At 42.1% G+C, this 115,343-nt stretch carries 100 protein-coding genes (2 of these 100 running past the window's edge); 44 read left to right on the top strand and 56 right to left on the bottom strand.

All coding sequences use genetic code 11. The annotated features are described in order from the left end of the window. Positions 1-2,868 carry the 3' portion of a ligand-binding sensor domain-containing protein gene (locus AC1DUD_RS12265; protein WP_477374962.1) on the top strand. 45 nt of this gene lie to the left of the window's left edge, so the window shows 2,868 of its 2,913 coding nt (coding positions 46-2,913); the start codon falls outside the window, past its left edge; it ends in the stop codon at positions 2,866-2,868. A gap of 65 nt (positions 2,869-2,933) precedes the next feature. On the opposite strand, the gene AC1DUD_RS12270 is transcribed toward AC1DUD_RS12265, so the two are convergent. The 6 genes from AC1DUD_RS12270 to AC1DUD_RS12295 are packed head-to-tail and all read right to left on the bottom strand — an operon-like array spanning position 2,934 to position 8,804. Next, positions 2,934-3,692 (bottom strand): ThuA domain-containing protein, encoded by a 759-nt coding sequence (locus AC1DUD_RS12270; protein ID WP_477374963.1) that lies wholly within the window; start codon positions 3,690-3,692, stop codon positions 2,934-2,936. An 18-nt stretch (positions 3,693-3,710) separates the two neighbouring features. Then, positions 3,711-4,232, bottom strand: a complete 522-nt coding sequence (locus AC1DUD_RS12275; protein WP_477374964.1) for a hypothetical protein — start codon at positions 4,230-4,232, stop codon at positions 3,711-3,713. Between the two features lie 28 nt (positions 4,233-4,260). After that, positions 4,261-5,019, bottom strand: a complete 759-nt coding sequence (locus AC1DUD_RS12280) for a ThuA domain-containing protein (protein ID WP_477374965.1) — start codon at positions 5,017-5,019, stop codon at positions 4,261-4,263. Between the two features lie 24 nt (positions 5,020-5,043). After that, positions 5,044-5,796: a ThuA domain-containing protein gene (locus AC1DUD_RS12285; RefSeq protein WP_477374966.1), complete on the bottom strand. Its 753-nt coding sequence runs from the start codon at positions 5,794-5,796 to the stop codon at positions 5,044-5,046. A gap of 9 nt (positions 5,797-5,805) precedes the next feature. After that, positions 5,806-6,939, bottom strand: coding sequence for a redoxin family protein (locus AC1DUD_RS12290; RefSeq protein WP_477374967.1), 1,134 nt, complete (start codon positions 6,937-6,939; stop codon positions 5,806-5,808). A 23-nt stretch (positions 6,940-6,962) separates the two neighbouring features. Then, complete coding sequence (locus tag AC1DUD_RS12295) at positions 6,963-8,804, bottom strand: glycoside hydrolase family 9 protein (RefSeq protein ID WP_477374968.1); 1,842 nt, start codon at positions 8,802-8,804, stop codon at positions 6,963-6,965. 377 nt (positions 8,805-9,181) lie between these two features. Between AC1DUD_RS12295 and AC1DUD_RS12300 the strand changes: the two genes are divergently transcribed. Genes AC1DUD_RS12300 through AC1DUD_RS12325 form a run of 6 tightly spaced genes read left to right on the top strand, consistent with a single transcriptional unit; the run spans position 9,182 to position 14,463 of the window. Next, the gene (locus AC1DUD_RS12300; RefSeq protein ID WP_477374969.1) at positions 9,182-9,619 is read left to right on the top strand and encodes a PTS sugar transporter subunit IIA; all 438 of its coding nucleotides are present in this window, start codon (positions 9,182-9,184) and stop codon (positions 9,617-9,619) included. Further along, positions 9,612-10,082 carry a PTS sugar transporter subunit IIB gene (locus AC1DUD_RS12305; RefSeq protein WP_477374970.1) on the top strand — a complete coding sequence of 157 codons (471 nt, stop codon included), beginning with the start codon at positions 9,612-9,614 and terminating at the stop codon, positions 10,080-10,082. The genes AC1DUD_RS12300 and AC1DUD_RS12305 overlap by 8 nt, the downstream gene beginning before the upstream one ends. A 39-nt stretch (positions 10,083-10,121) precedes the next feature. Further along, the gene (locus tag AC1DUD_RS12310; protein ID WP_477374971.1) at positions 10,122-11,708 is read left to right on the top strand and encodes a PTS system mannose/fructose/sorbose family transporter subunit IID; all 1,587 of its coding nucleotides are present in this window, start codon (positions 10,122-10,124) and stop codon (positions 11,706-11,708) included. Between the two features lie 12 nt (positions 11,709-11,720). Continuing rightward, positions 11,721-13,433 (top strand): phosphoenolpyruvate--protein phosphotransferase, encoded by a 1,713-nt coding sequence (gene ptsP, locus AC1DUD_RS12315; protein ID WP_477374972.1) that lies wholly within the window; start codon positions 11,721-11,723, stop codon positions 13,431-13,433. Continuing rightward, complete coding sequence (locus tag AC1DUD_RS12320; RefSeq protein WP_477374973.1) at positions 13,430-13,696, top strand: HPr family phosphocarrier protein; 267 nt, start codon at positions 13,430-13,432, stop codon at positions 13,694-13,696. The genes ptsP and AC1DUD_RS12320 overlap by 4 nt, the downstream gene beginning before the upstream one ends. A gap of 8 nt (positions 13,697-13,704) precedes the next feature. Continuing rightward, positions 13,705-14,463: a 6-phosphogluconolactonase gene (locus tag AC1DUD_RS12325; protein WP_477374974.1), complete on the top strand. Its 759-nt coding sequence runs from the start codon at positions 13,705-13,707 to the stop codon at positions 14,461-14,463. A 265-nt stretch (positions 14,464-14,728) separates the two neighbouring features. Here AC1DUD_RS12325 and AC1DUD_RS12330 read toward each other — a convergent pair whose 3' ends face one another. Genes AC1DUD_RS12330 through AC1DUD_RS12340 form a run of 3 tightly spaced genes read right to left on the bottom strand, consistent with a single transcriptional unit; the run spans position 14,729 to position 20,176 of the window. After that, complete coding sequence (locus tag AC1DUD_RS12330; RefSeq protein ID WP_477374975.1) at positions 14,729-15,877, bottom strand: glycoside hydrolase family 18 protein; 1,149 nt, start codon at positions 15,875-15,877, stop codon at positions 14,729-14,731. A gap of 23 nt (positions 15,878-15,900) precedes the next feature. Beyond that, positions 15,901-17,160 carry a DUF5009 domain-containing protein gene (locus AC1DUD_RS12335; protein WP_477374976.1) on the bottom strand — a complete coding sequence of 420 codons (1,260 nt, stop codon included), beginning with the start codon at positions 17,158-17,160 and terminating at the stop codon, positions 15,901-15,903. 19 nt (positions 17,161-17,179) lie between these two features. After that, complete coding sequence (locus tag AC1DUD_RS12340) at positions 17,180-20,176, bottom strand: glycosyl hydrolase family 28-related protein (RefSeq protein WP_477374977.1); 2,997 nt, start codon at positions 20,174-20,176, stop codon at positions 17,180-17,182. A 40-nt stretch (positions 20,177-20,216) separates the two neighbouring features. Here AC1DUD_RS12340 and AC1DUD_RS12345 point away from each other — a divergent pair, with 40 nt between their 5' ends. After that, entirely contained in the window at positions 20,217-20,372 is a 156-nt protein-coding gene (locus AC1DUD_RS12345) for a hypothetical protein (protein ID WP_477374978.1), read from the top strand. 883 nt (positions 20,373-21,255) lie between these two features. On the opposite strand, the gene pdxR is transcribed toward AC1DUD_RS12345, so the two are convergent. Then, positions 21,256-22,749, bottom strand: a complete 1,494-nt coding sequence (pdxR, locus tag AC1DUD_RS12350; protein ID WP_477374979.1) for a MocR-like pyridoxine biosynthesis transcription factor PdxR — start codon at positions 22,747-22,749, stop codon at positions 21,256-21,258. Positions 22,750-22,832: 83 nt separating this feature from the next. Here pdxR and AC1DUD_RS12355 point away from each other — a divergent pair, with 83 nt between their 5' ends. The 4 genes from AC1DUD_RS12355 to AC1DUD_RS12370 all read left to right on the top strand — a co-directional run bounded on the left by AC1DUD_RS12355 (position 22,833) and on the right by AC1DUD_RS12370 (position 26,944). After that, positions 22,833-23,402, top strand: coding sequence for a TQO small subunit DoxD (locus AC1DUD_RS12355; RefSeq protein ID WP_477374980.1), 570 nt, complete (start codon positions 22,833-22,835; stop codon positions 23,400-23,402). A gap of 23 nt (positions 23,403-23,425) precedes the next feature. Beyond that, positions 23,426-24,247 (top strand): MBL fold metallo-hydrolase, encoded by an 822-nt coding sequence (locus AC1DUD_RS12360; RefSeq protein WP_477374981.1) that lies wholly within the window; start codon positions 23,426-23,428, stop codon positions 24,245-24,247. A gap of 209 nt (positions 24,248-24,456) precedes the next feature. After that, positions 24,457-26,076: a carboxylesterase/lipase family protein gene (locus AC1DUD_RS12365; protein ID WP_477374982.1), complete on the top strand. Its 1,620-nt coding sequence runs from the start codon at positions 24,457-24,459 to the stop codon at positions 26,074-26,076. Between the two features lie 4 nt (positions 26,077-26,080). Continuing rightward, the gene (locus AC1DUD_RS12370; RefSeq protein WP_477374983.1) at positions 26,081-26,944 is read left to right on the top strand and encodes an alpha/beta hydrolase; all 864 of its coding nucleotides are present in this window, start codon (positions 26,081-26,083) and stop codon (positions 26,942-26,944) included. A gap of 66 nt (positions 26,945-27,010) precedes the next feature. On the opposite strand, the gene AC1DUD_RS12375 is transcribed toward AC1DUD_RS12370, so the two are convergent. Further along, the gene (locus AC1DUD_RS12375; RefSeq protein WP_477374984.1) at positions 27,011-27,778 is read right to left on the bottom strand and encodes an adenine nucleotide alpha hydrolase family protein; all 768 of its coding nucleotides are present in this window, start codon (positions 27,776-27,778) and stop codon (positions 27,011-27,013) included. Positions 27,779-28,069: 291 nt separating this feature from the next. On the opposite strand from AC1DUD_RS12375, the gene AC1DUD_RS12380 reads away from it, so the two are divergent. The 4 genes from AC1DUD_RS12380 to AC1DUD_RS12395 all read left to right on the top strand — a co-directional run bounded on the left by AC1DUD_RS12380 (position 28,070) and on the right by AC1DUD_RS12395 (position 35,029). Then, entirely contained in the window at positions 28,070-28,672 is a 603-nt protein-coding gene (locus AC1DUD_RS12380) for an RNA polymerase sigma factor (RefSeq protein ID WP_477374985.1), read from the top strand. 109 nt (positions 28,673-28,781) lie between these two features. After that, positions 28,782-29,885 (top strand): FecR family protein, encoded by a 1,104-nt coding sequence (locus AC1DUD_RS12385; RefSeq protein ID WP_477374986.1) that lies wholly within the window; start codon positions 28,782-28,784, stop codon positions 29,883-29,885. 212 nt (positions 29,886-30,097) lie between these two features. Next, positions 30,098-33,460 (top strand): TonB-dependent receptor, encoded by a 3,363-nt coding sequence (locus tag AC1DUD_RS12390; RefSeq protein ID WP_477374987.1) that lies wholly within the window; start codon positions 30,098-30,100, stop codon positions 33,458-33,460. A gap of 21 nt (positions 33,461-33,481) precedes the next feature. Then, positions 33,482-35,029 (top strand): RagB/SusD family nutrient uptake outer membrane protein, encoded by a 1,548-nt coding sequence (locus AC1DUD_RS12395; RefSeq protein ID WP_477374988.1) that lies wholly within the window; start codon positions 33,482-33,484, stop codon positions 35,027-35,029. A 79-nt stretch (positions 35,030-35,108) separates the two neighbouring features. On the opposite strand, the gene AC1DUD_RS12400 is transcribed toward AC1DUD_RS12395, so the two are convergent. From AC1DUD_RS12400 to AC1DUD_RS12420, 5 genes are all read right to left on the bottom strand, one after another. After that, on the bottom strand, positions 35,109-36,485 hold the full coding sequence (locus AC1DUD_RS12400; RefSeq protein ID WP_477374989.1) for an OmpA family protein: 1,377 nt from the start codon (positions 36,483-36,485) through the stop codon (positions 35,109-35,111). Between the two features lie 308 nt (positions 36,486-36,793). Next, on the bottom strand, positions 36,794-37,633 hold the full coding sequence (locus AC1DUD_RS12405) for a maleylpyruvate isomerase N-terminal domain-containing protein (RefSeq protein ID WP_477374990.1): 840 nt from the start codon (positions 37,631-37,633) through the stop codon (positions 36,794-36,796). 27 nt (positions 37,634-37,660) lie between these two features. After that, complete coding sequence (locus AC1DUD_RS12410; RefSeq protein ID WP_477374991.1) at positions 37,661-38,089, bottom strand: OsmC family protein; 429 nt, start codon at positions 38,087-38,089, stop codon at positions 37,661-37,663. A 90-nt stretch (positions 38,090-38,179) separates the two neighbouring features. Next, the gene (locus AC1DUD_RS12415; RefSeq protein ID WP_477374992.1) at positions 38,180-38,596 is read right to left on the bottom strand and encodes a DUF3052 domain-containing protein; all 417 of its coding nucleotides are present in this window, start codon (positions 38,594-38,596) and stop codon (positions 38,180-38,182) included. Further along, positions 38,596-39,030 carry a DinB family protein gene (locus AC1DUD_RS12420; protein ID WP_477374993.1) on the bottom strand — a complete coding sequence of 145 codons (435 nt, stop codon included), beginning with the start codon at positions 39,028-39,030 and terminating at the stop codon, positions 38,596-38,598. Before AC1DUD_RS12420 ends, AC1DUD_RS12415 begins: the two co-directional genes overlap by 1 nt. A 78-nt stretch (positions 39,031-39,108) precedes the next feature. On the opposite strand from AC1DUD_RS12420, the gene AC1DUD_RS12425 reads away from it, so the two are divergent. From AC1DUD_RS12425 to AC1DUD_RS12435, 3 genes are all read left to right on the top strand, one after another. Continuing rightward, complete coding sequence (locus AC1DUD_RS12425) at positions 39,109-40,356, top strand: nucleoside recognition domain-containing protein (RefSeq protein ID WP_477374994.1); 1,248 nt, start codon at positions 39,109-39,111, stop codon at positions 40,354-40,356. A 71-nt stretch (positions 40,357-40,427) separates the two neighbouring features. Then, on the top strand, positions 40,428-40,847 hold the full coding sequence (locus AC1DUD_RS12430) for a hypothetical protein (RefSeq protein WP_477374995.1): 420 nt from the start codon (positions 40,428-40,430) through the stop codon (positions 40,845-40,847). A gap of 111 nt (positions 40,848-40,958) precedes the next feature. Next, on the top strand, positions 40,959-41,372 hold the full coding sequence (locus AC1DUD_RS12435) for an OsmC family protein (RefSeq protein ID WP_477374996.1): 414 nt from the start codon (positions 40,959-40,961) through the stop codon (positions 41,370-41,372). A 220-nt stretch (positions 41,373-41,592) separates the two neighbouring features. On the opposite strand, the gene AC1DUD_RS12440 is transcribed toward AC1DUD_RS12435, so the two are convergent. Next, positions 41,593-42,210, bottom strand: coding sequence for a TetR/AcrR family transcriptional regulator (locus tag AC1DUD_RS12440; protein WP_477374997.1), 618 nt, complete (start codon positions 42,208-42,210; stop codon positions 41,593-41,595). Between the two features lie 180 nt (positions 42,211-42,390). Here AC1DUD_RS12440 and AC1DUD_RS12445 point away from each other — a divergent pair, with 180 nt between their 5' ends. Then, complete coding sequence (locus AC1DUD_RS12445) at positions 42,391-43,518, top strand: mechanosensitive ion channel family protein (protein ID WP_477374998.1); 1,128 nt, start codon at positions 42,391-42,393, stop codon at positions 43,516-43,518. Here AC1DUD_RS12445 and AC1DUD_RS12450 read toward each other — a convergent pair. The 5 genes from AC1DUD_RS12450 to AC1DUD_RS12470 form a co-directional block, all read right to left on the bottom strand. Continuing rightward, positions 43,515-44,000: a DUF4126 family protein gene (locus tag AC1DUD_RS12450; protein WP_477374999.1), complete on the bottom strand. Its 486-nt coding sequence runs from the start codon at positions 43,998-44,000 to the stop codon at positions 43,515-43,517. The genes AC1DUD_RS12445 and AC1DUD_RS12450 overlap by 4 nt on opposite strands. A gap of 125 nt (positions 44,001-44,125) precedes the next feature. After that, the gene (locus AC1DUD_RS12455) at positions 44,126-47,548 is read right to left on the bottom strand and encodes an efflux RND transporter permease subunit (protein WP_477375000.1); all 3,423 of its coding nucleotides are present in this window, start codon (positions 47,546-47,548) and stop codon (positions 44,126-44,128) included. A 25-nt stretch (positions 47,549-47,573) separates the two neighbouring features. Further along, the gene (locus AC1DUD_RS12460) at positions 47,574-48,677 is read right to left on the bottom strand and encodes an efflux RND transporter periplasmic adaptor subunit (protein WP_477375001.1); all 1,104 of its coding nucleotides are present in this window, start codon (positions 48,675-48,677) and stop codon (positions 47,574-47,576) included. Between the two features lie 36 nt (positions 48,678-48,713). Continuing rightward, entirely contained in the window at positions 48,714-50,141 is a 1,428-nt protein-coding gene (locus AC1DUD_RS12465) for a TolC family protein (protein WP_477375002.1), read from the bottom strand. A gap of 82 nt (positions 50,142-50,223) precedes the next feature. After that, positions 50,224-50,835, bottom strand: coding sequence for a TetR/AcrR family transcriptional regulator (locus AC1DUD_RS12470; RefSeq protein ID WP_477375003.1), 612 nt, complete (start codon positions 50,833-50,835; stop codon positions 50,224-50,226). A gap of 206 nt (positions 50,836-51,041) precedes the next feature. On the opposite strand from AC1DUD_RS12470, the gene purB reads away from it, so the two are divergent. Further along, positions 51,042-52,385, top strand: coding sequence for an adenylosuccinate lyase (gene purB, locus AC1DUD_RS12475; RefSeq protein WP_477375113.1), 1,344 nt, complete (start codon positions 51,042-51,044; stop codon positions 52,383-52,385). Positions 52,386-52,499: 114 nt separating this feature from the next. Further along, the gene (locus AC1DUD_RS12480) at positions 52,500-53,051 is read left to right on the top strand and encodes a NifU family protein (RefSeq protein WP_477375005.1); all 552 of its coding nucleotides are present in this window, start codon (positions 52,500-52,502) and stop codon (positions 53,049-53,051) included. Positions 53,052-53,152: 101 nt separating this feature from the next. On the opposite strand, the gene AC1DUD_RS12485 is transcribed toward AC1DUD_RS12480, so the two are convergent. Genes AC1DUD_RS12485 through mtaB form a run of 5 tightly spaced genes read right to left on the bottom strand, consistent with a single transcriptional unit; the run spans position 53,153 to position 57,570 of the window. Continuing rightward, a complete protein-coding gene (locus AC1DUD_RS12485; RefSeq protein WP_477375006.1) occupies positions 53,153-53,764 on the bottom strand; it encodes a class I SAM-dependent methyltransferase in 612 nt (203 codons plus the stop codon). Between the two features lie 50 nt (positions 53,765-53,814). Further along, on the bottom strand, positions 53,815-54,606 hold the full coding sequence (locus tag AC1DUD_RS12490; RefSeq protein ID WP_477375007.1) for an inositol monophosphatase family protein: 792 nt from the start codon (positions 54,604-54,606) through the stop codon (positions 53,815-53,817). Beyond that, entirely contained in the window at positions 54,572-55,060 is a 489-nt protein-coding gene (locus AC1DUD_RS12495) for a GtrA family protein (protein WP_477375008.1), read from the bottom strand. Before AC1DUD_RS12495 ends, AC1DUD_RS12490 begins: the two co-directional genes overlap by 35 nt. Continuing rightward, entirely contained in the window at positions 55,053-56,222 is a 1,170-nt protein-coding gene (locus AC1DUD_RS12500; RefSeq protein WP_477375009.1) for a prolipoprotein diacylglyceryl transferase, read from the bottom strand. The genes AC1DUD_RS12495 and AC1DUD_RS12500 overlap by 8 nt, the downstream gene beginning before the upstream one ends. A 28-nt stretch (positions 56,223-56,250) precedes the next feature. Further along, positions 56,251-57,570 carry a tRNA (N(6)-L-threonylcarbamoyladenosine(37)-C(2))-methylthiotransferase MtaB gene (gene mtaB, locus AC1DUD_RS12505; RefSeq protein WP_477375010.1) on the bottom strand — a complete coding sequence of 440 codons (1,320 nt, stop codon included), beginning with the start codon at positions 57,568-57,570 and terminating at the stop codon, positions 56,251-56,253. Between the two features lie 572 nt (positions 57,571-58,142). Between mtaB and AC1DUD_RS12510 the strand changes: the two genes are divergently transcribed. From AC1DUD_RS12510 to AC1DUD_RS12520, 3 genes are all read left to right on the top strand, one after another. After that, the gene (locus AC1DUD_RS12510; protein ID WP_477375011.1) at positions 58,143-58,661 is read left to right on the top strand and encodes a hypothetical protein; all 519 of its coding nucleotides are present in this window, start codon (positions 58,143-58,145) and stop codon (positions 58,659-58,661) included. A gap of 4 nt (positions 58,662-58,665) precedes the next feature. Further along, a complete protein-coding gene (locus tag AC1DUD_RS12515; protein ID WP_477375012.1) occupies positions 58,666-59,772 on the top strand; it encodes a hypothetical protein in 1,107 nt (368 codons plus the stop codon). Positions 59,773-59,897: 125 nt separating this feature from the next. Next, positions 59,898-61,076 carry an acyltransferase family protein gene (locus AC1DUD_RS12520; RefSeq protein ID WP_477375013.1) on the top strand — a complete coding sequence of 393 codons (1,179 nt, stop codon included), beginning with the start codon at positions 59,898-59,900 and terminating at the stop codon, positions 61,074-61,076. A gap of 14 nt (positions 61,077-61,090) precedes the next feature. Here the strand turns inward: AC1DUD_RS12520 and AC1DUD_RS12525 are convergent, their stop codons facing one another. From AC1DUD_RS12525 to AC1DUD_RS12550, 6 genes are all read right to left on the bottom strand, one after another. Then, complete coding sequence (locus tag AC1DUD_RS12525) at positions 61,091-61,819, bottom strand: (Fe-S)-binding protein (RefSeq protein WP_330859666.1); 729 nt, start codon at positions 61,817-61,819, stop codon at positions 61,091-61,093. Positions 61,820-61,832: 13 nt separating this feature from the next. After that, the gene (locus AC1DUD_RS12530) at positions 61,833-63,155 is read right to left on the bottom strand and encodes an MFS transporter (RefSeq protein ID WP_477375014.1); all 1,323 of its coding nucleotides are present in this window, start codon (positions 63,153-63,155) and stop codon (positions 61,833-61,835) included. Between the two features lie 270 nt (positions 63,156-63,425). Then, entirely contained in the window at positions 63,426-63,758 is a 333-nt protein-coding gene (locus AC1DUD_RS12535) for a YnfA family protein (RefSeq protein WP_477375015.1), read from the bottom strand. Between the two features lie 117 nt (positions 63,759-63,875). Next, on the bottom strand, positions 63,876-64,400 hold the full coding sequence (locus AC1DUD_RS12540) for a DinB family protein (RefSeq protein ID WP_477375016.1): 525 nt from the start codon (positions 64,398-64,400) through the stop codon (positions 63,876-63,878). A gap of 86 nt (positions 64,401-64,486) precedes the next feature. Further along, positions 64,487-64,825 (bottom strand): hypothetical protein, encoded by a 339-nt coding sequence (locus AC1DUD_RS12545; RefSeq protein ID WP_477375017.1) that lies wholly within the window; start codon positions 64,823-64,825, stop codon positions 64,487-64,489. A gap of 46 nt (positions 64,826-64,871) precedes the next feature. Then, the gene (locus AC1DUD_RS12550; RefSeq protein WP_477375018.1) at positions 64,872-66,200 is read right to left on the bottom strand and encodes an MFS transporter; all 1,329 of its coding nucleotides are present in this window, start codon (positions 66,198-66,200) and stop codon (positions 64,872-64,874) included. A gap of 93 nt (positions 66,201-66,293) precedes the next feature. On the opposite strand from AC1DUD_RS12550, the gene AC1DUD_RS12555 reads away from it, so the two are divergent. Then, on the top strand, positions 66,294-66,788 hold the full coding sequence (locus tag AC1DUD_RS12555) for a hypothetical protein (RefSeq protein WP_477375019.1): 495 nt from the start codon (positions 66,294-66,296) through the stop codon (positions 66,786-66,788). 167 nt (positions 66,789-66,955) lie between these two features. Here AC1DUD_RS12555 and AC1DUD_RS12560 read toward each other — a convergent pair whose 3' ends face one another. Both AC1DUD_RS12560 and AC1DUD_RS12565 read right to left on the bottom strand, forming a co-directional pair. Continuing rightward, complete coding sequence (locus AC1DUD_RS12560) at positions 66,956-68,695, bottom strand: thiamine pyrophosphate-dependent enzyme (protein ID WP_477375020.1); 1,740 nt, start codon at positions 68,693-68,695, stop codon at positions 66,956-66,958. Between the two features lie 194 nt (positions 68,696-68,889). After that, positions 68,890-69,624, bottom strand: a complete 735-nt coding sequence (locus AC1DUD_RS12565; RefSeq protein ID WP_477375021.1) for a helix-turn-helix domain-containing protein — start codon at positions 69,622-69,624, stop codon at positions 68,890-68,892. Between the two features lie 442 nt (positions 69,625-70,066). Here AC1DUD_RS12565 and AC1DUD_RS12570 point away from each other — a divergent pair, with 442 nt between their 5' ends. From AC1DUD_RS12570 to ligD, 9 genes are all read left to right on the top strand, one after another. Beyond that, positions 70,067-70,234, top strand: coding sequence for a hypothetical protein (locus AC1DUD_RS12570; RefSeq protein ID WP_477375022.1), 168 nt, complete (start codon positions 70,067-70,069; stop codon positions 70,232-70,234). Between the two features lie 63 nt (positions 70,235-70,297). Next, positions 70,298-70,636, top strand: a complete 339-nt coding sequence (locus AC1DUD_RS12575) for a YciI family protein (RefSeq protein WP_477375023.1) — start codon at positions 70,298-70,300, stop codon at positions 70,634-70,636. 66 nt (positions 70,637-70,702) lie between these two features. Next, the gene (locus AC1DUD_RS12580) at positions 70,703-71,041 is read left to right on the top strand and encodes a YciI family protein (RefSeq protein WP_477375024.1); all 339 of its coding nucleotides are present in this window, start codon (positions 70,703-70,705) and stop codon (positions 71,039-71,041) included. 100 nt (positions 71,042-71,141) lie between these two features. Further along, positions 71,142-71,756 (top strand): DUF2652 domain-containing protein, encoded by a 615-nt coding sequence (locus AC1DUD_RS12585; protein WP_477375025.1) that lies wholly within the window; start codon positions 71,142-71,144, stop codon positions 71,754-71,756. Between the two features lie 69 nt (positions 71,757-71,825). Further along, positions 71,826-72,824 (top strand): alpha/beta hydrolase, encoded by a 999-nt coding sequence (locus tag AC1DUD_RS12590; RefSeq protein WP_477375026.1) that lies wholly within the window; start codon positions 71,826-71,828, stop codon positions 72,822-72,824. A gap of 14 nt (positions 72,825-72,838) precedes the next feature. Continuing rightward, complete coding sequence (locus AC1DUD_RS12595) at positions 72,839-73,846, top strand: bestrophin family protein (protein WP_477375027.1); 1,008 nt, start codon at positions 72,839-72,841, stop codon at positions 73,844-73,846. Between the two features lie 52 nt (positions 73,847-73,898). Next, positions 73,899-74,906: a hypothetical protein gene (locus tag AC1DUD_RS12600; RefSeq protein ID WP_477375028.1), complete on the top strand. Its 1,008-nt coding sequence runs from the start codon at positions 73,899-73,901 to the stop codon at positions 74,904-74,906. Positions 74,907-74,930: 24 nt separating this feature from the next. Continuing rightward, positions 74,931-75,383, top strand: coding sequence for a carboxymuconolactone decarboxylase family protein (locus tag AC1DUD_RS12605; protein ID WP_477375029.1), 453 nt, complete (start codon positions 74,931-74,933; stop codon positions 75,381-75,383). A 161-nt stretch (positions 75,384-75,544) separates the two neighbouring features. Continuing rightward, a complete protein-coding gene (gene ligD, locus AC1DUD_RS12610) occupies positions 75,545-77,605 on the top strand; it encodes a DNA ligase D (protein ID WP_477375030.1) in 2,061 nt (686 codons plus the stop codon). 304 nt (positions 77,606-77,909) lie between these two features. Here ligD and AC1DUD_RS12615 read toward each other — a convergent pair whose 3' ends face one another. Continuing rightward, positions 77,910-78,542: a DsbA family oxidoreductase gene (locus tag AC1DUD_RS12615; protein ID WP_477375031.1), complete on the bottom strand. Its 633-nt coding sequence runs from the start codon at positions 78,540-78,542 to the stop codon at positions 77,910-77,912. Positions 78,543-78,830: 288 nt separating this feature from the next. Here AC1DUD_RS12615 and AC1DUD_RS12620 point away from each other — a divergent pair, with 288 nt between their 5' ends. The 4 genes from AC1DUD_RS12620 to AC1DUD_RS12635 all read left to right on the top strand — a co-directional run bounded on the left by AC1DUD_RS12620 (position 78,831) and on the right by AC1DUD_RS12635 (position 85,952). Next, positions 78,831-79,961, top strand: coding sequence for a hypothetical protein (locus AC1DUD_RS12620; RefSeq protein ID WP_477375032.1), 1,131 nt, complete (start codon positions 78,831-78,833; stop codon positions 79,959-79,961). Between the two features lie 29 nt (positions 79,962-79,990). Continuing rightward, the gene (locus AC1DUD_RS12625) at positions 79,991-80,329 is read left to right on the top strand and encodes a YciI family protein (RefSeq protein WP_477375033.1); all 339 of its coding nucleotides are present in this window, start codon (positions 79,991-79,993) and stop codon (positions 80,327-80,329) included. 227 nt (positions 80,330-80,556) lie between these two features. After that, on the top strand, positions 80,557-83,244 hold the full coding sequence (locus tag AC1DUD_RS12630) for a sigma-54 interaction domain-containing protein (protein ID WP_477375034.1): 2,688 nt from the start codon (positions 80,557-80,559) through the stop codon (positions 83,242-83,244). 29 nt (positions 83,245-83,273) lie between these two features. Then, a complete protein-coding gene (locus tag AC1DUD_RS12635; protein WP_477375035.1) occupies positions 83,274-85,952 on the top strand; it encodes a sigma 54-interacting transcriptional regulator in 2,679 nt (892 codons plus the stop codon). A gap of 177 nt (positions 85,953-86,129) precedes the next feature. Here the strand turns inward: AC1DUD_RS12635 and AC1DUD_RS12640 are convergent, their stop codons facing one another. The 13 genes from AC1DUD_RS12640 to AC1DUD_RS12700 all read right to left on the bottom strand — a co-directional run bounded on the left by AC1DUD_RS12640 (position 86,130) and on the right by AC1DUD_RS12700 (position 103,490). Beyond that, complete coding sequence (locus AC1DUD_RS12640; RefSeq protein ID WP_477375036.1) at positions 86,130-86,876, bottom strand: MBL fold metallo-hydrolase; 747 nt, start codon at positions 86,874-86,876, stop codon at positions 86,130-86,132. 280 nt (positions 86,877-87,156) lie between these two features. Then, positions 87,157-87,897, bottom strand: a complete 741-nt coding sequence (locus AC1DUD_RS12645) for an SDR family NAD(P)-dependent oxidoreductase (protein WP_477375037.1) — start codon at positions 87,895-87,897, stop codon at positions 87,157-87,159. A gap of 72 nt (positions 87,898-87,969) precedes the next feature. Next, positions 87,970-88,824 (bottom strand): helix-turn-helix domain-containing protein, encoded by an 855-nt coding sequence (locus tag AC1DUD_RS12650; RefSeq protein WP_477375038.1) that lies wholly within the window; start codon positions 88,822-88,824, stop codon positions 87,970-87,972. Positions 88,825-89,041: 217 nt separating this feature from the next. After that, the gene (locus AC1DUD_RS12655; RefSeq protein ID WP_477375039.1) at positions 89,042-91,729 is read right to left on the bottom strand and encodes a sigma-54-dependent Fis family transcriptional regulator; all 2,688 of its coding nucleotides are present in this window, start codon (positions 91,727-91,729) and stop codon (positions 89,042-89,044) included. A gap of 453 nt (positions 91,730-92,182) precedes the next feature. Next, entirely contained in the window at positions 92,183-92,992 is an 810-nt protein-coding gene (locus AC1DUD_RS12660) for an alpha/beta hydrolase (RefSeq protein WP_477375040.1), read from the bottom strand. 223 nt (positions 92,993-93,215) lie between these two features. After that, the gene (locus AC1DUD_RS12665; RefSeq protein ID WP_477375041.1) at positions 93,216-93,692 is read right to left on the bottom strand and encodes a Dps family protein; all 477 of its coding nucleotides are present in this window, start codon (positions 93,690-93,692) and stop codon (positions 93,216-93,218) included. A gap of 51 nt (positions 93,693-93,743) precedes the next feature. After that, positions 93,744-95,789, bottom strand: a complete 2,046-nt coding sequence (locus tag AC1DUD_RS12670; protein ID WP_477375042.1) for a ferritin-like domain-containing protein — start codon at positions 95,787-95,789, stop codon at positions 93,744-93,746. 133 nt (positions 95,790-95,922) lie between these two features. Then, entirely contained in the window at positions 95,923-97,392 is a 1,470-nt protein-coding gene (locus tag AC1DUD_RS12675) for an aminotransferase-like domain-containing protein (RefSeq protein ID WP_477375043.1), read from the bottom strand. A gap of 356 nt (positions 97,393-97,748) precedes the next feature. Further along, positions 97,749-98,504: an SDR family oxidoreductase gene (locus AC1DUD_RS12680; protein WP_477375044.1), complete on the bottom strand. Its 756-nt coding sequence runs from the start codon at positions 98,502-98,504 to the stop codon at positions 97,749-97,751. Positions 98,505-98,737: 233 nt separating this feature from the next. Beyond that, positions 98,738-99,109 (bottom strand): arsenate reductase family protein, encoded by a 372-nt coding sequence (locus tag AC1DUD_RS12685; protein WP_477375045.1) that lies wholly within the window; start codon positions 99,107-99,109, stop codon positions 98,738-98,740. Between the two features lie 59 nt (positions 99,110-99,168). Then, a complete protein-coding gene (locus tag AC1DUD_RS12690; RefSeq protein ID WP_477375046.1) occupies positions 99,169-99,597 on the bottom strand; it encodes a cupin domain-containing protein in 429 nt (142 codons plus the stop codon). A 158-nt stretch (positions 99,598-99,755) separates the two neighbouring features. Continuing rightward, a complete protein-coding gene (locus AC1DUD_RS12695; RefSeq protein WP_477375047.1) occupies positions 99,756-102,116 on the bottom strand; it encodes a histidine kinase dimerization/phosphoacceptor domain -containing protein in 2,361 nt (786 codons plus the stop codon). A 258-nt stretch (positions 102,117-102,374) separates the two neighbouring features. Beyond that, the gene (locus AC1DUD_RS12700; RefSeq protein ID WP_477375048.1) at positions 102,375-103,490 is read right to left on the bottom strand and encodes a sigma-54 interaction domain-containing protein; all 1,116 of its coding nucleotides are present in this window, start codon (positions 103,488-103,490) and stop codon (positions 102,375-102,377) included. A 404-nt stretch (positions 103,491-103,894) separates the two neighbouring features. On the opposite strand from AC1DUD_RS12700, the gene AC1DUD_RS12705 reads away from it, so the two are divergent. Further along, positions 103,895-105,826, top strand: a complete 1,932-nt coding sequence (locus AC1DUD_RS12705) for a sigma 54-interacting transcriptional regulator (RefSeq protein ID WP_477375049.1) — start codon at positions 103,895-103,897, stop codon at positions 105,824-105,826. Positions 105,827-106,136: 310 nt separating this feature from the next. After that, positions 106,137-108,464 carry a histidine kinase dimerization/phosphoacceptor domain -containing protein gene (locus AC1DUD_RS12710; RefSeq protein WP_477375050.1) on the top strand — a complete coding sequence of 776 codons (2,328 nt, stop codon included), beginning with the start codon at positions 106,137-106,139 and terminating at the stop codon, positions 108,462-108,464. Between the two features lie 133 nt (positions 108,465-108,597). On the opposite strand, the gene AC1DUD_RS12715 is transcribed toward AC1DUD_RS12710, so the two are convergent. Then, a complete protein-coding gene (locus tag AC1DUD_RS12715) occupies positions 108,598-110,139 on the bottom strand; it encodes an FAD-dependent monooxygenase (RefSeq protein WP_477375051.1) in 1,542 nt (513 codons plus the stop codon). A 40-nt stretch (positions 110,140-110,179) separates the two neighbouring features. Then, positions 110,180-110,998: an AraC family transcriptional regulator gene (locus AC1DUD_RS12720; protein WP_477375052.1), complete on the bottom strand. Its 819-nt coding sequence runs from the start codon at positions 110,996-110,998 to the stop codon at positions 110,180-110,182. 304 nt (positions 110,999-111,302) lie between these two features. Here AC1DUD_RS12720 and AC1DUD_RS12725 point away from each other — a divergent pair, with 304 nt between their 5' ends. Both AC1DUD_RS12725 and AC1DUD_RS12730 read left to right on the top strand, forming a co-directional pair. Continuing rightward, complete coding sequence (locus AC1DUD_RS12725) at positions 111,303-111,569, top strand: hypothetical protein (RefSeq protein WP_477375053.1); 267 nt, start codon at positions 111,303-111,305, stop codon at positions 111,567-111,569. Between the two features lie 2 nt (positions 111,570-111,571). After that, the gene (locus AC1DUD_RS12730; protein WP_477375054.1) at positions 111,572-112,180 is read left to right on the top strand and encodes an alpha-ketoglutarate-dependent dioxygenase AlkB family protein; all 609 of its coding nucleotides are present in this window, start codon (positions 111,572-111,574) and stop codon (positions 112,178-112,180) included. A 170-nt stretch (positions 112,181-112,350) separates the two neighbouring features. Here AC1DUD_RS12730 and AC1DUD_RS12735 read toward each other — a convergent pair whose 3' ends face one another. From AC1DUD_RS12735 to AC1DUD_RS12745, 3 genes are all read right to left on the bottom strand, one after another. Then, entirely contained in the window at positions 112,351-112,722 is a 372-nt protein-coding gene (locus tag AC1DUD_RS12735) for a hypothetical protein (protein WP_477375055.1), read from the bottom strand. An 89-nt stretch (positions 112,723-112,811) separates the two neighbouring features. Then, positions 112,812-113,216 (bottom strand): DUF5655 domain-containing protein, encoded by a 405-nt coding sequence (locus tag AC1DUD_RS12740; protein ID WP_477375056.1) that lies wholly within the window; start codon positions 113,214-113,216, stop codon positions 112,812-112,814. Positions 113,217-113,232: 16 nt separating this feature from the next. Then, the gene (locus AC1DUD_RS12745; protein WP_477375057.1) at positions 113,233-113,370 is read right to left on the bottom strand and encodes a hypothetical protein; all 138 of its coding nucleotides are present in this window, start codon (positions 113,368-113,370) and stop codon (positions 113,233-113,235) included. 54 nt (positions 113,371-113,424) lie between these two features. Between AC1DUD_RS12745 and AC1DUD_RS12750 the strand changes: the two genes are divergently transcribed. Next, complete coding sequence (locus AC1DUD_RS12750; RefSeq protein ID WP_477375058.1) at positions 113,425-113,925, top strand: VOC family protein; 501 nt, start codon at positions 113,425-113,427, stop codon at positions 113,923-113,925. 2 nt (positions 113,926-113,927) lie between these two features. Here the strand turns inward: AC1DUD_RS12750 and AC1DUD_RS12755 are convergent, their stop codons facing one another. Together AC1DUD_RS12755 and AC1DUD_RS12760 are read right to left on the bottom strand one after the other, a co-directional pair. Then, a complete protein-coding gene (locus tag AC1DUD_RS12755) occupies positions 113,928-114,593 on the bottom strand; it encodes a DNA alkylation repair protein (RefSeq protein WP_477375059.1) in 666 nt (221 codons plus the stop codon). Positions 114,594-114,850: 257 nt separating this feature from the next. Next, positions 114,851-115,343, bottom strand: partial view of a glycoside hydrolase family 35 protein gene (locus AC1DUD_RS12760; protein WP_477375060.1) — the 3' portion only. Its footprint extends 1,310 nt past the window's final position; the window shows 493 of its 1,803 coding nt (coding positions 1,311-1,803); its start codon lies off the right edge, out of view; the stop codon is at positions 114,851-114,853.

The raw sequence follows: 115,343 nt of genomic DNA on the forward strand, positions 1-115,343 counted from the left end.
TGTACATCTTTCGCTCAAACTACACTTGGCACTCCCGCTATTAGAAACTATACGCATAACGACTATAATGCCGGAAGCGAGATCTGGGATATTAAGCAGGACAAGAACGGCATCCTTTACTTTGCCAATGATGAAGGCCTGCTCACATTCGACGGCAGCTATTGGAAAACTTATCCCCTGCCCAATAAAAGCGCCATAAAGTCCGTAGCCATTGATCCTGCAGGCCGCATTTACGTTGGCGGGCAGGATGAGGTCGGTTATTTTTTTCCGAACGATGCAGGGATCCTTAAATTTCACTCACTTAAACAACTCCTCCCCCAAAAAGCGAGACAGTTTGCTGATATCTGGGATATTGTTATTTATAACGACGAGGTGTTTTTCCGTACCATAGAGTGCATTTTTGAATTAAAGAACAGCGCTATACGCACCTTCGATGCACCTGGCGGATGGATCCTGTTAAGCCAGGCTGGCGGCAGACTATTTGCCCACGATAAAGCGATAGGCCTGGTTGTTTTTAAAGATTCGCGCTGGCAAGCCTGTGTACAACAACCTACTACTAATTTAAGCATCACCGGCATCACCGAGTTTAACAAAGACACCTTACTGTTAACTACCCGCAAAAACGGCCTCTTTATCATGACGGGCACCTCGCTGATAAAAAAAACTACCGCTACCGATGGCATCCTGCTTACCGATCTCATAAACTTCGTTCAAAAAATTGGCACCGACAGATATGCTATTGGTACTTCAGCGAAAGGCTTAATTATTATTGACGGAAAGGGCAAACTGATCGAAAAATTCTCCAACAACCAGGGATTACAGAATAATAATGTTCATGGTGTATTGTTAGATAACAATCGCAATTTATGGCTTGGGCTGGAGAACGGGCTCGATTTTATCAACTACAACACTTCGGTTAAGAATATTTATCCCAATCGTGAAAACCTGGTAAAGAGCAATGCGGTAAGTATTTTTAATAACAAGCTGTTTATCGGAACATCAAACGGCTTATATGCTGCACCGTTGAGTTCACAGCAAAAGGACATCAGCATGACTACCGGTACTTTTACTGAAGTAGCGAACACTAAAGGACAGGTTTTAAGTCTTACGCAGATCAATGGGCATTTACTGGCTGGTCATCAGGAGGGCGTTTTACAAATAGATAATAACCAGGCTAAGTTGATAACCCCAGGCCCGGGTGCCTGGATGATGAAAACCGTTCCTGCCTCGCAGGATATTATAGCGGGTACCTATACCGGTTTCCAGCTTTTAAAGTACAACAACAATGGGGTTAATTTTGAAGGAAGAATAGACGGCATCTATGAATCATTAGGAAACCTCGCGATGGACAAGAGCAATTTTGTCTGGGCCACACATCCCTACAGGGGTATTTTTAAAGTACAGCTATCTGCCGATAGGAAAAAGATACTTGGTTATACCCAATACACTCAAAAAAGCGGTTTACCATCGGCACTAAACAATCACGTGTATTTTATTAAAAATAAAATAATAGCCGCTACCGAAAAAGGCGTTTACGAGTATAATGTCACCGAGGGCGACTTCACACGGTCGGCTTTTTATAAGCCTATATTTGATAAAGCAAAAATTGAGTTCCTTACCGAAGATAGTAAAGGCAACATCTGGTTTATTAGCAACCAGCGGGTTGGTGTAATCGATTTTGGCAAAAGATCAGCTAATTTACCTTACAAGGTGATCTACTTCCCGGAACTGGCCGGGCAAACGGTAAAAGGAGCAGAATACGTTTATCCCCACGATATGGAGAATATCTTCATCGGTTCAAATAACGGTGTATTCCATTTAAATTACCGGCAATACGTATCGTCAGAGAGCAAACTCAATGTATTGCTGACCACCGTGAAAGCCATAGCCGAGAAGGACAGTCTTATTTTTGGAGGATATTTTGTCAAAAACAACAAGATCGCTTCGGCACAAAACACCCAACAGATCGCTTCGTTATCCAACCACTGGAACTCCTTTCATTTTGAATATACCTCTACCCTGTTCGCTCAAAAAAGTAATGAAGAGTTTAGCTATAAACTTATAGGATTTGATAAGGAATGGTCACAATGGTCGGTAAAAACTGAGAAGGATTATACTAATCTTCCTTATGGTAAATACACATTTTCGGTAAAAGCGCGTAATAATTTAGGGGCAGCTTCCGCACCGGTTAATTATACTTTCATTGTTGAGCCGGCATGGTATCAAACTGTTTGGGCTTACATGGTTTATTTCCTGATCATAGCCTACGTGGTTTATATAGGCGTAAAGGCACAACAAAAACGCTTTGAACTGCACCAACAACGCCACGAAGAAGAGCAAAAAAGGCTGAGCTACCTCCACAGTTTGGAGCTCGACAGGAATGACAAAGAGATCATCGCACTTAAAAACGAAAAGCTTGAAGCCGAACTAACTTATAAAAACAAGGAATTGGCTACCCTAACCATGCAAATGGTTGACAGGGGCAAATTATTGCTTAACATCAAGGACGAGCTAATGGTGCTCATCAAAAAGCTAAATATCCCCGATGCATCTTACCAATTTAGAAGTGTGTTTAAGCTATTAAGCGATACCGAAAAGAGCGACGATGATTGGGATAACTTTTCTATGTATTTTGACCAGGTACACAATAACTTCATAACTACCATGAAGGCCAAGTTCCCCGGACTGAGCTCAACTGACTTAAAACTATGTGCTTATCTTCGACTAAACCTGTCATCAAAAGAGATTGCCCAGTTACTTAATATTTCGTTAAAAGGTGTTGAGATTAGTCGTTACCGGGTACGCAAAAAGCTGCAGTTATCAACCGAAACAAATCTCTATGATTTTTTAATTGAGGCGACTAAATGATATCAAAAAAAGCCATGTTCCTTACTGAACCATGGCTTTTTTATATCGACAGATGCTTAAACAGGTTATTTTTTGGCAGCTAACCACAACAGGGCATCCTCAAACATCTGATTTTGTTCCGGCGATGTAAATATCAGATCGCCATGGCCCATGTTCATGTACAGCATTTTATATTTGGTATTAGTCCATACTACGGGGATATCGCCCTCACGAATAATATCTTTTTTTCCCAGCGGATAATTGGCCGGATCGAGTGTTACCAGTACTTTGATATCTTTATTATCGCGCGGGTTGGGCTTCCAGCCATACCATTCGTTTATGGGCGCCACGTAGCTTTTGCCCAGGCTTTTGGTTACCGGGTGCGTATTATCATCAACAATCATTTTAGCTGGCAGCGGCGGCCAGTTATTATTGTAAAAGGTAGCCCCTAAAAAGTCAACAAACCAGGGCCATTTGGTATACTTATCATTATAGCCAGATACATGGAAGCCAAGCCATGCACCGCCATCGGCCATAAACTTTTCAAACGCACTTCGCTGTGCCTGGTTATGCGGAAACTCATTAAGCCAAACAACAACCTGGTAATTCTTAAGTTTTTCGTCGTTCAAATCACCCCAGTTGCTGGTGGTATCAAATGCAAAGCCTTTTGTTTTTGCCATTTTGCCATAAAACTTCATGGCATCCATGGCAAAATCAACGTGATCGCTTTCAACATTGGTTGAGTATAAAGCCAGTACTTTAAATTGAGATTGCTGGGCAAAGCTGGTGTTACCTGCCAAAAACAGCAACAGGAAAAGCGTTGTAGTGTATATCAGTTTCTTCATTGTAATACTTTACCAGGATTATTTATTCATTTCATTACCAACGGAATCCACTACAGTAGTTACAGTAGCACTTATCCCCCTAAATAAAGGATCATCATCGGCCGACCATGGTTTGCCACGTCTGAAATCCCACCAGCGGTATTCAATTTTTGAATATTCGTTTGAGATCCCTTTTTCAATCGGCTTTTCATAAACATCATAAACCTTAACCTCATAAGTAGCATCGTAAACTATCACATCAACTACAAACCTTACAAAACAATAATTGCCGGTATTGCCTATGTTAATTCGGGTAGTGTAGGTGCCTGTTATCTCGCCTTTCTTTTCGTTGGTAGTGATTATTGTCTTTTCATCTCCCTTAAACCAGTTTTGAGCTTTGATATACAGATCGGCTTTTTTAATTGTAGGATTGAGGGCGTAAACATTATCAAAATATACTTTACCATTACGCATTTGCAGCAAAATAGGTGAAGTATTCCCCTGCGCCATGCCCATAAATGGCATAAGCAAAAAGGACATGAACATGAGTTTTTTCATCATGATTGTAAATACTTTAGGTTTATTTATATTATTTGTTAGCAGCCCAAAAAATAGCGTTGCTGAAAAGTGTAGTATAATCCTTACTGTCAAAAAGCAATGGAGAATGGCCCATAAAAATATAAACGTTGCGGGCTTTTTTTGCGGGATTAGTCCACACTACCGGGTGGTCGCCCATGGTGACGCCGTCTTTAGGTTCGTAGGTTGATTCATCTACAGAAGCCAGCACATGCACATTCGGCCGCGGACTTTTATCATAAGTATACCACTCCTCCTTCTGAACCAGGAAAGATGGCGATACACCTTTCATTACCAAGTGTTTTTTATCTTCGATATTAACGGTGCCTTTAGCAAAAGTGGCTATGTAATTTTTAAAACGGATGCCGCCCATATAGTTCCAGAACCAGTTCCACATGGGGTAGCCATCGAACTCGCCCAGCAGGGTTGCATGGTGAAAGCCTATCCAGCCACCTTTGCCTTCGTCAATGTATTTTTCAAATGCCTTTACAGCATTTTCTTTCCATGCATATGGCGGGTAGTCCAGTTGAATAAATAATTGATAATTAGATAAAAATGCATCATCAATTGAATCAGTGCTTTGAATATAATCGACAGAAAAATTGCTATCGGCAGCCAGTTTATCAAGCCAAACTTTGGCTACTTTCGAATACTCAATATGGTGACCGCCATTTTCATATAGGGCGATGACTTTAAATCGCGGGGCCTTTTGAGCCCAGGCGCTGATAACAGTTAAGAAGCAAAAACTTAAGAGAAGGATTATTTTTTTCATATAAATTATTTTCAGCGTTGATGCTTATTTTGATCCGGCCCAAAGGATGGCATCCCGGAGAAGGGTTACATAACTTTGATTGATGAATACCGATGGATCATGACCTACCCCGATATAGATCATTCGGCGGTATTTTTCATTAGTCCAGATGATTGGATGATCACCCATCGGTTTGTTTTGCTTATAGCTCGATTCATCGGCGGTAGCCAGAACACGTACAATGGGCCGCGGACTTCTGTTAAACTCGTACCATTCATCGGAGATCTCAAACTTATCCGGTAAGTTTTTAGTAGCTGGATGTTTCCTGTCCTCTACAATAACAGTTCCCTTTTGATAAGCCGGATGCGGAGAGTACACCACTCTGCCCATAAAATCCTCAAACCATTGCCAGTATTTGGTGCCTTTAGCTAAAAATTCCGTACCGGTTAAGCCCGCGCCATGGATGCCAACCCAACCCTTTCCCTGCTCTACAAATTTCTGCAAAGCGGCTTGCTGACTGTAAGAGATGTCAAAAGGTGCTAACTGCAGCATCACAAACACTTCATAATTTTTCAGGTTTTCGTCATTGATCTTGCTGGAATCATCGGTGTAGTGAACTTTAAAATGATTGTCTTCGCCCAGCTTTTCAAAAAATGGCTTGGCAGCAGTCATCATTTTGATATGATCATCCGAACTGGAGATCACAACCAATGCCCTGAATTTAAACTGCTGCGCCCGTGAGCTACCCGCTAATAAAAGCGGTATTGCCAGAACAATAAAGTATTTCAGCTTATTCATCAGCGTCGATTATTTGTAGATCCTGCCCATCATCGGGTTATTCCAGATCACTTTTTTAACCTCTTCAATATCGATAGCTCCCTGGTGACTGTATACAACTTTCCCCTCCGGATCAACCAGCATGGTATAAGGTAAAGCCCCATCCCATTTGGGATCAACAGCTTCTATCATTTTATACTTATCATCGCCTGTATAGATGTAATTGGTACCGGACGATTGCTTGCGTTGAAGAAACTTCAAAGCCTTATCCTTATTAGCCGGATCATCGGCACTGATACTGACAAACTCAAGCCCTCTGTCGCGATATAATCTGTTCAGCGTAACCAGGTCATCAAACTCGGCAACACAAGGCCCACACCAGGTAGCCCAAAGATTGATCAACCTTAACCTGTCCGAATGATTTTTTACGACGGTTGCAATTCCGGCTGCACTTATGGTATCGATTTTAATAGGCTCTATAGCCCATTGAATTTGGGCTTTATCGATCCAGTCCTTTTTCTCAGCCCATTTAACCGAGCAGCCAAATGTTTTGGTAACAGACACGGCTATTTCTTTACCTGCCAGCACAGCATCAATAGCATTACGTGCATCCTGCGATTTGGGAGTTTTGGCGGGGTTCTCCATATCATCAATCCGGCCATTATAGCGCAGTTTCCTGTCTTTATCAAAAACAAAAATGTGAGGTGTGGCTACAGGGCCATATTTGTTTGAGGCTATTTCAGTTTCGCCATCATACAGATATGGAAAGTTGAAACCCTTATCTTTAGCACGCACTTTCATATCTTCAAATGAATCACCTAAATCACTGTATCCCAATTCGTCATAACGTAACGAGGATGGATTATTAGGATTGATCGCCACTACACTAACGCCTTTTGAAGTATAGTCGCTGGTGAGTTTGATCACCCTATCTTCATAGGCCTGCGATGTAGGGCAATGGTTACACATAAAAACCACAACCAATACTTTGGCGTTTTTAAATGACTGCAAAGTATAAGTTTTACCATCAATGCCCGGCAGACTAAAATCGGGTGCCTGTGCCCCTATTGCCAGCGTTTTATGATCATCTGCAGCAAAGCAAAATACCGGGCTGCACAAGAACAATGCAAGGATTAAACTTATGTTGATCTTCAACTTCTTCATAACAGGGTATAATCGTTTATAATTTAGTCGCTTGTTGAAACTGCCAGTAGGTACCAGGCCGTGTGTGGCAGCCATTGCTCGGCCCAGCGCCAGTCGGAGTCTTTACCTGATACCGCATAAGGGATATTAAAATCAATATCATCCTCGTTATCAAAACCCGAAGTAATTCCATTTACAATGCCGCCCGGAGCGTTGGTATACTCAAACGTGCCAAAAAAGCCATAAGCCGGGTTATTATGCCCCGTACCCTGCAGCATACTGGCATCAAAGGGGTTAAGGCCCAGGATCCAGTTTAACTGATCAATCGCGAAGCCTGAAAGCTGATCATGAAAGGCCTCGTCATTTTTAAACAGGTTAGCTGCCATTCGCGCTGCAGTAGCCACCGAACCAAGCCTCGCGTTTTCGCCCTGCCACCATGGTGATGCATCGCTGCCATGCGGGAAAAAGAAAGCACTTCGCCTGTTGCCTAAAGTATCCTGCAACAGTTCGCGGCTGTAACCAAAGGGGTTATTCACCTCATGCGTAATCGCCAGTTCAAATTCCATTGATTTCCGTACTGCCGATTTGATCTTAGCCTGAAGATCGGCAGTAGCATAGGGATAATAATACAGCAGGCTCACAACAGGTAAGCCTCCGTCCGAAGGATGAAAGAATGGCCTGTCCTTATCATCAGCTCGCCAAAAGTTTTGATATTTATTCCATGAGGTTAACCTGTTCAACAGGTTATTAGCGCGTTTTTCGGCAGCAGCTTTATATACGTCTTTGTGGGTTACTTTATAAAGCTCAGTAGCGGCGCTTAGTGCGCAATAATCATCAAGGATATTTTCCTTTTTATCGTAATCCATTTGCGGGTTTTCCTTCTCTAAAAAGGCAAAGGCATTTTCAGCGGCTCTCAGGTAATCAGCATTGCTATACTCACCGGATGTTTGATAGGTGGAAGCCATAGCCAAAGCTGCAATAGAAATTCCTGCTCCTGAGCGATAGCTGGCCTGGTAACTGCGCCAGTTTTTGCCGGTAGTAGTTTTTGTGAACGACTGGTCTTTAGTTTGTTTGATCCGGTAATTACCCTCATCGGCTTGGATCACGCGGTCTTTAGGCAATTTTCCCGGCCCCGGTGAAGACACAGAGCGGTAAAACGAACCATTTTTGACCTGCATCCGCACTAAATAATCGGCACCATACATGGCTTCATCCAAAATACGTCGGTTAAACTGGCGAAAATCCGTTCCCGGCCGGGCAGACAATAGCTCATAGGTCTTAAACAAACTAAAAGCCGTTAAAGATATCTGCTGTGGATTAAAATAATTGGAGAATGATAAATGCGAAAGATGCTTGCCATAATCGCCGGTGGCATCATACCAGCCACCGTGCGCGTCAACTGTATCTGTTGTGCCTGATAATACCAGGTGATGATCGGCTTTATCCAGAAGGCCGGAACTTCGCTGCCCTTTAAAGTAATATACTACATCTGATACCGTTGCCTTTTCAAGCACATTTTTGCCTATAATAAAAGGATAAGATGAAATAACACCTTTTGGTGAATTGAACTGGATTTTATAAGTACCAGCTGTTGTAAAGCTACTGAAATCAAGTGTCCAGAACTCAAAGTTCTTCCATTTGGCTACCGGGCCACTGTAAGCGATTTGTCCTGAAAACACGGCATTGCCTTTTTCCGCGTCTACCAGGTTAAAGTTGGTAAACGCAAGATGACTGTCAGCCACTATAACGGCACGCTTGGCTTTGCTCTCCTCGTAACCCACATGATTAGTTACTACCTTAATACTTTGCGCCTGTACTAAAAACGGAAGGCTAATTAAAAACAAGCCGACAGACGAAAGAATAGCTATATGTTTTTTCAGGTTCATATATAAAGTTAAGGAATTAATAAATGGTAGCAGGAAGCTGGGTTTGCATCCTGCTTCAAAGCTAAAAGATTAACTTTTGGATGGGTATTTTCATGCCACTACATTAACACTACTGCAAGTCGATAGTTCAAAGTCCCAGGTCAAAAGTCCTTTACCCGATTTATTTCCTTCGATTTAAGACGTCAGATTTATGACTACGAACCTCTTCAATTACGCCGAATCAACACAATAAATAACAGTAGTGGTGTTGTAGTGGCTTCAAAATAGCAATTGAACAAAGTTTGACAGATAATTGCAAAAGATTAAATTTCATATCTTGTATAAACCAGTTATGAAACCCCGCACCATAAAATGCGGACACAAAAACCTAACAATTAATGGAGAACACCGGAGGCACAAGAAAATTTCTGATAGCAACGCATGGCAAACTGGCGGGAGGCGTAAAATCATCGCTCGATCTTATTACCGGTACAGCGGATAACATTTTTTTGATAGAAGCTTATGTTGACGAGAACAGATCATTAGAGGATGATATTAAAGCGGTACTTGATCAGGTTAGTGATAATGATGAACTCATAGTTTTTTCGGATATCATGGGCGGCAGCGTTACCAATCAGGTACTCCAATATGCCCTTCAGGCTAATGTACATGTGGTTTCGGGCTTTAACCTGCCGCTGGTGATAGAAATTATACTGGCCGATACCGATACGTCCGCCGAAGAAGTAATTGAAGAAGCCATTGAAAACGCAAAACAACAAATGGTATACGTAAATAAACTTTTAACCTCGCAAAACCAGGAGGAAGCTGATGATTAAGCTAACCCGCATAGATGACAGGCTGGTGCACGGACAAGTTGCTTTTACATGGACACCGGCCCTCGGCGCCGATTGCCTGCTGATAGCCAACGATAAGGTGGCCAAGGACGAATTTATGAAAATGACCCTTGGCCTCGCTAAACCGGCAGGCACTAAACTCCTGATCAAGTCGGTAAAAGATGCGGCTGTTTTTTTGAATGATGAAAAGAGCAAAAACGCCAAGGTTCTGATACTGATAAATAGCGTTAAAGATGCCGCAGCACTGGCTGCTGAAGTAGCGGAGATAACAACCATAAACTTTGGCGGGTTGCGCTCAAAAGAAGGATCAAAACTGATCTCGAAAGCGATAGCAGTTAATAATGATGATATAACAATCATTCGTGAGATGCTTGCAAAAGGCCTTGAACTGGAAGTGCGGCAGGTACCTACCGATAATAAACAGCTTGTAGCAAGCCTTATTTAACAAACAGATTTTAAACCAATACAAACAATCATTTAATCCTTGTCAGTATCATACTTGCTCATCGCGCTGATAGCGATGTTTGGACATTCGGAAGATTTTTTGGGCACTACCCTGCTCAGTCGCCCCCTTGTGCTTGGTCCGCTGGTAGGCCTGGTGCTTGGCGATGTAACGCAGGGTGTGATTATTGGCGCTACCCTGGAGTTAATATTCATGGGCAATATCAAAGTGGGCGCAGCCATTCCGCCTGATGTGATCACCGGAGGTGTGTTAGGTACCGCTTTTGCCATCATTTCTGGCAAGGGGCCTGCCATCGCGCTGGCTATAGCTGTACCGGTTTCCATACTGGCCGAAATGGTGATCAGCGGCTTGTTTGTATTGCGGGCAATGCTCAATAAAAAATTCAATCAGTATGCCGATGAGGGCGATTTTAAAGGGATTCAGCGCCTGCATATCATATCGGGCTTATTAAGACCATTGCTGATGGGTATTATCATTATGCTTGCCCTGCAATTGGGTGCCGGTGTTATGAAAACATTCTTAGACATGATCCCCGCCTGGGTACAAACAGGTTTGCAAGTTGCCGGGAATATGCTGCCCGCATTGGGTTTTGCCCTGCTCATGAACCTTATGTTCAATAAAAACATGGCTCCTTACTTTTTCCTGGGCTTTATGTTAGCTGCTTATATGAAGCTGCCGGTAATCGCTATCGGAGGACTGGGCGTGATCATAGCGCTGTTGGTAACACAGGTTGCTCCGAAACCGGTTACCGATGATGACGATGATTTTGGGACGGAAGATGAACCGGCCGAACAAATTAAACCCAACCCTAAACTCAATAAAAAAGATATCCGCTCATTGTTTTTCCGCTCCTTAGCATTGGAGGCTAATTTCAATTTTGAAACATGGCAAAATACAGGCTTTGCTTTTTCCATCATCCCGGTTTTGAAAAAACTTTACAACACCAAACAGGCTATGGCTGCTGCCCTAAAAAGGCATTTACAGTTTTTTAATACAAGCCCCTACGGTTCAACATTAATATTAGGCATCACCGCCGCCATGGAAGAACAGAACAACAATGACGAGGATTTCGACGAAGAATCGATTAATTCAGTAAAGCTGGGCTTAATGGGGCCGCTGGCCGGCGTGTTCGATTCCCTGTTTTGGGGAACATTTAAAGTGATTGCTGCGGGCGTTGGCACTTCTCTGGCCATTAAAGGCAATATTATGGGACCGCTGTTGTTCCTGCTAATCTTTAATGTGCCGCATCTGTTACTTCGTTATAAACTGACATTTGTAGGCTATGATGCAGGTACACGCTTCCTGCAAAACCTCGCCAAAAACAATGTGATGGACAGGCTTACCAAAGGCTCATCTATTTTAGGGCTGATGGTTGTTGGGGCTATGCCGGCTACGTTGATGAATATCACTACACCGCTGCGCATCGGTACCGAAAAATCTGCGGTAGGGATCCAGGCCATTTTAGACCAGGTGGTACCTGCTATGATCCCGCTGGGGCTTACATTTTTAGTGTATTATTTTGTTAAAAAGAATATTAAAACCACATACCTGTTATTAGGCCTGCTGTTGCTTGGTTTTGCAGGAAGTATTATCCACCTGTTTGCATAAAGAAAAATATAAATGAAGGGAATTGGAGTTTCACCGGGTATAGCTATAGGCAGGGCGTTTGTGATCAAGAAAAACGCACCGGCTACTAACGGTATTGTTTTAAAAAACCAGGTTGAGATAGTGGCAGAAATTGAGCGCTTTGATATCTCAGTTAATAACGCGCTGGGCGAGATCGATGCAATCAAAAATAGCTCTCAATTGATGCTTAATGATGATGACATTGCCATACTGGAAACACAGGTTGAGCTGATCAACGATCCGCAGATCCGGGAGGATGTAGTGGCCAAGATCGAAGCGGAGAAAAAAACCGCCAATGATGCCATGATTGAGGTTACAGCCGGCATAGTAGCCCTGTTTGAAAGTATGGACGATGAGTACATGCGCGCCCGATCAGCCGATTTCCAGGATATCGGCAACCGGATCCTAAAATACATTAACCGTACCGGGGATACCAATAACCGCTCATTTGAGCCCGACACGATTGTTATCGCCGACGACCTCACTCCATCAGACACAATTACATTGGACCTTAACCTTGTCACCGGATTTGCAACGCAGGCAGGCAGCCGTACTTCGCATGCGGCCATTATAGCCAAATCAAAAGGGCTGCCTGCAGTTGTAGCCTGCGGCGACGAGTTAATGACCATCAACCATAACGATTTTATTATTTTAGATGGCCTCAGCGGTTCAGTTTATGTCAACCCCGGCGAGGAGATCATCAACCGTTATTCGGCTAAATCAGACTCGTTCAGGCAGCAATCCGAAGTACTGAAAAAGGTAAAGGACAAACCGGCTATTACGAACGATGGTAAACAGGTAACCCTGCTGGCCAATATCTCCAGTGCCGACGACCTCGAGATGGTACACGATAATGGCGGCGAAGGTATTGGCCTTTTCCGTACCGAAATGTTGTTTATGGATAGGGATGGTTTCCCCGATGAAGAGGAACAATTTGAATTTTATAGAAAGGCGGTTTTACAGGCAAAAGGCAAACCTGTAATTATACGAACTATTGATATAGGTGGTGATAAACACCTATCATACTTTAACTTACCGACTGAACTCAATCCTTTCCTTGGATATCGTGCTATCCGGATTTCACTGGATCAGGAAGGATTATTTATGGTTCAGCTAAAAGCTATTTTAAGAGCCTCAGCATTTGGCACAGTGAGCATTATGTTCCCGATGATCTCTAACGTTAAAGAGATCCGCGATGCCAAACTGATCCTTAACAAAGCAAAAAACGAACTTACTCAAGCCAGAATAGCTTTCAGCAGCGATATAAAAGTCGGGATCATGGTCGAGATCCCCTCAGCAGCTGTTACCGCCGATATCCTGGCCAAAGAGGTTGATTTTTTCAGTATCGGTACAAACGATCTATGCCAGTATACTTTGGCTGTGGACAGGATGAACGAAAAGATCACTCATCTATACGATCCATTCAATCCCGGCGTATTGCGTCTCATCCTTAACGTAATTGAGCAGGGGCGTGAACATAACATCCATGTAGGGATGTGCGGCGAAATGGCTTCTGATCCTTTGGCTACTCTTCTATTATTGGGTATGGGACTCGAAGAATTTTCAATGAGTGCAGCTTCTATCCCGGCAATAAAAAGCATCATCATTAACAACAGTGAAGCTAAGGCCAAACAGGTATGCCAGCAGGTAATGACTATGAACAGCTCAGAAAACATTATTGCTTATTTAAAAGAGATAACCCTATGATAACAAAAGATTATATCATCACATCAGCGCAGGGGATGCATGCCCGGCCGGCAACGCAGCTTGTTAAACTGGCAAAAGGTTTTAAAGCTGCCGCCAGTTTAAAAAAGGGTGATAAAATTGTTAAACTCAATAGTCTGCTTAATATCCTTTCACTCAGTATTAAGGGTGGCGAAACCATTTCAGTTATTATGGATGGAGAGGATGAAGTGAGTGCAGCAATTATTATCGATGACTTTTTTACCAAACAACTTAAAGAACTTTAAACTAATAAATGAAAGTAACTATAACCAAAAGCGAGCAGGAATTTGACATAACAGCAGCATGGCGCATCATAGCGCAAATGCTGGAGAAAAACACATCTGTCATTGGCCTTTCAACCGGGCAAACCACCATAGGTATGCACCGCATTGTGTCTGAAATTTATGCCAAATACCCGTTTGATGTAACAAACATTACATTGTTTAACGTGGATGAGCTTACTAATCTTGGGCGCGAATACGCGGGCAGCTGTTACACCATGATCCTCAACCAGATTGCCGGTCCACTGGGTATCCCTGAAGAAAATTTCATTATGCCACCTACCCTTTCAGATGATTTTGTTGCTGAAAGCATCCTGTTTGAAAAACGCCTTGCCGAACGCGGCGGTGCCGACCTGCAAATGCTGGGCTTAGGCAGCAACGGTCATATCGGCATCAATCAGCCCGGTACCCCTTTTGAAAGCGAAACCTGGGTATCGCCCATGGACCCTGATTTTGAAGCCCGTGTTCGTCGCGAAACACAGGTGCCACCCGAAATTGAGCTTGGCGGATTAACCCGTGGTGTCAAAAACATTATGCACACCCGCAAACTCATCCTGATAGCCAAGGGCAGCCATAAGGCCGAAATTGTTAAACAAGCTATCCTTGGCCCGGTAAGTACGGATATCCCCGCGTCGGTTGTACAGCTACACCCTAATTGCGAGATTCTGTTGGATGCGGATGCTGGTGCTTTAATAGCTGATTATGCTAAAGAGCGCGGTTATAACTGGTAAGTAAATAATTGAAATTGGTTTATGATCCCAATGTAAGTCCACACACAAGGTGTAAACTTACATTGGGGTGTTGAAACAAGTTACCATGACAACTTAAAATGGGTGTCATACTGAGCCTGTCGAAGTATGGTGGGCGGGCCTCTGCGCACGAGTCTTCGACAGGCTCAGACTGACAGGCCCTCTTTTGTCATTTCACCTTCAGAGTCCAGCGGATTTAAACCACTCAGCATGATGAATTTATTATTATATAAATTTAGGCTTCCATCTAATTCAAATGACTATTAGCAGCATCAAGCAGGTATTCCTTCCTGTCATCCACATACTCCCAAAACATAACCCCGGCCATGCCGTTCTTCTTTACATACTGGCATTTCTTTTTGATTGACCATTCATCATCAAATGATAAAAACTGACGAGTGGTGGAATTATATAGATAGGGCGCTTTGGCACTTTTATCGCGGTAATATTTAAACGCTTTGTTAGTCAGCAGGCTGTCTTTTATAAAAGTATAGCCACCTCCTCGCATCCGCTCCAGGTTACGTGAGCCAAGCCCGGTTTTGGTACTGTCCGATACCCTTGTTGAGCGGCTATAAAAAGCCATACCCAAAACAAGCTTATTGCGCGGAACTCCGGCTTCTATAAATACCTGCGTTCCATTATCTGAGTTATTTTCTGTTTTAAGATATTTCGACGCATACAAACCTGTATGATGATTTGCGATTTCGGCACCGTAATCATAGGTCATGAGGTTGATATAATCCAAACAAGCGCCTACCTTATCCATTTCGCTATTCTGTACAAAATGCTTAAAAGCGCCCACAGCCGCGGTAAGCAACAGCTTTTTGCCGGTTTCTTTTTCAAGCTTGTTCAATTGGCTCCTTAGTTCTAAAAACAGACTGGTATAGTTCTCTTTGTCTTCCGGGCGATGTACATTGCCGGCACCTGTAGCGTTAGGATATTCCCAGTCAATATCAACGCCATCCATTTTAAACTTGCGTACTATATCAACAGCACTGGCAGCAAAAGCTTTGCGCGAGGTATCGGTAAGCGCCATATCCGAAAAGTTCTTACTCCACAGCCATCCGCCTATCGAAATTAAAACCTTCAGATCGGGATTTTTCTTTTTCAACCCGACCAGGTACCTGAAGTTGCTGGTATCCGTCCGGGGATGGGTCAGGAACGCTCTGTTACCAATCACATTTACAAATGCATAATTAATGTGTGTAAGCTTATTCGGATGAACCATGGCAGTATCTATCAAACCACGAAAACCGCTTACATAGCCAATTATAACGTGCTTTTTATGCTTATTTTTTTGCGCATAAGCTGAACAAGCTAAAAGTATAAGGCAAAGAAGGGTCATCAGCCCGGTTTTGTATTTACCGGGCCGCAATAAGGATGAATTTGTTGTCATTAGAATTTAGGTATATATAATGTTTAAATTTTCAGGCGTAGCCTTTTCTTTTCGAGTAATCCAACAAATAAAACAATGATCACGGCCGTCAGGAATGAACGCAGTAATCCCGGGAATCCGTTGTTAATAACACGCGGGTAATAAATATGGAACAACTCCAGTATAAATACCTGGAAATATGGGATCAGGTAGCAGGTAAGTGTGCTGGTACCTGCCGGTTTGATCCAGTTAAAGGCTTTTATTTTTCCTTTAACATCAACCACGTATATCAGTAGCAGAAATGCCAGCGTAGTAATACCCGAGCAAATGAGTACCCATGCAGGTGTTGAACGGATCTTGGAAATCCCCTCGGTATAAGGCCTTAAAGCAAAACCTGCTACCAGGAACAAAACACCAATGATAGCCAACGTTGCCCAAATGCGTTGTGTTTTGCCCTGCTCAACCAGCTTAGCGTAAATTCCTGAGATAACCACGCCACCCATTGTTAAAGTCACGGTTGATGCATCATGAATTATCCATAGTGGTTTTAAGAAGATAATTGCATTACCAAGAAAGCTTCCGGTAACATCGTTTCCTGCGACGGACACCAGTGACTCGTCGCGCATTATTTTTATTTTAAATGCCGAGTGCGCTAAAATATTAATGGCCGCAAGCACTATCCAGGCAACAATTAGACTGTTCAGCTTGCCCTTAACAGCGAAAAATATCAGCGCGCAAACTAAATATGCCCAGCCTATCAAACCTAAGATCCCCCACCAGGAAGGCTCCATCCCCCTTACTTCGCCATCTTCTCCCCCTTTATAGACCACCGCCATGGCTACCAACAGAACAATCCCCAGTATTTGCAAAGAATATTTTTTAGCTTTTACCATAGTCTCCGGATAATCGAGCCAGATGAGGAAGAAAGCAGTGGTGATAACCAGTGCCCATGCGGCTTTCGGAATTAAAGTGGCTGATGAATTATAATCTTCAAGGTTTACATGATAAAAACCCATGATGAGTAAGGCCGCGCTGCGTATCAGGATGTAAAATAAAACCTGCCTGGCGTTATCCCCCTTTTTGATCCTGTTATTGATGGCAAAGGGTAATGACAGGCCTACAATGAACAAAAACGCAGGAAAAATGGTATCGGCAAAACCCATCCTGTCCTCAAAACCTTTGGCATGATCAATCCATTCGGGGATATGCCTTACGCCGCTGGCATCGTTAACAAAGATCATCAGCAGCATGGTGATTGCACGAAGCACATCAATTGATAACAGGCGCTTGGGTAATTGTTGCATGTTTTTTATTTAGGGTGTTTTATCTAATTTTTACGGAAAATAATGAATTATGGCTCGTGATATATAAAATGTTATTCCCTGCCCCACCGAACGCTAACCCGGTTGGCCGCTCAGGTACTTTTATTATATTGATCTGTTTACCGACGTTGTCATAAACATAGATCTGCCCGTCGGCTATATAAACGTTTCCTTTATCATCTGTGGCGGATGCAAACTCTCCACGTTCTGCAAAGTATTTTAAATCGGTAATAGATCCATCTTTACTTACTGCTGTGCTAACTGTACGCTTATCATACTCATCGCTGGTATATAACGGTTTTCCGGGATAGGCAGCAGCTAAAGCGGTCGACCGCGCCAGATCATATACTACCGGAATAATCGTAACGCCATCAGGCGCTACAAAGCATTCGGTTGGCTTGTTTACGGTAACTGTATTGAAATCATGATAATCGCGCCAGCGGTGCGCCGGGTACAATACTTTATAAACTGGGTTCACCTGCCCCATAGGGATGATTTTTAATTTCTGTATAGTTTCGTCGGGATTGTTTGGATCGATGGCATAAGCCCAGCTTGCAAATCCCGAATTGCCCCATCCGCTAAACGATGTCCCTGCGGCATCGGCAGGGTTATCAAACTTTTCGGGTTTGCCGTTTACCAGATAGCCGGGCTTCGGTACGTATTTAAAAACAACCAGCAGATTATCATTTTTATCGCAGGCAAGAGATAGCGGCTCCCAGGGATAATCGGCCAGCAAACTAATCTGTCTGTCGGTAGCCGACCATTTATAGATCCGCTTCATCCGTTGCTCGCTGAAATATATATTGCCCTTGCTATCAGCACAAACAGCCGATGCAAATTCAAAACCCGTAGCCAGTTTATTGATTGCACCATTTTCTGCCTCAACAGTGTTGGCTTTATCATCAATATAAAGCCTTGCAAATTCCCATGGCCTTACCTCTGTGGCTGTGTTGATATCATACAATGATGAAGTTGTGGTGTATTTTATCTGGCTGTAATTGTGAACATTCAGCAATTCAATACTTTTACCGCCCCATTTCCTGATAGAATATGGTGCCGGCTTATTAACCCTGATCACCCTGAACATATACAAATTGGCAAACACCATATTGCTGGCGTTTTCCAGTTCCATCGGCTGGCATTCGGTACTTTCTCGGCTTTCTTCCTCTAATTGCATGGCGTATACCTTCCAGTTGGCAACGTTGTTAAACCGCACCTCGTTACGCACATGGTGCTCTATCGACATGGCATAAATTCGTCCGGGCGTTTGTGTATTGGATATATAAGTACCCGCAGTGGCGTAAGTATTGGCACTCCAAATATCTTTAAAAGTACCACCGCCACCGTCAGTGATCCAAAGGCTCCAGTACTGCGTATCCCATGAAGCGTCCGTGCCGTTTTGAGCCCGATTGTAAGCACCGCCACCTGCCGTACTTTTGGGTATCCCGACACGTTGCATACCACCATGACCGCCAACAAACTTCACATCGTTCATGTAGGAATCGGCACCGGCCATCCATTTACAGGCTACTGCGCGCGGATTATCGGCGCTGGTGCAAAGCCCTATCCCGCTTAAAATATTACTTCCTCCTTTTGATGATTCCAGCAAAGCAACCGGCCCGCCGAAGCCGCCGAAAGCAAGTGTATTATCAGCAATTAAAAACTGCGTGGCTATCGGATTTAAGCCAATCAATTTGGTACTGGGCTTCAGTTTAATGGTTTGGCTAACGCGATACCATCCCTGCGGCACATATATGGTTTCGTATTTATCAATAGCATCTTGTATAGCTTGTGTATCATCTGTAACGCCATCGCCTTTTGCACCGAGTGTTTTAAGATTAGCCCAGGTATCAATAGCGGGAAAATCCGGAATATCTTTTTTGGAAGGTTCAGGCAACACAGTTAAAAGCTCCTGCTGGTTAGTGGTTTTATATTGCGGATCGGCATCAAGGCCATCCATCTGCAGGCCATAAGTAAAGTTTTTTACCCTGTAGATATTTCCTGCTCCCGGTGTTGTTTTGCCACTGCGGCGGTAGCTGGCCAATACCGGTACATTGCGGCAAACCACGTTACGCAGGTTGATCTGGTTAAAAGCGTTATCCTCATTACTGATGATGATAGCCGGGCCGCTAACGCCATCAAAGCGGCAATCTTCCATAAATAATTTTTCATGGTAGTTGGGGTTGATGCTGATCACCGTTGGCACATGCTTAACATTCATGCGTACTATCGTAAGACCAGCTTCCTGGGTACGAATAGCAGCTTCCCGCTGACCTTCAAAATAGGTATCAACCATCATAAATTGCCAGCCCGGAGATGGCTTGGTAGTATAGATCCCATATTGGCCGCCAAAAAAGCGGACATCTTCCATCTCATTGCCTACATCAAACATACCGGCCAATCCTTTGCCAATATTTACATCAACATGGGCAATAAAACTATGCTGGGCAAAATGGGTACGCATGGCCACCGCATAAGGGTTACCGTCTTCTATTGTAAGATTGATATTCGACATGGAGCTATAAAATGTTGAAGCGCCAGCATCATGAACCTCATCGCCGGGTTTAGAGAGGTTGCTCACAAACCAAAACATATATTTGGCATGCCCTTTATCATTTTCATAAGCCGTTTGAAAGCCGGGGGAGTTTTTTGCGAGGATAATTTGTGGACGGGTTTTGCCATAACCTATCAGTCTTACGGCGGTAGGTATAAATATAGTTTTGGAAATCAAGTATTTCCCTTCGGGGATAAATAGCACACCGAAGTTATGCTCAGTTTTAACTTTAGTAATAGCCGCCTGCAGTTCGTCGGATACATCAGTTTTACCATCTGCTTTGATCTTGAAATTTTCGGGTGTAAAATAAACTGCGTCCGAGTCTTGCAAACGGGCCTGATAAACAGACTTGCCGCCAGTGTCATTTTTTACAGGGGTTTTACTGCCGAAACAAAAAGTTTGAATAAAAATAAATGCGGTGACTAACAGGGTTCCCTTTTTCACTTTTTTATAATATGGTTTATATGTACTGGTATCAAGCCTAATGTACATCATATGTCAGCTGCAATTTTTAGCACATCACGTAAAATTGCTGATAGACGCGTACCGGATAGTCAGTGCACAAATCTATCTGATAGCACTATCTGATGCTATTATTACGGCACTACATCACCACTACCATCAGCAGGATTGCGGCTAAACGAAAAATTAATGGTGGAAAAGATGCGACAGGATGACTTTGATACCTGCCCGAAGAACCGGGAGCGGGCTACTCAGAAATTAAAACAAGCAATAGACACAGCATAAAACGAAAATGGGCAGCCAAGGGCCGCCCATTCATTAACTGGTTTTAATGTCCAATTATTTTGCAGTTTTTCTTGCAGGGGTTAACGGAACGATAATAACAGCTAAGAAAAGGGCAACTTCTAATACGGTTAACATAACTTTAATTTTTTTAATGTTTTAATTACTGAACTAACAATGTTTTAAGGAATTACAACCGTTCCTACAGGCATGCTATTGCAGGGATGCAAGAACAATTGTATTATTCCTGGCAGGGGTTCGACTAAAAATATGCCATTAAAAAATCGGCCCTAAAAATCAAGGATTTAGCTTCAAAATATCATTTTTTAAAATCACACTTTTTTTGAAATCAACTTTAAAAACCAGAGTTTTTCAAATTTAAATCTGGATTTCAGCCTAAGAATCAAAAAATACAGCCCCAAATCCGGCTATAAAAAAATGATTAGCCATTTTTAGCCGAATTATTTTGGCAAAAACTGCTAAACCGGTAGAAATTTATTTTTAGAGAAATTTATTTCGTACGCTATTTTCATGGGACACTTTACAACGTAAAAAATCCGGCACCCGACATTTTTTTGTAAAAAAATCCACGACTTATTTTTTGATAATATATGGCTTAGCAATTTGAAAAAAATTAACCGACAATTTGTCACCAGCATGACAATCGCTAATTTTGGCAGAAAAAATCCAGCTTAAAAACCTGACAAACACTGACAAAGCATGAAACAAGCACTACCATAATCATCTAATTGTAGCCATTTACCCCCTATGCCAAACTTTTAAACCTTGGGAAGGCATTTAAGAATGGCCATTTTCCAGATACTTACCGCCTCCTCCATTTCCTTTTCATTTAAAGAGGCAAAACCTACCCGCACAAAGCTATGTTTAAATGCTTTATCGTAATAATAATCATGGCCCGCTCCTATAGACAAGCCAAGTTCATTGGCTTTTTCTGAAACTGCGGCAGTATCCAGGTCATGAAGGTATTTAATCCATAGGGCAAAGCCACCGTTTGGGATTTTAAATGAAAGGTAATCACCCAGTTGTTCCTGCAGCAAACGACAAAGAATATCCCGCCGTTCATGATACAGCTTATTCGCCTTTTTAAGGTGACGGCCAATATCTCCGTTCTTTAATAGGCTTGCCATAGCTTCTTCAAGCAAATGTTCTCCCTGCCGATCAATTAATCTGCGCAGCCGATTAGCCTGAAGTAAAAAATTAGGTGGGGCAACCATAAAGCCAATGCGGATACCGGGCGCAATGGTTTTACAAAATGAGCCCACATATATTACGTTACCATAATAATCGGCGCTGGCCAACGGTAAAATAGGGCCACTGCTGTAGTGAAAGTCAAAGTCATAATCATCTTCAATAATTGCAAACTGGTATTTGGCAGCCAGTTCCAGTAAATGCATGCGCCTTTCAGAACTAAGTGTTACGGTAGTAGGTTGATGATGATGCGGCACCACATATAGCATGCGCACCTTCTTAACTTTACAAATGGCTTCAATAGCATTAATATCAATTCCACAGTCATCAACCGGTACAAAAGCCAATTGGGCGCCAGCCTGTTCAAATACTTCATTAGCGCCGCTATAACCCGGATCTCCCACAATTACAATATCATTCTTGTTGATCAGTACCTGGGCGCACAGGTAAAGGGCCATCTGAACACCTTTGGTTATTAAAATATCATTGGGGGTCACGTGCAAGCCGCGGGTCTCGCCCAAAAAACGGGCAAGCTCATTTCTTAAATTTTCCGAACCCTGCTCCGGCCCGTACATCAGGTATTTATGTGTAAAGTGATAACCCGCCATCCGTCTGTATTCACGCACCATTAAATCAACCGGTGCGATACGAGTATCGGGGAAACCTTCGGTAAATGTCAGGTTGCCATCGGGCATTGGCACAAACATACGCTGTTGATTGATCCTGTTGTCATCAACTTTGAATGAGGTTTTAACTGCCAGGCTATGTTTCAGAACAGTTTTTTCGATAGGCCGGGGTGCAACATCAGGCAGGTTTTTAGCAACGTAAATGCCTTTCCGCGCAATCACATCAACCCAGCTTTGCGCATAAAGCTCGTCATATGCAGCTACCACCGTTTTACGATGAACATTTAACGATGCTGATAAAGCCCGGCTGGCAGGCAACGCTGAACCGGGCTTTAGGGTGCCCTGCCTGATATAAGAAATTATGCCATTGCTAATTTGCAGGTATACAGGAACCTGGCTGCTTTTATCCACACTTAATAAACTTTCGATGAGCATCATATTGGACTATCTTTAATCTATTTTCTGGACTACAAGTATAGTCCAAAAGCATGGTATTTTTGATTATCAAAAAAATAAAACCTATGCATATCAATCAAAAACTTTCATCTTTATACCTGCGGTTAGCCATTGGAGCAAGTTACCTGTGGGAAGTGGCCGACCGTCTCGGTTTGTTTGGCCCAAACGGTCACCCTCATGTTGGCTGGGGCGACTGGAAACACTTTATTGCCTACGCCAAACAGGTAATGAGTTTTCTCCCCGATGGCATCGTAAATCCGCTGGCAACTATTGCAACCATTGGCGAGGGCGGATTCGGGCTGCTGCTGATTCTTGGCTTACTTACCCGCGTGGCAGCTTTAGGCAGCGGCATACTGAGTTTATGTTTTGCTATCGCGATGGCAATTTCTTTCGGCATCGAATCGCCTTTAGGCTATTCTGTTTTTACACTGAGCGCAGCAAGCTTCCTGCTGGCTGGCGCAACTCAATATTCATGGAGCGTAGATAACTGGTTCGCGTCACGTATCGTGAACAAAAAGCTGGCGACTTACCAGGCGCTGCAAAGCGAGTTAAAAAGTGATGTCCATGATATCTCCAGCCAGGCTTCTGAATTAAAACAGATTAAAGCTTTGGCTAAAATTGCCTACCGGATATAAGCCGTCTCGTAAAACAATACTTTATGACAACTACCAAGGAAATGAACAAAACCATCATATGCAGCACATGCGGTACCCAGCTTTTAGCCGAACCCGATATACCTGCATTTTGCCCGATCTGTACGGATGACCGCCAATACGTTCCGGAAAGTGGCCAGCAATGGACCCTGCCTGCTCAACTTGAACACAGCACCATTAAATTAACTCAATTGAATGAACGCCTGTACGCACTTAAAATAGTACCTGATTTTGCCATAGCTCAAAGGGCGTTATTACTTATTTCGCCGGGTGGCAATGTTTTATGGGATTGTATCCCGTATTTGGATAAGCCTGCAATAGATTTTATCAGGGCTAAAGGCGGCTTAAAAGCAATAGTATTTTCGCATCCTCATTATTACAGCAACATGAATGATTGGGCCAATGAGTTCGATTGCCCGATCTACATTCATCAAAATGACGCGGAATGGGTAACATTCAGTACACCAAGTATCCAGTTATGGAAGGGTGATATAATGAATCTTTGGGACGGGATAAGCATAGTACATATCGGCGGGCACTTTGCAGGCAGCTGCGTATTGCATATTTCCGATTTAACACCTTATGGAACAATGCTTTGCGGCGATACTTTTAACATAGCCCGAAGTAAACAACACATGGCTATGATGTACAGCTATCCTAATATCATATTACTTACTAAAACAGCGTTTGCCAAAGCGTACCAAAAAGCATCCCAGCTTAATTTTGACACGGTATATGGTGCATTTGAAAATCAGGATATCGAGGGTAACGCAATGGAGGTATTTGAAACTTCGATGCAGCGGTATAAGGACAGTTATGGATTATAACCGCAGAATATTTGCTCATATTTAAGCGAAAAATTTTAAAAAGTAAAAAATATGATATAATTGTATTTGGCAAATTCATTGCGTTATATTTACACAATAGTAGTTACCAGGACAAAAATCCTCTCGTAAAACCTGGCAATTAATATCTTTAAATTCCGGAAGCCAGTTTCGGGATCACAAAGTAAAAACCAATTTAACCAAATACAATTATGAAAAAAAACAGTACCCTCATGCTGCTTTTACTCGTTTGCTTTTTACCTGTAATGGCATTTTGCCAAAACGGCAACGAACCTGTTGTTGCCGGGAACGATGTGGCTGTTACATCAACAGAAAGCGGAAAAGTAAAAGGCTATCTTCACAATGGCATTTTTACATTTAAAGGTATTCCATATGCCAAAGCTGACCGCTTTATGGCACCTGAAAAGCCTACACCATGGACAGATGTACGCAGTTCAAAAACTTACGGCCCGGTATGTCCTACCGACCCTACCACAACCGTTAACGACGAGTTTGAATTTGCCTTTCAGCATGACCTGGGCTATTCCAATGAGCATTGCCAGTCACTCAATGTATGGACACAGAAACTCAATGACAGTAAAAAACGCCCGGTGATGGTATGGTTGCATGGCGGGGGTTTTACTGCCGGCTCATCAATTGAGCTTCCGTCATATGATGGTGAAAATCTCGCTAAAAAAGGAGATGTGGTATTGGTATCTGTAAACCACCGGTTAAATATCCTGGGCTTCCTTGATTTGTCAGCCTATGGCGATAAATACAAAGGCTCAGCAAATGCAGGTCTTCTTGATTTGAAATTGGCTTTGGAATGGGTAAAACAAAACATAGCCCAGTTTGGCGGCGATCCTGATAATGTGACCATCTTCGGCCAGTCTGGCGGTGGCGGTAAGGTTACCTCTTTAATGAACGCACCGTCGGCAAAGGGTTTGTTTAAAAACGCAATAGTTGAAAGCGGAAGCTATATTACCAACTTCAGCGAAAAACCGGTTACACAAAAAGTAGCTGCGGCATTACTGGAAGAACTTCATCTGCAACCATCGCAGGTTGATTCGCTCCAGAAACTACCTTATGATATATTAAACGAAGCAGGTAAAAAGGCTATGCGTAAAGTATCCGCAGAATTAAGGAAAGAAGGAAAAAATATGAATGGCTGGGGCCCGGCTTTAGATGGCGACTTTCTGCCTTACCAACCTTCAGATCCGGCAGCTAAAGAATTATCAAAAAAGGTTCCGCTGCTGGTAGGCACCACCAAAAACGAATTTGCACCATTTGTACCCGGCCCTAAAAGCCAAACAATGGATGAATTAAAGGCTGCCTTGCAAAAGAAATACGGCGATAAAACCGATGCTTACATTGCAGCCGCTCAAAAAGCTTACCCCACAATTTCAAAGCCTTCAGAATATACCGATATTGAATTTAACTTCCGTTCACTGGCTATTAAACAAGCTGATGAAAAAGCGGTAAGCGGTGCTGCCCCGGTTTATATGTATCTGTTTACCTGGCAATCGCCTGTAAACGGCGGTATGTACAAGGCTATGCACTGCATGGATATTGCTTTCCAGTTTAATAATATAGCCCGTTGCCAGGAAATGACCGGCGGTGGTAAAGAGGCATATGCCCTTGCCGATAAAATAAGCAGTGCATGGATAAATTTCGCCAAAACCGGCAATCCCAATACATCAGCATTGCCTAAATGGCCTGCTTACACTGCTGAAAATGGTGCAACCATGGTGTTGGATAACCAGTGCGTAGTTAAAAACCATCCGGACGATGAATTATTAAAAATAGTAGCTGCAACCGCACCAAAACCATAAGTAAATGAAAAAAATAACTTTAAGTTTTATCCTGCTATTATGTAGTGCATGGGCTTTTGCGGCAAAAGTTGATACAGTGCAAATCCCCAGCGCTGCGATGAACAAAATCTATAAAGCGGCCATCGTTTTCCCAAATACTTATGCAAAAAGCAAAGCCAATTTCCCGGTGCTTTATCTGCTGCATGGAGGCTATGGTCATTTTGATGACTGGTTGCTGAAAACACCCGACAAATCGCTGGTAAAAAACCTTGCCGATCAATACAATATCATTATTGTAATGCCTGAGGGTGAGACTTTCAGCTATTATGTTGACAGCCCAGTTGACCCTACCAGTAAGTTTGAAACTTACATTATCAGGGAGGTTATCCCGTTTATCGACAGTAAATACCGTACTGTAAACGATAAAAAAGGCAGGCTTATCACCGGTTTATCCATGGGTGGCTTTGGTTCGTTATATCTTTCTACACGGCATCCTGAATTGTTTGCCGCCGCCGGAAGCATGAGCGGTGCCCTCGACCCAAACATGACCAACTGGAAACTCCCTCCCGACAGGTTTGAAATGCTTACCAAAATGCTTGATAAAATATGGGGGCCTATGACACCGGATACTTATCTGCCTTATTCAATAGTAAACATGGCGGATCAGATTAGGCGGAACGGCTTACCTTTGGTTATCAATATAGGCGTCGACGACTTTTTGCTTGAACCAAACAGGGAATTACACAGCAGATTAGTTTATAACCATACGCCTCATGACTACAGTGAACAGCCGGGAGGCCATACCTGGGAGTTTTGGCAAAACGCGTTGCCGGGGCATTTGTTATTCTTCAGCAAGATATTAAAGGCAAATGGCACTTATGTTTTATAAGGGCTGAAGTGAATAGATGAAGTGGAAGGTTACTAATAGTACCTTCCACCTTATGTTTATACCTGATTAGCAAGGAAAGATTAATGCCGGGAGATGGGCATGTTCCTCATTCTCCATATTCTCCCAATCCCAAAGACTGTTTAATTGCGAGCTGCGATTACTCAACACAAAAAAGTCTACCTGCATTACATTAGCCAAAACGTCGACAGTTTTCATGATGTCGCGTTCTTTAATATTTACCAGGTTAAGCCCTGAGTTGGAAAACAATTGCCTGAACACAGTTTCCGCATAACTTTCATTCATATGCGGCAATCCGGATTCCGTTATATTAAAAAGCGAGGCCTTCACATCCAGCCCCCCACTCATTTTGCTCAAAAAACTTACAATATCTTTTTTTGCATAACGCAGATCGGCGAGATAGCCCATGTTTGTAATATTAAAAGAAGCGCCTTCAGGAACAGCCAACAACGGGCAGCCTGAATGATTCAGAATAGATGTAAGCTGTTCGTTGATCTCTTTGACTGTTCCACTAACGCCTTTTATGATCAAGCCTATATCGTATTTAGCCGTAATTGCATGGAGCGACATTCCCAAAGTATCCAAGTAGCTAAGGAAAACTACATTTTCTGAGTTTTTACCTTGTTCTTTGCTATTAATATCGTCATAGTCAAAAATGTCCTGCACAGCGGTATCAGATAGGCGAACACTACGACTTTCGGGCACTGTGTACATGACAATTACTTTAACTTTTAATTTTTCGCCTAAATTATTGGCGTAGGTAAGTGCGTAATTACTTTCCTTTTTGAGGTTATGAACTACTAAGATTGCTTTCATAGCTAATTGATATTTTAATGAGATGTCGTGAAATAAACAAGCAGCAGCAAACTCGGTTTTTTAATTTCTAATTAATAAAGTCATTAAAAGGTCAGTTTTAAACAGACGATACTTTACTGACTAATTATGATCTTTAACCTTTAACTAATACTGAATATTATTTACCACCTACAGCAATAATCGGGTATGTTAATTAATCTTTTAAATAACTTTGTTTTAATTTACATGGATATTAAATAACGCAGGTTTTTGATGTACATGTAAAGCAGGACAGACCGATTTGCAACAAAAATGAGCGCTGATACAGAACACTTAATCACTACCGATGATTCCATTTTATGGGATCTGTTCAGGGCAGGTGATGAAGCAGCCTATACCCGCTTAATGCAAAAATATTCCAGGCCATTATTTAACTATGGCTTCCGGATTTGCCAGGATAAGGACTTTTTGAAAGATTGCATTCAGGATGTATTTCTTGAATTATGGAACCGACGTTTAAAAATCAGCTCTACTCCGGCTGTAAAATATTATCTTTTTAAGGCAGTCAGGTTAAGGATTTTCAGGGAGCAGTCTAAGTGGAACCGAGGCGAACCTATTGACGAAAAGTGCGAATTTATTGTGGAGTTCAATATCGAATCAAAAATGATCACCGATCTGGAAACGCTTGAACTCTCAACACGGATTAAACAGGTATTGAACACCCTTCCTCCCCGTCAGCGCGAAATCATGTACCTGCGCTTTTATGAAAACCTTGATTTTGATAACATCTCACAAATAATGGAGATCAGTAAACAATCGGTACATAACCTGCTGCAAAAGGCTTATAAAAACTTCCGTTCGGAATGGCTAATCCTTATAACCCTGTTTTCGTGCCACATTACTTATAAATTATAAATCTGTATACCAGTTAGTTATAAACAATTTTTACTTTTCTTTTATTTAGAAGGGTAATTTCTCACTGATTCGGAATATATACTATTACAAACCAATTGAATCAGTTTCCGTGACTAACTATAGCAATTACGAAGTTGAAGACTTTTTGCACGATGATTTTTTTATCGGCTGGGTTTTAAATGGCACTACAGAACACCAAAAGTTTTGGGATCAGTGGCTTTTAGATAACCCTGATAGAAAAAAAGCAGTTGAAAGTGCCCGTCAGATCATTTCTTCCATTAATATTAAACCGCTTGATAATGGTTTAAATGACGATGAAGTAAACGCGATATTGGCAAATGTGCAAGGTCATTATCATGACGAAAACGCGGAGCCCGAGGCCAGGACGCTTAAAATATACCAAACCCAATGGTTCAGGGTAGCAGCAATTTTATTGGTTTTTATAACGGCAGGGCTCGTGTTTTTAAAATCACATACAAATACACCATCATCACAGCTCTCCCGGGCTGAGCAAGCTGACGGATATATCAGCATTACCAATAATACAACCGAATCAAAACTGATAAGGATGGATGATGGCAGCCTCGCCGTTTTAAAACCAGGCTCCGGCATAAAATACCCTAAGTCATTTAAAGCGGGTCGAGAAGCATATTTAAGCGGAGAAGCCTTTTTTGAGATCCATAAAAACCCAGCAATACCTTTTATAGTCCACAGTCATGAAATGGCGGTAAAGGTTATGGGGACAAGCTTCACAGTAAGATCGTTTAGCATAAGCAAGGAATTTAAGGTAATTGTAAATACGGGTAAGGTTTTGGTTTACCATCAAAAGGAAGCACGCAAAAACGAAGTACCTAAAGAAATAGTAACGCTTTTGCCGAATCAACAGGTTACTTATACATCAAAATTAACGCTGGTAAAAAAGGAAACATTACCTGTACCCCTTACCCTGTCAACCCCGGTAGCACAAAAGGAATTTACTTTTGACGATACCCCATTATCAGAGATCATCAATAAAATTGACAAGGCATACGACGTAAATATAGAATATGATAAAGCTACTATCGGTAATATTAACCTTTCGGCTTCCCTGTCAGACCGTCCTCTCGACGAAAAAATAAAACTTATATGCAAAGCGATAAACGCATCCTGCCAGTTTATCGACGGCCGCATCATCATATCCAATCCAGGCCTTAACCATAACACAACCAATTAATTAATCAACCCGTTAACCAAATTATGATGCAAATGAAAGAAATGATTACATAAGCGCTCCATCAAAAAAGAAACCGGCAATATTTGCGGTACTGCCGGTCCAAAAGTTTAGCCCCAAAATGTTTGATACCCATTTTACTGTAACCTCTTGCAAAGGTTGAGCGGGGGCTTTTTTGTCAAGTTATTAACGAATTATTAACTCTAACCAAATTTATGAAATATAAACCTATACTCGTAAAAATAATGAAGATCACGTTTTTACAGTTAACATTAAGTCTCTCATTGTTAGGCAGCGCCATTGCTAAAGAATCAAACGCACAGGCTATTCTTGACACCAAAATATCCGTAAGCGAAAGCAATACTGCCTTAAAAACAGTGATCAAAAAGCTGGAACAACAGTACCGTATTAATTTCGTGTACAGTCCCGACCTGATCAATAGCAATCAAAAGGTTAATGCCAGCTATAATCAAAAAGCACTGGGAAGCGTACTTACTGACCTGTTTACCCCCTTAAACCTCGCGTTTGAGGTTTCGGGCGATGTAATTGTGATCAGAAGTATTACCACCTCGGGCTTGCCTTCACTTAATAAAAAGAACGATCTGGATATGACCCTGGCGCCTGTTTCGGGTAAAATAGTCGACGAAAAAGGATTGCCAATACCCGGCGTTTCAGTTACCATAAAAGGTACCAAAACAGGTACGGTAACCGATAGCAATGGAGCCTTTACATTAAACGTTGCACCCGGAACCATTTTGGTTATTTCGGCCGTAGGTTTCGAAACCCAGGAAATCCCGGCTAAAGATAGCGCTATGAGCATTGCCCTCGTACCGGCCAATAATAACCTTACCGAGGTAGTAGTTGTAGGTGCAGTAATTAAAAAGGGCGACCTTACTGGTTCAGTAGGAAGCGTTAGCGAAAAAACGTTGAAAGAAGTTCCTACAACCAACATCAACCAGGCGATACAGGGGCGCGTAGCAGGTGTGCTTATTCAAAACGCCGATCCACGCCCGGGTGGTACCGTATCCATAAAAATACGTGGTAACAACTCCATCCAATATGGTTCAAACCCAATTTACGTTGTGGATGGCTTGGTTATTGAAGATGGCTTTAACTCCATTAACCCCGATGATGTTGCCAGTGTTGATATTTTGAAAGATGCATCGGCAACAGCACTGTATGGTGCGCGCGGTGCCAACGGCGTTGTTTTGATCACCACAAAAAAAGGCAAAGGCGGCGAAGGCAGGATTGATTATAATGCATGGGTGGGCTTTCAGTCATTTACCCATAATATCAACTACCTTAACGCGCAGCAAATTGTCGACTTACGCGTTGATGCCTATGCCAATAAATACATGGATGACAACCCAAATGCCGATAGGGCTGCGTATGTTAAAACCCTGTTGTCGCCTGGTTCACCTGCTTTTGGTGCCGATGAGTTGAAAACCTATAACGCTGGACAAAGCTATAACTGGCTTAGCAAAATCAAGCAAAACGGTGTTCAGCAAAATCACACCATCAGCTTTTCAAAAGGCACAGCCGATGGTTCATCAGTATATATAAGCTTTAATTATACCGATCAAAAGGGCTTACTAAAAACCTCTGATTATAAGCGCTATGGTGGCAAGATCAACCTCGACCAAAAAATAAAACCCTGGTTAAAAGTTGGTACCAACACCACGTTTGCGCGTACAGAAGAATCATATATTGATGGTGGTGTGTTCAATATAGCAGCCAATGCAAACCCATTGCTGCCTATAAATGACACTGCCGCTTACTTAAGCTGGAAAGGGATCATAAGCCCCGATCTGTATAATCCTATCCGAAGCTTGAAAATTGATGGTAAAGGCAACCAAAACCGATTGTTGACCACCAACTATGTGGTTGTAAATCCAATTCAGGGTTTGAATATCCGCAGTGGTTTTTCGGTTGATGTACGTAATCAAAATTACTTCAACTATATCCCTATGAGCTTAGGCCAATCCTTGCGTAACTCAACCAACGGTAGCGCTACTCAAAAGAAGGATAACTGGTTAAACTGGCAGTGGGATAACTCTGTAACGTACGATAAAAGCGTTGGCAAAAATAACTTTTCGGGTTTAGTTAGCTTTGGTTTAACTAAAAACAGTCACGATTTTAACCAGGTAGATGCCCAGGGCTTTGCAACAGATGATTTCTCGTACAAATATCTTGGTGGTGCTTATCTCAAGAACATGTTCCAGCTTCAGTCGGATTTTACCACTAATACCTTGGTAAGCTACATTGGCAGGCTTAACTATAATTACGACAACAAGTATTTTGCTACGCTCACCAGCCGTTATGATGGTTCATCCAGGTTTGGCAATGGTAACAAATGGGGCTTATTCCCATCACTTGCACTGGCATGGAACGTTGCCCGAGAGGACTTTATGAAGGGTGCCAATATCGATAATCTGAAACTCCGCGCAGGTTATGGTATTGCCGGTAACCAAAACATACCAGACTTTGCTTACCGTTCATTATACAGGCCGGTATTTACAAGTGGTTCGGTTACCTATGTATCTGACGGACGCTTAGGAAACCCTAACCTTCGTTGGGAAAAACAAAAACAATTGAACGTAGGTGTTGATCTGGGTATCCTGAAAAACAGGCTTAATATTACTGCCGATTATTTCATCATCCACAACAATGACCTTTTGATGCAGCGTACACTTTCAACAACATCCGGTTTTAGTAACACTATTGATAACGTTGGCGCCTTATTAAACAAGGGTGTTGAGTTGAATGTAAACGCGCGTATCCTGAACAACAAGGACTTTCAATGGGATTTTAGCGCTAACATTTCATCGTACCGCAATAAGATCACTAAACTTTATGGTAGTGTTGACGCTATTTATAAGTATGGTGGTTTTACTGGTGTCGAAATCCAGCGCGAGGGAAACCTTTTCCTGGGTAAATCTTTAAATTCGATTTATACCTATAAGTTTGAGAAAATTGCCCAGCAATCAGATATGGACCGCATCAAAGGTATCGACTACGGTGGCCGTACTATCCGCCCGGGTGATATCATCCCGGTTGATGTTAATGGTGATAAAAAGATTGATGATGCCGACCGTATTGTTGTTGGCAATACTGATCCTAAGTTTTACGGCGGCTTCTCAACCAACTTTACCTACAAAAACTTCTCGCTTAACGGAGTATTTACCTATAATGTAGGCGGCAAAAAAATAAGTGGCTTATACGAAGGCCTGCTTAACGGCACCGGCGAATATGCAGGTATCGACGATGAGCTTAACCGTTGGACTCCAACCAATACCAACAGCAATATCCCAAGGGCCTACCAGGGTACCGGCCGTTATGGAGTAGGTGAAACTGACTATGCGGTACAAAATTCATCGTACCTGAGGTTATCTGCCTTAACATTGGCATACAGCTTTAATCAATCATTCATGAAAAAAGCAAGACTAAGCAATTTCAGGGTGTATGTAACTGGAAATAACTTGTTTACTATAACCAAATACAAAGGTTATGACCCGGAGGGCGGCGATGGTTATCCAATGCAAAAAATGATTGTAGCAGGTGTTAATGTTGGATTTTAATACGATTTAATCATACTGAAAATGAAAAGAAAATATATTTTGATACTATTCGCCTTTTTGGTGGTGATATCAGGCTCATGTAAGAAATTTGTGGTTCAGGAGCCGCAAACGGCTTTGACTGAGGAGCAGGTTTTTTCAAAGCTTGACAACATTGAACCTTTGGTTTTAGGCTTGTACACCAGCTGGCGAAATGTTAAAAAAGACCGCGGCGGCTTTATGTTCACCCTTGGCAGTGACGAAGCTCAGCAAGGCGCTTACCAGGTTAAAACAGACGACAGGCAAGCCGGTATTGACCGCTACAATGGTTTTTTAGCTCCAAGTAACACTGCGCTGGCCGAACAATGGAACAGCCGCTGGCTGGTAATTTCGGCCGCTGCTAAAGCTGTGTATGCTTTAGGGCTTAACAAAGAAGAGGGCACAAGGAAAAACACGCTCTTAGGCGAATCAAGCTTTATTCGTGCAGCATTAACCTTTGAAATATCCCAATATTGGGGCGAGATTCCCATTATTGACCAGGCAAAATTTCAGGAGTATGGCACCAAACGTCAGCCGTTACCATTGGTATACCAGTTTATTATTACCGATCTTGAAAACGCAGTTAAATATCTGCCCGAAACTCAAACTGATAAGCGACGTGCCACAAAAGGCGCAGCGCTTGCTTTATTAGGTAAAGTGTACTTGTATGCCCCCGCGGCATCTAATGTGCGCGACTATGCTAAAGCTAAATCTTATTTCGAGCAGGTGGTGAACAGCGGCAAGTATTCGCTGGTGCCAAACTATGCCGATTTATGGAAGCCAACTAACGCCAACAGCACCGAATCCATTTATGAGTTTCAATTTAACAATGTTTATCCCGATAATAACCAATGTCAGTGGCAAATGGGTTCACGGTCATTAGCCGATATTGATCAGTATTGCTACTTTGGCGGTTATGACCTGATGGTGCCTACCACGTATTGCAATTCGGACGTAAGCAAGGGTGGTCTATGGGAAGATGGTGACGCACGTAAAGGAGAAAGTATCCGCTACGATTTTACTTACAAAGGCAAAAAACCAGTGCTTAACCCAACCTTTGGCGGTGATGAGCTTGATCCGCATATTAAAAAGTTTGAAGACATCCGTACAGATGGCACTTTAAGTTTCTGGCTATCTGGTAAAGATATCTTCTTTTTGCGCTACGCGGATATCCTGCTATGCTATGCCGAAACTTTGAACGAAACAGGCAATACCACACAGGGGGTTGATATTGTAAATAACCAGATCCGCAAAAGGGCCTGGGGCGGTACTTTACCTGCCGACAAACGCTGGAACAACGGCATGTCGCCGGATGAGTTCCGTACCAAAATGCTTGATGAACGCATGCGCGAGCTATGCTTTGAAGGGTGGAGAAGGATGGATTTGATTCGCACAGGCAAATTGGTTGATCTGGTTAAAGTCCGCAACAAATGGGCTAAACAATCTGGAACTATACAAGCTTATCATAACCGCTACCCTATTCCGCTGCAGGAAATCAAGCAAAATGATGACATTAATGAAAGCGACCAAAACCCTGGTTATTCGAACAATTAAATCCAGTTAACCTAATCACAAAAAAAGGCCACTCAATCGAGTGGCCTTTTCTTATCATTATTTGAAGAGTTTACTTCTATTAATATAAGGTAAATTCAACCCTACGGTTAGCCTGACGGCCGGCAGCGGTTTTGTTTGTAGCAATTGGCTGGGTTTGGCCATAGCCTGTTGCTTCAATACGTGAGGCATTGGCACCTTTGCTTACCAAATATGCTTTAACAGATTCGGCACGGTCTTTTGATAAACGCATGTTCAAATCAGCCGAACCAGTGTTATCAGTATGACCGGCAAGTTTCAGACTAAAGTTTTTATCAACCAATAGCTGTGCTACCCTATCTAAACTTGGGTACGAATGGTCACGGATAGTGGCTTTACCCAAATCAAACTCCAGGTTTTTGATGGCATCTTTAACCACTTTTTTATCTTCTTCGGTAACATAAACCACCGGTTTAGCTAAAGGACATCCTGAACCGTCAACTTTTTGTCCGGCAGGTGTGTTAGGGCATTTGTCGTTCACATCAACAACACCGTCACCATCACTATCTGTAGTTAACTTAGCTAAATTAGCATTGGTTGCAGCAAGATCGCTGGCCAATTGTGCATTCTTAGCTTTCTCAGCATCAATTTGTTGCTGCAATTCGGTACGGGTACGTTGATTTTCCCATTGGTATTCTTTACGCATTGATGATACCGGGTTATGAACGGCCATTTGCGGCTTTTTCTTGCTGCCTAATGCAAACTCTAAACCAACGTGAGCGTATGAAAACCTGTCATCGCTGTTGCCAAAGTTATAGCCGTCAAAATTATCCGACTGCACAAAGTTAACCTGGTAACCAAGATCAAGGTTGATACCCGGAGCAAGGTTGAATTTTAAACCTGCACCAATCGGAATGAATACTTCACCAACGTGCCCGTTATCGGTTTTCTTGAAGTTTTCTTGTGTGCCGCCAGCTGGTGTAATCCTTGGCGTATAGTTCATATAACCAGCACCTGCAGTTAAGTACGGTTGGATGAACGGCCTGTCATGACGCCAGTTAATGTTTGCCAATGTAAAGTTGGCACTTAAGGCAGCCGACCAATTTAGTTTTGTAGAGTAAGAATCATAAGTAGATGTACCTGCTGTGGTTACGTGGCTATTTGATGATGACACCTGGCCACGAAGGAAGTCGGCTTGCAAGCCAAATGAGGGTAATATTTGTTTTTTGATATAAGCACCGTATCCAAATTGTTCGGTTGGGCTTGTAAAATCTTGCCTGCTGTTACGGCCAAATACAGTGAATGGGGTTAACAAACCTCCATGTACACCTATCGACCATGTACGTAATTCGCCACCGCCAGAAAAGGGTTTTACATAATCATTTGCTGTAGCTGAAGTATCTGCGGATTGAGCCAATAATTTACTTCCAATCATAACTCCGGTAAGAAGTAGGGAAGCTTTTTTTAAATTTGTTTTCATATCTATAAGTTTAATTATACGTTTAACATTCAAGTAAAACGTACATAGGGTTATCCAACATTGATGCCACCAATATTTACGGCCCCGAAAACCTACTGTAAAAAGCCCCGAAAAATAATCGAAAAATAATAACAGAAATTTAATATAAAACGCTGATTAACTAAGTGAAACAGTTGTGTTTTTATGACACATTTCAGGTAAGCTTAAAAGCTGGTTGACAACTCATTTTCGACTTTTTGTACCAAATGGTTAATGAGTAAAAAAGAATACAGTTTTGTACAGATAAGGAGTAATTAACAAAACAGTTGCTAAGCCATTACGGCAACCATATTGAACAGATTTTCGCCAAGGTTAACATTTCCGCTGATCTCTGAGGCCTCTAATGCAGTTTGCGGATTGACGGCTTTAGTAAATACTTTCCAGGCAATGTCGGGAGATAAAGTAACTATCGTATCCAGGGGATAACCTGCGTTTTTAGTGAGAGCCCAGCCCTCGGTCATCTTAAGCAGGTACCAGTTTCCGCCTGCTTCACCCGTTATTGTAATTTGGATAAGTGCACCGGTGTTAGCTATAACAGTGCGGTATGCATGCGGCAGTCCGCGCATAAAAGTATCTATGCAGGGATAAAACAATTCGGCAGAGATAATACCTTGCTTGCCTACCGCTTCGCGAATTTGTTGCTGATGATGAAACTTTTCGGTGTATTCGCGGGCTATATGAAACCAGTTAACGGAGTGCTCCTCTCCTGCCCAGGCCACAGAGAAAGGTGCGGGCGCTAACAGATCTGCCTTTGCCATAATTTCGCTGTATTGCTTGCCTGTTGTTTCCAATAATTCAGTAAGTAACTGTGGGCTTATACGTCTCATAGCTTTTACCCATGTGGCATTTAATCCGTTCAGAAAATCTACTAAATCACCATAGCTGTTAATGGGGTTGGACGGAGGGTCTCCGGCGAATTGATGAGATGACGAAATAACCCGAATGTTACCATCAAGCAAATGAGCGGCAATATCTTTTACAGTCCAGAGCCTTGCTAATGTAGGTTTATTCCAGTCATCGGCTGATAAAGATTTGAGCAGCGCTATCAGCTTTTGATCCAAAAGGGGGAACAGGTGAACTGTTTTAATAGGGACTTCCTGTTCCGCCATTTGATATTTTAATGAGTGATAGATCTATTATTCAGCAGGGTGCACAATCACCTTCCACTTAATTTCTGCACCGGCTTTTGAAAGCGTTGCAGCTACCGAGCAGTATTTATTAATAGAAAGTTCGGCGGCACGCACAGCTTTATCTTCATCAACGTTTCCGTAGAGGTGAAATTCAATATCCACATCTTCCCATAGTGAAGGTTCTTTACCGGCTTCACGTTCGCCGTTAACCACCATTTTGTAATCTGTAATGTCCTGGCGTTGCTTCTTCAGAATGCTGATCACGTCAATTGCCGAGCAACCGGCCAAGCCCATTAAAAGCATCTGCATTGGGCGGATGCCAAAATCCTGGCCGCCACTTTCCGGACTGCTGTCCATTTTTACTGTGTGCCCATTGGCATCAACGGCTTCAAAGCCAAAATCGCCATGTACACGTTTTAAATTAATCTGAGCCATATTATCAGGTATTATTGTGCTAAGTTATACAATTAAGCGCTTATGCTAAAACGCGCTACTGTTGTTTAATGAGTTTTAAGTAAAAATTACCTATACCGTATATTTTCTGTCTTTAACCGGTATTACCAGCTTTAAACCTGACCAAACTTCATCAACCGCGCAAACCTTAATATCAACCAGGCCAATTTGCAAAGCGAAGTTCCTGATCAGGTCTTCCGTAATATCAGTAACTACTTTTGATGCTTTTTTTGGCCAGGAAACCCAGATCATGCCATCCTGTTTTATTTGCTTCATTAGTATGGGCAGTTTAACACGGTATTCATCAGCACTTTTGCTAAAGAAATGGATCACATCAATTTCAAGCGAAGCATCATCTGTAAAATAAATATCGGGTGACAGATCGGTAAACAGATCAAGATAGTGGTCTGGTGCATTGATAAGCATAACTTTAGCCCCTGCCTTTACGCCGAGCTTTTTCGCCAATGGTGTACCTGAATAGCCAGTCATTACAAAATCCCATTCAAGTGATGCAACATATGGTCAACGTAGTCGGCAGCAAGCCACTCAACGGTCTGCAGGTTCGGTTCCTGTTTACTGTTATCGCAACGTGCAGCTAACCTATTGCGAGGATAGTTTGTTAAAACCCGTAAGATTTGCAGATTTAATAGCGCCCAAAGCTCAATCAGTTCTTTAACCTCAGCATCCTGATAACGGGCGACGGCAACCCACTCAACCTGCTCATAGGTAAGCCTGAAGTTTTCTTCGTAGGTACAGCGTACAAAACGCTGTAAATTAATCTGTGCGCTGTCAATCAAATGCCCGATCACCTCTTTCTTTGACCATTTAGCGGGAGAGGCTTTATAAGACCAATCGATATCCTGGCCTTTTACTTCCCTAACGCTATCTATAATTCCGATGAGTTTGTTGGTTACCTCGTTCATTTATTAGTAGTAGTATAAAAATATCAGCATTTCATATTAAACAGCAAAAGCACTACCTTCAAAGCCTTAAACATTACTATGGCGCTTAACTATATCTGGATAGCTTTTTTTGTAATTGCATTTGTAGTTTCACTCATAAAATTAGTTTTTTTTGGCGATACCGAAGCTTTCAAATTATTGGTTGAAGGATTATTTAATTCGTCAAAATCATCAGTAATGGATATTGCCCTCCCGCTCATAGGCTCCATGGCATTCTGGCTGGGCATTTTGAATATCGGCGAAAAAGCCGGAGCCATTAATTTTTTGTCGCGGATAGTAAGGCCTTTTTTTAGCCGCTTGTTCCCCGATGTACCTAAAGATCACCCGGCTACAGGCCAAATGATGATGAACTTTTCGGCCAATTTAATGGGCCTTGATAATGCTGCTACACCACTCGGTTTAAAAGCCATGGGCAGTTTGCAGGAACTTAATCCCGATAAAGAAACTGCGTCAAACGCCCAGATCATGTTCCTGGTGCTGCATACATCCGGTTTACAATTATTACCGGTTACCATTATAGCTCAAAGGGCCATCCTCAATTCAAAAGATCCTGCCGAGGTATTTTTACCCTGCATTATCGCCACATATGTAGCTACTGTAGTGGGACTTATAGCAGTCGCCATCAAGCAAAAGATCAAGCTTTTCGACAGGGTTGTTATTGGCTGGCTTGGCGGTGTTACAGCTTTCATTACCTTGGTGGTATGGTACTTCACTACCCAATTAACCAAAGAACAGATCAGCACGGTATCATCCGTTATCAGCAATGTGATGCTGTTTACCATTCCGGTAATATTTATAGTTGGCGGACTTATAAAAAAGGTAAATGTATTTGAAGTTTTTGTAGAAGGTGCCAAAGGTGGCTTTGAAACATCTGTTAAGATAATCCCCTACCTGGTGGCTATGCTGGTTGGGATCAGCGTGTTCAGGAGCTGCGGCGCTTTAGATTATATGAACGAAGGCTTACGCTGGATCTGCGTTAAGTTTAATTTGGATACCCGATTCGTTGACGCCATGCCGGTTGCCTATCTGAAACCCCTTAGCGGCTCAGGCTCAAAAGGTATGATGATAACCGTAATGCAGAATTTTGGTGTTGATAAATTTGCCGGGCGACTTGCAGGGATCTTCAACGGTTCGGCAGATACTACCTTTTATATTGTGGCTTTATATTTTGGTTCGGTAGGCATTAAAAAATCACGTTATGCTATCCCTGCCGGGCTTATAGCCGATCTGGCCGGTGTTATTGCTGCTATATTCATTGCCTATTTATTCTTTGGCCATCAGCCGTAAATACTGCAAAAAAGGGAGCGGCTTCCATTCATCAATTTAATTAGTATTTTTATCGCACCCTTTGTAAACTAATGACACAAACTTATCTTAAGGAAAAGCAGCACAAGAAAAAGCGTGCTATGAAAGGTGTATATGCCATAATTATCGTAGGCATTGCATTTATTTTTATCATGATAAAATTTGCCACATCAGGCGGCGTTTCAGAAGTATTATCGTTTAGTAAAATGCCCAATGCAGATGATGCTTATAAAATTGCAACGGAATTTGTAACACCAACTATCCGTGATGGAAACATCTCCTTTCCTGACGATAAATACCAGTTTGGCAAAAAGACCGACTCTGTTTTTATTATCAAATCGTATGTACTCTCAAAAGGCAGCAGGGGCGAAACAAACCGTACAAATTTTGAAGTGATCCTTAAATATAATGGCGGCCCCAAATTATTGAAAAAGAACTGGGACCTTGTTGATATTAACGAAACTTCTGAATAAATAAGTCAGAAGTATTGAGTCGGAAGTCAAGAGTTGGGTTTCTCGTCTTTCTGAGCTTAGCACTTATGACTTTAGACTAAAGACTAATAACAATACATTACTATAGGCCTTATGGAAGAGACAGGAATTGAGCTGATAGAAAGTGCTACAGCGCTTATAGGGCGCTCTCAATATCAAACGGTGGTTAACAGCGGCGGCCATGGTTTGATAACCGACGAGCCCCTAAAGGCCGATGGCAGCGATACCGGTATGAACCCTTTTAGTTTATTATTGGCCAGCCTTGCAAGCTGTACTGTTATTACCCTGCGCATGTACATCAATCGCAAAATGTGGCCGATTGAAGAAATAAAAGCCGATGTTGAAATGTTTAAGACTTTAAGCGGTACACGTATTGAAACTAAACTTAGCTTTAAAGGTGAAGTAAGTGACGAACAGCGGGACCGGTTACTTAAAATAGCCGATGCCTGCCCGGTTCATAAAATATTGATCGGCAATATTGACATCAATACAAATATCGGCGTATAAAAAAGCCCGCACGGCAAAAAGCTATGCAGGCTAAATCACTCTAAAACAATCACCTCTTAAAAAAAGAAGTATTTATAAATAAATGAACAGCCAGGTAATTACCTGGCTATTAAATTATTTGTAAGTACAAATGTACCCATAAATAACAGGCATAGCGGCTGTTAGCCCATTCATTTGACGGCTAACTGACAGTACAGGGCATTTATACCTTAAGATGACTTTAGTACATTAAGCCCTTGATAAAAATATCAAGCAGGAGCAGTTTTTTGGTATGGATCTCTTCCAGGTGTTCCTTACGGGGGAAGTTAGTTTTCTTCTGGGATATGGCCCCCACCCTAATGCCATGCAGGGCATCCATCAATACATCAACAACCTCTTCAGGGTTTTCTACAGGCTTAATTGCCCCTCTTTCAACTTCGGTTTTAATGGCATTACTCAGCAGGCTCAATTCGGCGCTATGCACCTCGCCAACTATCTGCCAGATGGTTTCAGGAAGATTTTGTTCATTAAGCCTGAAAAAATCGAAGAAATTATAATTATTAACAATGAACTCGTGATGGGTATTTACCTGGAAAGTAAAAGCTTCTTTTAAATTGGTAAAAGTATTTAACCGGTTTTCGAGCGTTTTAAGATAATCGGTAGCAAGCTTGCGCATTACCGCAATGTACAACTGGCTTTTATCCGGAAAATAATAGTAAAGCAATGCCTTTGACATGGATAGGTCACCGGCTATTTCATTCATGGTAGTTTTTGAATAACCGTAATGTAAAAAGCGCTGATGCGAGGCCTCTAAAATTTTCTCTCTTTTAATATCCTGCTGGTCATTCACTGCTGCCATGTGGGTCCTTAAGTTTTATTTAAACAGGTAAATAAAAAGTCAACACAATCGATTTCCTGACTTTTTTAACAAAACTATCAAAAATTCATTAAACATGTATAACAACACCCGTTACAGCGGCATTTGCTAAAACAATTTTACATTCCAACTATTTTACTGTAGAAAAACATTTGCCTTACTATGAATATAGAAAACAGCTTACCACCCGACCTGCTTGAATTTTCACAACGGATCCCGTCATTTGCATGGAATCTGATCATTGCGCTGGTAGCCGTGCTTGTTGGCCTTGTTATAAAATTCATAATAACCCGCCTGTTTAAATTGTATGCAAAAAAAACAGACACTTCGTACTCGATCCTAAGATCGATACTGGTTAACCTGGGGCCAGCGGTAGCTTATTTCATTCCACTGTTTCTGTTTAATATACTATCACCATTAATGCGAATGAACCCGGTTTACTATAAACCAATTGATAAAACCTTTGAGATCTTACTTACCATATCCTTCGCGGGCCTGCTTGTACGTTCGGTGCGGATCCTGGAAGATTACATCTATCACACTTACGACCTCAACAAAGTGGATAACCTGAAAGAGCGTAAAGTGCGAACGCAGATCCAGTTTATCCGAAAGATCATTGTGGTGACCATCATCTTTTTAACTATTGCCATTATTTTGCTCAGTTTTGAAAGTATGCGCAAGATAGGCACCGGTTTACTTACCGGCGTAGGGATAGGCGGTATCATAGTTGGTTTCGCAGCGCAGAGCTCGCTGGGCAATTTACTGGCAGGCTTCCAGATAGCGTTTACGCAACCTATCCGCATAGATGATGTACTCGTTGTAGAAGGCGAGTGGGGCCGCGTAGAAGAGATCACCCTCACTTACGTGGTTTTAAAGATCTGGGACGAACGGAGGCTGATACTTCCTATCAATTATTTTATCCAAAAACCTTTCCAAAACTGGACGCGGACATCAGCAGATATCCTTGGTACAGTGTTTTTATATATGGACCATACCGTTCCCATTGATGCCATTCGCGAAGAATTTGAGCGGCTGATAGTTAAATCCAACCTTTGGGACAAACGGGTTAAAGTAGTGCAGGTTACTGATGTAAGAGAACACACCATAGAAATCAGGGTGCTGATGAGCTCCAGTACGTCATCAAACGCGTTTGACCTGCGTTGTTACATCCGCGAAAACCTGATCACGTTTATCCAAAAAAACTTTCCGGGTAGCCTGCCGCGTTCACGTAATGAGATCAGCAATTTGGGCGAGCTTGAAAAGTATGTTCAGCCAGCCACCGGAGCTTAAGTCAGCTTACTTAAGCTAATGCCGGCCCCAATTACCAAAGCATCTTCAGCGGCACCTATCAATGGGTCGGCAATATGGTTTGCTTTAACTATGCTTTTGCGCAAATAATAGCTTCCATATGTAGCGGCTATCGCTGCTGTCCCTCCTATTAATGCTCCCGTTAACGTCTTACCCCCGGCAGCCTTGTAAATACTTGCCCCAGCCAAAGCTCCCGACAAACATCTGCCTGCTACACCAGCTGGTTCTGTACGATTGGGGGTTGAGGGCAATTTATCTGCAATAAGCTCGGTAACAGCTAAAACCTTCAAAACAGCAGCCACCGTTGTTGACTGCATAAATCGTAAGGTCGATTGCTCCAATTTTTTTGAAGGGCTACTGCTTAATATGTGAGTAGTTATAACTGGGGCTGATAAAGTACGCATCCCGGCCAATGCGCCGAGGCTTATCACCTGCCAAACTGGGTTTAATGGTTTAAGTTTCATTCTGCTTTAAAACTATTGATTTAACAACCCAAAATGCCCCGTTATGTTTGTGATTAAAAATCTATAAGTACAAAAACGGCCGTACTTTATGTAGTACGGCCGTTTTTATAAACATTGGTTTTATTTTAAACTGCTTCTGTTTCTAATACCTCAACATGTTTAGGTTCCACCGATTTTTTGCCGAACAACCTTGCTTTAAGATTATAGCGTATCAGGTATAAACATGGTACAAGGATCAATGTAATAATGGTAGCGAAACCTAAACCGAAGATCATTGTCCAGGCCAATGGTCCCCAGAAAGCAACGTTATCACCACCAAAGTGAATATGGGGTTGGAAATGGGTAAACAAGCCTACGAAATCAATATTGAAACCAACTGCCAGCGGTATCAAACCTAAAATGGCTGCAGTTGCGGTTAACAGTACCGGCGTCATACGCGTGTGTCCCGCTTCAACTACGGCATCATGGATGCTAACGCCCTGCTCAAGCAGCATATCGGTAAACTCAACCAGTAAGATCCCGTTACGAACAACCACGCCGGCGAGCGCTATGATACCAATACCAGTCATTACTATAGACATCGTCATGCCAAATATAGTAACGCCCAGCAACACACCAATAATACTAAAGAGGATCTCACTGATAATAATAAGCGTTTTGCCGATAGAGTTAAACTGGATCATTAAAATAACCAGAATAAGCCCGAATGACACACCAAGTGCAGAAAGCAGGAAGGTCATAGCTTCCATCTGGTCTTCCTGACCACCGCCCTGGCGTATGATCACATTATCCGGTTTCTTAAAGTTGTTTATCGCTTTTAAGATATTAGCATTAACCTCATTCGGATTATTTGGTTTAATAACGTTTGAACCAAGCGTTAATACCCTGCGTTGTTGTTTACGCTTGATATTGCTATAAGTATTGGTATAGCGCACATCGGTAAAGGCCGAAATTGGCACCTGGCGGATTGCCCCGCCGGTAGCAAGGTCACGATAAGTGATCTTCATGTTTTTAAGCTCATCAATATTACTGCGCTGGCTTTCCTGCGCCCTTACCATGATCTTGTAATCATCCTCACGGGTATTACGGAAGTCGGCGGCCTTCCAGCCAAATATAGCAGTGAAAAGGTTTTGTGTAACCTGTCCTGATGAAATCCCTTCGCGGTTGGCACGTTCACGGTCAATATCGAAAACGATCTCAGGCTTATCACTTTGAACGTCGGCAATAAGGTTTTCAATACCGGCAATATTTTGTTTTGCCAGATAACTCTTTAATCGGTTACCCGTCGCTACAAGTGTGTCAATGTTATCACCAGCAATTTCGATACTGATATCCTTTTGTACCGGAGGACCGCTGTTTTCCTGCGCCACAGCTATTTTCGCACCAGGAATACCCTGTACTGCTGCGCGGATATTAGCCAATACCTTTTTGGTATCCTTACCATTACGCTTGCCAAATTCAACAAACGCTACGGTAACCTTGCCTTTATTTTCATAATCGCCCTGATCTTCATCTGTAGGGTCGGTTACGCCTTTGGTTACGTTTGAGATTACCGACGATACGATATCCTTGTCCGGTTCAACAACCTGGGCAACGCGCTTTTCTATTTGCCTGGTAACTTCATTAGTATAACCCTGGTCGGTACCTATTGGCAGGGTAATATATACATAGGCAAAGTTAGGGTCGCCCGATGGGAAAAACTCCGGCGTTTTGCCGCGTACAGCCATCAGGAAAATAGCAAAAACGAACAAGGCAACGGTTCCAACCAAAACCGTAACCGGACGGTGTACCGCGCGTTCAAGCCATTTTGCGTACCAGTTTTGAAACTTAGGCCAGGCATTCTTTTGAAACCGGTCTATAATCCGTAACAAAAAGAAGTGATTGATCAGGTATAATACCATGATGAACACCACCAGGTTACCGATACCAACATTCATCAGATAACCGATAACCGCGGCTATCGTCAAAAATATCATAGCCCTTTTTGTTGGCCTGTCGAACTTAGGGTTATCATGTTCGCCATCATGGTGGGGCCTCATAAAATCAACCGCAAATACCGGGTTAAAGATATAAGCAACCACTAATGATGCCAGTAATGTAATGATCAGCGTTATCGGCAGGAAGAACATGAAATGCCCTATCAAACTATTCCAGAATGCCAGAGGTATAAAGGGGGCTAAAGTGGTCATTGTACCTGAAAATACAGGCAGAAACACCTCGCCTGCAGCCATTTTTGCGGCTTCCTTGATAGGGACCTTTCCGTTAGCGAAAATACGATGGGTGTTTTCAATAACCACAATGGCATCATCCACCACAATACCCAGCGCCAGCAGGAACGAGAATAACACGATCATATTTAAGGTGAACCCAATTGCAGGCATCACCAAAAAGGCTATAAAACATGATAATGGCACTGACAATGCCACGAAAATAGCGTTGGTTGTACCCATGAAAAACATCAGGATAACAGTAACCAAAAGGAAACCGATCACGATGGTATTGATCAGGTCATTAAGCGTTGTACGTGTTTTGTCTGATTGATCGCCGGTTACAACAATGTCCAGCCCTTTAGGGAAAACTGTTTTCTGCTTTAATTTGATCAATTCGTTGATCTTATCCGATGCCTCAATCAGGTTCTCTCCTGCCCTTTTACTTACGTTAAGTGTAATTACATTCTTGAAGTTAGGGTTATCATTGGTTTTTAACCTCGCGTAACTTTCCTGTTCCAGGAACGAGTCTTTTACTTCGGCAATATCCCTCAAATAAACAGCCTGCCCTTTAGGGTTACGGATAGCCATGGCGGCTACTTCGTCGGCATTTTTAAAATCCTGCTTAATATCAATGGCCCTGCGCACACCATCGGTTTTTACCGTACCAGCCGAAGAAAGTATATTTTCATTGCCTATAGCGTTGGTGATATCGGTAAAACTGATCTGAGCAGCTGTCATCTTATTCAGGTCAACATTCACCTGGATCTCGGGAGTCAAAGCACCTACTTCATCTACTTTTGAAATTTCACGATAGCCCTCAATCTCATCCTTTAAAATATCAGCATATTCTTTCAGCTTCTTAAGGTCATAATTACCGGAAATGTTAATATACAGAATAGGTAAGTCGGCAACGTTAATGTCCGATATAACCGGCTCCTTCAGGTTATTATCATTTTGAGGCAAATCCTGCTTGGCCTTATCAACGGCATCCTTTACATCAATTTTGGCATCTTTGATCTTCACATCAGCCTGAAATTCGGCGGTGATGATGGATACGTTTTGTACCGAATTTGAAGTAACCTTTTTAAGCCCCTTTAATGATTTAAGCTGCTTTTCTATCTGACGCGTTACCAGGTTTTCAATATTTTGAGGCGACTGCCCGGCATAGGTAGTAGTTATAAAAACCTTCGACTGCGCTATATCCGGGAAATTTTCTTTAGGCAGGTTATTATAGCTAACAAGGCCAAGCGCAGTGATCAAAAACATGAGCACATAAATGGCCGTTTTGTTATCAATGGCCCAGCTTGAAGGGCCAAATTCTTTTTTTACATCTTTCATAATGAACAGATCAATTGATTAATAACTAATTGGCCGACTGAACAACTTTGATCTTATCGCCGTCCTCTATCTCAGTAGCGCCTTCAACAACCAGCTGGTCGCCGGCTTTTAAGCCTGATAATATCTCTGTTTGGCCGCCATATGTAACGCCCGATTTTACATTTACCTGTTTTGCAATCCCATTTTGGTTTACAAAAACATGATCGCCGTTTTCTGATTTCTGTATAGCTTTAACCGGCACTGCTATGGTATTTGTTTTTGAGTAATCGGCTATTTTTAAAATAGCGGTCATATTAGGGCGAAGTGTGTTGCGTACCGGCAGCTTGATCTCCACACCAAAACTGCGTGATGTTGGGTCGATAGCTTTAGCTGCAAAGGTCACCTTGGTAACTAATGAATCCTTAGCATCCGGAATTAATATTTGAACGTTGTTACCCGTGTTTACGCTGCTTGCATATGATTCAGGAACATCGGCTTTAACTTTTAAAATATCGGCATTTACAATACGGATACCTGTTTGGCCCGGCGCAGCAACCTGGCCCAGTTTCAGGTCCATTTGATCGATAGTTCCGTTTATCGGCGAAACGATGCGAAAAAACGCTGATTGTTTTTTTAAAGCATCTAAGGCTTTTTTACTGCTTTGCAAAGCAGTTTGGGCTTGCAAATATTGTACTTCGGTACCAATTTTTTGATCCCACAGGTTTTTCTGGCGATCAAATAACTGTTGGTTTAAGCTTACCTGTGATTCGCTTTGCGCTATGTTTTGCTGCATAACACTGTTATCAAGCTGAACAAGCACTTGTCCTTTACTCACATGCTGACCGGCTTTAACATAAATAGCTGTGATGGTGGCCTGTGTTTGCGGATAAGCAGTAACGTTATCCTGTGCATCTATTTTACCCTGTATTTGTACATAGTTGGTAAAATTGCCTGTTTTCACTTCAGTAACACTAACATCAGTGCTCTTGGCCGAATCGGTAGTGCCTATCTCTGACTGTAGCTTATCAATTTTTGTATTAAGATCTGACTGCTGCTTTTTCAAATCAGCCAGCTCGGCCTTTTTATCTTTAGGTTTACTTGAGCAGGCCGCCAGTAAAACCAGGAATGGTATGTATATAAATTTTTTCATTTTCATTGTTATATAGTGAGTTTAGCGTTGTTGTTATTATTTAATTCGTCCGTAAGCCTGGTCAAGGTCAACCTTGCTAACTAAAGCATCATAAAGGCCCTGAATATATTTGTTATCGGCATCTTCAAGGGCGGTTTGCGCTTGTGTAACCTCAATACTTGAACCAACTCCTTGCTGGTATTTTACTTTTGATACACGAAGTACCTCCTGTGCAAGTGCTTGGTTATTTTTTTGATTATTTAGCGACTGCAAACCGTTAATAAAAGTTATACGCGCCTGACTTGCTTGTAAGCTGAGTTGGTTTTTAAGATTATTGAGATTATTTTTTGATTCTAATAACGTGATCTGCGATTGCCTTACCTGATTTATCCGTTGCCCACCGCTAAAAATTGGGATGTTCAGGCTTAATCCAAAATAGGTTGTCGGATACTTTGTGCTGTAAAGTTTGCTGAAGCTATTATCCTGGTAAGCCAGTGCCGTGCTTCCATTTAACGACAATGACGGAAGAAAAGTTGACTTTTTCCGCTGAAGATCGAGCTCATTTAACTTTACATTGGTTTCTGATAAATTATATTCAATTCTTTTATGATAAAATGATGTATCGGATGTAACGCTGGCATCAGCAATATTGCTATCCAGGTTAATATCTTCCAGTTTATCAGTTAGGCCTAAATTTGCATCAATAGGCATACCCATCTGAAATTTCAGAACCTGGTAATTTAAGACAAGTAGACGCACCACATTTTCACGATTGGTGATCAGGTTATTATACTGAACTGTAATCCGGTCTACGTCAATTTTTTCAACAAAGCCTTGTTTGTTTTGCGCCACTGTCTGATCAACCTGCTGTTTAAGTTGCTCAATATTGGCATCCAGTAATTTCACCTGCCGGTTACTAACCAAAACCTGGTAATAAGCTTTGGTTACGGCTACATTTGCATCTATCTTACTGCGGGTATAACTCCTTTGGGAAAGCTCCTTATAGGTTCTTGATGCCCTTAAACCAACAAGATAACTGCCATCAAAAATGATCTGGTTTAAAGTTAATCCCAGGTTTGAGTTATATTTCTGTGTAAAGTTTACAGCTTGATAGCCACCAGCGCCGTCAGGAATTTGTGTAATGGTTTTTCCTGTTCCGTCCTTAACTTTTTCATCAATTAAAGTTTGATAAACGGCAGGGGTTATAAAATTGGGAAAGAGGATTGTTGGTGTTTTAATATAATCCTGGAAGGTTGCCGAACCGCTTATTTGAGGTAAGCCAATCCCTGTTGTTTCTTTAACTTTATATTCAGCACTTTTAATATCAAGCGCTGCATTTACAACCGTTGTTTGGTGTTCATATGCATAATTGATACAGTCCTGAACCGTAAAACTGTAAGTTTGTGTGTTTGGCGCTGCCTCCTGCGCGTAGCCTTTAAAAGCTAAGGCGCAAAACACAGTTGCCGTAAAAAGTAAATATTTCATTATATATATATTGTGGTTGAGTGATTTATTTAAACTGATACAAATTCATAACAGCTAATGACAACTATATGTCAGCAGCATGTTATTCATTATTAATATTCTTATACTCGTTAAGCAGCTTGTAGCCTTCAAGTGTACAAATGCCATAATTAAAATGATCTAAAAACTGAACTTGTACCTTCCAGGGGCTAAACTCGGTTACCGGGAATATGGATGTATTAAAGCCCAGCTCCACCTGGTTAACCCGCATACGCGCCATTATCTTTACGTCGATATCCTTACGAATGTAACCTTGCCCCATTCCTTTAATTAAAAGTTCTTCCATTTTTTGGATCAACACTTCAGCCTTGAATTTCTGAAAGTCCTCCCAGGCTTCAGAATGATATTTTTGCAGATCGTGAATAACAATCGGGTTGATCCTTGAAAAAATCTCCTCCGAGCATTTGGTCATGTTGATCATCTCTTCAATCACGTTAGCCGATTTGCTGATGATGTCATTCATCTGCTCCTCATCTTCCTTCAGCTTTTTTGCAGTTAAGGCTACAACCAATTCATTCTTATCCTTAAAAAACTGGTAGATGGTTTTTTTTGACATACCAAGATGCCTCGCAATATCATCCATGGTTATACTTTTGATCCCTGCTGTTAAAAACAGGTCCTCGGCTCCTTTTATAATTCTCTCTATTTGACTCATTGACTTTCCGGGTCAAAACTAAGGAAACATTTTTTGAATAAAAAGTTTCCGTTCATTTTTACTTTCTCATTACAAATGCGTGTTCATTTTTAAAATCCATTTAATTATTGCTTGTTATCCTGCGGTTTATTTGCGAAGCTTTTAATCTGCCGATGGCACATCAAAAATGATTACCTTTGCAAAAAATCATTACCACTCTTTTTAATATGACGCTTACTTCACTTTCAGCGATCTCGCCTATTGACGGCCGTTATAGAAACACCTCTGCCGAACTTGCCGGATACTTTTCAGAATATGCACTTATTAAGTATCGCGTATTTGTTGAGATCGAATATTTTATCGCACTTGTTGAATACCCACTACCTCAGTTACAAGCTTTTGATAAAAATATATCAGAAAAGTTACGCGACATTTACAGGAATTTTTCGGAAGATGACGCTGAAAGTATCAAAGTGATTGAAAAAACGACGAATCATGACGTTAAAGCTGTTGAGTATTTCATTAAAAAAGAGTTTGATAAATTAGGACTGGAGCCATACAAAGAGTTTATCCATTTTGGCCTTACCTCGCAGGATATCAACAACACCGCTATCCCCTATACTTTTAAACTGGCACTAAACAATAGCTATTACCCTGCTATTAATGACCTGATTAGCATATTAAAAAGCTTCGCCGCAGATTGGGAGAATATTCCTTTGCTGGCTCATACTCATGGCCAACCAGCTTCGCCAACCCGCTTAGGCAAAGAGATCCTGGTTTTTGTTGAGCGTTTGGAAGCCCAGTTGGAATTGTTAAAACCTATCCCTAATTCGGCTAAGTTTGGCGGCGCTACTGGTAACTTTAATGCCCACTTTATTGCCTACCCAGATAAAGACTGGAAAGCATTTGGCAATCACTTTGTAAATGAGATCCTGGGCTTAAAACGTTCACAGTTCACCACCCAGATTGAACACTACGACAACTTTGCCGCACAATGCGATGCATTAAAGCGCATTAACAATATCCTGATAGATCTTGATCGTGATATGTGGACCTACATATCCATGAACTATTTCAAGCAAAAGATCAAAGCGGGCGAAATTGGCTCATCAGCTATGCCGCATAAAGTTAATCCTATCGATTTTGAAAATTCGGAAGGTAACCTGGGCATAGCCAATGCATTATTTGAACACTTAGCGGCTAAACTGCCAATATCAAGGTTACAGCGCGACTTGACCGACTCTACCGTGTTAAGAAATATCGGTGTTCCGTTTGCACATACGCTTATCGCTATTAAATCAACAGTAAAAGGTTTAAACAAGCTGTTACTAAACACCGATGCCATCAATGCCGATCTGGAAGCCAACTGGCCGGTTGTTGCAGAGGCTATCCAAACTATATTAAGGCGCGAAGGTTATCCTAATCCATATGAAGCACTTAAAGACCTTACCCGTACTAATCAGCAGATCAACGCCAACACAATAGCGGAGTTTGTTGACACGTTAAATGTAAGTGATACTATTAAAGACGAGATCAAAAAGATCACGCCTTTAAACTATACCGGAATTTGATTTGATATTTGCCAGTGTGCAAAAAAATCATCCGCATGTCATAACAAAGTAAGGGGTAGCTTTTAATGAAAAAGGTCACTAAATTTGTTAATTAAGATTTTAAAACACGAAACGATGAACATCAACGTATATACTGAATCAACGCCTAACCCGGCAACTATGAAATTCATAGTTAACAAGCTGCTTATTAACGGCAGTGTTGATTTCCCAACTAAGGAAAGTGCCGAAAAATCACCTTTCGCAAAAGAGCTTTACAAGTTTTCATTTGTGAATGGTGTTTTCTTTGCCAGCAATTTTGTTACTATTACCAAAACTGAAGGCAGTGATTGGGCAGATGTTGAGCCGATAATGAAAGAGTTTGTTAAAGGCGCTATCGAATCAGAATTGAAGATCCAGTTAGAAGAAGAAGCTGAAGTTGGAAACTTTGAAGGTTCTGAAACTGAAGTTAAAATTCAGCAGATCCTGCATGATTACGTTCGCCCGGCTGTTGAGCAGGATGGTGGCGCTATCTCTTACCGCTCATTTAACGAAGGCGTTGTAACTGTAGAGCTTCGCGGTTCATGCAGCGGATGCCCTTCATCAACCGTCACACTTAAAGCCGGTATCGAAAATCTGCTTAAACGTATGGTGCCTGAAGTTACCGAAGTGGTTTCTGAAGCGTTATAATATTGAAGAATTGATGGCGTGATTTTGGGGTTCGAACCCCATCATTTACCCGAGAACCTCTCATGAAAATGAGAGGTTTTTTGTTATCAAAGTAAATGCACTCAAAATGAGTGTACGCCAATATAAAATTGCTTGCCACTTTGCAGCGTGATAATTTTAGACTCTTCTTTCCTGAAATTATTCTTATCCATAACTTCTTCAAAATAGGTGATGTCTATCAATTTCATTATTTCGCTAAGTTGGCCAAGTTTTTTAAACCGTGTAGGAGAAACCGCAGAAATTTTTTCATTGGGCATCTGTAAAACCGTTACTAATCTGCCTTGGCTTTTAAGCCAATTTTTAATATTGAGTATAGTTTTGTTTAAATCGACATATTCAAAAATCAGTGCGGCGTAAATGAAGTCAGAAGATAAACTGTCGGATTTTAAATTCTGAATATCCCCGCAAATAGTATTGAGATGCGGAAAATCTGGGAATCTGCTTCTTAATTCGAGTAAATAATCACAATTGATGTCTATCGCAGTTACGCTATTTATATTATTCTCAATATTTTCCAATCCATTTCCTGTAGTAGCACCAAGAACAATTATATCCTGAGGATCGTATAAATCGAAATAATGTTTGAACGTTGAGTTAAGAAGTTGGAGCTGGCCAACCTCTGACATGTGTTTTTCATATTCTTCAGCAGGAATATCTGTCCAAAGATTTTTCATAATAGTGATAATTTGTAGGAGGTGCAAAAGCGCGTTATAGACTTTAGCTCTTATTTAAAATACTTCCCTATCACCCCAAGCATCTCCCCCGTTATCTTCCCATTAGTCGCCAGCAATTCACGGGTATCCAACACCTCAGAGCCACCTTTAAAGTTCACTACTTCTCCCCCGGCTTGTTTAACAATTACTATACCGGCAGCAACATCCCAGGCATTAAGGTTATACTCGTAAAAAGCATCGAAACGACCACAAGCCGTATAAGCCAGATCAACAGCGGCAGAACCTAAACGACGCAGACCATGACTGCTGCGCATTAGTTCTGTAAATAGTTCGATGTAAGCAGCCTGTTTGGTAAAATCGTAATATGGAAAACCGGTTGCAAGTAAGCTGGTACCAATTGTGCTGTTTTTACTTACGCTGATCTCTTTGCCGTCAAGGTATGCTGGCGCATCCTTCCAGGCGTAAAAGCATTCATCAAGGTTTATTTCGTATACCACGCCGGCTACCAGCTCATCATATTCTTTTAAAGCTATACTTACTGAAAAAGCGGGTACACCATGAATAAAATTGGTAGTACCATCAAGCGGGTCGATGATCCAGTTGTAGCGCTCGCCTATTTTGGTGGTTGTTTTTTCTTCGGTGATGAAACCTGCTTCGGGCAAAATTTTGCTCAGACCTTTTACAATGGTTTCTTCAGCGGTTTTATCAACGTATGATACCATGTCGTTGAGGCCTTTATATTCTATCCTATCAGGGTCAAATGCTTTGCGCTCCTGCCTGATGAAATCACCTGCTTGTTTTGAAACTTCAATTACCTGGTTTATGATGTTCGCTATTTGCATGGTTCCGTTTTAATGATAGGCTAAATGAAAAAACTTTATGAATAAAAAAGCTTGCAAAGAAGAGGCTCAGCGCCGCCGAAACCCGTGCTACAGTAGGATTAAAACTGCAAGCCTGGATCAAAATCTTCACAACTGATAAATTAGCGAAGAAACCGACAACAGCCACGGTCACAAAACGTAAAAACTGCTTACGGGGAGCTGATTTCGATTCGTTGAACACCATATACCGGGTGATTAAAAAATTAACCAGCACGCCCATAAAAAATGACAGTGCCAATGATATGGTATAATTACGAACGGTAAGCCCTAATATGTGGTAAGTATGCTGCGTAAGCAGATTGTGGTAAAAAAGGTAAAATGCAGATACATCCACCAAAAAACCGGCCCCGGCCGAAAGCACAAATCTAAAAACCTGGTTATCTACTAATTTGCCTTTTGATTTGTTATCAGCCATTTGTTTTGCCCAGCGCTTTCTTTTCTTTGTTTAATCCTGTTACAATAAGTGTAATACCACCTAAAACCATGATCACAGAGATCATCTCGGCCTGGGTAAATGGAACACCTGCAACAACGTACTTGGTATTAACCCTGATGAGTTCGATAATGAAACGCTCAACGCCAGCTAATATCATATACACACCAAACAAAACGCCGGGAGCTTTAAAATTGTGCCTTATTTTCCATAAAACAAAGAATAGTAATAAACAAATTACAGACTCATAAAACGAAGTAGGATAAACCGGGTACTGTAGTTCATGGCAAAATTTACCAACACAATTTACCATCTGCACACCTTCGTCATTTACGTTGTGGGGGAATTTAAAGCTCCACATCCAATCGGGTGCCCAGCTTAACCAGTGTGGCTTTGGTGCAAGGTTAACTATACCCCAATCGCCGTCGCCACTCATCTGGCAGCCAATACGCCCCAACGCATAAGCCAGCATCATCCCCGGGCCGCCTACATCAAGCATATCCAGCGGTTTAATGCCGTGTTTGTTCGCAATATAAAGTACGGCTGCACCACCCCCAATGAGGCCACCATAAAAAGTAAATCCGCTGGTACCTATCAGCATGCCAACCGGATCTTTCATGAAATCGCTCCAGTTTTCAAGCCCATTAAAAAGTTTGGCACCTGCAAAACCGAATACCGCCGCCCAAAGCAATATACTGCCTAATAATTCATATGGATGCGCGTCAATATCTTTGGTTACCGGCTTGTCGAGCTTTTGTTTTTGTGCCTCATACCACGCCCAATAAGTAAAAGCTGCTGCTCCAAGTATGCCGCCTATCCAATTACCCCTTAACGATATTAAAAAATCCTGAGGGCTATCTATAAGGCCCTGGTAATTCAGAATGGAATCAACAATTTTATAACCCAAAACGAAGCCGAAAACACTGTTGCTTATAAGCTCAGTATTTGAGGCGGGCAAGCCTATAGTAACCCTCTTTTTAAAAGTATGGATAACGCCTAATGCCTCTTTACGTTTAAATTCCTGACCGAAAGCCCAGTAACCGCCCACAAAAGCTATCGCTACAAAAAAGCCAAAAGTTTGTATAGGCAAAGGAAGATTAAAACCAAAAAGATATTGCAATAACGATGTGAGCGTGGGAAACATAGGTTATATTTTAGGGCGAATATAGAATTTAATGCACTAATATTTCTTCGCCTTCTGTTATTTCAACATCACCATCAGGTGAAATATTTGTTAGATGTACCGTTTTTAATTCGTTAACCAGTACAGGATCGTACTTGGTACGCACCTTCACGTAGTTGCGGGTGAAGCCATGCATAAAGCCATCTTTAATATCACCCTCAAATAAAACTTCCTCATTTTTATTGAGCTGACTTTCGTAAAAAGCACGGCGTTTTTTATCCGAAAGAATATGCAGCATTTTACTCCGCTCCCCGCGTGCCGAACCCGGAACAGCACCAGTCATCTGGGCAGCAAGGGTATTTTCCCTTTCTGAATAGGTAAATACGTGCAGGTAGGATATATTGAGCTCGTTCAGGAAATTATAAGTATCGATAAAATCCTCCCTTGCTTCGCCGGGGAAGCCAACAATAACATCCACACCGATACAGCAATCAGGCATCAGCTCTTTAATTTTGGTAACGCGGTCAACGTAAAGGTCGCGTTTGTAACGGCGGCGCATAAGCCCCAGGATCTTATCCGAACCTGATTGCAGCGGGATATGAAAATGAGGTACAAAACGTTTTGAAGCAGCAACAAAAGCAATAATCTCGTCGGTAAGCAAGTTGGGCTCGATAGATGAGATCCTGAAACGGTCGATTCCTTCTACCTCATCCAGCGCTTTGACCAAATCGAAAAACTTATCCTCGCGTTTGCCGTTATGGATCCCGAAATCGCCAAGGTTTACACCGGTCAAAACAATTTCTTTAACGCCCGACTCGGCAATTTGCCTTGCCTGCTCCACAACGTTTTCAATGTTATCGCTCCTACTTGCGCCACGGGCCAACGGAATAGTACAGAAGGTACAGGAATAATCGCAACCATCCTGCACTTTCAGGAAAGTACGGGTACGGTCGCCAAAAGAATATGCGGGCACAAACTCATTAGCTTCAGACACCGGTTGATTGAGCACCAGCGCCTTAGGCCTTTTTGTTAAGTCGGTAATGTGATCAATGATCTGGAATTTTTCGGCAGCACCAAGCACCATGTCAACACCGGGGATTTCTGCAATCTCCTGTGGTTTTAGCTGCGCATAACAACCTACTATAGTGACGTAAGCATTGGGTGAAATTTTAAGCGCTTCCTTAACTATCTTCTTACACTTTTTATCGGCATTATCAGTTACCGAGCAGGTATTGATTACAAAAACATCCGGTGTTTCGGTGAAATTCACCGTATCATAACCGGCCTGGTTAAACATCCGACCTATAGATGAGGTCTCTGAATAATTCAGCTTGCAGCCTAAAGTGTAAAAAGCGACTTTCTTGTTCATTTCAATCGGCAAAGATAGTGTTTTTTAAAGAAATGCCTATTTCTGTAATTTCATGTCATGGTAAAAGTAATTGTAAAATTGTGGGTGTCTCAAAATCGCCATTCTCAAAAAAAAATCATTCTTTGTTTCCGGCGTTTTTTAAAGTGTTCCATTTTTTGAGAGTGAAACGCGAAACGGTTATTTTATGAAACGCACTGTTAATCAGTACTTTAACATTCTAATTGAAACATTATAAACATCTGACTATCAACCGATAAAACTTCAAGGAGTATACAATCAGCATTTCACGACGCATTCTTATTTCAAGCATTTTTTAATGCTTTTTTAGGTTTTTTTGAAATGCAAACAGTCTTACCAATAAGTGCTGACAAAACAATGCCACCACTATTACTTCATTTTTTCCATAAACCTTCATTTTTATAATGGTAGTATTTTGCCTATTTTCATTGCGGATAAAACGTAGGTCCTAAACCAGCAATATCATGATTGTATACGGTATCAAAGCCAAACTCTTAAAAGCTGAACTAACAAGCGACAATTGCCCAAACTGCAATACGGCCAATAGTATACAAATGAATGTATTTCAACGCTGGGCGCATATTTTCTGGATCCCTTTTTTCCCGATTGGTAAAACCGGCGTTTCGCAATGCCTCAATTGCAAGCAGGTATTAAAACTTAAGGAAATGCCTGCGTCGCTTAAGTTAAGCTATGATAACGTAAAAGCCCAAACCACAATACCCGTATGGACATTTGCCGGCTGCTTTTTGATCATTATCGGTTCTATATTTTTTTATATCAGCGAAAAGCAGAAGGCTAAAAAAGTAAACCAATGGGTTTTATCGCCACAAAAAAACGATATTTTTCATATCAAACTTAAAAACAACCACTATACCTTATACAAAGTAAATAAGGTATCGGGCGATTCCGTTTACCTGGCCCTGAACAAATATGAAGTTGACCGTGAAGACGGACTTGATGACATTGCAGCAAAGGGCGATACCGCTTACGATAGTGCACAGGAAGGCATCGCCAAACCATTCCTTGTAGAAATGGCGAAAGAAGGTGCTATTTTGGATATTGAGCGAAATTAAGCTTATGACTACCACACCCCGCTCCTATTGGTTTACCAAGTTCTTCGAATGCCTGTATCTGCTCATAGCTGTTTATGATTGCTTAATGATGATGTGGGGCCCTTTACTTTACAAGCTGTTTAACTCTTTCGGTGACCTTTCCTTCGCGAGGCTTTTTACCTGGGTCATTATCGGGATGTTCATCTTTTCGGTGGTTTATTCCATTTACTGGAATAAAAAAAGCAAAAAGGAAGGATTCGATTCAGAAATGAGGCACGCGTTTCTGCGTGGCGTTATGCGGTATTTCCTTGCCTATCAAGTGTCGGCTTATGGCTTTGCCAAGATCTTGAAAACACAGTTTGGACATATTTACATGAGAGATAATACTCCTATAGGCAAGTTAAGCGGCTTCGACCTCACCTGGAACTATTTTGGCCACTCCTATACTTTCGCGGTTATACTGGGTTTGCTCCAAATTATCGGCAGTGTTATGCTTTTATTCAGGCGTACTACCTTGCTGGGCACCTGCATATTATTACCCATAATGTTAAACATTGTACTGATCAATGTATTTTATGATATAGCCATAGGGGCATTCATAAACTCAATCATTATAACTACCGGCCTGTTATACCTTTTACTACTACGATGGTCGGATATTAAACCTGTTTTATTTAAAGAAGTAGTAATACCGCCTTTAAGGCTAAGTTTTGCAAAACCGGTTTTAAAACTTTTGGTAATCGGCCTTGCTTTTTATAGCATTTACCGCTATGTAGTAGCAGTACCACCATCATTCTTTACAGGAAAATGGAAAATCAAGGAATTCAAACGAAATGGCAAAGCCATCGGTGAAAACGATTGGATGAATGGCGCCCAAAACTGGTGTTACATATACATTGAAGATGACGGCAGGATCTCATTTTGTGCCAATCCCTACGTTTTTGAGGCAAACCGTGCATGGTTTGGCCGTTATAGTTATAACGCTAAACAAAAAATATTCAATGTACATTTTGATGGCGGCACAAATAATGATACCACAAGGGTAAAGATCAGCAACTACAACGGCAAGCAAATGCAATGGGATACCAAAGTGTATGATGACACCTTAAAGTTTAAATTAGTTAAAGAATAAATAACTGTCAGATTATCATCGTATTCTTGGTCCTGGTCAAAACCAAAGTAAATTAAAAGCAACCGGCTGTTTATTAATTTCGTAATGCCAACATATGCCGATTATTATTAAAAACGGCCGCATACATGTTAATAACAAATCTTTTCCGTGTTAAAAATAATACTGAACGAATTTACGGATTAGATATACTTAGAGCCGTTGCTATACTTTTCGTTTTAAACGTACATAGTGCCTTGTTTTTTAATAAAAACTCATTGACCTACTGGTTATTAACTGCACTCAACCTTGACGGGGTTACTTTATTTTTTGTATTGAGAGGCTTCCTGATCGGAGGTATCCTGATCAGGCAATTCAATAGCCCCAATATCACATTCAATACACTCCTCAATTTTTGGTTGCGCCGGTGGTTTCGCACCTTACCTGCCTATTTTCTTGTATTGATTGTTTTGTTGATTTTAGGTTTCTGTACAAAACAACTACTTGCCGAAACCAGCGTTAAAGGATATTTCTTTTTTCTTGCAAATTTCAACAAGCCCATACCCAATTACCTGTTTCCTGAATCATGGTCGCTGGCAGTTGAAGAGTGGTTTTATATACTTGTGCCCGCTGAAATTTTTATTTCGATAACTGCTTTTAAAATTAACGTGCGCTATGCCATTTTGATTTTGGCCGGCACACTGATATTGAGTGTTACAGCTTTCAGATATTATCGCTTTACCTGCTGGCCGGCACATCTGATAAATGGAGAGGTAATTGATTTGTTTTTCAGAAAGCAGGTAACCACAAGGTTGGATTGTATTATGTACGGAGTACTCGGATCTTATATCGCTTACTATCACGCTGATACCTGGAAACGTTATCCTAATGCGTTATTTATTATAGGTATTTGCTTACTGTACCTGCATTATGTACAATACATTTTCGGCTACTTTGGCTTGCTGTACTCGTGTGTATTTGCCTACAGTATTCCGCCTTTAGGAGTATTGTGTCTTTTGCCCAGGCTTACACTTATCAAAACCGGAAAAGGTATGTTATATAAGTCGATCACACTAATAAGTATAATTTCCTATTCGCTTTATCTACTCAACTACTCCCTTATCAGGACATACCTCATTGAAGATTTCCTAAACCCTTATCTTAGCCATTTTCTTACTGCCAGGGCACTCAAAATAACAGATTACTTAGTCTTCTGGATCTTTACCGCTGCCGGAGGGATATTGCTTTTTAAATATTTTGAACAGCCAATGACGCAATTGAGAGACCAGATTACCTACTCGCGCAAAACCTCAATTGTTAAGAAGTAAATTACCTTATTAGATCAGACATTCCCCCAGCCCAAAGCCAATACATCGGCAATATGCATGGTTTGAATAGGAAGATTATTTTTGTCGATATACCCTTGCATATGCATTAAACAGGAAGTATCGGTAGATATAATATATTCAGCACCGGCATCAAGGGCATTGTTTACTTTTTGCTGGGCCATTGCGGTTGAGATCCCATCAAACTTAACAGCGAAGGTGCCTCCAAAACCACAGCAGGTTTCGCCGTCTTTCAGATCAAGCAATTCAAGACCAAGCACTTTGGAGAGCAGCTGGCGGGGCTCATCTTTTATCTTACATTCACGCAGACCGGCACAGCTATCGTGATAAACAGCTTTACCATCAAGCTCGGCACCGAAATAGTCAAACTCCAGGATATTCACCAAAAAGTCCGATAATTCATAGATATTGCCTTGTATAGCCCTGCATTTATTGTGCACGGCTGTGTTGGTAAACAGGTCGTTATAATAATTTTTCACCATGCCTGTGCATGAGGCAGAGGGCGAAACTATGACGCTGTCTTCTGAAAAATCGCTTAAAAACTTATTGCCTACCTCTTTGGCATCGTCCCAAAAACCGGCGTTAAAAGCCGGCTGACCGCAGCAGGTTTGCGCCGGGTTGTAACTAACCTTGCAGCCTGCCTTCTCCAGCAACTTTACTGTATTAAAAGCTGTCGCAGGAAACAACTGATCTATAAAACAGGGTATGAACAACTCAACCTTCATCGGCACAAAATAGTTAACGGTTGCTAAAATCCGAATTTTTATTAATGTTTTGTTCGGTCTTTAGCAAAGAAAACAATAAAATCAAACCGACGATGAAGAATACGCCCAATACCAAAACCGAATTTCGTGGGCTTCCGGTTATTTCTTCAAAAAAACCAAAGCTGAACACCCCGCCTACTATGGCCAGTTTTTCGGTAACATCGTAAAAGCTGAAAAAAGATGCCGTATCAGGAATATTTTCGGGCAGATATTTGGAATAGGTTGAGCGCGACATAGATTGAATCCCTCCCATCACCAAACCAACCACCACTGCTATAATATAAAATTGTGTTTGCGTATAGGTGAAGTAAGCAGCAATACAAACCGCAATCCACAGGATCACCACCCCTATTAAAACCCGCACGTTACCATATTTACCCGACAGGCGCGACATGAGCGTTGCACCCAAAATAGCTACCAGTTGGATAATTAAAATTATGGTGATCAACTGCGGCGTTTCCATTTTTAACTCTTTAGCTGCAAAGCCTGTTGCCACCAGCATGATAGTTTGTACACCCATTGAATAGAAAAAGAACGATGGCAAAAACCTTTTTAACAGCGGCATCTCCTTAACCTTTTTCCAAACATGCCCCAACTCAATAAAACCGCCTTTTATAATATTGTGATTATGACTTTGCGCATTCGGACTCCCCTTAGGTAAAACACTAAAAGGGATCATGGCAAAACCTATCCACCACAAGCCTACCAATAAAAATGACAACCGCGGGGCGAAGGTTTTATCAACAATGCCAAACCACTCGCCTTTCAGCACAAATAAAAAGCAAATAAGCTGTAACAGCACACTGCCTATATAGCCATAGGTAAAACCCTTGGCGCTTACATTATCCTGCATGTCAACCGTGGCAATTTCGGGCAGGTATGAGTTGTAAAAAACAAAGCCTCCGCTATAGCCAATAGCTGCCAATGCAAAACAGATGATCCCCATCTCAAGGTGGTCTTTATCAAAATTGAATAACGCACAACAGGCAGCTGAACCAAGCAGCGTAAAAAACATCATGAAGATCTTTTTATTGCCTTTATAGTCTGCTATGGATGATAGTATGGGCAACAGCAGTACCATCACCATGTAAGCGGCCGATAAAGCATAATCTGAAAGTGCGGTGTTTACAAAGCTTTTCCCGAAAAAGTTAACCCTATCCCCATTAGCATGGTTGGTAGTAATGGCTACATAATAAGCCGGAAAAATGGTTGAAGTGATAACGAGGTTGTACGCAGAGTTGGCCCAATCAAAGAAAGCCCAGGCCCTTATGGTTTTTTTGTTGTTTTTGTTTTCCATTTGCTCACTAAATGTATGCAAATTTTAGAAACTCCAAAAAATGTCTGTAAGCAAGTAAATTGAAAAAACGACAGATGAAAAATTTTTACACGAATTTTTATGTATTAATCGAATTGCACGAATTTCAAATTCAAACCGACTAAAAATTAGTGTAATTCAATTAATTGCAAACAGTTTAAAAGTATTCGTATGGAAATTTCCCGTTACGAGATTTGAGCAAACAAACTGAATTATTTAAAACATCATTTCCAGCAGATCAAGGCTGCTTTATCAATGTCCACGCGGCGCGTAAACAATAACACAGGCACCTATCAATGCAATCAAAGCCCCGATAATATCATACCGGTCGGGCTTAAAGCCATCAACCTTCCATGCCCAGATCAATGCCATCACAATAAAAATACCGCCGTAAGCCGCGTACACCCGGCCGAAATTAGCCGTTTGCCAGGTTGCTACGATACCATAAAGCGCAAGGATCACGCCGCCCGTTATTCCAAACCAAAGTGGCTTACCTTCTTTTAGCCATAGCCAAACGAGATAACCGCCACCTATTTCAAATAAACCTGCGAATAAAAAAAGAGCGAAAGAGCGGATGATAGCCATTACGAAAACTTGATATGTAACCTTGCTAAAGATATCAAAATAGCGCCAATAGCCCGAAATTCTCATAAAAAAAGGCCTCCCTTTTCGGAAAGCCCTTGGTTGTTTTTATAGGTAGATTTAACTTCTGTCATAAAATGCCGGTGGCTCAATTCCCAAAGAACGGAGATAAACATAAGCCTGGCCGCGGTGATGTATTTCGTTATCAATAATGTATTGAATAATACTGTTTGCAACCCCTTCGTACTGACCGAAAGCTAAAACTGTTTCCTGAAAACGTTCCACCGGAATCTTTGCCCAATAGGTGGTAATATCTTCAGTGGCATTGTCCCATAACCTTAACAGGTCATTTTTGGAGTGTGCTTCAACTTTTCCGGTATGATGGTCAAGGCCTGCTATTGGCGTCCAATCGTTGCTTACAAGTCCTTTTACGCCTGGACTACTCATACTGATGATCTCTTTCACCATTTCAGAAAAAGGGCGCATTCCCCCTATCGAATAGTTAAAAAGGGCTTCCTGCGGAAAAGCTTCGATAAGTCTGCGGGTAACACGGCGCTGGCCAAGCCAGCTTTGTAAAAATTGATCTGGTGTATAAACAGATGCTGCTGCAGTTTCTGTTGGTTGTTGAATTGCGTTAGTTTCCATTGTATCGGTGGTTTTGTTTTTGATTACAATACAAAGTAACCTATCGGTGGTGACAGCCCTATGTCAACAGGAAAAAGAAAAATTAACTATTTTGTATTTTGGATAAAATCTACCACCTGTTGCTGTTCATTAGGCGAAAGCTGTCCTTCCGAATAGTGCCATTTCGAATCAGTATCAAACAAGATCTGCCCTAAATAATCCGGGTTCTTTTTATCATCAAGCAATGGTTTGCTTTCGCCAATTTCGGGGGCTATTTCCTGGATCTCGAAAAGGATAGCTTCGCCATCGGCATTTCCATTGTATAATTTGTACAAACCGGTGGCATTTAGCTCATGGTTTACGGATTGGTGCAACACCGGTTCAATGATGATATTTCGTTGTGTCCCGTTGTTGCCGGTTACGGTGTGGTTTACGGTGTGGATCATGGCTTATACTTTATTTATTGATAGTACAAGTATGTAATGAAATTGTTTAAACCTCCACTTCAACACGCTGCTTACGCAGCTTATTTTCAGTAAACATTAGCACAATAAGCATAATGAGCCCCAACACGAAGAAGCCGTCGAGCGCAAGCGTTGAGTCGCGCATTTCGTTAGTCACTGCTTCTACAAAACCAAAACAAAACAGGCCAACCACTATCGATAGCTTTTCGGTAACGTCATAAAAGCTGAAATATGAAGCTGTATCCGGAATATTCTCCGGTAGATACTTGGAGTAGGTTGAGCGCGATAAAGATTGTACCCCTCCCATCACTATGCCAATAATCACTGCGGCAACATAAAACTGGGTGGAACTGGTGATAAAATAAGCATACAAACAAATAGCCGACCAAATCGCCACTAACCCTACCAGCGTACGCACATTTCCGAATTTCTCCGACGATTTGGAGGCGATGAGCGCGCCGGGAACGGCAACAACCTGGATAATAAGTACGATAGAGATCAGCGCGGCATCTGGCATATGCAATTCTTTGGCCGCAAAATTAGCCGCGACCAGCATAATAGTTTGTACACCAACCGAGTAAAGAAAAAATGAAGCCAGAAAGCGCTTGAGCAGCGGCATATTCCGTACTTTTCCAAAAACCTTTGCCAGTTCTTTAAAGCCGCCGGTTATCACGTTATAATTATGCTTGCCCGCATTAGGCTGGCCTTTTGGTAACAGGCGAAACGGAATAATGGAGAAACCTATCCACCACACAAAAACCATCAGGAATGAGATCCGGGCAGGCAGCCAATCGTCGGTTATGCCAAACCAATTAGGTTCAAGCACCACTATAAAGCATAACACCTGCACTACAATACTGCCTACATAACCATAAATAAACCCTTTGGCACTTACAGCATCCTGCTTATCAGGAGTGGCTATTTGCGGCAGGTAGGAGTTATAAAACACAAAGCCACCGCAATAGCCTATAGAGGCGAGACCAAAGCAAAACATCGGAATTTCTAATCCAACACCAGGCTTAAAGAAAAACAAACCGGCACAAGCCAGGCTCCCCAGCCAGGTAAACAGTTGCAGGTACGATTTTTTATTGCCCCGATAATCAGCTATGGAAGTGAGGATTGGCAAAATAGCCGCAACCACAAGGTATGATAACCCCAGTATATAGTTTGATAAAACCGTATTAACGTATTGATGGCCAAAGAAGGTCACCATTTGGGTGTTTTTTGAATTGAATTTGGTTACCTCCACAAAATATGCCGGGAATATGGTAGAGGTGATAACGATATTATATGATTGATTGGCCCAGTCAAACATGCACCAGGCCCAAATGGTTTTCTTATTATTTTTCACTTCCATTACGGGCTTAAAAGTATGAATTTTGATTGAGTTACCTATTGGGAGAAAGTCAATATAAAATTTATTGTAGCTTTATTAACTGAAGATTATAACATGTTCAACTACCTCCACTTTACAAATCAATTCGGCTCGTATCTATATGATGATAAATTCCAGGTATTTTTAGCAGATACTTTTACCGATCTCAACCCCTACAATATTTTGAAAAGCGATTATATGCGCTCTGAATTATTGCATGTTGATTTAGGTTTTACCAACGATGACGCGGTTATTGATGAAGATGAACTTATAGTTTTAGAGCCCGGGCAGCCGATATTTTCCCACCTGAATATTTATCCTAACCCGGATATGCAATATGTGCTACCATTTGAGATTTCATTTACCGATATCCGTAAAGAAGTTTTCAAAAAAGCAGGCGAACCTACGCAAACGAAACATGAAGTTTCACCTGTATTGGATAAACATTTCCTGATAGACCATTACAAGATAGCTGACTTGGTATTAAGTATCGATTACGATCCTCAGGATGAACATATCAACTTTATACAGATCAGGGATAATAATATTATTGCACATTTGAAATTGTAAAGAACTGCCGGTAGTATCACTTTTGAGCTATTGCGTTAATCAGGTAAGTCAAGGCAAAATAAATTTTACACTAATTTTTCTAATTGAACCGAATTACACGAAATAATTCCCTAATCAAATTCGTGTAATTCGATTCAATTGTGTTGAACTTACAAAGCATTCGTGCATCAATCGAATATCTCCGGCAGATGCTTATAGTTGCCTTTCACAGTTGCTAAAACCTCATCAAACTTACCGCCAAGCATCATTTTGGTCATGGAAACGGCCATACCTTTAACCATTTTAAGTTCGATATGCGGCGGCATGGCGAGGGCTGTTCCATCGGTATAAACATTCACTAAAACGGGGCCGGTATGAGCAAATGCCTCGGCAATGCCCAGTTCAAGATCCTGCGGATCATTTATGGTGATCCCTTTGATGCCCATTGACTCGGCAACCATGGTAAAATCGGGATTGTGCATGTCAACTTCAAAATCGGGCAGGCCCATTACCTCCATCTCCAGTTTTACCATACCAAGAGCCCGGTTATTAAATACAATGATCTTGATAGGCAGGTTGTATTGCTTGATAGTAGCCAGGTCTCCCAGCAGCATGGAGATCCCCCCGTCGCCGCACATGGCTACAACCTGCCTTTCGGGGCAAGCCAACGCTGCGCCTATAGCATGCGGCATGGCATTGGCCATAGAGCCGTGCACAAACGAGCCGATCATTGAACGCCGGCCGTTGGCACTGATGTGCCGGGCACTCCACACGTTACACATCCCGGTATCGCAGGTAAAAATGGCATCGTCCGATGCATTTTCATTTACGATAGCAGCCAAAGCTTCGGGGTGAATGGCATCATGTTTACCGTAATCCTGAATATAGGCTTGTTGCTGCTCTTTCACTTTGGCATGTACATGAAGTTGCGCATCTAAAAAGCTTCGGTCGTCTTTTTCCTTGATCAAAGGGATCAGCGCTTTAATAGTGGATTTGATATCGCCATAAAGCCCCATCGTTAATTTAGCACGCCGACCAAGATTTTCAGGTTTGATATCAATCTGTACTATTTTTTTATCCTGCGGATAAAACGGGGTATAAGGAAAATCGGTACCCAACAAAATAACCAGGTCACTTTCATGCATACTATGATAAGCGGCAGGTAAGCCAAGCAGGCCGGTCATGCCAACCTCATAAGGATTATCATGCTCTAAAAACATTTTACCCCTAAACGAATAGCCAACCGGCGCTTTGATCAACGCCGCCAACTCAACCACTTCATCGTGAGCATCAACACAACCAATGCCTCCAAAAATGCAAACCTTAGGATGGCGATTGATCAGATCAGCCAGTTTCACTAATTCTTCCCATACCGGGGTAATATTGGCCTTGCAAAAAAAGTTATTTACCGACGAATCAATTTCTACCGCATCCTCCCCCGCTACATCCCCCGGAAAACCTAATACACCAACACCCTTGCGCTGAATAGCGGTTTGTATTGCTGCCTGCGTCATCCGGGGCACTTGTTTGTTATTGGCCGCCACCTGGTTGTAATAACTGCAATCGTCAAAAAGCTTAATAACATTGGTTTCCTGGAAATAATTACTCCCGAACTCTTTTGTGGCGCAGGTAGATGCTATGGCCAAAACCGGCGCTCCAGAACGGTGGGCATCATAAAGCCCGTTTACCAAATGCACGTGCCCCGGACCACTACTGCCCGCACAACAGGCCAGTCCGCTCAATTGCGCGTCGGCCGAGGCTGCAAATGCACCGGCTTCTTCGTTACGTACATGGATCCATTTTAATTCGGGGGTTTTGCGTACCGCGTCATTAAGTTCGTTCAGGCTGTCGCCTGTAATGGCATAAATGCGTTTTATCCCGGCTTGTATCAGCATTTCCACAAGCTGCTCGGCTACTTTTTTTGACATGTTTATTTGTTTAGCGTTAGTGATGTTTTGAGTTTCGTATACAGATAACACCAAACACATGCCATTTGTTAAGAAATTAACAGTCAAATATTTGTAATAACGAGATTATTTTAAGCTTTTGATATATCGTGATTTTACGATAATTGATGATATATCGAAAAATAAATCCAGGTGTACAGTACCCCTGACCACTTTTATTTCACCCTTTTCCAAACCTCGTCATAACCGTTCCCTTTCAGGTACAATAACGAATCTTTAAGCCGGTAATTAAATGTCCCTATTTTTCCATCCATGTATTGAGCATATCCCGGCCCCCCAATAGCTTCAATCAATACAGAATAAGTTTTATTTTGGGTATCTAAGGTATACGAGCCTGAAAATGCCGCGTAAATTTGTTTTTTTGAATACTGTATATCAGTAACCATAAATCTGTTGCTGGTAATTGTCTGATACCTGATCTGCCCCGGCTGGCCGCCGTAAGTGGTATCAGGCATACCGTTACTCATTATTTGCCAGGTTCCAAGGAAGGCCTTTTGATCATTAATTACTTTCCTGGAGCTTAGGCACGCTGAAAAGATCAATGCGCAAAAGGTTAAAGAGAAGACGGATAGAATTGTTAGTTTTTTCATTGCGTTTGTTTTTAGGTTAAATAGATCGAGTATGTAACTATAAACTTTACGGATGATATCGCGAATCTTATCCGTTGAATTACTTAACCAATCAGCCGTACCGGAGGGCGAGTTGTAAACCTGTTGATCAAGGGCGGTGAAGATCAGTTTTATAGTATAACTTCTCGGCGTTACTTCTCCTGCTTCTATTCTTTGAAGTGTACGCACATTTAGGTTACATTTTTCTACAAGTTCTTCCTGTGTTAATCCCCTGGCTTTTCTAAGTTTCGCAATCTTTTTGCCTAAGTCTGGTTGATGCATGGTCATGTAAAATTCTGAAGCAATGTTAAAATTAACAGTGTCAATATACAATAAACCAGGGTGTATTTATTGCCGGCATTAACCCGGCATTTTGATATTTTCTTAAGGGAAACGACTTTTTATATTAATTCCGGCACATGCATCAATAAGCACCCGGAAACAAATACCATATCTCAACACCCTTCTTTCTTTTATCAATATTTTTAAGGCTCTGTATTTAGTGGAACGTCATTCCAATTCACGAAATAAGGTGTAAATCAAGGTTCCAAAAACATAATAAATAACTGAAAACCAACACAATAAATCAATGGCACAGGCATTGTAAAGTATAACATGTTGTTGCAAGTATGTGATTCAATACTACCATTTACACACCAGGGCAACTATAAATAACACGAATAAATAAAGCAAATAAACTAAACATTTAACTAAAAGAGGCAACATGGAAAATTGGCTATTCGGATCTCACGGAGGTCCCCGCAAAGAGGTCAATCAATCAGACGAAGTTCCATCTGAAGAATTTGATCCAAATGAAGAGAGTTTAAGCGAAGGTGGTGAATACATGGACGATTCTTTACGAATGGTTGAGCAACCACTCCCGGATGAATAAAAGAATCAACAACAACCTTAAAACATCAATAATCCAACAATAAACAATTTAAACATCAACAATATGAACGAATTCCTATTAATATTTCGCAGAGATTACAAAACCAAAGAAGCACAGCCAACGGCAGATCAATTCCAGGAAAGTTTAAAACACTGGGGCGAATGGTTTGGCAAACTTAAAGCCGAAGATAAAATTGTTGCCCTCCCGCCTCGTTTTGACGGCAACGGAAAAGTCCTAAAAACAGACAAAACAGTATCGGATGGCCCATACCTTGGACCAAAAGAATCAATCGGGGGCTTCATCATTGTTAGGGCTAATTCATACGATGAGGCTACAGAAATTGCACAAGGTTGCCCTGTGCTTGAATTGGGCGGCAATGTAGAAATACGCCAGGCACAATAACTCATTATCCCTACAACTACCATAAAGCATCAATAATTCAAATACCAAATTTTAACCATCTATACTATGAACGAATTTTTATTAGTATTCCGCAGAGATTACAAAACCAAAGAAGTACAGCCAACGGCAGATCAATTCCAGGAAAGTTTAAAACACTGGGGCGAATGGTTTGGCAAACTTAAAGCTGAAGATAAGTTAGTTGCCCCACCACGTCGCTTTGATGGCGCTGGCAAGATCCTGAAACAAGATAAAACCGTTGTGGATGGCCCTTACCTGGAACCCAAAGAATCTATCGGCGGCCTACTGATCATCAAAGCTGATTCGTACGAAGAAGCAACCAAAATTGCAGAAGGTTGCCCTATACTGGAATTGCGCGGCAACGTAGAAGTGCGCCAGGCTTTATAAACAGTCAACAGTATTTACAGGCCATGGGACTGAGATCTGTAAATACTGTTAAACCATTAGCCTGTAAAACAAAGTAAGATTTAATTAACACATCACGGAAATGAACGAAGATCACAGGGGAACCATTTTTATTGTGGATATAAGCGGCTACTCGAAGTTTGTTGCCGAAACAGATAACGAAGCAGGCAGCCTGATCATCTGCGGTCTGTTGGAATCAATCATTGATGCAAACCGTCTTTCATTCAATATTTCGGAAATAGAAGGCGACGCCATACTGTTTTATCACCATGGCCCGGCTTTCCCGGTGAAAGAAATTCTTTCTCAGTTTGAAGCAATGCTTCAGTCGTTCAGAAACAGGCTTGAAACCTATGCTGAAGATTTTCCGCAAACTGCCGCGCTATCTATTAAACTGGTGGTGCACTACGGAGTGATCGGAAAGTTTTCTGTAGGGAGTTATTCTAAACTATTTGGCCAGGCGGTTGTGGAAGCTCATCGCCTGTTAAAAAACAGCATCGGCACCCACACCTACGCGCTGGTCACCAAAGAATATTTTAATGAACAGGATAATACCGCCCTCCCTGTTGCCGAAGCAGCCGAAGCTTGTGAAATATATGATGTTGGGCGGCTTTGCTATACCTATTTTGCTTACCCTTTTAATGCTGATACACATTCATTGATCCCGCAAAATTTGAGTCTTCAGCAAACGGGCAGTTAAAAGATAACGCCGAGCACACATGCCATTCTCTTAAGCAACTATCATTTACCATATAAAACAGAAAATAAAATGAAAACGAAGGAACCTAAATTAAAAATACAGGATTACGCCACCGATAGTAAACTATCTAAGGAAGTTAAGGAGTTTTTAAAGGTATTAAACAACCCCAACAACCCTCCTATAGAGAGCTTAACCAAAGAAGAAGCCCGCCAGGTATTAATAGATGCGCAGGCATCTGTAAATGTTGATCTGTCAGGTATCGACGAAATGGAAAAAGATATTGTCGCCGATGGTTTTAGCATCAGGTTAAATATTGTAAGACCGGCAGGTAACAACGAAAGGCTTCCTGTATTTATTTTTCTGCATGGCGGCGGTTGGATCCTGGGCGATTACCAGACACATAAACGCCTTGTTCGTGACATAGTTGTACTCAGCGGATGCGCAGCAGTTTTTGTGAATTATACTCCATCTCCAGAAGCAAGATATCCGCAGGCCATTAATGAAATATATGCAGCAACAAAATGGGTAGCCGCAAATGGCAATGAAATTAATGTGGATGGCAGCAACATGGCCATTGTTGGCAATAGTGTAGGTGGTAATATGGCTATGGTAACTACCATATTGGCCAAAGAAAGAAAAGGTCCGGAAATAAAACTTCAGGTTATGCTTTGGCCGGTTGCCGACGCAAGGTTTGATTCACGATCATACCAAAAATTTGGAACCAACCGCTTTTTAACTTCCTCAATGATGCAGTGGATGTTTGATCAGTATGCTCCGGATAAAGCACAGCGGGAGGATATTCATGTATCGCCGTTAAACGCCACCATTGAGCAATTACAGGGCTTACCTCCAACGCTGCTCATTGTTGCACAAAGCGATATTTTACGTGATGCAGCGCAGGCTTATGCACAAAAACTGGATGCTGCAGGTGTACCAACAACCTCGGTACGCTATAATGGCATGATCCACGATTTCGGATTATTAAATGCGCTGGCTACCACACCGCAAACACGGTCGGCCTTTTACCAGGTAGCGGCAGAGTTAAAACGATACCTGAAACCGGCTTAACAATTTATTAAATTATGCACGCTGGAAAATCATATAAACTGCCAGAGTTCCTGGTGTGGACAAGGAGAAAAATTTATACCCTTTTTATCCTCGGCCTTATACCCGTACTGCTTTACGAGGTCATGGGCTTGAAATGGCTTGATATCCCATGGCCCGTAATAGGTCTGGTGGGCACAAGCGCAGCATTCATAGTAGGTTTTACCAATACACAAACCTACAGGCGCACAGACGACGGACAACAAATGTGGACCAGCATTTTTAGCCAAAGCAGGTCATGGGGCCTCATAAGCCGCGATTTTTTCAATAACCCTGAAAAAAGCAGGCTGCTTATATACCGGCATATAGCCTGGCTTACGGCATTGCGTTATCAATTAAGGGAAGACCGGATTTGGGAGAGCGTAAATAAAAAACATAATGCCGAATACCAGCAATACTACACCGTTCCGGAATGGAAAATATCATTGGAAAGTGAGCTTGCAAATTATCTGTCAGGCGATGAACTAAAATACATTTTGGGTACAAATAACAAGGCTACCCAAATACTTGCATTACAGAGCGAAACACTAAAACAACTGTATGAGCAGGGAGAAATTGCAGTGTTGCAGTTTGTAGAAATGGAACGTGCCATCCGTGATTTTTATACGCAGCAGGCTAAAACCGAGCAGATGAAAAATTCACCCTATCCGCGGCAGTACGCCATTATCAACACCTTTTTTGTACGGCTGTTTTGTTTCATACTACCCTTTGGTATGCTTAAGGATTTTGACAGCCTTAATAACGAGGTACATGGCATCATGAAGGGTTATATGGTTTGGCTGGTGGCGCCTTTCAGCACCGTTATTTCCTGGATATATACCTCCCTTGAACAAGTAGGCGAAAGTACCGAAAACCCTTTTGAAGGCAGTGCTAACGATGTGCCCATTTCGCAAATGAGCAGGAGCATTGAAATTGAGCTCAGGGAATTTCTGAAAGAAACGGACCTGCCACCCGAGTTAATGGCTCAGAACGATATTATTCTATAAATAATCTCCCGGAAAAGCCGTGAGGTAATAATGAACCTAAAATAATTTGAAGATGGAAACATTAAACATGGAAATTAAAAACACCATCCCCGTTTTAAACAGCCTTGCCGGCGTCATGGAAACAGGCCTGCTTTCAGAAAATGTTTACCTGACCCGTTTAGACGAGGACGCAGATCCGGGTCACCCGTCATCAGGTTTGAGGATAAACACACTTGGTGTTACCGAAGCCCCGCTACCCAAAATCCTGGAACTTTTGGGCATCCGCAGCATTACTTTAAATGCCAGTTATGACTTTACTCCGCTTGCAAAACTGGCGGTCACCCTGCCTCCTGCACAGGTTGAACAATATTTGTGGACCTTTTTTAAGGACGAGGGCGTTATAAACGAGCTCCGGTCTTTATTTAATAACTGCCGCACCATCGCTTTTGACGATTGGTCGGCCATTACAGGCGCTTCCAGTCTTTGGAACGGGTTGCTGGCTGATGTGATCAAGCCATTAGGTATAAAAAACCTGGAATTTATCTTTTATCTCGGCGACCCGGGGCACAAGCTTTCGTTCCAGGTAGATGAGGCGATTGACCTCATCAGCGAATTTTCATATCACGGACAAGTGACCTTTGCTCTTGACGAAAGTGAAGCGATGAAACTATGGATGGTATTGAACGGCGTAAACCCGGATACATCTCTTGAGGGGCAAACTCCAGCTGATCTTAACAAGAAATTCTTCTCCATTTTCAGGACGATGAATGTTAGCCGGCTACTGATATATTCGGCCAACAATGCAATATTGTTCTCTAAAGATCAGCAATTTATCCTCAGCAGAAAAAAGGTTGATCATAATGTTGAGATAGGTGCTAATGCGAGGCAAAACTTTATTGCCGGCTTCAGCATCGGTTTGTTGAAGCAACTTGATATTGCCCATTGTATTGCCCTTGGCCTTATTGTGTTTGGCTGTTACGGTGAGTATAATCCCAAACCAAGTCAAAAAGACCTGCTTCTGTACATTCAAAAATGGATTGAAGATCTGCAAAAACCAGAAAGCATACATCTGTACGAATAAATAATAACATTAATTTAATCACCAATGGAACCAAGAATCAACGTATTTGCAAAAGGACAAAACGCCTTAAAGCCACTGTTTCAAACAGGGGCCTACCTGAAACATTCGCCCATCGAAGAGCAACTTCAGGAACTTATATTTTTCAGGGTATCTCAAATAAATGGCTGTGCCTATTGTTTGGATATGCACTCTAAAGATGCCCGTGCCCACGGCGAAACCGAACAGAGGCTTTATGGTATAAGCGCATGGCGCGAAACACCTTACTACACTGACCGCGAACGGGCTGCTTTAGCCTGGGCCGAAGCCGTAACTAAATGCGACGTACCAGACAGCGTATATGAGCGGGTAAAACCACTATTTACTGATGAAGAGTTGATTGACCTCACACTTGCGATCACCACCATTAACACCTGGAACCGGTTTAACCTGGCTTTCCCGAACGTTGCGGGCACATACAAAGTGGGGCAATTTGGTTGATAACCCTTTTACATGGGGCCAGCGTGCTTCATTGCAGGCCCCATGTAAATAATTCTCTACCCGGTTGAACAAGCGGCAGATGGCTTTCACCCTTTTCAAACACGCTACACCTTATCCTCCGAATTTCAGATACAAACTATCGATAACAAACAAAAGTAATTATGGATCTTCAAACAGATATCGAAAAACAGGATTCTTCAAAAACAACCCTGCCATCATTGAATGAGCTTTTAGCCGCAGCCCCGGAAGCTAATTTGCCACAGGATTTTAAACCCATGAAACCCACCCTGGTAGATACTCCGTTTGATGACCCCGAATGGTTGTTTGAAAATAAATGGGATGGCTACCGCGCAATAGCTGTAGTAACCGGGCATAACACAAAGCTTGTTTCACGTAACGATGTTTCATTTGCCAGGTATTATCCCGTTATCAATGTACTGAATACCTGGCCATGCAACGCTGTTATTGATGGCGAAATAGTAGTTATGGGCAAAGACGGAAAAACGGATTTTGGCGCACTACAGAATTGGGAAATTGAAAAAGACAGCATGCTTGCATACTATGTATTCGATATACTCTGGTATGAAGGCAAAAACCTGATGGGTTTACCTTTGAAGCAGCGGCAAGCTATTCTGCAGCATGTTGTACCAAAGGGTAACCACATTATTCGCCAAAGCATGGCTATCCCAGCTAAAGGCACAGAGCTTTTTGCAAATGCAGAAAAGCATAGCTATGAGGGCATTGTTGCCAAGCAGGCAGATAGTGTTTACACTCCTGGCAAGCGTTCAAAAGCCTGGCTTAAAATAAAAGTACAACGAAGGCAGGAAGTAGTGATAGGCGGGTTCACTAAAAATAAAAATACGGAGAAACCTTTCAGCGCTTTGTTGTTAGGAGTTTATGAAAATGGGAAACTCCGGTTTGTGGGGAAAGTTGGAACCGGCTTTTCTGTAGCTCAGCAAAAGGAAATGATGCAGAATTTTGCACCATACATAACCGGTATAAGTCCCTTTGATACAGAAACTGCGGGTCATATATCACCTTTAAATAAAAAAGTATCAGGAGAAAGTTTTACATGGCTCAATCCTGAACTGATATGCGAAGTTAATTTTGCCGAGATCACTAAAGACGGACTTTTCAGGCAGGCATCATTTAAAGGTATGCGCATTGATAAAAAGGCCATTGATGTTGAATTGGAAGTTGCCAAAAACACTACTGAAACCGTTGCACAAACGGATACAACAGCAACTCCCCTGTCATCGTCATTGCCGTCATCAGCGCAAATCAGCCTTATTCCGCGGGGCAGCGATGCGGCTATAGTCAATTTTAACGGTGCAGATCAGCAGTTTACGCATCTCAACAAGACATTTTGGCCGCAGGAAGCGGTGACCAAACGGGATATGCTTAATTATTACATAGTTGTCGCCGAATATATGCTGCCGCATCTCCGGAACCACCCCATGTCATTAAATCGCTTTCCTGACGGCATTGCAGGCCCGCATTTTTACCAAAAAGATGTTACGGGCAAAGCTCCCGGCTGGGCCACAACCTTTGCTCATGATACAGCAAAAGGTGAGCATCATAATTACATTGTTGGCGGCGATGTTTCAAGCCTTTTGTGGATGGCCAATCAAGGCTGCATCGAGATCAATCCCTGGCTTAGCCGCATAAGTTCGCCGGAATGCCCGGATCATTGCGTGATTGACCTTGACCCCGATGAACAGAATACCTTTGACCAGGTAATTGAAGCAGCCCAAATGGTAAAGAAGCTGCTCGATGCACTGGGAGTGCCTTCATTTCCTAAAACATCGGGATCAACCGGGATTCATATCTATATACCGCTGGGCCCGGGTTATACCTATGAACAATCTCAAATGCTGGCCAAACTTATTGTAAACGCAGTTAATCATGAGTTGCCGGGCTTTACAACGCTTAAAAGAATGACCGCTGCAAGGAATGGAAAAATGTACCTCGACTTTTTACAGAACCGGCCGGAAGCTACTATTGCCGGTGTTTATTCACTTCGCCCCAAACCCGGCGCTACCGTTTCCATGCCATTGCATTGGGATGAGGTTAAACCCGGTTTAAAAATGCGCGACTTTACCATATTTAATGCCCTTGACCGGCTCAAAGAAACCGGCGACCTGTTCAAAGGGGTGCTTGGCACCGGGATTGATTTGCCTGCAACCATAAAAAAAGCCGAAACTATATTTAATAGTAATTGAAGGCGCACTGAAAACATCATAAAAAGTCCCCAAACCCGCGTTGAGAGAATTTGCGGTGAGATTTGATCTACTTATAATTTCAGCATAAAAATATATTAAAGGACAGCTTGCCACCCGCCGTAACGAAGATGACGGGTGCCAGCTCATTGAGGATGCTGTAACAGGAATGCACTTTCCACCCGTTCGTGCATATAACAACCTACGCCGGCGCAGCTAACACTGCGACAACCGGTCAGCAACGCAATGAGTCGGCGGGCGGTAACACCTTTAATAATATTGCTTCCTGTCAAAAACAAAACAAAATTTATTGCCTGCTATCAACCGGCCTGAGCCTATTCATCAGCGCGATAAACGTACCTACGGGTTGTGCACCCGTTATGGAATATTTTCCGTCAAACAGAAAAAAGGGAACCGAGCTAACCCCCATATGCTGCGATTCATGCTCATCAGCCCTCACCTGGGCGGCGTACAAATCGCTCTCTATAACTTCTTCCGAACCAATACCGAGTTCGGTGGCCAGCCTCACCAGCGCATCTTTATGACCAATATGAGTCCCTTCTTCAAAATAAGCTTGAAAGAGTCTCGTATTCATTTCTAATCCTTTATCCTTTTTTCCAGCAAAATGAATAAGCCGGTGTGCATTAAAAGTATTTGTCCGGACTACTTTATCAAAATCCATTGTTAGCCCGGCAGACCTGCCTACAGTGGTTATCGCTTCAAGAGTTTGCTTTGCCCTTAGCGGAGATTGTTTATACTGCCGTATTAAGGTTATATGTTGTGTTTCTCCACTATCAGCAGGTATTTCAGGCTCAAGCTCAAAGCTTCGGAGAACAACATTTGGCCGCTCACCGGCATATTGTTTAATTGCATCATCCAGATGCTTCAAACCGATATAGCAGTAAGGACATGCCACATCAGACCAGACTTCAATTTTCAATTTCTTTGTGTTTAAAACATATAACAACCGAATTATCCTGATTGGACAAAACCTGCAATATTTTTTTACTTGATATTGGCATTCCATATCCTGAATAATATCAATGCAGGAACAATCTCTCCATTATAAGTCGAGGCGCTATATTTCGTGACGCTTATCGTTCATTGTCGAAATACGGTGTAATTTAAATTCAAGCAACAATTATATAAAACTACAAATCAGCAAGTTAACATACGGCACTTACATTGCAGATTCCTGACACAGCTGTAGATAGAAGAACATCTTAAAGTGCAGAAACTGATAAACGGAACAGACAAGGTTTATGAATTATATGATACAGCATTGAAACATATTAACCCGCTTGCCAATCAGCATAACCCAACTACAATACTAACGCTAAAACAACAAATGATAGATGCTTTTGACATGGAAATCAGAAACCCTGGCCCCATATTATCAAACCTCATTAAAACCATTAAAATGACCAGTAAATCAACTGGCATTTACCTTAACTGTAAAAGAGAAAAAGAAATGTCAAATGCGAAAATCCGCGGATTGTCGAAAAATTCATTGGGCATAAGAGAGTTGCCATTACCCGAGTTTCTAAAGAAATTAGGGATAAAAAGCCTTACACTTTGCGACGGTTATGACATTTCCTCGCTGGCAAAATATGAGTTTATCATTTTCAATAAAAATGCGCCCGGAAGCTTATGGAATGGCATAAAAAGCGATCAATTGATAGCAGACCTGGCTATTTTATTTCAAAACTGCGGGTCCGTAGCTTTTGATGAATGGGCAAATGTATCCGGCGCATCTGCACTTTGGCTGGGCTTACTTAATGACGTTTTAAAGCCCCTTAAAAAAAAGGACCTCGATTTTATTTTTTACATGGGCAATCCTGGTAAAACGTCATACTTTCAAATAGATGAGCTCCTCCACATAGTAAACAAATTCAGCGCACAAGGCAGAGTTACTTTTGTGCTTGACGAGCATGAGGCAATTAACCTGTGGATGGTACTCAGCGGCGAGCTACCTAATACAACCCTCAGCGTGAATACAGCCCCCGGTTTAAAAAGAAAATGCTTTTCCATTTTCAGAACAATGAATATCAACCGACTGCTTATCTATTCAGATAATAATGTTATTCTCTTTTCCGAAGATCAGCAATTTATATTTGCGCGCAGGGATCAGGAACAGATCTCCGAAATAGCAGCAGATTCAAGGGATAAATTTATCACAGGCTTTAGCTTCGGATTGCTTCGGCAGCTTGATATACAACATTGTATCGCCCTTGGCCTTATTATGCTGGGAACATACGCGGAAGTGAAAAATAATCCGGATATTTCAGACCTGCTCTTATATATTGATAAATGGATTGCAGACATTGAACAAACCAATAATGCTTTTTTGTATCAATAAATACATCAATAACATCAAAACCAATAACTATGAAAGAGTTTTTATTTCTTTTCCGAAGGGATTTCACAACAGCAGACAAGCAGCCTACACCAGATGAACTAAAAGCCCATCTTGAGCACTGGCAAACCTGGTTCAATGAGCTTTCACAACAAGGCATACTTGCAAGGCCAATTCAGCGCTGGGACGGAGCTGGAAAGGTAATTAAGCGGGACAAAAGCGCCACTAACGGCCCTTTTGTTGAAATTAAAGAATCAATAGGCGGTATGATCATTATCAAAGCTCTCGATTATGATGCTGCTGAAAAAATTGCACAGGGTTGCCCTATCCTTGAACTTAATGGTTCTGTTGAGATCAGGATGGGCTCATAATTAAAATAGCTAATTATATTTAGATAGGCTGCAACAGACTTATCATCATACAGTAACTAATCGGGCAAATAAAGATCAGGGGTTAACAGGCACGTTAGGCGTTATTTGGTGGCGCGGATAGTAACGGGGCGTTATTTCGTCCGTGCCTAATACTTTTAAAAACATCAACTACCTTATCCACAAACACTTACCATATTGGCATAATTTTATATAAGCCGTTAGCTGTTATGGATAAACCACAGCTATTTCGGAATATAAAAAAACGCCCCGCCGCAACATCAGCTCATGGACATTTGATTGAGCTTCAAAAGCAGGTTTCGTTATTTGAACGCCAGAAAGAATTATTTCTGTTATTAAGTAACGATATCACAAAAGTAAGAGCTAAACATGACCTGGTAAACCTGTTTTCTGCCCGCATCAAGCCCATATTTAATTTTTCGCATACCATTGTGATGCTCATTGATCATCACAATAACACCTATTCTCCATTTTTGCTGGACCCTCACGGTTCAATCATAAAAGACCATCCTGAGTATACCGCACTTACAACCACAAAATTTTCACTGAATGAGCCTGTCATCGGTAAAATCACGGACACGCCGCAGCCGCTTCTTTACAAGCTTGAAGAAATCCTGACTTCACCAGGCTTGCCGTCATTTGTCCGGGTTAATTACGAATGCGGCGTTAAAGAAATGCTGGTTACCCCGCTTAAAAACAAGAATGAGGTTATTGGTTTCAGCCTGGTTTATGCCAAAAGTATGGGTGTTATTACCGATGAGCTACAGAACCTCATGCTGAATATTTCGCCCCAGCTTTCAAATGCGGTAACCAATATCATCATCAATGATGAGATCCGGCAAAAACAACATATAGACAGTGTTTTGCTCAACCTGAGTGCCGAACTGGTTGTTGTAAGAGATAGGAAACACCTGTTGAACATCATCAACTCCGGTTTAAAAAACATCATCCGCTTCAGCAGTTGCATGATGACGGTATTGAATATCAATGGAAAAAGTTACGATACCTTTTTTACTGATGAAGGATCGGGACGGCGGGAACTTTCCAGGTATCAGGAGGCAGTCACCCAGCCATACCCCTTAAACGATGGAATTCATGATGCGGCCATCGCTTCGGGCAAAACTATTGTATTAAACATGCAAACCATAGATCTGCAGCGGGCCCCTGCGTGGTTTAAATTACATTATGCTGCAGGTGCACGGGAAATGCTTATCAAGGTCCTGCCCGGCCGGCCCGGATCAACTCATAGCATCATATTGTTTTCACATCAGCAATGTACGTTTGATCACGAAGCCATAACTGTTATTGAACGTATTGCAGGCGAACTCACAACCGTGGCAGAAAATATTGTTGCCAATGAACAGATAACAGAAAAAGAATGGGAAACCTCATTTCTGCTTGATTTTGGTAATGCCATAGCAGCCGTCAGAAGTAAAGAAGATCTTTTCGATACGGTAAAGCTGTTTCTAAAAAAAATGAATATTTTGAAGGGATATGCCATCAGAATGATCAATGAAGACGGTAAAACAATGACCACTTACGTTCATGACCAAACAGTTGCAGCATCAGGTGATCCGTTGATGCATGAAGTTGCAACCGCCCGCTTCCCCATTAATGATGGCATCCAGAACAGGGTACTGAACAGCGAAGCACCTGTTTTTTTAACCGTTGATGAGGAAATTGCAAAGGGCAGTATCCCTAAATACCTGCTTTTTTGGAAAAACGTAGGCTTTACAAAAATGGCGGGAACGCCTTTGCAAACTGCCTCCAAAAAATGGGGCATATTGTGGCTGGCCATGGAAGGGATCAACATCCCTCTTATTGAAAGCCTTTGCTCTCTGATATCGATAGCCATTTCAAACATTAAGGCCAACGAGCAGATCCTCGTTCTAAAAAAAAAGCTGGAGCACGAAAATGAACACCTTAATGAGCAGCTCAACAACATCTGTAACTTTTCTGAAATTGTAGGCAGGCATGCCAAAATGCAACATGTATACAAACTAATAGAACGGGTTGCAGGAGCAACTTCTTCGGTATTGATACTTGGTGAAACCGGTACCGGTAAAGAACTTGTTGCGCGGGCTATACATCACGCATCGCCCCGGAGTGGCAGGCTAATGATCAAAGTTAACTGCGCCGCGCTGCCTGTTAACTTAATTGAAAGCGAGTTGTTTGGGCACGAAAAAGGATCGTTTACCGGGGCATTTGAACGGCGTATGGGGAAATTTGAACTGGCCCATAACAGCACCTTATTTTTGGATGAAATTGGTGAGTTACCATTAGAGTTACAGGTAAAACTTTTAAGAGTGATCCAGGAACGTGAATTTGAACGGATAGGTGGAAAAAACACCATTAAGGTAGATGTACGGATTATTGCCGCCACTAACAGAAACCTGGAAGACGAAGTGGCGGCAGGCAGGTTTCGCTCTGATCTATACTACAGGCTCAATGTTTTCCCTATTCATTTACCGCCTTTACGGGAAAGAAAAGAAGATGTTGTTCCTTTAGCTAATTTTTTCCTTAACCGTTACAGCAAACAAACAGGTATAACTGTAAAAGGTATGACTCCCGGAGTAGCCAATACCCTTCATGATTATGAATGGCCGGGCAATGTACGCGAACTGGAACATTTAATTGAACGCAGTGTACTGCTGGCCAATGGCAATATGTTGAGGGAAATCTACCTTCCGGGAACTAAGGAAGACCTACCCACCCCTGATCCTGCACAAACCCAAACACTGGAAGCCAGGGAACGGCATCATATCATTGGCACATTAAAGCGTTGCTGCGGAAAAATAGGCGGCGATGGCGGAGCCGCTGAGATATTAGATATTCCGCCCACAACCCTCCACTCCAAGATGAAAAGGTTGAAAATCACCAAAGAAGAGTACATATAAAAATGTCAATAAATAGGATAAGTAAGAGAATGAAAGAAGAGATACTGCCAAATAAGACAGGAGATATACAAAGCGCGGATGATTTACTAAAGCAGGCAGATGCTTATGAGCGGGAGCAGCATCTTCTTTTTGCTTTAAGCACAGATATTACTAAAGTGCGCGAAAAAGAAGACCTTATCCGGCTCTTTTCATCCGGGCTTAGAGGAATGTTTTATTTTATCCACAGCATCGTTATGCTGGTTGATCAGCAAACTAAAACATTTAAGCCATTTTTACTTGATCCTGATTCATCCCCGATAACAGACCATCCAAAATATTCTGAAATAGTAAAAATGGTTTACCCTATTGATGTTCCGGTAATAAGGGACGTGCTAAACTCTCAAGGGCCGATAATATTTTTACTTGACGAGATCGTAACAATACCCGGCATACCGCCCTTTATAGGGGTTAATCACGACCGTGGCATTAAGGAGATGATGATCACCCCGCTAAGAAGTCAAACAGAAGTACTTGGGTTTATCTTACTCTATTCCGATAAAACAAACAGCTTTACTAACGAGTTTAAACAGATCTTAAATGGCATAGCCCCACAATTATCGGCGGCGGTTTCTAACATCATTATTAATGAGGATAACAGGAAAAAGGATTACCAAAATGAGGTATTGCTTACGTTAAGCCGGGAGATAGTAACGGCACGGACACGGACTCAATTATTAAATGTAATCAATAACACCCTTACAAATCTGATAAGCTTTACCCATAGCGTGATGACTGTATGTGCAGATGACGGAGAGACTTACAAAGTTTTTTCACCTGATAAAGATGCGTTGCCAACGGATCATTCCAGCCATAATGAAATAGTTTCACCCTCCTATCCGGTTCATGATGGCATTTACGACATGTTTTTTGCGCCAGATAAACCAGTAATTTTCGATATCCGTTCGTTTGACCTTGGTAAGGCCCCTCAATGGCTTAAACTCAATTATGCATCAGGCGCCCGTGAAATGCTCGTAAAAAAGCTATCAGATAATGTTGGGACCAAGCATTGCCTCATCCTTTTCGCAGATAAATTAAACTCCTTTAACAATACAAGTATTGAAATTGTAGAAAGTGTTGCAGGGCAGCTTGCCAAAACCGCCAATAACATTGCTGCTAATGAGGCAATCTTAAATAAAGAACGTGACAAGGCTTGCCTGCTTAAATTTGCTACTGACCTTGCCGCCGTCAGGACAAAAGCAGATCTGGAAGCTTCCATTTTTAAGGTTTTGGACCGGCTGATCGGCATAAAACTATCCATGATCCGGGTAATAGAAGATGACGGAATTACCTTAAGCCCTTACATTTATGATAAAAACGCGATTTTCAAAGACGACAATCTTTTCAAGGAACTATTAGCGAAAAATGTAACTGTCAACGAGCCAACATCGGCAAGGGTGCTCAAGAGCGATACGCCTGTTACCTTTAATGTTGAAGATGAACAAAAGAACGGAAATAGCAGTCCTTACGTAACCCTTTGGAAAAAAAGCGGAAAGAAGAACACCTATGGTACCCGTTTACGTGTTGGGGACGAAAACATTGGGACACTTTGGCTCCTGACCGACGAATTAAATATCGATCTGCTTAAAGGGCTTTGCTCGCAGATATCGGTAGCCATATATAATATTAAAACTAATGAAAGGTTATTGGCTTACAAACAACAACTGGAAGTTGAAAACGATCATTTGAAAGAACAGATCAAAACCGTTTACAATTTTTCGGAGATCATTGGGCGTGGCCCACGTATGGAAAAGGTTTACAGGCTCATGTCGCGAGTGGCCGATTCGGGTTCAACTGTGTTGATATTAGGCGAAACCGGAACAGGGAAAGAGCTCATTGCACGCGGCATTCACAATGCATCATCCCGAAAAAACAAATTGATGGTAAAGGTGAACTGTGCCGCGCTCCCCCCTAACCTGATCGAGAGCGAGTTGTTTGGGCATGAAAAAGGATCGTTCACCGGGGCGTTTGACCAGCGGATAGGAAAGTTTGAGCTTGCGCATAATGGAACCCTCTTTTTAGATGAAGTAGGTGAACTCCCACTGGAATTACAGGTTAAACTACTCAGGGTGATCCAGGAACGGGAGTTTGAACGCGTTGGCGGGAAAACCACGTTAAAAGTAGATGTCAGGATCATAGCAGCCACCAATCGCACCCTGGAAACAGAGGTTGCTGCCGGCAAATTCCGGTCAGACCTGTACTATCGTCTCAATGTATTTCCCATCAGTCTCCCGCCATTACGGGAGCGGGCCGAAGATGTAGACCTGCTGGCGAATTTCTTCCTGACAAAGTACAGTAAACTAACCGGTTACAAGGTAACATCGATAGCACCTAAAGTGATGCAGCAATTAAAGTCCTATTTATGGCCGGGAAACGTAAGGGAGCTGGAGCATATTATTGAAAGGAGTATTTTGCTGGCAAATGATCATATACTGCGCGAGGTACATTTACCCAACTCAAGGCAAATTGACAAACAAACGATATCTCTTTTTAATCAAACCATAGAGGAGATGGAACGAACTCATATTATCAAAGTCTTAAAACAATGCCAGGGTAAAATTTCCGGCACGGGTGGCGCTGCCGGAGTATTGGATCTTGAACCCACAACCCTGCACTCCAAAATGCGAAAGTTGAATATCACTAAACCTGAATACTTCAAACAACTATCATAGCCTTATAAAGCAATTAGGGTATGACAGCAAAAGGATCCATCGCTTCACAGAAATGGATCCTTTTAAGACGGAAAGATCAAATCACAAATTATGTTAGTGATAAAAGGCCTGCCCGGCACCTAGATCAACGCTAATGTTTTGATACCTCGCAATATCGGCCTTTATCACTATTATGATCTATATCATATCACCATCTGCCAGGCGGCGGATCACAACCTGCTGTTTAAGGCCGGCCAAATCGAGTGTCCTATCCAGATCGGGAAACTCGGTATAGGCCGGAGGACTGTTAAATTGTGCATAATGAATAGGTACCAGGTATCCAGCCTTTAAAATATGTGCGGCAGTTACTGCCTGCTCAGGGTTCATAGTGCCGCTCATATCGCTGATAATATCCTGCCCGGGCAATGAGCCAACTACGCCGTTCACTGGTAAAAACGCAGCATCAAACGGCCCGAAACGATCTGCAATTGACCACCAGTAGCCGTGCCAGTTAGTATCTCCTCCATGAAATATGGTATGGTCCCCATCGCTGATCACGTAAGAAACCTGGTCTTCCCCTACCCAGTCTACAGCAGGCACAGGCGTAACTTTAAAATCGCCAATGTAAAAGGTATCGTAAAGCCTTGCGATAGCCGCTCTCAAACCAATATTCAACGCACTCTGAAGCACAGGTTCCGGCCCCCATAGTAAACCTTTATTGTGCAGCAGTTGCGTTAATAGCGCCTGATCAAAGTGATCTGCATGAATATGGGTAATTAGCACATTGGCTATCCCGGCCTTGGGGAACGGAACAGGAAATGGCGGAAATTTCGGTTCACCAACAAATGGCGCTATGGCCTCAAAGCTTTGCAATGGATCAATGTAAAGGGTGGTACCACCGCTTTCCAGCATCAGCCCGGCCCATGATAGTTTTGTAATTTTCATGTTTTTCAGTTTAGTGTTAAAGTCAATTGTGCCGAATAATTACATCTTTATTTACTTAGTAAGATGCAATACAAAGTTCCTGTAACCATTAATTCCGGGCAATGGACAATCGGCTCCAAACACTGGATTTTTGTCCGGTTTAGTTAATGCAGCTCTATCCTGATTAAAATCTGTTATAACAAAAAGCCGCCCTAAGAGAGCGGCTTTAGTCGGGAGGCTTTACGGAAGCATGAATTGGATAAACTTGCCTCAACTTTTCCTTAACATTTTAATTATTGATTTAGCTAATTGATATTCCCCCGTCTACAGGCAACACAACCCCGGTTACCCAATTTGAACCTGAATCGATCAATAAAGCTGCATTAGCCACGATGTCCTGAACATCTCCACGTTTTTGTAAAGGGATAGTAGTTGCTTCACTTTGCTGAATGGCAAGAATAATTTCGGGCGAAAGACCGGCATTTTCCAAAACCGGCGTATCTGTAGGGCCGGGTGCTACACAATTTACCCGGATGCCGAGCGGAGCAAGTTCAAGCGCCCATATTTTTGTAAGCATATTCAAACCACTTTTTGCCGAGCCATAGGCGCTAAGCTGCGCATAGGCCTTTATACCATGGCTGCTGCTAACATTGACAATTTGCCCTTTTGCTGCTGATAAAAACGGCACACAGCCTGCTGTAAGTAAACTGGGTGCTATAAGATGAACCCGGTACATTTCCTCCAGCTGATCGCGGCTTATCTCAGGTAAAGGAGTGAGCGCAACATGACCTGCATTATTAACCAATACATCAAGTTTGCCGTTCCACTCCTCTTTTATAAAATCAATTACCGCGCTTTCCTGGCCGTCTTTCAGACTATCGTATACTATGGTATAAAGCCCGGGCAGGTCGGCTGCCAATTTTGATAATTTTGCGGTGTTTCGACCGGTAATTAATACTTGCCAGCCCTTATCATAAAAATGTTTGGCAAGCCCCTCTCCTATACCTGAAGAGCCCCCTGTTATTACAATGTTCTTTTGCATTTTTCTATTTATTTTTCTTAAAATATTCTATAATAAAATCTATATCAACAACATAGATCAAGAATCACCTTTTCAGGCAACAGCATTTAAAGCACCCTGAAAATGAAGCCTGAACGTTTGCGGCGCAATTTTTACCTGTTTACTGAAAAACCGGATGAAATAAGACGGATCGTCATAGCCAAGCTTATAGCCAATTTCCTTTACCGACAACTGTGTATAAACTAAAAGCCGCTTTGCTTCCAATATGATCCTTCTTTTTATGATCTCATTAGGGGTGTACTTATTGCATTTGCCTATCCGCTTGTTCAGGGCCCTGGCACTGATATTTAACATATTTGCATATGAAGCTACATCATGATGTTTAAAGAAATTACGCTCAACCAATTGGATAAAAAACCTTGAAAACCCAGAATCCTGTTGTAAGGTTAAATCCTTTGTTGTTTGCTGATGTTTCCAAAAACGTGTTGACCTGATAATAATTTGCTTCAATAGTATCCGCACCATCTCTTCAAGGTTGATATCATTTTGAATGATCTCCTGCCTGATCTCATCAAAAACTGATGAGATAATTGACGAACCTGTTGCATCAAGCTCAATAAACGGGACATTTTGAAAGTTGCCAAAAAGCAGTTCGTCGCAGGCTATTTCCTGATCATGTAACGGTACACCATAAAGATCCTGGTTGTAATAGATGACGCTGGCCCGAACATCTTCAGAAAGCCGGATGAATTGGCCCGCGCTTACAAAAAGTAACCCATCCTGCCGTACTTCCATATCGGTAAAATCAGTACATAACCTGCCGCCTGCCCTGATGTATATAACCTTAATAAAATCCCTGAGCTGATCAATAAACTGATCCGGTTGATTTCGCCCGCAAAAGTCCAGGATACCGAATTTTTTAAAGGCACATTGTTTCAAATACTCCATGTGATAATAATCTATGCAGACAGGCATCGGCAAGAAAAACGCTTACCCTGGATGCCGATCCATGTATTGAATTGCAATCAACATACCAACACACAAGAGATTGAACACCAAATAGATAACACAAATTCAAGTTTCATATTACACCTAATATAGCGGATGAGAGAGCGATTTGACGATATTGCGAGTGCCTGTTGCTTTGCTAAATCTAATGTGCTTATCATGACGCCCGGGATAAATAGTCGGCTTTTGAGATCTTCAATTTTTTCATTTTTGCGTGCAGTGTTGTGGATGGCGTACCTAACGCGTCAGCAGCACCGCCGGATCCGGCTATCTTTCCGCCACAAATTTTTAAAGTTTGAATAATATGGGTCCGTTCAATTTCCTCAAGTGTTTGGCTGATAGATGACTCCTTCCCAAATCTGGTTTTAGGAAGGTATATCTCCCTGATCACATTGTCGTTAGTCAATAGAATACTGCGTTCCAGCAGATGTTCAAGCTCCCGTACATTTCCCGGCCATTGATAGCTTTTTAGCTCCTGCATCACTTTATTTGATATGGAGGTCACCTTTATCCCCGTATTTTTACTATGCCGGGTAAGGAAAAAATTTGCCAATGGGGCTATATCTTCAATCCGCTTTCTTAATGGCGGCAAACTGATAGGGAAAACATTAAGCCGGTAGTACAGATCGGCCCTGAAACGGCCTGCATTTACCTCATCTTCAAGGTTCCGGTTTGTAGCTGCAATAATTCGTACATCAACTTTTATCGTGCTTTTCCCACCAATACGCTCCAGTTCCCGTTCCTGGATAACCCGTAATAATTTCACTTGTAACTCCAGTGGCATTTCACCTATTTCATCTAAAAACAGGGTGCTGTTATGCGCCAGCTCAAACTTACCTATCCGGCGTTCAATTGCTCCCGTAAATGCCCCCTTCTCATGCCCAAAAAGTTCGCTTTCAATTAAATTTGCCGGTAAAGCAGCACAGTTAACTTTAACCATCAGCTTATCTTTTCGTGGCGATGCCTTGTGAATACCGCGTGCAACCAGTTCCTTGCCCGTACCGGTTTCACCTAATAGCAGCACTGTTGAATTTGATTTGGCAACAATTGACATTAAATGATAAACCTTCTGCATTTCGGGCCCGCTGCCAATAATTTCCGAAGAGTTATAAATGGTATTTATTTGTTCCTTAAGCTGGTCATTTTCCACTTCCAGCATGCTTTTGTAAGTAATAAGCTGTTCATTAACTATCACGTTTGAAATTGCTGTTGAAATTTGGGCACAGATCCCTTTCAGTAGCGGAACATTAACAACATCCATTTCCAGAAAGAGAATACCTAAATTTTTATTACCTGTTCGTAAAGGAACCCCGATCATTTCTCTGAAGCCCATATTATTCCACGACCGAACGTATAGCGGAACAGCGCCGCGCCTCATTTCATCTGCCGTGATAAACCGGACAGGTTCGGTGCTACTCATTACTCTATCCTGCAAACCATCCTTAATATCAAATTTCATGGTGATCATTTGCATAAATTCAGGATCATCCTTAAATGCGCTATCATAAATGTATGGGCTGGTTGTGGTTTGGTCGTCATTTATAAGACGGATGATATATCCCTTTACCGAACTCAACTTTTTCACGGCCGTTTCAACTGCTAAACACAAATCATGTTTGCTTCGCACAGCAGCAATATCATGGCTAAATTCAAGTAGAAATGATTTTTCCTTTTCCTTGCTTAATATTTCCTCATTCGCAGTGATATTGCTTGTCGCGGTAGCTAACTGACTGGAAATATGTTCTATGATGTTTAATGCGGCTTCATCAAAGCTGCCCGCTTTATTTGAAAATAATACTAAACTAAGTTTACGGCCCCATTTACCCGGAAGTAAATTAACCGCCATTTCGCGGGCCCCGGCAGCATAGTTGAGTTTAAACCAAAGCGGCATTTTGTCCAAATCAAATGATGTCATATCAAACACCACCGGTTTATCCGAACGCGCTGCCACATCGTAAATCCCGTCACTAACCGGATTTGGCTTATCAACCGCTTCTGTATAACCTGGAAATTCCCGGCTTGGCGAATCAGGATCAGTTACGTACACATTATAATTCTCGCCGGTATCATCTAAAATAGTGATCACATTATGAGTGAAATTCACCAGCTTTTTAAGGTCTGCGTTAATGACCTTCAACAGATCCTTCCTGTGCCGGACTGAGACCAGGTTATTGCTTAAATTGAGTAAAACTTCATTAACCCATTCCTTAAATTTAATTTCCTCATTTATCATGATATTGGAAACCGCGCTTGAAAGCTGAGGGCTGATCCGCTTTAAAATTGTCTTAAAACTATCCGGGAAGCTATCTGTCCTATCTGAATAAATAAAAACGTAACCGATAGTTTCCATTTTGCTTTTCAGAGGGGCTATTATCGCTTTTCTTATCCCACATTCATAATTAACCTTTATGAAACCAGGAACGCCTGGTTTATCCATAATATCATCTAATAAAAATGCTACCGGTACATCAGAGCCCTCTACCTGCCTGATAAACGGATCATCAATAAAAAAACGGGTAGTAAGTAATGATGAAAGTTCGGCCCGGTGTTTAATCTGTAAGGAGTCCCTGTCAAGTAAAAACGGATAATAGGTTTGATTGCGCTGATCGATAAGGGAAACAACAGCATGGGTAAAATAAAAAAGATCTTTAAGTCTGGAGGAAAACACTTTAATGAGATCCGTTTTTGACCGTACCCTTGTGATATCATTCCCCAGCGCAAGCAGAACCTCCTTTTCATATTCATAGCAATCATTTTTTTTATTAAGTATCTCAAGAAAGCTTTTTTCATCTATTGAATGAGCTTTGAAATCATTTATCAGTTTTAAAAATCCGGGCTTTTCCATCTTGCAAAAATTAGGTAAACAGGGTACCAAAGCAGACTCAGCCACACCACAAGACAGGCCGGCCATATCAATCATCTTAGAATAATTTGTAACAGATTCAAATATCTGCCTGTAACTAACAGCGAAACATTTCGCGTTTTCCCCTACACTTGTAGTTAGCTTAAACTCCTATGCTATATTTAATGACAATTCTCAATATCTATTTTGCCCGGTGCTGATCTCAATTTTTGAAATCCTTTCAGCATCACTCCGGGTATTTACAGGTCATTGACAATCAACTTTCCGGAACTGGACATTAAGATCAAAAAATAATTCTCCGGCGGGGCCGGATCCAGCTATGCATTTTTTAGCAATACCCGGCGTAAATAGTAAAGCCCCGGAGGCTATCCGGGGCTTTAGACTTATTACTTAACAGTAACGTCGGGATTATTAAGAAAGATTATACCTCCGGGATCATTTCTTTTCGGAAGCTGCAATAATAACTTTCGCTACCGCATCCGGATGAGAAATAAAAACCACGTGACTTCCTTTAATTTCGGTAATGCGTGTATTTGAGCGTTTGTACATATTGCGCTCAATATCCGGGTTGATGCTTTTATCTTCGGTTGCTACAATACCATAGGCTGGTTTCGTGCGCCAGGCGGCATCTGCAACCGGGGTTTCAAAGCTTCCACCAAAAATAGGCTCCTGTGAGGCAAACATAAAGTCGGTTTCAGCCTGGCTTAAATCTGCTGCAAAACCGGCATGAAACTTAACCTTGTCATAATAAACAAAGCCTTTATCATCCGGCGGCAAAATCCCATATTCGGGTGCAACAGGCAATGTTGTAGCCCAGCGCAATGTATTTTCACCCTTGTCAGGCTGATATGCGGCTACATACACAAGGCCGGCAACTTTTGGGTGCATACCGGCTTCGGTGATCACAACCCCGCCCCATGAATGCCCCACTAAAATTACCGGGCCATCTTGCTTATCAAGGATACGGGTAGTAGCATTCACATCATCCTTAAGTGAAGTAAGGGGGATCTGCACGGCTGTTACATGATAGCCCTTTTTTACAAGGATATCAAATACGCCTCTCCAACCCGAGCCATCTGCAAAGGCACCGTGCACAAGCACGATATTCTTTACCGCTTTGTCCTGTGCATTGGATAAAACCGGCGTCATCAGCAAACAGCTTAAAACGAGAAATGCAGCAATGAACTTTCGGCCCATGGCTGAACTTAATTTGAATTTTGATTGGTTTAAATGTTTTGTTTTCATAGTTATTTTTTTGATACAAAGGTATTTTGGGTTTCAAACCACATCAATGGACAAAGGGAATCTACTACTGGACATTTTTCCCATTCTCTTTATTTTTATCTGAACATTTATCAGTATCAGGTAATAACCAGAATTTATTGCAAAAAAATAGCGGGATATTTTCCCGCTATCAAACTATTAAGTTTATGTCTATAGCATGCTCCGGCAAGCTGTATCGTTGCACTTATTTTATTAAATGAGCACGCAGCATCCAGGCCATTTCTTCGTGTGTTTCCAAAAGCTGGGTCAGGTAATCGCTTGAGCCGATATCCTGAAACTTTTCGGCAAAAGGAGTAATATTGCCACGCAAAAACATGATAATACTTTCATGATCGGCTAATAGCTCTTTGATATACCCCTGGCTATTGTTGCTATTTTCCAATTTTTCTGTTAGATGGGTAAGCTGCAGAAATTGCGTTAACGTGGCAGGAGCATAATGACCTATTTTACGGATCCGCTCGGCCACGCCATCCACTACTTCTTCCAGCTGTTGATATTGTGATTCGAAAAAAACGTGAACAGTATGAAAATCACTTCCCTCAACATTCCAGTGGGCGTTTCGTGTTTTGGTATACAATATAAATTCGTCGGCCAATAATTTGGCTAATTGATCTGAAACGGCTTTCCTTCCTGCTTCGTTGATTCCAATGTTGGTTTGCATATTTTAGTTTATTGATTTATTGTTGTTTAATACTTTTAGAATCCTGGCGTCTCAATTTTTGTCGTCGGCAAAATTGTTATACCAATGCGTTCCATCACAAAAGGGCTTATTTTTTGAGCCGCCGCAACGGCATAGGGTATAATGTTCGGTTGATGCCCCCTGCAGAAATTCAGCATCAAGTTTGATACTTCCTTTCACACGATACGGGCCATTTTTGAAAACCGTAATTGTGGGTTCATTAACCACAGGCTTGTTTAACTTTGCATCAACAAAGCTGAAACTTAAGGCACCTGAAGGGCATTTTTTTGTTTGCTGATAGACCCTCGGGCCATCGGCCGCAGTTTGGTCAACAAAAGGCTCCTTACCAAGTCTGAAAACCTCGGGCAGTTGATCAGTACAAAAACCGGAGTGCTGGCATATGCCCCTGTTATCGCAAACAGTGTAATCAGTAGCGGGGTATTTGTCCAGCCTGTCGGGCGTTCTTCCGGGCAGTTTGTTGCTGTCAAACCCTATTCTTGCATGTGTCCCGTCGCAAAACGGTTTATTTGCCGAGCCGCCGCACCTGCACAAGGCCATTTGGGGCTCCGCCGGTAATCGCTCTCCTTTTGAATTGAGCAGGTTACTCACTCCCTTTACCAGGTATGGCCCGTTTAAAGAAGGGAAAATTTCCGGCTTGGGTGCATTTGCAGGTTCTTCAAATTCTATTTTAGGGATCACCTTTTGCGCCCGCGCCGTTTTTTTTATAAAGAGCTCTGAAAGGGCCTGTAAAGCAGCGGATGCTTCTTTAACTTCAACCGGTGTAGTTTTTTGTTCGGCCAGCTCTGTGGCTTCCTTGGCAAGATTGAAAAGCCTCTCGCAAAAGAATACCCATGCCGACTCTTTATGGGGCAATAGTGCTATATCCCTGTTATAACCAAAGCCGGGGCCTGCAGTTAAGGCTATATTTAAAGGATCGCCCAGGGGCATTTTGGCAAGTGCCTCACCCAAAGGACGGATCACCGTAGTCATGATCCGCAGGGTAGCACGTGACAGCATTTCCAATTCTTCTTCTGTCTCATCGGTATGGGCAAAAAACCGAAGCAGCATCTGAAGCATGGTATCGTAACTCATGTTAAAAATATCTGCCGCACAATGGGTATCTTCATCGAGGATCAATGTACCGCCGGTAGTGTCATCATAAAACCGGGTCATTGGGTTTGAGGCCATCTTCCGCACCGGATCAAAGACCGTATTATTCGTTGCAGCTTTCTCATTTTCACTGATCAGCTGGTTTCTTATCGTATCAAAAACCTGAAAATGGCAGTCGGGATGTTGCTGGGTGGGGGCTTCGCCCTGCTCAACAATCATTTCAATTGCGTTCAAAGCCGACTCCCTGTTTACCACAGAGATCAATTTTCCGCTTAGATCAACATAACGGGCATTTGCCTGTGCTTCTTTCGGCCCGATGAATAATACATCTTCAGGGATACATTTAAAACCAGAGGCAACCTTGTGGTAAAACTCGCCTACAGTAGTAAAATCTATTTCATAGGGTTCCTGAAACTTAAAAGCCTCCTTGCCAAACCGCTCTATTAATTCCGGCTCGGCCTTAAACTGCCGGGGCTTCAGCTCAGCCAGATCTAATTGTTGCTCTTTGACAACTTTGTTACGAAGCTCATCATATTGGGCATGCAATTCAGGCTCCAGTACGCCCTCCTCCGGCAATTCAAATATTACCAAACGTTCAATTGTAGCAAGTGAAAAAGGCTCCAGTGTTAATTTGATACCAAACGGAAAAGCCGAAACAGGTAAGGGAAAATTCGCCCTTTTGAAATTTGGCGCGCCGCCTATGGCTGTAAGCATATTATTTACCTGGGCAAGGTGCAGCATTTCTTCAACGGCTACCATCGCCAGTTTTCTCTTCCAGGTTTTCACCATCGTAAGCTGCTCTTCTGTCATTCCGCCTTCATCAAGACTTGACTTTAATGAATAGGCTGCATAAAGGTAGACGCAGGCCAGGCCATGCTCCAGTTCAGATGCCCTGGAGAGTAAATAAATGAGTTCCTCCCTGCTTTCTACTGCTTTAACCGCGAGTTCACGTTGAGTTGGATTATTCATATTAAGATGTTTTATTTATTAAATTATTGAAGCGGGAAAAGCCAAAAAGTGACCAAATGAGTAGTTATCGGCCAATGCTGGCTCCAGTTCACATAGTTTCGTTGTTTAATTCCCGGTATCAAACTGCAAATGATCAGGTGGTTACCCTGACCAGTATATCTACTGCTTTGGTTATTTCTTCTTCAGATATTGAGGCAAATCCAAACCGGATCCCGTTATCATTCGGATCTCCGGGATGGCTGAACGACATACCGATCAAACAAAGCCCTGCATGCGATGCATCATTAATGACCTTGTGTATAGGAAAATGAGGCCTAAACCTCAGCCATATAGTCATGCCACCAAGTGGTTTGGTAAATTCTACAGCATGTGACAGTTTCTGGGTAAGGAGGTTGCAAAAAAAATCGCAACGCCGCGCGTATAGTTTGTTTGATCTGTTAATGTGCCGTACAAGGTCGCCGTTAATGATCATTTGAGCCAGCATAAACTCTATAAAAGCATCGCCTCTTAAATCAATTAAACGCTTTAGCGCTGTTGCCTTTTTCACAATATCGGGCGATGCTATCAGGTACCCTACCCTGATTGAAGGAGCAAGCAATTTGGTAAATGAACCTATGTAAATTATCTTACCCTGGTGAGGTGAACTGGCCAAGGGAAGTATGGGATTGTTGGTGTAATGAAAATCGTAGCCATAATCATCTTCAATAACATAAAATCCATACTGCTCAATTAATTTAAGCAGCTTTTGCCGCCTTAGGGCCGACATGGTAATGGTTGTAGGATGGTGCAGGTGAGGAACAATATAAAGCATTCTGATCCGGGAGCTTTTCAGCACCCGTTCCAGCTGATCCATATCCGGCCCTTCTTCATCAATTCCTATTTTAGTGATATGGGCACCTGTATTTTTGATAATTTCGCTGGCGTAAAGATAATTGGGTTCTGTTACAACCACCTGGTCTCCGGGAGAGAGCAATACCGTTGCAGCTATATAGATAGCCATCTGCGCGCCCCTGGTAATTACCAGGTCATGCTTTTTAATATTTAAGCCCCTGGTTTCATTTAAAAAAAGTGCTGTTGCGTCTTTTAGCAGCGGAAGGCCGCCTTGATCCCTTAAGCACATCAGCTGTTTTATTCTTGAGCCGATGGCTTTATCCCGGTAAATTTTGCTTATCTCTTTAAAAGGTGCAAGCTCAGGATCGGGAAAGCCGTCATTAACAACTATATCCGAACTTTTGGGATCCCGGTATTCTGGCCGCGGCCCACGTTCAATAGCCAAACCTTCTGACTTCATTATCGCAGGAGAGGAAAAAGGATTTGCAGGTTGGAACGACCTTGGCTTAATTACGGGCAGCTCCGGGGCTACCCTATACCCTTTTCTGTCCACCGGCTCTATCCAATCTTCTGTCATCAACTCTTCGTAGGCATTGATAATCGTTTTGCGGTTAACGGTGATAAATCCGGCCATTTGCCGTGTGCCGGGGAAAAATGTTCCGGGCGGGATGAGCCCCTCCCGTATCAGGCCGATCAGGCGATTGGTAATTTGCCTGTAAACAGGAAGCTGATTTTCTTTATCAATAACGATCAGGCTGTGGTAAGGAAGCATTGTTATTTTTTTGATTAAAAGTTATTTATTGCCGGGTGACGGTTACCAGGATAAATGCGTTTTTACACTTACATTATTGCACCGCCACCTTACTACCTTTGCAACACACATGCCATTATATAAATAATTGATTTTCATTAATTTATAAAAACAACACCCATCATCTCACTCCATATATAGTGCGTTAGCACGAAGTATCACTATATTAAGCGGATGCATAACAAGGGGGAAATAGACAGCGAATTGGATTTTTATTAATTAAAAACCCACCTATTGAAACCCTAGCTATAAAAAACAAGCACCCGCCGATTTAATTACGACGGGTGCTTGCAAACCTCAAATATCTGGATGGTTGATTATACCTTTTTAGGTTGGTTTACATACCAGTTTTCAAAATTGATGTTGAAAATTTTAGCATCCTTGCCCGGAACCAGCATCTGGTCGTTTAATTCAGCACCGTAATAACGTGCGCTGGCATCTGCAACCACTTTCCTCGGATCATTATTTTTATCTAAATATTTCTGAACAAGGTCCGAAAGACTGATCCTATCAGGGCCAGCTATCTCTACTGTGCTATTTACCGGCGGGTTCAAAGTAACCTCAGCAACAGCAGTAGCCACATCGGCCGACGCTATTGGTTGAATATGGGCAGGTGACAGACGAACCGATTCACCCTCAGTTGCTGCGTTTGCTATCCCTCCTAAAAATTCAAAAAACTGGGTTGAATGCACAATCGTGTAAGGAACGCCAGATGCCTTGATCAAATCTTCCTGCGCCTGTTTTGCGCGGAAATACCCGCTTTCCTGCAAACGACTGGTTCCAACAACTGATAAGGCGATATGATGCTTTACACCCGCGGCAATTTCTGCAGTAAGCAGGTTTTTACCTGATGTTTTAAAAAACTCCATCACTGCGTTATCTTCAAATGAAGGAGAGTTTGCTACATCTACCACAACATCCGTTCCTTCCAGAACTTCAGCAAGTCCTTCACCCGTAATGGTATTTACACCAGTGGCTGGCGATGCCGCTATAACTTCATGGCCAAGCAGGGTAAGTTTGTTTACAAGCTGTGAGCCTATTAGCCCGCTTCCGCCGATTACTACTATTTTCATAATTTGTGTTTTTTTAATGGCCGTTAGCTATGGCCGGTTTAAAGTGCTTTTTATATGATGTAGGTTTGCAAACCTCATACCACACATTAAACAGCTAAAAATCAACTATTTAATTAAATTAAGCTTCTATTTCACTCCATATTTCGTGGAAGTTTACGCAAACACACGATATGGAGTGGGGTTCCTTAATCACCAAACATCATAGTTTAAGAAGTGTTCAAGAGGTCTCTTTACTAAACTGCCGCTGGCAACACCAGATCATTCAAAAAATGACTTTCGTAAACCTTTTCATCAAAGCCAAAAAACAGAAAGTTTCCATCTTCAATTACAGGGGGTTTAATAATGCGAGGTTCCTCTAAAAGCAGTGATAAAGCATAATCCCTGCTTTTTACCGATTCCCTAACCTCGAGGGGTAGTCTCTTCCAGGTAAGGCTCTTTTTATTGAGGAATGTATCATACCCCAATTTTGCATCCCAGGCCTGGAGTTTCTCTGACGATATACCTTCCTTTTTGAAATTGTGAAACTCAAAATTCACCTCGTGGGCTTTGAACCAGGCCAGTGCATTTTGTGTTCGCCGGCAGGTAGTCAATCCGTAAACCTTCATAAATTTTAGATGTAATTGTCTGAGAAAATGATCAATGGCAACCGCAAATCAATTGCCTGTTATTTTGCAGCGGTTATAAATGGTAATTCTTTAGGACCGATAAAGTATACCAACAGCTTAGCTTCCTGGGTTTTGCTCATATTTTTGCTTTCGGCATGCAATCCGTTCGGGTCTTCCCAAAATGCCTCTCCCTGTTTGTATATGTGGGTTTTGCCATTAAAAGTTGATGAGATGTTTCCCTGTAACACATATGCAATGGTTGGGATAGGATGCCTGTGAGCGCCTGATACTTCGCCTGGCGCAAATTTTACGATCACCATTTTAACTTCCTGCCCCTTAATTTCGGGAGTGGTAATGATCTTTTTAAAGATTACTTCGGGCTCGTACTGCGTAACATTTACATTTGCACATTTTGGGTCCTTTTTTGCCTGGGCACTAACTCCTAAAGCTGCACAGAACGCCAATAAGGTTAAACTTAATTTTTTCATGATAGAATAATTATACCCAAACTCATCCATTGAGTTTGTTAAGCAAAATTAAACTACATATGAATGCTAAAACTGGTCCAGGGGTTGACCCCGAGAGGGTCCAATGTGTTTTGCTGTAAACAGGTACGACAAAAGATATCGATAAAAGCCAACGATAATTACAATCGCCGGCCCGGTATTTTTCCGGAAGTATTTTCAATTTTAAACTTTACCGCAACAACAACGCCCTCATCATTCTTTATCTCAAAATTGCCCCCCAATTGTTTGCTAAGGGCTTTCATCATCTCCATTCCTAATGACGACGCTTCGGATAAATTAAAATCAGAAGGCAGTCCCCTGCCGTTATCTGCAATGGTTAAAACAATAGTTTCAGGGGCCGACAAACGAGCTTTGACATGAATCTCTCCGCCTTCTTTATCAAAGGCATATTTGATACAATTGGTTATGGCCTCATTTAATATTAAACCCATAGGTACCGCCTGGGATATATCGAGGTTCACCTGATCCAATTCTTCTCGGAATTTTATTTTGAGGCGGTTACAATCATAACAGGTATAAAGATACCTTACCAGGTCGTTAATATAATCGGCCATAACAATGGTAGCCACATTACTTTTGCTGTAAAGCTTTTGATGAATGATTGAGATTGCCTGTACCCGGTTTTGGCTATCCTTTATGGCTTCTATCGCATCGGTATTTTGCAGATATGCCGATTGTGTATACAATAAGCTCATCACGATCTGCAGGTTATTTTTAACCCGGTGATGCACCTCTCTAACCAGCCACTCTTTCTCAGTCAATAGATCTTCCTGCCTTTTCAGCAGGCCATCTTTATCCTCCAGCAATTTTTCCTTTTCATTGAGTAAAGCAGATAACTTGTGATTTTGCCGGTTAATTTCCTCTTGTTTTATTTGCAAGCGGGTATTGCTACGTTGCTTGGCCCGATATGCTACATATATAACAACCGCAAATACAACCGAAATGAGAACACCGGCAAAGGTGATATTTTTTTGCTCGTTAACTTTTTCCAGCCTGGCTTTTTGCGTCAGGGCATCGTTGCTGAGTACCTGTATTGTGCGGTCCTTTTTAATTGAATTATAGTTGGCCTCTAACTCGTTGATTTGTTTGACAGTGGCAGCATTGTTAAGTGAATCCTGCATGCGCCTTATTAGCTGAAACTCTTTTAACGCAATGGCGAAACTCCCTCCTGCCGAATCAATCTTAAACTTATACCCATAAAGAATAATACGTGACGATGGCGAAATCCTTTTTAACGGCAAACTTTGCAGAAACTTTAACTCTGCCAATAACTTATCCCACTGTTTTGTATGGATGTAATGTTGCGGAAGCGGATCGTAATTCTTTACAAATTTATCAACTATATAAAACGACGGATCATTATCGAGTGTACGATATAATTTGTCAAACACTTGCTTAAATGCAGGCACCAGGCCTGCTGCTTCTTTATTGCGGCCAAGAAAATTGTATAACTGCATTTTGCGTGCTACGTACCTGCTCTTATTTTCAATTGTTTGCTCAGGAAACTTATTAGGCGTATTATTTAAATAAGCGAGCGCGGCGCTATACTTTTTCAGGTTTATAAAACTATTGATAATGCCATCTATAGATTTATAATAAAAATCCTGCTCATTGATCTTAACGGCTAAATCAGCACCATTTTTAAAGTACGGGATAGCCTGCGCGTCCTTGTGGTTTTCCTGGTAAGATAGTGCTAATAAGATGGAAAAAAAGGCCGCATCACCATCGCTCCGGTGCAGATCGGCATCGCAGGCATTCATACATTCTATCCTTGTAAGCAACTCTTTTTGATACTGGTCCCTTCGCGAATACACTTCAGCCAACATATAATACCCGTAATAGATCCTCGGAAATTTAAGGGCTTTGTATTCCTGTAAAACCATCAGTAACTCACGTTCGGCCTTGTCATACCGCCCTTCGTTCAAATCGGCATCCGCTATTTTCCCAAGCGCGTCGGCAATTTTTAGCCTGTCGGTCCCTTTGCGATAAAGCTCATAGGCTTTAGTAAAGCATTTTGTCCGGGTAGCTAATACACGCGGGTTATCATATCTTAAATTATTACCGTACGTAGTCCAGTATTCGGCTTCTTTGGTATAATCGCCGTTTTTACTGTAATAACCTGTAACCTGGTTAAATAATGAATCGGCAAGTTTAAAATCAGATTGTAAAAGATATGTGATTGCTTTTTCCGATAGCGCCCGGTATTGAAAATCAGCAGATCTTATTGATTGGCTCAGGGCTATTGCCGAATTAAAATAATGTTGTGCAGAATCAAAGCTTAAGGCATCGGAGGCTGGTTTATTCCTAAAATATTGCCCCAGTTTGATAAGTGCTACCACCCTCCCGGTATCCCGTCCGGTTTTGTTCAGGTCTGTTTTTAAAGTTTTAAGATCCTGAGCGTAAGCCGATAGTGATAGTTGACAATATACGAGATAATGAAAAATGGCTAAAACACAATGTCGTATCAGTGAGCGTTTCATGAAAATTTACTTTACTAATTGGACATAGGTTATGCCAGAACAGACGTTCGGATTTAAAAATAGATATTTTTAATGAAATGAAATAAGTGCCATTGTAAGTTTTATCTTGAAGCCTTAAGTAAATAATAAAACCAGGCATCGCTTTTGAAAGTGGGATTGTCAACAGCGATGCCTGGATAGCAGTATTGCGAATTTCATGCCCCCCCAATAGAAGCCGGCGTAAATTCTGTGTATTTAAAGAATTGTGCTAAACTAATCTTATCCTTTTTTAGGAAAATAATCCTGCTTAACAATATTAAGTTTTTTAATTTTTGCGTGCAGGGTAGTTGAAGGAACGCCCAGCCACTCAGCTGCGCCACCGTCTCCGGCAATCTTGCCGCTGCACCTTTTTAATACTGCTACAATATGATTCCTTTCAACATCAATGAGCGTTTTGTTTTGAAAAGCCTCCTGGTCGTTGATGTTTCTGTTGATATCGTTTGGTAGATATATTTGCCTTAATACATGATCATCAGCCAGGAGGATACTTCTTTCAATAAGGTGTTCCAGTTGCCTGACATTTCCCGGCCATGTATAGCTTTTTAATTGTTGTATAACTTTATTAGATATGAAAGTTATCTTTTTTCCGGTTATCTTACAGTAACGGCAAAGAAAAAAATTCGCCAGTTCGGCAATGTCATCCAGCCTGTCCCTTAACGGGGGTAAGCAGATCGGAAAAACATTAAGACGGTAATATAGATCGGCCCTGAAACGGTGTGCATCAACTTCAGCCTCCAGGTTGCGGTTGGTGGCTGCAATGATCCTGGCATCTACCCGGATAGTGGTTTTTCCGCCTACCCTTTCAAATTCACGCTCCTGAATTACACGTAATAATTTCACCTGCAATTCTGGCGGCAGCTCACCTATTTCGTCAAGAAAAATAGTCCCTCCGTTGGCCATTTCAAATTTACCTATCCTGCGGTCAACTGCGCCCGTAAATGCCCCTCTTTCATGCCCAAAAAGCTCGCTTTCGATAAGATTGGGAGGAAGTGCCGCACAGTTTACAGTAACCATCTGTTTATTTTTCCTGGCAGATGACTGATGAATACCGCGGGCAATTACTTCTTTGCCTGTACCTGTTTCGCCAAGCAATAAAACCGTTGAATTGGTAGGCGCCACCATTGACATTAGCCGGTATACCTTTTTCATCTCAAAACAATTACCAATAATGCCGGGGTATTGATGATTATAAACAGGTTTCTGCGGATGGCTTTCTGCTTCCGGATTTATTCCGGGGCCGATCAGGATACCTTTAGCTAAGCCATAATGTAAAACTGGTTTCGATCCGGGCTGTATTTCGGCTTCCGGATTTGATGCTATTTTTTCAGTGACCATTTCAAATTCGTTTAGGGAGATATTGATCTCAATACGTCGAATTTTATGCCACTCTTATAAGAGGCCAAAATGAGGGGTTTGAGTAAATAGCCGACGATATTTCGGCGCTTTCGTTTTTCCGAAAATTATATTTCGTCGGCTTAAGGTTAAATTCGACGACAAATGCCTGGGCTGGTTCCGTCAAAACCCGGGGGACGATTAAAAAAGCGCTGGTTTTCAAAGCAAATTTGACAGAGTGCTGAAATTGATAGAAATTGCCGACAGATATTTCATACACGGCACATATATTGTTTTTTAATACTGCTTAGCCAATAACTTATTAATTGAATTTTCAGCTTTTAACACCGATGTTTCGTTAGGATGCCGGACATTCTGGAATAGCTTTATTTTTGTAAAATATGTCGATGAAAAAAATATTGATCGTTGAAGACGAATCGCTTGTAGGCCATCATTTAAAATTAATTTTAACCGCTGCAGGATATAAAGTAACCGGCATATCTGAGTCGGTTAACGAAGCAATGGCTTCAATCGATGAGCAAAAGCCCGATCTTGTTTTGCTCGATATTCACCTTAAAGGTGTATTAAACGGCATCGACCTGGCCCGGAAGCTTACAGAGCGTAACATGGCTTTTGTGTACCTCACCGCAAATTTCCAGGGAACTTTGCTGGAAGAAGCAAAATCTACCATGCCATTCGGTTTTATTGTTAAACCATTTCGTGAGGATGACCTGCTTACCACATTGGATGTTGCTTTCTACCGCCATCAAAACAGCCTCGAATCGCGCCGCCAGCAGGAAATGGAGCTTAACCAAAAATTAAAGGAGATCCGTAATCATGATGGTGGCATAACGCAAAAACTGCAACAGGTTGCGGATAACCTGCAAATGCATGTACCGTTTGATTACCTGAATTTTATAATCAGAAAGGCTGGCAACGCAACAGCGACCAGCATTGGCTTTTTGAGGATAGGTTTTAACGAATACCAGGTATTAGGTGAACAGGAGTTTATGAATGTTACCGGCACAGACCGGGGCAGACTGAAAAACATTTACGAATCATTGCCAATTGTAAGCAAAGCAAAATGCTTTAACGATGAAGAATTTGATAACCTGTGTAATCAAAACCCGTTAAGTAAAATCATTGCCGATACTTATGATTTTGAATCGTCATTGTTTTTTCCGGCTTTACCCGGTAATTCAGAACTTGTAAGGTATGAGTTTTATAATCGTAAAGGCAATACTTATTCTCAACAGCATATCGCGTTATTAAGTCGCCTGCTTAACCCTTTAAGCAGTGTGCTCGAAGCCGACCAGCGGGATAATATTATCAACAGCCCATCTAACCTGTTCCCAGCAAACAGCCCTTCCCCTGCACAATCCAAAGAAAAGGCCCGAAATTTTGACGGCATTGTTGGGCAAAGCCGCCCGATGCTAACGGTACTGGATCATATCGCTACAATATCTCCCCTGGATACCTCAGTACTCATACTGGGTGAAAGCGGCACGGGTAAAGAACGGGTAGCTAAAAGCATTCATGCGTTATCCGGCAGGGTAAATAAACCGCTTGTTGTAGTAAATTGTGCCTCGCTCCCGGCTAACCTGATCGAGTCAGAATTGTTCGGGCACGAGAAGGGCGCATATACCGGCGCGTTAGAAAAAAGGATCGGTAAATTTGAAATGGCCAACGGCGGTACTATTTTCCTCGACGAAATAGGCGAACTTCCGATAGACTTACAGGTTAAACTGCTCCGTGTATTGCAGGAACAGGAAATAGAACGCCTGGGTGGTAAGGGGCCTATTAAAATAGATGTCAGGATCATAGCAGCCACCAACCGCGACCTGGAAAAAGAAATGGAAGAAGGGCGTTTTCGTTTAGACCTATACTACCGCCTTTTTGTATTCCCGATCCTGATCCCCTCTTTAAAGGAAAGAATTGACGATATTCCCGCCCTCGCCAATCATTTTATTTCATACTATTCAAAAAAATACAAGAAATCAATCAATGGTATATCGCCGGAAGTTCTGGCTCAAATGCTCGATTACCCGTGGCCGGGAAATGTCAGGGAACTTGAACATTTCATTGAGCGGTCAATACTCTTATCCAAAGGAACGGTCATCGAAGAAGTAGCGCTGCCAAAGCATGCATCCAACAAAACCAGTCCCGAGCCTACCGCTGGTGCAAGAATGAAAACCATTGATGAAAATGAAAGAGATTACATCATCAATGTACTTAAAAATTGTAATGGCCGGATAAGAGGCTCCGGCGGTGCTGCTGAGGTAATGGGGTTACCTCCAACTACGCTCCATTCGAAAATGAAAAAGCTGGGGATTAAATAAACCCATAATTAGCTCAATTCGTTAATAAATCATAATCTTTTTTCGAGGAATAGCCCCTACTCAACAAAAGCTATTTCTGAAGTGCTGTTTGCAGCTGCTTATGGCACATTTTGCTTGCCGACTAAATATCGGCGCAAGCAATATTTTCCGTCCGAAATATCGTCCCCAAGATATTTTTCAAAAATGACAATCAACTGAATAACAATCATTTAAATCGACGGCACAATCTTAGTCGTTTATATAACTTATTAAAGTACAAACTTTTAAGACAGCAATTACACGTTAAACAAAATCAGTTAAATTATAAACCATGATCAGGAAGCTTGCCGGCTATATTTTTTTTTCGTGTTATGCTTCTATTGTCATTGCACAAAGCCCGGCTGCCCTATATCTGAAACTGCAAAAGGCCGGCCGGGATACTAACAGGATAAATATTCAGCTTCAATTAGCCAGCCATTACTTGCATAAGCCTGGTTCAATTCAAAAAGACCTGGACAGTGCCTCCTTTTACCTCGAAACAGCAGCAACATTAAATAAGGTTATTCAAGCCACAGATCATAAGTACCGTGCCTTGTTAATAAAGGGCGAACTTGCCGCAAAAAAAAACGATTTAGGTACGGCGTACCATCTTTTTACGCAGGTAGCGGAGCATTACCACACCCTACATGAACCCTTAAAAGAAGCCGTCGCCCGGGATAGTTATGGAAGTAGTGTAACCGTTTATGATACTGTAAATATTGGTGCAAAATTAAATGGGTACACTAAAGCCTATGAAATTTATTCGAAAAATGGGTTTAAAACCCTTGCAGCTGACGAACTATTTAAAATTGCATTTGCCCAACAGAACGCAAATCAATTTGATAACGCCGAACAAAGCTTCATTTCTGTAATTAAACAATATGAGCTTTTAAAAAGCACTCGCCTTGCAGAGGCCTATTACCGCCTGGCCGACACTTATTACCGAAAAGGCGATATGCCCAAGGAATTACTGGCCAGAATTAATTGCGTAAACAGCTATGAGGCCGCCCCCAAGCACGACATCTATTGGGGCGAATACTTTTACTTTACTTTAGGAGTAGCTTACTATAATAAACGCCAATTTGACCAGGCACTTATTTATCATCAAAAATGCGTGGACATTGCAGTTAAACGGAATGACCATGAAATGTATAATCTTGGCGTTCACGAGATACTTACCTGCTATATTAATTTAAAAAAGTACCAAACGGCGTTTGTTTACCTTAAGAAAAGTTTTCAAAAATATCCCCAAAAAACTGTTATCGAAGAAGGTATGTTCCTCTCGGCAGAGCTGAAACTATATAACCATATGGGAAACAGCTCCGGTGCTGAAAAAATGATTCCCCGGTTTAAGCAGGCCTTTCGGCAGATAGCCAATGAAGTGCCGGAGCAAATAAAAACAAATTATTACGCCATGGATAATTTCATTGCCTCGTATGACCCATTGCCAAAACATTACCTGCTCACCAAACAATGGCTAAAGCTTGCCGATGAACTGAAAATGCTGGAAGCTTTACCTATCGCCAGGATGTCCGTGCTTTCGAAAATGACAATTTACCAGCATCGTTTTAAAGTTGACTCAGCCAGAGGAGATATGTTCTCTGCACTAAGGGGCTTTCAGCGGATAAAAATCATAAAAGATTCCCTAACCAATATTGCAACAGGCAAGCAGATCAGTGAGCTTGAAACAAAGTACCTATCTGTACAAAAGGATAAAAAGATCCAGGAACTGAATAATCAATCAACCATACAAAAAAACAACCTCGAAAAAATCCATCAGCAGAGAAACATCACCTTTGCCGGCGTACTTATCGGGTTTATACTGGCTGGGTTGTTATATTTTGCCTACTGTAGTAAACAGCGCAGCAATTTTAAACTGAAGGCCAAACAGGAAGAAATTAACGCACAGAATAATTCACTTTTTTCGCTATTGAATGAAAAAGAGAAGTTATTACAGGATAAGGACGGCTTGTTAAACAAACAGCAGGACCTGATCACCGAAAAGGAATGGCTGCTTAGGGAAGTTCATCACCGGGTTAAAAACAACCTCCAGATCGTGATGAGCTTGCTTTATACACAATCAGCCTATCTGCAAAACACCGATGCCAGGGATGCGATAAGGGACAGTCAAAACAGGGTACAGGCCATCTCCATTATCCATCAAAAGCTTTACAGCAAAAGTAACGTAGCCACTATTGTCATGGCCGATTACATTAACGATATGGTAAGGTATCTTTATACCTGTTATGATTGCAGCCATCGCAAAATTAAATTTAAAGAAGAGTCAGACCAGGTAAATCTTGATATATCCCAGGCGGTGCCTATGGGCCTGATACTAAACGAAGCGATCACCAATTCCATTAAATATGCTTTTGATAAAGATGGCGGGGAGATCCTTATTGAAGCTCAGTTGTCGGCCCCGGAAACTATAACACTAAACATTAAAGACAACGGAAAGGGGCTCCCGCCCGATTTCAACATAGCCGAAACATCGTCATTGGGTATGGAAATGATGAAAGCCTTAAGCAAGCAACTGGGCGGCAGTTTTATGATAAAAAACGATTCAGGAGTAATAGTAACCGTGATCTTCAAGATTGAAAATCAACAAAAGGTTAGATAGAAATATCCATTCTCTCCAACCTTTAGTTAAATGCTCCCTCAGTAACAATTCATCTTTAAATACAGTCACATCTGCACCTCTCAGATAAAATCCACTCCCTACCCTTCAACGTTTTTTATGCAAATCTTTTAATTCAAACAAACCAGCGAGCGACTGCCTTTTGGAGTTCATTAGAATCCTGATTATTGTCCGAAGCCCAGGCAATGATCCCGTCAGGACGAATCAGCACGGCGCTCAAGCCTAATTGTTCCTTCGCCCTGCCTGAAACATACTTTACACGGTAGCCTAATTCCCCAACCAAAGTTTGAAGTGAAGTATTCGTATCAAAGTCAAGCAGTATTCCCAAGCTATCATGCATTAAATCACCAATCGTTGAACCATCTTCCAACTCAAAGTTGGGAACGCTGTGCCCTGTTAAAGGGTGACTGCCACCGAGATCATAATGGGTATTAACACCCCATACCCTTCCTGCAATATAGGTGGCGCCATCGCGGGTATTCATAAGGTCGCGTAAAATTTCATACAGCGCCCGGGCATCCGGGTCGGGTTTCATGATAGCAACCTGCGCGCGAGACCAATCTAAAACCTGTGCCCCAATAGCGTATCGTTCGCTATAATAACTTTCCAGCAAACCTTCAGGAGCTTTATTTTGAATAGTTGCGGCCAGCTTCCAGCCCAGGTTCATGGCATCGCCCAGTCCAAGATTAAGTCCCTGTCCTCCCAGCGGCGCATGAATATGAGCGGCATCGCCCGCTAAAAGTACCCGTTCGTTACGGTAAGCTGTGGCCTGTCGTGCCCGGTCAGTCCAGGTGGTTGCAATATGCAGGGCGCTGATAGTAACATCGGTATCCGAGATGCGGCGCAGTACCTCCTGCACATGTTCACGCGTAATTGATTCGCCAGAGCCGTGAAATGCCCCGCCGTCAAAATCCTGTATGGCCAGGTAACCCGGCTGCGATTGCATATACATACCTCTTGATGTAACATTCCGGCCGGGTTTAAGCTTTTCAGGATCACCAATATCTGCCCGGACAGAGTAACCGGTAAATTCCGGCTCGGTGCCGGCAAATTCAAAACCACCTGCCTTGCGCACCACACTACGGCTCCCATCACAGCCAACAAGCCATTTACTTTGAAAAGATTGCTGGCCACACTGAACAGTTACACCATCCACCGTTTGATGAAAGCCGGTGATAGCAAACCCGCGCCTGATCTTGACACCAAGGGATTCTGCACGGCGGATCAGTACCGTTTCAATCTCTTCCATTTCAGAAATTAAGCTGGTTTCGGTAGAACTTAGCAGGCGACACTTCCATTGTAAGGTATCAACATTGCCTTCAAGAAACGGAATACCGGCGAAGTGCCCCACCTGCCGCTGGGCTCCTTGTTTGGCGTTTTGATGGGGATTTTTAATATGTTTATGGATTTCGAGTTCATTTAGCAATCCTCGACGGTAAAGCGCTTCAATAGTGGGCGCTGAGAGCCCCCTGATCCCGAAGGGCATTCGTTTCAACGGAGAATGAGGATCTTCTGCCTTTTCCAGTATCAGGACCGAACATTTGGCCAGGGCCAGTTCGCAGGCGAGGAACAGACCTACAGGCCCCGCTCCGGAAATGATCACGTCATAAATAGTATGATTTTGTAAGGTTTTATTGCTTTCGATTATTGGTTTCATATACATTGATTGAAACACAAAATTCCGGAATGCAACCGTGTCAGGCTTGTACAAATGCGACAAAATCAGTGCTTACAACCTGTTTCCTTTTCTTTGCTTTTCGTGCAAATGCCGCCGGCGTACTGCCGCTGTAACGTTTAAATTCCCTGCTCAGGTGTGATTGATCAGCATAGCCCAACTCATGAGCCAAACCGGTAAGGTTTGTATCGGGATAATGCCATAACCGGTTTCGAACCTGCTCAAAGCGGATCAAACCCGACACATCTTTGACGGTATAGCCGGAAGATTGCTTAAAGTTCCGTTCCAGTGTACGGACTGTAGCGTGGGCCGCTGCCGCTACCTGGCTCACCGGCATGGCGCCGTTTGCTTCCAGCATAGCAACACCAGCCTTGGATAACATATTGCCGGGCGCAATATGCGATCTCGTATCCAGGAAATACCGTTTTAACTCCGCAAGCGCCTCTTCTATTTGGCCAGTCTCAATCCATTTGTTTAAGTTAGATTGAAGCCGGGCGATAGGATGTTCAAATATGCGTACCCCATCTTTACCGGACGGCAGCCCGAGCAAATCAAATACCGTCCATGGGAAGCACCTGATGCCAATGATCTCTAAACGTTTCGTTGTGTAAAAAACTACGGGCTGATCAAGCAGTCCCATCATAAAGGGTGACGGTAATGGTTGCAAGCCCCCATGGTATGAGCTATTAAAAATATCGCCGAAATAAAAAATAATCTCAGCATACCCATCAGGTTGTACTTCGAAGCCGGATAGTTGTTCGCCAAAATCTCCCTGGTTGTACCAAAAGCACTTTATTGTATCCCTTAACTCTTCAGGAGGTTCAAATTCCCGGTGCTGCATTTTGAAAAATAATATATTTAGATGTTTTGTAAATAAAGATATGCAATGCAACCGCAAAGTTGTCGCTTCCTTATTCGGTTATTACAATCAATTTTAAGATAATTATTCGCTTGCTCAATTCAGGTTTCGTTAAGGCGTTTCCAGTTACCTGACCATATTTGCCTCCCCTTTCGTGCATCCTGTCGGAGTCGTTGAAATATACTCTTTTAGCGGGCCTTATTACGATAATTTTGACACTTAATAAATACTAAAATATTTAGCATTTATTAAGCTTTTCTGGATTTTTTTTTCCAATTTTGTTTTAATGAGAAGTAAGCTATTCAGGGAGAGGCCGGAAAAGATAAAAACAGACAAAGACCGCTGGGTGCGCATAGTACCTGTTGAGGATGATGCTTACCACCTTTACGATCTATTGCAGGAAGTTTATCTGGGCCGGATCTTATTTGACCGGGAAAACAACTGGGTTTATGACGGCGGAGTTTTGAATGTTTATGAACAGGAAGATATTGCAGGAAAAATCAGCGGTAATCAAAAAGAAATGGATCAATTGTTAAAAAGTTTAAACCTTTAGCAATGGAGCAATTATGTTTCTTTCCGGATGCGGGTCAGAGCAAAGGTTTGCCAATAGAGTTACTGGAATATTTACCGGGCTTATTTAACAGTACGGTAAGTGATCACTTTCTACAAAAGTTTATTGCAGAAGCCCCCTGGAAACAAACCGTACAAAAAATGTACGATAAAGAGGTAGTTACACCACGGCTGACCTCATGGTACGGCGATCTCGGTACAGACTACTCCCATCCCGGCCGAATATCCAACCCTATTCCATGGACACCAGAACTATTAAAAATTAAAGCAATCGTGGAGCCGCTTTCGGGAGTTATATTCAATAGCGTGTTATTGAATTACTACCGCGACGGGAATGATTCAGTAACCTGGCATAGCGATAAGGAAAGTATTCTCGGCAAACACCCGGTAATCGCCTCAGTCAGTTTTGGGCAGGTGCGCAGCTTTGATATTCGCAGCAAAGCTGATCATAGCGAAAGGTACTCAGTCAGGTTAGAGCACGGCTCATTTCTGTTAATGAAAGCGGGGTTACAGGAACATTGGGAACACCGGATCGCTAAATCTATTAAACCAATGAAGCCCCGTGTAAATCTCACTTTCAGAGTGGTGATATAAATACTTGCCTACAGTTGCGACTACGTAATACTAACGATTCCGGCAAAAGCAGAAATATTAAACTTAAGTTATTGTTGCTGGGTTTCCGTTAAATCCATCTTCTATTCTTTCCACACCAAAGCGAACACCATATACTAATAGCTGTTAGATAAAAGCGTAGCTGAAGATAGTTAGAGGGACCGGCTCTTCGGTGTTACTTTCCCAATCCTTTTATCCCTGTGCGAAATGAGTTCGCAGATGTTTATCGCCGCGGTTTCAAAGTCATCATGCTCGTCGCTAAGCAGTAGCCAGGCCGAATCAAAGGCCTCCCCTTCATCAAACACAAAATTGGCAAGTGCCGGTATGGTTGCTTTAAGACTGGCATGATCTTCCCGGCTGGTTGCTACCCACAAACCGTTGTACCTGCTATTTTTACTGAGCCTGCGCAGTATCAATACGATCTTTTTCTCCCAGTAAATATAATACATACCAACGGCGGGTTTGATGATCACGTTTGCTGGTAAATAATCCAACAGGAAGTCGAAAGGCATTGTTTTTTTCATAGACCACTAATTTATTTGGTGGAATTTGCGCTGCTTCCTTAATGCTGTTAAAACAACCATCAAGTTCAGCAGAATTGTGTTACATTATTTTATGCTAATAATTCGTAGGATTCCCGCAGGTATCGAAACAAAGCCGGTCGCAGATCATCCAGCAGCGCAATCCTGATATGGTTTTCGAATTTATTACCCGAAGTCACACTTTTGAGCACCGGTTTTTCCGGATGCGCAACTTTGGAATAGAATTTCAGATCTAGCTCTTTCTTCATCGGCCGGATCACCAGGAAGGTTAGTCGCCGGGTAAAAACTATACAGTTAGGTGTGGTACCAACCAGTACGCCATCCCAATCCGCAACCTCAGCCAGCAACTTATCAAATACCAGCATCAATTCGGGCGGCCGCCCCTCGAATAAGCTATCCAGGCTAACGCGTGCGCAATAATGACTTTGCTCGGGCCTGGGCAATTCCCGCTCACATTTAGGACAGATCCAACTCATCTATTTAACATTCGGTTCAAAGGTACGATCTCAATACAATAATAATTTCACGATGGCCATTTCTTTCGGCCCAAACCATTGGTATCGACCAATCAGCCCCGGCATGCTTTGGGTCAGCGCCCTGTTTCAGGGTTAACTCATAGCGTTTGATCATAGTTAAAATTAGGAAAATGAATTGATTATATTTAGGCTTTAAATTTTTGAAGCAATGAAAAAAATCCTGTTGGCGATAGCTTTTGTGGTTACTTTTCTGTTAGGTTTTGGCTTTAGCCGTTTAACCACCCCTGTCAACAATGGCCCGCGTGTAACGGGGATCGGCGGCATCTTCTTTAAGGCCAAAGACCCGGCGGCACTCAAAATCTGGTATGAAAAAAACCTTGGTATGCGCATGGTGCAAACGGGTACAACCTTCGAGTGGCACCAGGGCATGGACAGCACCAAAAAAGGTTTTACTGCATGGGCGCCTTTCAAAGAAACGACTAAATATTTTCAGCCCTCCGATAAGCAATTTATGATCAATTACCGGGTTGAGCAACTGGATGCGCTGTTGGTTAAGCTAAAAGCCGCCGGTATCCAGCCAACCGATAGCGTAGAAAGAGTAAGCTACGGCAATTTTGTACACCTGATGGATCCCGAAGGCAATAAGATAGAACTATGGGAACCCAATGATGTAGATTACGCCAAAATGGGCACGATCACGACGAAATAGGTTTACCCTTGTCGTTTTACCATTTCGTTTATCCAAATTGGTGCAAAAGGCGATGTACAACCTTTGGATACGGGGTAATCACGATAAATGCCCAATCGTTCCCCGATGGCGAGGGCATGCTCACGATAAACCGGGTGATGGATCCCGATCTGCGCCAGGGTACTGTTCATAGTCCACTGCACTTCGGGCGCAGCTAACGGCATTTCGGTTTCCAGGTAGTCAAGTATGCCGGGGAGATCCAGGCCCTCCGGACTTCTGGCTACCCTGCCGCTGGTAAGGCTCCAGCCCAGGCGAGCAGCCATCGGATCGTCGGCTATCAGCCATTGTTCCCGGAGTTGTTCCTTATCCGCGCGCTCTTTGATCACGTAAGCATAAAGCCAATCGATAACATCTGCAAACCGCTCAGATCGAACCATAGTATCCAACTCTTCAATGGACAAGCGCTTTGGGTCAATGATCAACACAGCCAGGAACCGTGCGTCGATATTACTGGTGGCCCATAGCGCCCTGGCAAGTTCATGATCTGTTTTGATCTTATTCGCCAGTGTCCGGACATCTCCGCGCTTTACTCCAAACTGTTGCCCCTGTGCACCACGTTTGGTATTTTGGAGGCGCATTCTCTCGCTGCCCATGGCTTCCAGCGAGGTCATAACTTCATTAACTGTCATCAATCTTCCCGTTTTTTGATCACCCGAATTTAAAAAGATAATACTATAAATAGCTATTGTATATCAATATACCAAAAAACAAAAACGGCATTTTAAAAATGATATAACTCAAAAAAACGTCATTGCGAGGTACGAAGCAATCGCGAACTATACAGGGCGGACCTGCTAATCGGGGATTGCTTCGTACCTCGCAATGACGTTCTTATTACCTATTTTTAAAACAGTTTCAGGAGTGTCAAATCTAATTTAAGTCAAAATTATTCAAGAGTTTTAACACCCTTAATGGTAGTTGCCGAATCCTGGTGCAAGTCAAATACGGTAACGCTGTTCTCTCCTTTTTGCAGCCAGTTTGCAGGGCAATATAAATGAAACTGTGGACCTACATTCCAGTAACGGCCAAGGTTATGGCCGTTAACCCAAATCACACCTTTTTTGAAGTTGCTTAAATCGAGATAGGTATCTGCTACCGCCTTCAAATCAAATTTCCCTTTAAAAAATGTGCCGTCATGAAAATCTTTCACATCTGTGGATTTCAGCGAGGCTATGAACTGGTCATCCATAGGCAGTTTATAAATTTCCCAGTTGGTAAGCGTCATGCCCTCTAACGTAACCCTATCGGTTATGCCTTTACGGTCTATCATATACTGCGCAAAATTGATATGCCCCATGTTTTCAACCAGGATATCAAGCTGCGGGTCTTTCACGTCTGAAGCTGGTAATTTAACCGTCCACTTGCCACCATCGCGGTAA

The organism is Mucilaginibacter sp. P4_A11 (assembly GCF_056402535.1).

Coding starts and splice junctions, on each gene's coding strand:
- AC1DUD_RS12575 (WP_477375023.1), top strand. CDS start 70,298: ATGAACGAATTCCTATTAATATTTCGCAGAGATTACAAAACCAAAGAA.
- AC1DUD_RS12555 (WP_477375019.1), top strand. CDS start 66,294: ATGTTCAACTACCTCCACTTTACAAATCAATTCGGCTCGTATCTATAT.
- pdxR (WP_477374979.1), bottom strand. CDS start 22,749: ATGATGCTCATCGAAAGTTTATTAAGTGTGGATAAAAGCAGCCAGGTT.
- AC1DUD_RS12300 (WP_477374969.1), top strand. CDS start 9,182: ATGGAGAACACCGGAGGCACAAGAAAATTTCTGATAGCAACGCATGGC.
- AC1DUD_RS12745 (WP_477375057.1), bottom strand. CDS start 113,370: ATGATCAAACGCTATGAGTTAACCCTGAAACAGGGCGCTGACCCAAAG.
- AC1DUD_RS12355 (WP_477374980.1), top strand. CDS start 22,833: ATGCATATCAATCAAAAACTTTCATCTTTATACCTGCGGTTAGCCATT.
- AC1DUD_RS12665 (WP_477375041.1), bottom strand. CDS start 93,692: ATGCAAACCAACATTGGAATCAACGAAGCAGGAAGGAAAGCCGTTTCA.
- AC1DUD_RS12725 (WP_477375053.1), top strand. CDS start 111,303: ATGAGAAGTAAGCTATTCAGGGAGAGGCCGGAAAAGATAAAAACAGAC.
- AC1DUD_RS12525 (WP_330859666.1), bottom strand. CDS start 61,819: ATGAAGGTTGAGTTGTTCATACCCTGTTTTATAGATCAGTTGTTTCCT.
- AC1DUD_RS12660 (WP_477375040.1), bottom strand. CDS start 92,992: ATGAAAACAAAACATTTAAACCAATCAAAATTCAAATTAAGTTCAGCC.
- AC1DUD_RS12540 (WP_477375016.1), bottom strand. CDS start 64,400: ATGGAAACTAACGCAATTCAACAACCAACAGAAACTGCAGCAGCATCT.
- AC1DUD_RS12685 (WP_477375045.1), bottom strand. CDS start 99,109: ATGAAGGTTTACGGATTGACTACCTGCCGGCGAACACAAAATGCACTG.
- AC1DUD_RS12470 (WP_477375003.1), bottom strand. CDS start 50,835: ATGAGTCAAATAGAGAGAATTATAAAAGGAGCCGAGGACCTGTTTTTA.
- AC1DUD_RS12715 (WP_477375051.1), bottom strand. CDS start 110,139: ATGAAACCAATAATCGAAAGCAATAAAACCTTACAAAATCATACTATT.
- AC1DUD_RS12735 (WP_477375055.1), bottom strand. CDS start 112,722: ATGAAAAAAACAATGCCTTTCGACTTCCTGTTGGATTATTTACCAGCA.
- ligD (WP_477375030.1), top strand. CDS start 75,545: ATGGATCTTCAAACAGATATCGAAAAACAGGATTCTTCAAAAACAACC.
- AC1DUD_RS12375 (WP_477374984.1), bottom strand. CDS start 27,778: ATGAAAGCAATCTTAGTAGTTCATAACCTCAAAAAGGAAAGTAATTAC.
- AC1DUD_RS12450 (WP_477374999.1), bottom strand. CDS start 44,000: ATGAAACTTAAACCATTAAACCCAGTTTGGCAGGTGATAAGCCTCGGC.
- AC1DUD_RS12335 (WP_477374976.1), bottom strand. CDS start 17,160: ATGCAACAATTACCCAAGCGCCTGTTATCAATTGATGTGCTTCGTGCA.
- AC1DUD_RS12650 (WP_477375038.1), bottom strand. CDS start 88,824: ATGGAGTATTTGAAACAATGTGCCTTTAAAAAATTCGGTATCCTGGAC.
- AC1DUD_RS12280 (WP_477374965.1), bottom strand. CDS start 5,019: ATGAAAAAAATAATCCTTCTCTTAAGTTTTTGCTTCTTAACTGTTATC.
- AC1DUD_RS12675 (WP_477375043.1), bottom strand. CDS start 97,392: ATGCTTCCTTACCACAGCCTGATCGTTATTGATAAAGAAAATCAGCTT.
- AC1DUD_RS12420 (WP_477374993.1), bottom strand. CDS start 39,030: ATGAACGAGGTAACCAACAAACTCATCGGAATTATAGATAGCGTTAGG.
- AC1DUD_RS12705 (WP_477375049.1), top strand. CDS start 103,895: ATGAAAAAAATATTGATCGTTGAAGACGAATCGCTTGTAGGCCATCAT.
- AC1DUD_RS12480 (WP_477375005.1), top strand. CDS start 52,500: ATGAACATCAACGTATATACTGAATCAACGCCTAACCCGGCAACTATG.
- AC1DUD_RS12395 (WP_477374988.1), top strand. CDS start 33,482: ATGAAAAGAAAATATATTTTGATACTATTCGCCTTTTTGGTGGTGATA.
- AC1DUD_RS12270 (WP_477374963.1), bottom strand. CDS start 3,692: ATGAAGAAACTGATATACACTACAACGCTTTTCCTGTTGCTGTTTTTG.
- AC1DUD_RS12405 (WP_477374990.1), bottom strand. CDS start 37,633: ATGGCGGAACAGGAAGTCCCTATTAAAACAGTTCACCTGTTCCCCCTT.
- AC1DUD_RS12680 (WP_477375044.1), bottom strand. CDS start 98,504: ATGAAAATAGTAGTAATCGGCGGAAGCGGGCTAATAGGCTCACAGCTT.
- AC1DUD_RS12695 (WP_477375047.1), bottom strand. CDS start 102,116: ATGAAACGCTCACTGATACGACATTGTGTTTTAGCCATTTTTCATTAT.
- AC1DUD_RS12325 (WP_477374974.1), top strand. CDS start 13,705: ATGAAAGTAACTATAACCAAAAGCGAGCAGGAATTTGACATAACAGCA.
- AC1DUD_RS12600 (WP_477375028.1), top strand. CDS start 73,899: ATGGAAACATTAAACATGGAAATTAAAAACACCATCCCCGTTTTAAAC.
- AC1DUD_RS12625 (WP_477375033.1), top strand. CDS start 79,991: ATGAAAGAGTTTTTATTTCTTTTCCGAAGGGATTTCACAACAGCAGAC.
- AC1DUD_RS12630 (WP_477375034.1), top strand. CDS start 80,557: ATGGATAAACCACAGCTATTTCGGAATATAAAAAAACGCCCCGCCGCA.
- AC1DUD_RS12410 (WP_477374991.1), bottom strand. CDS start 38,089: ATGGCTCAGATTAATTTAAAACGTGTACATGGCGATTTTGGCTTTGAA.
- AC1DUD_RS12530 (WP_477375014.1), bottom strand. CDS start 63,155: ATGGAAAACAAAAACAACAAAAAAACCATAAGGGCCTGGGCTTTCTTT.
- AC1DUD_RS12755 (WP_477375059.1), bottom strand. CDS start 114,593: ATGACAGTTAATGAAGTTATGACCTCGCTGGAAGCCATGGGCAGCGAG.
- AC1DUD_RS12635 (WP_477375035.1), top strand. CDS start 83,274: ATGAAAGAAGAGATACTGCCAAATAAGACAGGAGATATACAAAGCGCG.
- AC1DUD_RS12490 (WP_477375007.1), bottom strand. CDS start 54,606: ATGCAAATAGCGAACATCATAAACCAGGTAATTGAAGTTTCAAAACAA.
- AC1DUD_RS12640 (WP_477375036.1), bottom strand. CDS start 86,876: ATGAAAATTACAAAACTATCATGGGCCGGGCTGATGCTGGAAAGCGGT.
- AC1DUD_RS12485 (WP_477375006.1), bottom strand. CDS start 53,764: ATGAAAAATCTTTGGACAGATATTCCTGCTGAAGAATATGAAAAACAC.
- AC1DUD_RS12545 (WP_477375017.1), bottom strand. CDS start 64,825: ATGATCCACACCGTAAACCACACCGTAACCGGCAACAACGGGACACAA.
- AC1DUD_RS12440 (WP_477374997.1), bottom strand. CDS start 42,210: ATGGCAGCAGTGAATGACCAGCAGGATATTAAAAGAGAGAAAATTTTA.
- AC1DUD_RS12445 (WP_477374998.1), top strand. CDS start 42,391: ATGAATATAGAAAACAGCTTACCACCCGACCTGCTTGAATTTTCACAA.
- AC1DUD_RS12425 (WP_477374994.1), top strand. CDS start 39,109: ATGGCGCTTAACTATATCTGGATAGCTTTTTTTGTAATTGCATTTGTA.
- AC1DUD_RS12720 (WP_477375052.1), bottom strand. CDS start 110,998: ATGCAGCACCGGGAATTTGAACCTCCTGAAGAGTTAAGGGATACAATA.
- AC1DUD_RS12390 (WP_477374987.1), top strand. CDS start 30,098: ATGAAATATAAACCTATACTCGTAAAAATAATGAAGATCACGTTTTTA.
- AC1DUD_RS12570 (WP_477375022.1), top strand. CDS start 70,067: ATGGAAAATTGGCTATTCGGATCTCACGGAGGTCCCCGCAAAGAGGTC.
- AC1DUD_RS12465 (WP_477375002.1), bottom strand. CDS start 50,141: ATGAAATATTTACTTTTTACGGCAACTGTGTTTTGCGCCTTAGCTTTT.
- AC1DUD_RS12520 (WP_477375013.1), top strand. CDS start 59,898: ATGTTAATAACAAATCTTTTCCGTGTTAAAAATAATACTGAACGAATT.
- AC1DUD_RS12455 (WP_477375000.1), bottom strand. CDS start 47,548: ATGAAAGATGTAAAAAAAGAATTTGGCCCTTCAAGCTGGGCCATTGAT.
- AC1DUD_RS12495 (WP_477375008.1), bottom strand. CDS start 55,060: ATGGCTGATAACAAATCAAAAGGCAAATTAGTAGATAACCAGGTTTTT.
- AC1DUD_RS12370 (WP_477374983.1), top strand. CDS start 26,081: ATGAAAAAAATAACTTTAAGTTTTATCCTGCTATTATGTAGTGCATGG.
- AC1DUD_RS12560 (WP_477375020.1), bottom strand. CDS start 68,695: ATGTCAAAAAAAGTAGCCGAGCAGCTTGTGGAAATGCTGATACAAGCC.
- AC1DUD_RS12305 (WP_477374970.1), top strand. CDS start 9,612: ATGATTAAGCTAACCCGCATAGATGACAGGCTGGTGCACGGACAAGTT.
- AC1DUD_RS12565 (WP_477375021.1), bottom strand. CDS start 69,624: ATGCATCAACCAGACTTAGGCAAAAAGATTGCGAAACTTAGAAAAGCC.
- AC1DUD_RS12510 (WP_477375011.1), top strand. CDS start 58,143: ATGAATGTATTTCAACGCTGGGCGCATATTTTCTGGATCCCTTTTTTC.
- AC1DUD_RS12700 (WP_477375048.1), bottom strand. CDS start 103,490: ATGGTCACTGAAAAAATAGCATCAAATCCGGAAGCCGAAATACAGCCC.
- AC1DUD_RS12320 (WP_477374973.1), top strand. CDS start 13,430: ATGATAACAAAAGATTATATCATCACATCAGCGCAGGGGATGCATGCC.
- AC1DUD_RS12550 (WP_477375018.1), bottom strand. CDS start 66,200: ATGGAAGTGAAAAATAATAAGAAAACCATTTGGGCCTGGTGCATGTTT.
- AC1DUD_RS12460 (WP_477375001.1), bottom strand. CDS start 48,677: ATGAAAAAATTTATATACATACCATTCCTGGTTTTACTGGCGGCCTGC.
- AC1DUD_RS12515 (WP_477375012.1), top strand. CDS start 58,666: ATGACTACCACACCCCGCTCCTATTGGTTTACCAAGTTCTTCGAATGC.
- AC1DUD_RS12415 (WP_477374992.1), bottom strand. CDS start 38,596: ATGACTGGCTATTCAGGTACACCATTGGCGAAAAAGCTCGGCGTAAAG.
- AC1DUD_RS12380 (WP_477374985.1), top strand. CDS start 28,070: ATGAGCGCTGATACAGAACACTTAATCACTACCGATGATTCCATTTTA.
- AC1DUD_RS12740 (WP_477375056.1), bottom strand. CDS start 113,216: ATGAGTTGGATCTGTCCTAAATGTGAGCGGGAATTGCCCAGGCCCGAG.
- AC1DUD_RS12750 (WP_477375058.1), top strand. CDS start 113,425: ATGAAAAAAATCCTGTTGGCGATAGCTTTTGTGGTTACTTTTCTGTTA.
- AC1DUD_RS12585 (WP_477375025.1), top strand. CDS start 71,142: ATGAACGAAGATCACAGGGGAACCATTTTTATTGTGGATATAAGCGGC.
- purB (WP_477375113.1), top strand. CDS start 51,042: ATGACGCTTACTTCACTTTCAGCGATCTCGCCTATTGACGGCCGTTAT.
- AC1DUD_RS12710 (WP_477375050.1), top strand. CDS start 106,137: ATGATCAGGAAGCTTGCCGGCTATATTTTTTTTTCGTGTTATGCTTCT.
- AC1DUD_RS12535 (WP_477375015.1), bottom strand. CDS start 63,758: ATGGCTATCATCCGCTCTTTCGCTCTTTTTTTATTCGCAGGTTTATTT.
- AC1DUD_RS12605 (WP_477375029.1), top strand. CDS start 74,931: ATGGAACCAAGAATCAACGTATTTGCAAAAGGACAAAACGCCTTAAAG.
- AC1DUD_RS12590 (WP_477375026.1), top strand. CDS start 71,826: ATGAAAACGAAGGAACCTAAATTAAAAATACAGGATTACGCCACCGAT.
- AC1DUD_RS12330 (WP_477374975.1), bottom strand. CDS start 15,877: ATGACAACAAATTCATCCTTATTGCGGCCCGGTAAATACAAAACCGGG.
- AC1DUD_RS12275 (WP_477374964.1), bottom strand. CDS start 4,232: ATGATGAAAAAACTCATGTTCATGTCCTTTTTGCTTATGCCATTTATG.
- AC1DUD_RS12430 (WP_477374995.1), top strand. CDS start 40,428: ATGACACAAACTTATCTTAAGGAAAAGCAGCACAAGAAAAAGCGTGCT.
- AC1DUD_RS12345 (WP_477374978.1), top strand. CDS start 20,217: ATGTACATCATATGTCAGCTGCAATTTTTAGCACATCACGTAAAATTG.
- AC1DUD_RS12400 (WP_477374989.1), bottom strand. CDS start 36,485: ATGAAAACAAATTTAAAAAAAGCTTCCCTACTTCTTACCGGAGTTATG.
- AC1DUD_RS12670 (WP_477375042.1), bottom strand. CDS start 95,789: ATGAATAATCCAACTCAACGTGAACTCGCGGTTAAAGCAGTAGAAAGC.
- AC1DUD_RS12580 (WP_477375024.1), top strand. CDS start 70,703: ATGAACGAATTTTTATTAGTATTCCGCAGAGATTACAAAACCAAAGAA.
- AC1DUD_RS12285 (WP_477374966.1), bottom strand. CDS start 5,796: ATGAATAAGCTGAAATACTTTATTGTTCTGGCAATACCGCTTTTATTA.
- ptsP (WP_477374972.1), top strand. CDS start 11,721: ATGAAGGGAATTGGAGTTTCACCGGGTATAGCTATAGGCAGGGCGTTT.
- AC1DUD_RS12295 (WP_477374968.1), bottom strand. CDS start 8,804: ATGAACCTGAAAAAACATATAGCTATTCTTTCGTCTGTCGGCTTGTTT.
- AC1DUD_RS12645 (WP_477375037.1), bottom strand. CDS start 87,897: ATGCAAAAGAACATTGTAATAACAGGGGGCTCTTCAGGTATAGGAGAG.
- mtaB (WP_477375010.1), bottom strand. CDS start 57,570: ATGAACAAGAAAGTCGCTTTTTACACTTTAGGCTGCAAGCTGAATTAT.
- AC1DUD_RS12435 (WP_477374996.1), top strand. CDS start 40,959: ATGGAAGAGACAGGAATTGAGCTGATAGAAAGTGCTACAGCGCTTATA.
- AC1DUD_RS12500 (WP_477375009.1), bottom strand. CDS start 56,222: ATGTTTCCCACGCTCACATCGTTATTGCAATATCTTTTTGGTTTTAAT.
- AC1DUD_RS12290 (WP_477374967.1), bottom strand. CDS start 6,939: ATGAAGAAGTTGAAGATCAACATAAGTTTAATCCTTGCATTGTTCTTG.
- AC1DUD_RS12365 (WP_477374982.1), top strand. CDS start 24,457: ATGAAAAAAAACAGTACCCTCATGCTGCTTTTACTCGTTTGCTTTTTA.
- AC1DUD_RS12690 (WP_477375046.1), bottom strand. CDS start 99,597: ATGAAAAAATTAAGTTTAACCTTATTGGCGTTCTGTGCAGCTTTAGGA.
- AC1DUD_RS12595 (WP_477375027.1), top strand. CDS start 72,839: ATGCACGCTGGAAAATCATATAAACTGCCAGAGTTCCTGGTGTGGACA.
- AC1DUD_RS12655 (WP_477375039.1), bottom strand. CDS start 91,729: ATGGAAAAGCCCGGATTTTTAAAACTGATAAATGATTTCAAAGCTCAT.
- AC1DUD_RS12360 (WP_477374981.1), top strand. CDS start 23,426: ATGACAACTACCAAGGAAATGAACAAAACCATCATATGCAGCACATGC.
- AC1DUD_RS12730 (WP_477375054.1), top strand. CDS start 111,572: ATGGAGCAATTATGTTTCTTTCCGGATGCGGGTCAGAGCAAAGGTTTG.